Raw genomic sequence first — 115,343 nt, 5'->3', positions numbered from 1 at the left:
CTTAGGTAAACAAATAAGCCACATCTTCGCGGGTAAGTTGTTTTACAAATTTTGCATCGGCAGCTACTAAGTCGTAGGCAAGGGCTTTCTTTTTGGCTTGTAGCAGTAGTATTTTTTCTTCTATCGAATCTTTACAAACCATTTTATAGGCAAAAATATTGCGGGTTTGGCCTATCCGGTGGGTGCGGTCAATAGCTTGGGCTTCAACGGCAGGGTTCCACCAAGGGTCAAGCAAAAAAACGTAATCGGCGGCAGTAAGGTTAAGCCCTAAACCGCCAGCTTTGAGGCTAATTAAAAACACCCTAACTTGTTCATCCTCCTGAAACTTATCGACAGCATTGCGGCGATTGTTTGTATTTGTCGAGCCGTCTAAATAAGTATAGGTAATATTATTTTTTTCGAGGCGCTGGCGCAGCAGGTCTAACATGCCCAGAAATTGCGAAAAAACTAATATTTTGTGGTTATTAGTAATTTCTTCCAACAATTCCATTAAAACATCTAATTTAGCTGATTCATGGCCGTAATCTTCGGGGCCGGGCAATAAGGCGGGCGAGTCGCAAATTTGCCGCAATTTAAGTAAGCCCTCTAAAATATAAATTCCCGATTTTTCCATTCCGTCTTGGTCTATTCGGTCTAAAATTTTAAACCGATATTCATTTTTGAAAGCTTCGTAAATGCGGCGTTGTTGTGATCCCATTTCGCAGTAGTGCGTGGTTTCGGTTTTTTCCGGAAGATCCTTTGCGACCATTTCCTTAGTACGGCGCAGCACAAACGGGAAAATTAGTTTGCGCAAAACTTCAACTTTTTCGGTATCGTTATTTTTATCAATTGGGTTGGCAAATTCGGTTTTAAAAAATTCGGTGCTGCCTAACATACCAGGATTTAAAAAACTCATTTGGGCATATAAATCGAAGGTATTGTTTTCAATGGGTGTTCCACTAAGCGCAATCCGGTTATGCGATTTTAGTAAACGCACTGCTTTGTACCGTTTGGTATTAGGGTTTTTGATAGACTGCGATTCATCTAAAACAATATAGCTAAAATATAAATCGCTAAATAGTTCAATATCTGCCACTAAAGTTCCATACGAGGTAATAATTAAATCGAATTCGTCGAACTGTTGTTTGCCAATGCGGTTGCGGTTAATTCCGTGGTGGGTGTAAAAGGTTAAATCCGGCGTAAATTTGCGAACTTCGGCCTCCCAATTAAATAACAAGGAGGTTGGCACTACAATTAAATGGTGTTGTAAGCTGTTTTGTTGTTTTTGGTGCTGTAAAAAGGTAAGCACCTGTAAGGTTTTGCCCAGCCCCATATCGTCGGCAAGGCAGCCCCCCCATTTAAATTCATCTAAAAATGTAAGCCAGTTAAAGCCCTCGGCTTGGTATGGGCGCAGGTTGGCCAATACATTTTTGGGTAATGGTTTAGACTCAATTTGATTAAAAAGGCGCAGTTTCCGTTTTTTATCTTCAAGTTCCAATAAAGTTGAAGCATCGTCAATTTCTTGGTAAAGTTCGTCGAGCAGGGAAAAGTGAATTTTCGATAGTTTTAGTTTATTGCCTTTAACATCGCCTATTTTTAATATTGTTTCGTAGCGTTTTAGCCATTCTTCGGGCAAAACACCCATGGTGCCATCGCTAAGTTTTACAAAGCGCTCGTTGCGCATAACTGCACGTTGCACATCTTTAAGCGTTACGGTTTCGGTGCCAAATTTTATATCGGCCTCCATATCAAACCAATCAATGCCCGAGCTAACGCGCCATTGCATTTCGGGTTTATGCAAACTATAATTAAACCTGCTAAGTTGCTTAACCCCCATCAACTCAATTTGTTGTGCGTGCATGGCAGCGGCAAAATCTAAAAACCAAGCATCTTTAAGCAGCTCGTCAAAAGGTAGCAGGCAATATGGTGCGGTTGGGTTTTGGCTTAATTGCTCGTTGAACAGGGGGTGTTGTTGGGCAAAAAAATCAAAAAACTGGGTTTCAAAAGATTTGTCTCGGGTAATTTGGTACAATTCACCTTGTTGTTCTACTACAAAAGTGGCTTCTAAATTGTCGGGGCTAACCATATAGCCTTCGTAATACACCGCCGGACGAAAAGCGACCATTTCGTCGTTAGCATCGGTTAAATAGATGCGGGCAAGTGGTTTAGGGGCTATGTTTTGCCAATTTTGATTAATATTGATAGCTACTTCGTAGCGCAGTTGGAGGGGCAAAATTAACTGCCGCAATAGTACCGGAAATGCAGTTTTTTTTATGCTTAATCCATTATTATTAATTAAGTGCTTAATGAGGGCAAGGTCTTTACCATTGGGCAAAATCAACAAATGATCGTTAACAAAAAGCAGGCAGGGCGCGTATAAAGTTAGCTCGCCAAAAGGTATTTGCCAGCCCGATGCTGTTTTTACATATCCGGTTAAATAGTAAAGATCAGAGGTTTCCTCCAAAACAAACCCCAAACTAATAGGGTCAGTTATAAGTTGTAGCGGTAATAAATTGTTTAAGCTTAAACTTTTTCCGATATTGTTATGGTAAAATACTTGTTTGTTTTTTAATAGTTCAAAAGCTTTTATTAGCACAGGCTGTAACTGATAAAAAAGCTCTTCTTGTTTTTCGAGCGATGCGTTTGGATTGTTTTTTTTGCGGCTATAACTATTTATATTTACTATTTTTGTAGCTGAGGTTTCGGCGGTTAGCGATAAAGTTAGCTGCGTTAAATTCCGGATAATTTTTAGTAGCGCATTATCGGCAGCATCAATTTCGGGAATACTAAATGTATTAACAGTTTGCCATTTTGTTAAGGCATCGTTAAAATTAGATATATGTGAACTAATTTGGTGGGTTTCGGGGTTTAGTTTTCCAACTATTGGCAGCAGTTCAAAGTTTTTTTCGTATTCGCGATGCAGTACAAATACATAGCCTAAGCCAAAGCGGTCGTCTTCTGATTTAGCTTTTTTGTAGGCTTTTAAGCCTTCAAAAATGGCGTTTTTTGCTTCGGTATTGTTATTGTTGGTTGCGTTGTTGAAACTGTTTTCGTATTTTTCACTAATTTGATTAATTTGGCTGAGTTTAATTAAAGACGGGTCAAGAACAATTAACTCGGGTTTGTCGTCTGTCATTCTAAACTCAAATTTTCCGGATAAACCCTCGTCGTTTAGGGAGTATCCGTATTCAGCTAACAAACTATTTTTATAATCGTTCCAATTAGCCAATCCGGCAAAAGCATTTGTGCCATATTTAAAGCGCATCTGCAAAAAAACGATGGCTTTGTGCAGGCAAATTTTATAGTCTGTGTCTGAGCAGTTGCAAGTGGTATTAAATTGTTTGCCATCTTTGGCTATGGTAACCTCGTAGTCTGCATTTTTATATTTAAGCTTAGCTTTAATGGTTTGGTGGCCTATTGTTTCAATTTCGGCGTGGTCTGAAAAGGCCAACTGGCGGGCTGTTTGGTATAGTTCGTTGGGCAAGCACGATTGTATTACCGACTCGTTAATACTGGCCATGTGAAGCACTGTAAACGATTGGTCGTATTTTATATGTTGTAGTTGCTCGTCTAAGTCAAGTAAAGCTGCTATTTCGTGTTTGCATAACCCGCTCCAGTTATAGGCACACTCGCATTTAATTTGTAAAGTTAACGAGCTGCCAAATTTACTGATATTAACTTGGTAACTGCCGTCCATACTGTCGCTTTGTACGTGGTATAGTGCTTTTTCATTTTCTATATCTAATGAAACAAGCTGGCAGCCGTTAGCTTTTTTTATGGTACGTCCCCGCGCCAAAATAGTATTATTTGCCGAATTATTTAAATATTTCTGAATTGAACTTTTGCGCAGGTGCTCCATATTAAAAAATCAAACCAAAATAAATATCAAATTATTATTATATATTAATTTGAAGGGCGCAAGATACGCATAAATTTTTACCTTACCAATTTTTTGGGCTTAATATTGGTTGAATAGTCGCTTACAATAAACATAATTGTCTTAATTTTGCTTGATTAATTACAAGATGAACTTTTTAATTTACAAGCGATAAAATTCATATAAACAAAGTTGTCCATTTTATTATCCGGATATTTTAGCTGACAAGACAATATGAATGTAATTAAAAACGTTTTGCGGAGCTATAAAAACATATCTGTCCAAAAAAGCATTAAAAAACCTTATCCGGATGTTATTTTTAGCTAAATGAACGGTTTTATCATATTTTATGTTCTTATTTTGTAATTTTTATCTGAAATTTGAGCTTCATTGCATCCATTATGACCTACCCCGAAATATTGCAAAGTACAGTAACACAAGAGGAAAGAGTTTTAGTACAACAACGCAAACAACAATTGTTTATTGGTGTGCCCAAGGAAGCCCATTTTCAAGAGAACCGGGTTGCCCTTACCCCCGAGTCGGTAGCTTTGCTTGTAAATAATGGCCACAAAATAGTAGTTGAAACAGGCGCAGGCAAAAACGCTAATTTCACTGACCGCGATTTTAGCGAAGCCGGTGCAGAAATTGCCTACACCACCAAGCGCGTTTTCGAAGCTAATATTATTGTTAAAGTTGCCCCCTTAGCTTTAAACGAAATGGTTCATACACAATTGAACCAAATTATTTTTTCGGCATTACACCTGCCAACCGTTGGTAAAAATTATTTAGAAGCCTTAATGCAGCGCAAAATTACCGCCCTTGCCTACGAATATTTAAAAGACGAGGCCGGCGCATACCCAATTGTGCGGGCTATTAGCGAAATTGCCGGAAATGCTTCGCTGCTAATTGCTGCCGAATATTTAAGCCGTACTAATAATGGACAGGGCTTATTATTGGGTGGCATATCGGGGGTGCCGCCAGCGCGGGTAGTTATTTTAGGAGCGGGTGTTGTGGGCGAATTTGCCACCCGAACAGCCTTAGGCTTAGGTGCCGAGGTGCGGGTTTTTGACAACAGTATTTATAAATTAATGCGCCTGCAAAATAATGTGAATGTGCGGGTTTTTACTTCCATCATTAACCCCAACACCCTGCTTAACGAGTTAAAACACGCCGATGTAGCCATTGGTGCCATTCATTCGGGGGCTGGCCGCACGCCAACCATTGTTACCGAAGAAATGGTAAGCCAAATGCGTCCGGGCTCGGTAATTGTAGATGTTAGTATTGACCAAGGCGGCTGTTTTGAAACCTCAAAAATTACCACACACGAGCATCCGGTATTTGTAAAACACGGCGTTACACATTATTGCGTGCCTAATATACCGTCAAGGGTGTCAAAAACGGCCTCAAGTGCTTTAAGCCACGTGCTTACACCAATTTTACTTAAAGCCGAACGATACGGCAATTTAGATGCCATGTTAATAAACAATCCGGGTACCCGGTTCGGTATTTATATTTACAAAGGTGCTTTAACCAATAAACACTTGGGGTCGCGATTCGATATAGCATTTACGCCCATTGATTTATTGATGACCTCCATACAATAGATAAATAAACCATTTATATACCAAATAAGCCGCAAAACAACACTAAAATAATATTTTTTAATTTATAATTTTATATCAATCATGTCTAACAATCAAAACGATTTTTTTTCTGAACTTTTTAAAACTATTAACAAAGGGGTCGAAACCGTTACCCAAGGCGTGAACACGGTTTTAACAAATACCGGAGTAGGCAGTATTGGTGGCAATAGTGGCGGAATTGGCACCAAAACGCCCGCTATTAACATCATCGAATCGGGCGAGGCGTTTGAAGTGCGTGTAGCCGCACCGGGTATGTCCAAAGAATTATTTAAACTGGCTATTAAAAACAATGCTTTAGTTATTAGTTCAGATGGCGAGCCAGCCACCAACGAAGCAGCGGGCATAAAATATCATCAGCGCGAGTTTGAGTATGGTGCCTTTGAAAGACAATTTGCCGTGCCCGAAACTGCCGACATAAACCTAATTGCAGCAGCATACAAAGACGGCATGTTAGTTGTTACCCTACCTAAAAAAGCAGGATTTAAAACGCCCCCCGAACAAGATATTAAAATTTGGTAATAGTTTTAAGGCCAACTGTTCACCGAATTTACTTTTATCCGGAGTTTTTACCAGTTTGCAAAGGCTCGGTTAAAAATATCATCCACTAATCGGGTGGTAATTTCGTCAATTAACTGCGGTTCAACATCGTTTAGGTTGGTGTTTCGGTCAAAATCAACAAAGGTTGTAAACGTTTGCACCCAGGTTTTGCGTGTAATTTTGTTAGAACACTCAACTCTAATACCCGCCGTTAAGCGGTTTAAGGCTGCTTGGTCGCCGGCGCCCGATGCAGCGGGCTGAACATTGTATTGAACAATAGCGCCGGCAAAATGTAAATCGCCATTGCGCGGCAATTGATTTAAGCGGGTATTACTGTTAAATTTGTCGCGCATTTTTTCGGTTAGGGTATTACTCAATGTTGGCGACACATACGAAGCTAAGTTCGGAAACTGGTCAATACTATACGATGCAATGCGTGGGTCAACAACGGCGCCGGTAAACGAGTAAACACCACAGCCCAAAGTTCCGGATAAAATGACGGCAGCAATACAACATTGAAATAAGCTCATTTGTAGCCATTGACGACAACCGTTCATACTAAAACAGTGTGCTAACTCATTACTCTTTGATGTCATACTCTTTAATTTTTCGGTAAAGGGTACGTTCTGATATGCCAAGGTCGGTAGCGGCATCTTTTCGCCTGCCCCGGTGTTTGCGCAAAGCGCGTTGTATTAGTTCCTTTTCTTTTTCTTCAATTGAAAGGGTGTCTTCTACTTCAACGGGGGTATTAAAATTGTCGGTGGTATTATTGTTCGTTCCTCTATGATAATTAGAGGCGCCACTATTAATAATAATGGGTTGTTGAAGATTTGGGTTAGTTGACGATGCCATTTTATGCGTATTGGCCGGAAAAGCTGTACTCAATGGCTCGTCAGCCCACGTAGCATTATTTCCGGATAAAACGCTGTTACCCTCTTGCCCCGAAAGGTGCATAACAACATGTTTAAGTTCGGCAATTTCTTTGCGCATATCAAACAGTATTTTGTAAAGCAGTTCGCGTTCGTTGTAGCCGGCATGGCTGTTATTGTTTGTGGCCCCCGAAGTATCATCGTTGCCAAAGGGCAGGCGGGTAAGGGCTGTGCTGTTGCGGGGTATAAATTGGGTAATTTCGTGCACCCCCAAATTGCGTTCGGGCGATAAAACGGTGGCTTGTTCGGCTACATTTTTAAGCTCCCTTACGTTGCCAGGCCAATGATAGTTTTGTAGTACCTCCCGGGCTGCCTCGTCTAAAGATATTGGTTGGATGCGATTTTTTTCGGCAAATGTTACACTAAACTTCCTAAAAAGCAAATAAATATCTTCTTTTCGTTCGCGTAGGGGCGGTATTTCAATGGGTACAGTATTTAATCGGTAGTACAAATCTTCGCGAAACTTACCATTGCGCACTGCTTCAATAAGGTTTACATTGGTAGCCGCAATAACCCGCACATTGGTATGTTGCACTTTTGATGAGCCTACTTTTATAAACTCGCCTGTTTCGAGTACACGCAGCAGCCGCGATTGCGTTCCAAGGGGCATTTCGCCTATCTCGTCTAAAAAAATAGTGCCCGAGTTACAAACTTCAAAATAGCCATTGCGTTTTTCGTGAGCGCTGGTAAATGCCCCCTTTTCATGGCCAAACAATTCGCTGTCTATGGTGCCTTCGGGAATTGCGCCGCAGTTTACGGCTATAAAGGGGTTATGCTTTCGGGGACTTACATTATGAATGATTTGCGAAAAAACTTCTTTCCCCACGCCGCTTTCGCCTAAAATAAGTACCGACAAATCGGTTGGGGCTACACGAAGGGCTACGCTTAGGGCATTGCTTAACGAAGGCGAATTGCCCACAATGCCAAACCGCTGTTTTATTGATTGAATATCCATTATTTTTTAATCGTATTGGCCCTTTACTTTATTTGTTAGGTGTTTAGATCGGCAAAGCTTTTTTCATTGGTCAAAACTTTTTAGTTTTAAGACCTTTCCTTTTAACGATGCCGAGGTTGCGCTTTCAATCAGTACTTCAACATACTGACCTGGTTGATAGTTTTCTGCCGGAAAGACGACCATTTTATTTTGGTCGGTGCGGCCACAAAGGTCGCTATCCGAGCGTTTGGAGGGTTTTTCAATTAAAACGGTAAATATTTTGCCTACATCGGATAAATTACGTTGAAGAGCGTGTTTGTTTTGCAGTGCAATTATTTCATTCAAGCGCCGATTTTTTACTTCGGGGCTTATATCATCCGGATACCTGCGGGCAGCTAAAGTTCCGGATCGCTCGCTGTAGGCAAACATATAGGCCATTTCGTATTGTACTTCTTGCATCAAACTAAGCGTTTCGGCATGATCTTCTTCTGTTTCGGAGCAAAATCCGGAAATAAAATCGGTACTGATAGCGCAGTCGGGTAAAATTTGCCTAATAGCATCAATTCGGTTTAAATACCATTCGCGGTTGTAGGTGCGATTCATTTTTTGCAGTATATTGCTACTGCCCGACTGGACTGGCAAATGGATGTAATTACATATATTTTGGTGTTTTGCTATGGTTTGCAGCACTTCGTTGGTAATATCTTTGGGGTGCGAGGTGCTAAAACGCACTCGAAGTTGGGGGTCAATTAAGGCTACCATTTCGAGCAGGTTGGCAAAGTTTACTATTTCTTTGGTGTCGGGGTTTTCCCATTTGTACGAGTCCACATTTTGCCCTAAAAGGGTAACTTCTTTGTAGCCGCGTTGTACTAAGTCATGTGTTTCGGCAATAATTGAGTAGGCATTTCGGCTGCGCTCGCGGCCACGGGTAAAAGGCACCACACAAAACGAGCACATATTGTCGCAGCCTCGCATAATAGAAACAAAGGCGGTAACGCCATTTTGGTTTAAGCGCACGGGGCTAATATCGGCATAGGTTTCTTCGCGCGATAAGATTACGTTTACCGCACGTTGCCCTTCGTCGGCATTGTTTACCAAACGCGGAAGGTCGCGGTAAGAGTCGGGGCCTACAACCATATCAACAATACGTTCTTGCTCTAAAAGGTCATTTTTCAAGCGTTCGGCCATACAGCCCAAAATACCAACTAAGGTGCTGGGGCGTTGTTTTTTCACGGCGTTCAGGGCTTGCAAACGCGCGCGAATTCGCTGTTCGGCTTTATCGCGTATTGAGCAGGTATTTAGAAAAATCAGGTCAGCTTCTTCAAAGTTGCGGGTATTGCCAAACCCTTCGTTTTGTAATATAGAGGCAACAATTTCGCTATCGCTAAAATTCATTTGGCAGCCATAACTTTCAATATAATATAGTTTGCCGTTAAAATTATTGGGCAGCTGTTGGGTTTCAAAATTATCCAAAACCTCGCCCTGCCTGTCTTCAGGCAAGGGTGTGTTGTGGTGATTTTGGTGCAAATTGGCTGCTAAGGTTTCGATGTCTAAGGTGTGGGTATCGTTGTACATAACAATTAAATAGCATTAGGCAACTACAAAAATTGGTAAAGCTGGCCAATGCGTTTAAATGGGCTATATAGTTTGTATAGTTAAGTAATTAACGCTCAAAATTACTGTTTTTTGGGCTAATTACCTAATATTTACTGACAAATTGGCATAATTAAGCATTAAAACGCTGTTTGTACGTTTATTGTTTACTTCATCCGGCCAAATTTATATTTTTGCCCTATATTGCCAACGCTTCGAACAAAGTAAGTAGCCCAAAGATTATCTCAGCAAATTAAAAAATTAGTTGGTACAAATGTAAGTATCCCGGATGGTTGGCGTTTATTTATTCGGTAATTAGTACTTGTTGTGTGGGGGTGGTGTTTTTTATCTCGTCGGCTTCGTCGGCATGACTATAGGCGGCAATAATGCGTTTTACAAGTTTATGGCGTATTACATCTTCTTTGTCTAAATAAATGGTTGCAATGCCGTCAATGTTTTGTAAGATGTTTAAGGCTCTTTGCAAACCACTTTTTTGGTTTCGCGGCAGGTCAATTTGTGTAAGGTCGCCGGTTATAATACATTTTGCCGATGGTCCAATACGAGTTAAAAACATTTTTATTTGCAAGTTGGTGGCATTTTGGGCTTCGTCTAAAATAATAAAGGCGTTGTCAATAGTACGGCCACGCATATAGGCAAGTGGTGCAATTTCGATAATACGATTTTGCATAAAATAGTTTAGCTTATTTACTGGCAACATATCGTCTAATGCATCGTAAAGTGGGCGCAAGTAGGGGTCAACCTTATCTTTAAGGTCGCCCGGCAAAAAACCAAGGCTTTCGCCAGCTTCAACAGCGGGGCGTGTTAAAACGATGCGTTTTACTAAATTATTTTTAAGTGCTTTAACAGCCAAGGCTACGGCTGTATAGGTTTTCCCGGTGCCCGCGGGGCCAATGGCAAACACTATGTCGTTATCTTCGGCAGATTTTACCATGCGCACCTGATTTGGAGTTTTAGCCCTGATTAAATTGCCATAAGGCCCGTACATAATTATATTATCAATGCCTTTAGGTACATCAACAGGTTCTAATCCGGCTAATAGTTCTTCGATATGTTTTTCGGTAACTGAACCATATCGTTCCAAAAAATTACTTACTATTTCTACTTTCTCTGAAAAAAGTTTTATATCATTTTCGTTGCCAATTGCTTTAATAGTTGTACCTCTGGTAACAATTTTAAGTTTGGGAAAAGCATTCCGGATATAATTAAATTTGGCATTATCAATTCCAAAAAATTCAATTGGGTTAATACCCTCTAACGATAAATTTATTTCGGCCAATGCGTAAAATAGTTGGGTTTAGAAATTTTATTGTAAATAATTGCGAAAAATACAACTTAAAATGCTGAAATTTGCACCCTCGTTCGTAATATTCTTATTTTATTGCATTTTTTTTAACATTTGCTTACGTTTTCCTATGCAGGCATTCAAATATTTTGTCGAAGCAACCAAAAGTTTAAAAACAGTTGGTACCGTAACTTTTAGCTCTAAATTTTTGGTCAACAAAATGTTAGAACCAGTAGTTTTTAAGCCTAAACAGGTAATTATTGAGTTAGGTGCCGGAAATGGATGCATAACCAAAGAATTATTAAACCGGATGCACCCCGACAGTCAACTTTTTTCGTTTGAAGTAAATGAGAATTTTTGTACCATGCTAAATTCAACAATTCAAGACGAAAGATTACATTTAATAAACGATAGCGCCGAGCATTTAACGCAATATCTTCATGCAAATAATATTGAAAAAGTTGATTATATTATTTCGTCGGTGCCATTGGTTGTACTGCCCGAGGCAGTAAGTGAAACCATTATGAAAGCCGTAGAGCAGACCTTAAAAAACAGCGATGGAACTTTTATCCATTTAAGTTACTCGCCATTTTTACGCAACAAATTTAAACAACAGTTTAACGCCGTAAAATTATATTTTTCGGCACTTAATTTACCCCCGGCTTGGGTTTATGCTTGTAAACTTAGCAAAGTAGCTTAATATATTTGCAGCCTAAATTAAGTTATTACACTGCATCCATTTCGAACCAACTTTTTACTTGGCTTCTGAGGCTGCCAATTGTATGATTTTGATGATAAAACTCGTTGGTTTTAACATTATAGTTATACGCTTTACCCCAATTTTGATGCTCGATGCATAATTCGGCAACTGCCGCAATTATATAATTAATATCGGCATCTGTCATGGTTGGATGAATGGATAAACGTATCCATCCGGGTTTGGCTGTTAAATCGCCGGCATCAATTTTACAGGTAATATTATGCGAAGTGTCTTGGTCAACATTCAGTAAGTAATGGCCATACGTGCCTGCACACGAGCAGCCCCCACGCACTTGAATACCAAACTTATCGTTCAACAGTTTTACGCCTAAGTTATAGTGCATATTGTCAATATAAAAGGAAATAGCCCCCAAGCGGTTTTGTATATGCGGCGCTAAAAGATGCAGATTTTTACATGGGGCAAATCCGGAAAAAATTTTATCAATTAATTCGTGTTCCCGTTGTAATATTTTATCGACCTGCATTTGTTCTTTTAATTTAATAGCTAATGCCGCCTTTATGGTCTGCAAAAATCCGGGGGTACCGCCGTCTTCGCGCGCTTCAATATCACTAATATAGCTATGTTCGCCCCAGGGATTTGTCCAGTTAACTGTACCGCCGCCGGGCTGGTCGGGAACCCGGTTGTTGTATAATGCCGAATTAAATATCAATACGCCCGGCGTGCCTGGACCGCCCAAAAATTTATGGGGCGAAAAATAAATAGCATCTAAATAGGCTTCGTCATCGTTGGCGGGGTGCATATCTATATTTACATAAGGGGCCGAGCAGGCAAAATCAACAAAACAATAGCCACCCGCGCGGTGCACCATTCGCGCTATCTCGTAGTATGGCGAAAACACCCCCGTTACGTTGCTACACGAGGTAACAGCCGCAATTTTTGTTTTACGATTTTGATAAGTTTTCAAAAGGGTTTCAAAATGGTTTAAGTCAACTAATCCATTTTCATCGGGCTTAATGCACTCAACATCGGCTATGGTTTCTATCCACGAGGTATGGTTTGAGTGGTGCTCCATGTGAGTTACAAACACAATAGGTTTTTCGTAATTGTGGGGCAATTGCAAATAGGGGGCCAATTTTTCGGATAGTTTTAAGCCCAAAATGCGCTGAAACTTATTTACTACCCCCGTCATACCACTGCCGGTGGCAATCATTACGTCGCTTTCACTGGCGTTTACGTGTTTTTTTATAATATGTTGTGCCTCGTGGTAGGCGTGGGTCATGGTGGTGCCGGTATAAGTCGTTTCGGTATGGGTATTGGCCACCCATGGTCCAAATTGGTTAGCTAATTTTTGCTCAATGGGGGCATATAACCTGCCGCTGGCAATCCAGTCGGCATAAACAACTCGCTGCAAACCATACGGCGAGTCGAAGGTGGCATTAGAGCCAATAGTATTGCGCCTGAATGGGGAAAAATAAACTTCAAGAGCATTCGACTCTGCATCTATCTTAGGTTGTTGAACTGTATTGGGCATATAAATTTAAAAACTTAAGCAAACCAAATTTTGAAGGCATAAAATTAACAGTAATTAGAAATGAAAACAAGTTTTTTGCAAACTCAACGCAAATATTTAGAGGCTGCCTAAATTTTATTTTCTAATTCTATTAAGCATCAATTTTATCATGGCAAATTGTATCATTGCTTGGCTCGTTTCGGTTTGGAACTCAAAGCCTTTACTCAATCTTCGATAGCTTTCGAACCAGGCAAAAGTTCTTTCAACAATTCATCTTTTTTTTGGCAGCACTTCGAATTTCGAGGCTGTATCCGGTCTGTTTACAACCTCAACCACCCATCCAAACGTTTTCCGGGTATTTTCAATCAACTCGCCGCTATATCCGCCATCGGCTATTATTTTTAGCAATCTGCAAAACCTGCCGCTGTTTTCAGCTATAACCTTTGAAGTTGATTTAAAGATAATCCATTAAAAAGCGATACAACATAATTGTTTTGTGCAAATTCGATAATATTAATCATAACATTTTTATTAAAAGTTGTTAAAAAATAAAATTAGGGTTAAAATATTTACCAGACCACCACACTACCCGTTTGTAGCTGATTTTCGGTTGTGTTGGCGGTGGTAATGCGGTACCAATAAACGCCGTTAGGCAGGGCGGGCAGGGGTAGGGCAATGGGGTTGTTGTTGGTGGGGTTTATAGAGTGGGTGGCAATTTGCTGCCCCAATATATTATAGAGGGTAAATTTTATATTTGTATTTGTATAGGTGATAATATTAACAGGGTATTGAAGATAAATTTGCTGCCCTCCCGTAACCGGATTTGGATAAACCATAAAGCCATCGTTGTTGCTTAGGTTATTATCCGGAAATTGTTGTGTATTGGTAAAATCAACATAAATTTGAGTGGTAAAAGTGTCGGCGCCGCAAAGGTTCATGGCAACCATACTCACGGCATAAGTGCTTTCGGCGGCGTATTGGTGGGTGGGGTTGGGTAGTATAGAGCCAAAACCATCGCCAAACGACCATAAATAGCTAATATCTCCGCCCGATGATATGGCGTTAAAGGCTACGCCATAGGTATTTAAAATTGGGGTAGCGTTAAAATTGGCTTTGGGTGCGCAATTTAACGCTGTGTCAAATTTAATGAGGTAGGGTAAATATTGTTCAAAATCAGGATTAACACCCCAAGTAATAAAACCATCTACAATTTTGTGCAACCGCCTAAATCTCAAAAATGTTGGATGCTCATAAACACTTTTTTGACTGTTTAAATAATGTTTATTGTATTTTATTATAATACTGTGTGATATATCTAAATCATAATTGGATTTTAATCCAGCAATAAGTATATCATTTTTATCTCTTGAAATAATATCTGTATAATAAAATGAGTAGTCATCATTTTTTTCCGGAGCAATTACATCTGTCCAAATTGTATCACCTTTGGCATCAATATTATACACCCAAGGGTTAGAATCAACAGGATCAACTAAAAGACAAACACCACCATTGGCATTATCAATAGCTTGTCCAAAACTATAATTAAATGACGTAGCTTCTGCTAACCCCTTGTAGCCATTAAACCATTTAGGGTTGCCGTTGGTGTCAAAACCAATAATAACGATCCTCGGAAAGTCCCACCACGAATTGCCATCATGCCCACTTACAATTAGCTCGCCATTACTGCTTATTGTTGCATCAAATATAAAATAATCATAGCCATAATTATAGTTTTCAATATCTAACAAAGGATGAATAAGTTTATCGAATACAATAGTGCCGTTGGTGTCTATTTTCGTCAAACGAATATCTTCTGTTTCAAAAGGGATAAAATCGTAGTGTTCTATTCTTTTTTGGTCAATAAATATAAGGCTTTTTTCGTAGGGCAAAAAAACAGGTTTATAAAATTTGTCAACAGTATCGATAGTTGCCTCCCATTTTACCGTTTTAGTTTTTAAGTCAACATATATAATATTTATATTGTATGAAAAATTGAAAGAAAGATACCCATCAACAATAAAATAGCAATCATCTTGGACAGGAAAAAGGTAATTGTAGTTTCCTTCAGTCAATTCAATTAATATTTCTGGCAAACCAGTTTTGGCAAACTTAACAATACTTGTGTTTTTTTTATCTAAAAAAAAATCATACTCAATTAAGGCTATAATACTATCTTCATTTAATACGCAAAAATCCTCACAATAGCTATAAGAGTCGCTCTTTAGATAAGGTGCTAAACCTCTAACCCAACCTTGTGCGCAAACTGTAATATTTAAGAAAAAAACAAATACTACTATTAAACTAATTTTAATGATAAATTATTTTAAAGGTTAAAAATCTTCTATTTCGCCAAAGGGTTGCCATAAAAACGCTAATACCTTACTTTCATCGAGTTTATCTTTGTTAAATTCTATTTCTGCCGAAATACAAACCCAACCTAAGCAATTTTTTACATCTGTAAAATTATTGAACACTATATCGCCCGTTTTGAGATATTCTAAAAAATCGACGCAAATATGAAATTCAAAATAATCGTTTATTTCAGTGAAGCTTTTATTTTTTAGAGCCTGTCTAAATTTTATTTTCTAATTCTATTAAGCATCAATTTTATCATGGCAAGTTGGATCATTGTCTGGCTCGTTTCGGTTTGGAACTCAAAGTCTTTACTCAATCTTCGATAGCTTTCGAGCCATGCAAAAGTTCTTTCAACAATCCATCTTTTTGGCAATACTTCGAATTTCGAGGCTGTATTCGATCTACTTACAACCTCAACCACCCACCCAAACGTTTTGCGGGTATTTTCAATTAACTCGCCTCTATACCCGCCATCAGCTACTATCTTTACCAATCTGCAAAACCTGCCTCTGAGGTCAGCTATAACCATTGGGGCTGATTTACTGTCATGCTCATTTGCCGCATGAACCACAACCGCTAAAAGTAGTCCCATTGTATCTACAATAATATGCCGCTTTCTGCCTTTAACTTTTTTACCCCCGTCAATCCCTCTGCACAAGCCTCCGACGCTTGTTGTCTTTACGCTCTGGCTATCAATTATACCAACACTTGGCGATGAAGCCCTGCCTGCTTGCTTTCGAGTCTTATCCCTGAGTATTTCATGGATGAGTTCTATCGTCCCATCCTTCTTCCACTTGGTAAAATAGTAGTAAACAAGCTTCCATGACGGAAAATGGAACGGCAGCATGCGCCATTGACAGCCAGTTTTAAGCAAATAGAACAGCGCATTAAAAATTTCTCTTAAACTGTGTTTTCGTTTCCGTTTGTCGTCTAAAATGCCTAATATTGCACTCCATTGACTATCGGTGAGACTGCTTGGGTAGGTTTTCATTTTACTTTATGTGTTTGATTTTCATAAAGCTATGAATTATTATTTAAACGTCAAACTGATAGTCTTTTATTCACATCTCTTTTAATAACTTTTTTCCTATCAATTTTTAGGACTGGCATGCCAATTTTTAATTTTTAGACAGTCTCTTATAGTTTCAAAAATTTGTTGTGGGTTATTACTACTAACTGCCAACAGTACTTTTTGGTTTTCGCTACCTAAATAGTACCTGTGCAAATAGGGGTATCCGGGTAGTAAAAGTTTTTTATTATAAAAACTTGTTAATTGCAATGCCTTGTAATTTGTTGATTCTGACTCTATTGCATAGTTTCCATTATTACTATCGTAGTTTAAAAAGTATCTCGAATGAAGTTTATTTGTATCGGGTTCGTCGGGGCTGGGGCCATTTATGTAAAAAGATAATACCCCATTTCCATAGCCCGCCGGAAAAGATAAATTAGCTTGTTCGTTGTTTGATTTTCTATTTATAAAGGATAGCCCGCCTACAATTTGCAAAAATTCGGCATGTGGGTTTTCTTCGTTGGGTTGGTTTAGTATTACGGGGTAACTTTCAAATTTAGATGCTATATTTGGCGCGGGCAGGGGGTTTCTAACAGGGCTGCCCCATAGCCAGTTGCCTCGGTTGTGTATAATGCCATCTTGGCCAGCGGTAGCGTTTAAAACTACATTGTGGTTGTTTAGTGCGGCTATGTTTGCATTGGTATCAACCATAACATAATTGGCGTTTAGTCCTTGGTACTTACTATTTGCGCCATTGCCCGAGGCATGGCAGCCACAATACATATTGCCTAAGGTTGAGTTTTCGTAGAAGCCATAACCACCATTATTTATGCAAACTACATTTAAAAAAAGCCCTGCATTGGCATCGCCGCCATAAGTGTGTACGCCGTGCCCGCCGCAGCCAATTACTTGCGTATTCATTATACGAAACTCATTTGCGTTGGTGCCTATGCGCGGGTAGGCATATTCGGCTTTGTATATATGTAAGTTTATGGCAACTGTTTTATCGTTATCATTTGCTATAATATCAATTTCTTTAAAATATAGATTTTCAAGTCCGGTAATTTGTAGTACGGTAGTTGTTTCGTTTACTTCAAAGGGTTCGGTAAATAATTCTTCGGTAAGTACTTTTTCTATAACAGTACCGTCTGTTTTGGTTGTAACTAATTTATAATTTAGGCCAAGAGGTTCGGGAGGGTTGGCTTTAAATCTAATTCCGGAAACATTATTAATTAAAGCTATTTTGTTTGTACCTATGGCAGCGCGTACTAATATTTTGTTTTTTGTAGGATCGTTATAATCGTTCTGTTCAAAGCTAAAAGCCCTGTTTAGGGTAGGGCTAACTTTATCGCTAAATGGGTGCCACATAACGGGTTTATATTCGCCGTTATAGCTATAAATGCTGTCTATATAACAACTTTCGGGTTGTTCTGCAGCTATATGAATACCATCGCCATTAAACCCTTGTATTATGCAGTTTACTATTGTTGCCGGCGCGTGCATTAGTATGCCGTGTCCTGTATCGAAATTATTACTAATATTGGGTATGGTAAAAGTTTTATAAACAAGTTCAATATCTTGTAAATGCAAATAGGCTCGCCCAAAATTAATATTAGCCACGCTTTGGTCTAAAACTTTGTTTTGTAAATTGGTTTTTAAGGTATCATTGAGGGTCGGCGGCAATGGGGGGCTATTTTAGTAAAAGACGAGCCGAGGGTAAGCCACGTTCCGCCGCCTCCGTTAGTGCCGTGGGCAATAATACCATCGGGGGGTATTGGTAGGTTGTTACCACCACTAATGGGGTCGTAAAATTTATTGGGCGATATAATTAGCTGGCTGCTGTGGGGTCCTTCGCCTTTTATGATACAGTTGCAAAACACTTGCAAGGTGTGTGAAAAGTAGTAAATACCTGCCGGAAAATAAATTATGCCCCCTCCTGATGTGTCAAAAATATTAATTTGTGCTTGATAAAAAGCGTTTAACCAATCATAGTTAAGGGGTAAAATTGTAGGGGCAAGGTCGCGAATGTTTATCATAGTTTAAGAAGGTTCATATTAGTTAATACAAAAATACAATAAGTTTGCACCAAAAACAAATATATTAAACACAGGGTCTTTTTTATGACATTTTATTTTTAGACAGACTCTAAGCATTTTTATTTTTAAAAGCCCTACTATTTTATCCGGATTTATTTTAGGCATACCGTAATTTTGCTGGTTCAAAACTCATATACTTAAATGTTGCCAACATGACGAAAAAGAAAAATCAGGCTAAATTATTAGCAGCACCAATATTACCCGAAAATCCCAACGAACGCAAGCCCGATGTTGTAAAACGTTTTTTTGCCGATAACGCCGTTTTTTACCAAACCGAAGGCAACCAATATACCATTTACTGCAACAACAAAGTTGCCTTAACTATAACAGTATTAAGCACAACGATGTTGCAATTCAAATATAGTTTTGATGGCGATTTTGACCCTAATTTTTCGTATGCCATTGCCAAAACATTTCATCCGGATTTGCACGCCGAGCAAAATTTTACCGAGCACCTCGACTTCTATGAGCTTAAAACCAAATATCTTATTTGCCGAATTGCAAAAAAAGGGCTTTTAATAACGCTGCTCGATGCCCAAACGTTTCAAATTATTAACCAAGATGAAAAGGGGTTTTACCTCAGACATAGTTTAATTAAGGGCACTACTAACATAAAAATAACAAAAAAAGCACCATCCGGAGAGGCTTATTTTGGCTTAGGCGACAAATCGGGCGCGTTAAATTTGCGTGGCCGTGCTTACGAAAACTGGTGTACCGATAGTTTTGCCTACACACAAACAACCGACCCATTATACCGGGCTGTTCCGTTTTATTACGGTTTAACCGCCGAAGGCTTAGGCTATGGCATTTTTTTAGATAACACCTATCAAACCCGGTTTAGTTTTGACAGAAAGAATAACCAAGTGATGAGCTTTTCGGCGCGAGGAGGCGAAATGAATTATTATTTTATTTATGGCCCGCAATTGTTAACGGTAAGCCAACAATATCATTTTTTAACCGGATACCCCGAATTGCCGCCGCTTTGGGCCTTGGGCTATCACCAGTGCCGATGGAGTTATTACCCCGAAGCCAAAGTAAGGCAAATTGCCAGCACATTTAGGGAGTTACAAATACCCTGCGATGCCATTTATTTAGATATTGATTACATGCAACAATACAAATGCTTTACTTGGAACGAGGACTATTTTCCAAATCCGGATACTTTAATTGAGGACTTGAAAGACATGGGTTTTAAAACGGTTGTAATGATTAATCCCGGCATCAGAACCAATGCTTCTTATTGGGTCTATCAATCCGGAAAAGAGGCAGGTGTTTTTTGCCATCGGCCAGATGGAAAATTAGTAAAAGCCCCTGTTTGGCCGCCCGAGTGTGTTTTCCCCGATTTTACGCACCCTAAAGCCCGTGCATGGTGGGGGCAACTGTATAAAGGTTTGGTTGACAATGGCGTAGCCGGCATTTGGAACGACATGAACGAGCCTGCCGTTTTTGAGGTAGCCCGCAAAACTTTTCCGAACAATGTGTTGCATCATTACGACGGGCATACAACCAACCATAAAAAAGCACATAATATTTACGGGATGCAAATGGCAAGGGCTACTTTTAATGGTTTAAAACAACTGCGTCCACAAACTCGCCCCTTTGTGCTTACCCGCGCCTCGTATGCAGGTGGGCAGCGTTATGCCGCCGTTTGGACAGGCGATAATATTGCTACCTGGGAGCATTTGCGCATAGCTTGCAGGCAGTGTTTACAGCTTAGCATGTCGGGGTTTTCGATGTGCGGCAGCGATATAGGCGGCTTTGTTGACCAGCCCTCGCCTTTGCTGTATTTGCGGTGGTTGCAGTTAAGCATTTTTCATGTGGTAATGCGTACCCACACCATGGGTTTTAATGTTGATGGTGCCGCAGCCGTAAACGAAGATACCGTAGCCGAGCGGCAGCGCAGCCTTACTGCCGACCAAGAGCCATGGTCGTATGGCCCAACCTTTACCGACCTTTGTCGCCAAGCAATTGAATGGCGCTACAAATTATTGCCATTTTTATATACTGCCATGTATTTTAATGCCAAACAAGGTTTGCCCGTAATTGCACCTTTGTGTTTTTACGAACAGTTTAGCCAAAAAACACGCCATTACGAGCATTGTTTTGTTGTTGGCCAACAAATACTTACCCATGTAGCAACCGATGATAAAGAAACGGAAACCGTAAAGAATGAAAATAGCACGGTAGCGCAATTTTTAACACTTCCGGATGAATTAGGCACGTGGTACAATTTTTGGGATGGCACACCACTACAGGCATCCGGATTTTCCCTTACAACATCCGGAAAACCGCTGCACCAGTTTCCGTTTTATATAAAAGCAGGCAGTATTTTGCCCCTTTATCCGGTGCAGCAATACACCAATCAAAACAGTATCGAGCAGTTGCAATTAAACATTTATTTACACCCTCAAACAAGTACTTCATTTTTATATGAAGATGCAGGCGAAGGTTATGCCTACCAACAAGGAGAATATAGTTTGCAAAGTTTTACCATGCAATATGCTCCTCCGGAATACTTAATATTGCGCCAAAAAGAAGGGCAGTTTATGCCATCATACAGCAGTATTGCTCTGTATATTTTTGGTTTTCCGTTTGAAAACATCGCTAATTTAGTTCTGTTTCGCGATGATGTTGAACTTGTTTACACTGTTGAAACGAATAATTGCATCAAAACAATAATTAATGCCAATTTCAATAATATAAAAATTAGCTGTTAACTATTTAGCTCGTTTAAAGTACAAAAACCAACCCAAAAACGTGGGCAACAACAAATTTACAGCCCATAATAATATGGTGGCAGCAACTGCCGACTGCGGTATTGAGCAAACTGTTTGTTTTAAAACTACTGCTGCTATTGTACCTCGCAGGGCAGGCTCGAGCAGGCCTACGGTAGGGGCTATTTGCTGAATAAACAGTACTGCTGCTATTGTGGGTATGCCATATTGCGGCATTGACATTATAGGTGGGCAAAACAATATTAAAATTAACCAATATTGTAAGGCGTAAACAACATAACGCAATAAACTAAGCAGTAGTACAACCGCCAAGTTTTTTGAGGTAATGTTTTTAGTTAACTCTATATTTTGTTGTGGCAAATTGATGCTGTTAAACAGCCAAAACAATACTTTTTTTATCCTACTTTTAAATAAAAATTTTTGCCCTACTTTGTTGTTTATATTTACAAAAAGTAAAGCAGCAATACAAGTGCTTGCTAATATTATCCCACCAAGCCAGGCCAATTTTAAACCAATTAAACCCGCAGGAATTACTATCAATGCGATGCCACCCCAAAACCAGTTGGCAATTAGCTGCGCCAAAGCCCCTAAACCCGATAAAGCCAAGCCCGATGCGCGCAAATTAGTGGGTAAAACGGCAATTTTACCGCCAATTTCACCTAAGCGGTTTGGTGTAACTAATCCGGCCATTATACCATACAAAACACCTTGTATTGATTTGCGCCACGACAATTCATACAACGGATGGCATAATATTTTCCAGCGCCAAACCTCTAAAAACCAGTTTAAGGGCAATAAAAGCAAAACAAAAATTAAAATTGTTACAAACTGCTGTTTATTATTCATCCACACCAAATAACCTTGTGCCAAAATAAACTGCTGCAAGGCGTGTGCGGCTACAAATAAAGTAACTACCAGGGCTATGGCTTGCCACCAATGTTTGTTGCGCTTTAACCAAGCCCAGAAATTGGGCAAACTTGATTTTTTAAGAACCAAAATAAGTACAAATTAGTGGTTAGTGAGTTGGCTTATTGCTTAGTTGTTAAACTTGGTCATTGCTTGGTCAATACCTTCGGTTACAAAGGCAGTAAGGGCTTGGCAAGCCTGCTCAATGGCAATATTTACTTCGGCTTTTTCGGCTTCTGTCCATTTACCCAATACAAATTGAACTTGTTTACCTTGTTGAAAATTATTGCCAATACCCATTCGCAAGCGTGCATATTCGGGCGTAGTGAGTGTGGCTTCGATATCGCGCATGCCATTATGCCCTCCGGCACTTCCTTTTTTGCGCATCCGGAGTTTACCAAGTGGTAAATCTTTATCATCAACCACTACAATTATATTTGTTATCGTTATGTTTAATTGTTGCATCCAATAGCGCAAGGCTTTGCCACTAAGGTTCATGTAGGTAGTAGGTTTTATAACTGTAATCAAATGCCCTTTCAGCTTAAACTCGCCTTTGTAAGCATGGCGTCCTAACGTAAAGTTAAAATCATACAATTTAGCTAGGGTATTTGCCACTTCAAAACCAATATTATGGCGGGTACCCTCGTACTCGTTGCCAATATTACCCAGCCCAATAATTAAAAACTTCATAAAACAATTTGGGTGCAAAATTACAATTTAAACATTTATTGCCATAAAATAAACTTAAATCCCTACAGCATTAATTAAATACATACAAAAATTAAACGTACTTTTGTGGCTTAGCTTGTGTTTATATTTGCACTTGTATTTAAAGGAAAAAGTTGTTAAAACTAAACTTGTTGTATGCTTTATTCGATGACCGGCTATGGTAAAGCTACCACTGTTTTAGCCGACAGGGTAATAAACACCGAAATACGGTCGGTTAACAGCAAAACATTAGATTTATTAGTACGACTACCACATGGTTGCAAAAACCGCGAAGCCGGATTGCGAAAATTTTTAACCGAGCAACTTCAGCGCGGCAAAGTTGAGGTAGTTATTAATATTGAAGAGCAGCCAAATACAACCGCTAAACATTACAGCTTAAATTCTACCCTAATAATTGCTTACTACCGCGATTTATCGAAACTTTGTGCCGAGTTAAATATACCCGCCGGAGCGCATTTGCTTAATACTATTATGGCACTTCCGGATGTAGCCCAACCCATAGTTACCGAATTAACCGAGGAAGAATGGCAGCCAATTGAAGCCAACGTAGTAAAAGCACTCGAAGTTTTTGCTAAATTTAGGCTCACCGAAGGCGAAGCCTTAGAAGCCGACTTACAAAACTCTATTGACCAAATTCGCAAACACTTACAACACGTTGAAATAGCTGCGCCCATGCGAATTGCCCAAACTCGCACCCGAATAAAACAACAAATAGAAGAACTGTTACAACCCGAAAACTACGACCCCAACCGCTTTGAACAAGAACTGCTATACTATTTAGAAAAAATTGACATAAACGAAGAAATTATACGACTTAAAAGTCATTGCGATTACTTTGTACGCGAACTTAACGATGGAGAAGATATAGCCAAAGGAAAAACACTTAATTTTATTGCCCAAGAATTGGGACGCGAAATTAATACCATAGGTTCAAAAGCTTATGATGTGTTAATTCAAACCCATGTAATTCAAATGAAAGCCGAATTAGAAAAAATTAAAGAACAAGTTTTAAATGTAATATAATTTAAAATTGATTCTATATTACATAGCCTCATTAACCGAACGCTTACTAATAAATTATAAAAAAAACCAGCCCAACCAAAAACCTAACCTGCAAAAAAATTGCGGTGTAAATTTTTATTTTCTTTGTGCAAAATATTATACCACCTCCGGGCAAATTAATTGTATTTGCCGCCCCGTCGGGTGCCGGTAAAACAACTATTGTAAAACATCTTTTAACGGTTTTTCCCATATTGCGCTTTTCGGTATCGGCCACAACACGCAGCATAAGGCCAAACGAAACACACGGCAAAGATTACTACTTTTTAAGCCACCACGAATTTAAAGAAAAAATACACGAAGGAGCTTTTTTAGAATGGCAAGAAGTTTATGGCGGTCATTATTATGGAACACTTAAAAGCGAAGTTGATACTATTTTAGCATCCGGATTTGTGGTTATATTTGATGTAGATGTTGTAGGCGCTCTTAATATCAAAAAAAGATACGACTCCAAAGCATTAACCGTTTTTGTAAAAGTAAACTCAGTTGATACCTTGCGCCAACGGCTTTTACAACGTTACGCCACGCCACCACCTAATTTTGAAGAGCGCGTAGCAAAAGCAGCGCACGAGTTGCAGTTCGAGTCAAAATTTGATGTTTCAATACTAAACGAAGACCTAATAGCAGCTAAACAAGCCGCCGAAATGATTGTTCGCAATTTTTTATCTCCGGAAAATACCAAATGCTGCAAATAATAGGCCTAATCTCGAAAAAAAATCTTAACTTGCGGCTAGTTTTTTCATGGAATTGCTTTTCTTTCTTTTATGACCGAATTTGTAACATCAATTACCGAGGGCGTTAAAGTTAGCGTAGAAACCTATTACTACCCCGAACACTCAATACCGCATAACCCCGAGTACGTGTTTGCCTACCGTATAACTATTGAAAACCGAAGTCCACACACCATTCAATTATTAAACAGACATTGGTTTATTTACGACTCGTTTATTCGCCGCGAAGTTAAAGGCGCAGGCGTTATTGGCCAACAACCCGTTTTAGAGCCAGGCGAATCGCATCAATATATTTCGGGATGCAACTTAACAACCGAAATAGGCAAAATGTTTGGTGCATTTACCATGACCAGAGTACACGACGGCAGCCGATTTTTAGTTAATATTCCGGCTTTTTTAATGGTTGTTCCACACAAATTAAATTAAATTAAGTATTATTTGTATGGATGGTATCATTCTTTCCGGATATTATAAGAAAAACTATCATTTTATCTAAATGAAACATAGTTTTAGCCTTACAAGAGTTTTTAATCATCCGGAAGCAGTATTATAATTGTCATCATTAGATTTGTTTTACATCTATATATGTTTTTAAACAATTTAGCCAATGCCCAATCGGGGCAATTTTTTTTAATAGCCGGCCCTTGTGTTGTTGAGAATGAAAAAGTAGTATTTGAAATTGCCGAGTACATGATAAAACTTACTGACGAACTTAAAATTCCGTATATTTTTAAAGCCTCGTACCGCAAAGCCAACCGCAGCAGTGTAAACAGTTTTACTGGTATAGGCGATGAAAAAGCCTTAAAAATTCTAAGCAAAGTAAAAGCACAGTTAGGTGTACCCGTTTTAACCGATATTCATACCGAAGAAGAAGCGGCCCTTGCCGCCCAATACGTTGATGTATTACAAATTCCGGCCTTTTTATGCCGGCAAACATCGTTGTTAATAGCTGCTGCCAACACCCAAAAAGTAGTAAATATTAAAAAAGGACAATTTTTGTCGCCACAGGCTATGCAGTTTGCCATTGAAAAAGTGCGGGCACAAGGCAACACCAATGTTTGGGCTACCGAAAGGGGCGTTAGTTTTGGCTATACCGACCTAATTGTGGACTTTAGAGGCATTCCCATCATACAAGATTTTGGCGTACCCGTAGTGTTAGATTGTACTCACTCGGTTCAACAACCCAACCAGGCACAAGGTGTAACAGGCGGCCTACCACGCTTTATTGAAACTTTAGCTTGCGCCGGGATAGCCGCAGGCACAGACGGTATTTTTATTGAAACGCATCCACAACCCGAGCAAGCACTTTCAGATGGCGCTAATATGATGCAACTACAAAAAATGGATAAATTATTGACTAAATTGGCGCAAATTCGTAAAACAATGCTTACCTTTGCTGAATAAAAAAACAATATTAAAGTTACCTACTTAACAATAAAGGCAAAATATTTTATATTTTAATTTAATTTTGTATTTTATTTGGTAACACTATTTTTAATAGGCTTGCCTTCAAAACTACCCTTTTTATGGCCAAAAGTTTGTTGTTTATATTTTTTGTGCTTACTTTGCCCATTGTATTTAATATTGATGCGTCAATTGAAACAAGCACCGGTAAAACTTTACACACACAAAACGAACCTGAAAGCTTACCCAAATCCAATAAAATCAAGCAAATACCCCTTAAAGCTGAAATATGCAATAATAATACACCAACCATTAATATAAATGCTTACAACCAAGCGCAATTGGCAAAAAATACAATTCAAAAATCAATTGTTCATTTAGCTAATTACAAAACAACTCCCTCTAAAACCGAATCTGTAGCTAAAACCCATACAACTACCCCTAAAACTGAATTAGCCGCCAAAACCCGTGTAGCTAACAAACCAGTCAAAACAAGTAAAAAAGCAATTAAGCCCGACTCGCTGCACTATCAAAAAGCCTCAACCTCATTATTAACAAGTGTTTCAAGCTTCTTCTCTAGCCCCGAAGAATCAAGTGTAGCCGAAAAAAAATCGTATGTTTACTACGAACCTTCTATTTCATCACGTGGTTACCAAGGTATTGTGGCCGATTTAAAAGGACAGTTACAAAACTTATCTACCGGATATACACAAGCCCAAACACACGAAGAGCGCGAATATGTACTCAATACCTCAAAAAAGTTCTTTGCGCAATGCTTCGAAACATTAATTGAAAAATGGTATGGCACCCCTTGGGATTTTTACGGAGACAGCAAATTCCCTCATACCGGATATATTGCTTGTGGCTATTTGGTTTCTAATACCTTAAACCATTTAAGTGTTGATGTTGACCGGCGTTTATTAGCCCAACAGTGGCCTGTAAATATGGTGCGCAGTATGTTTGGCGAAGAAATGAGCCAAGTAAGTGACCGCAGTGCAATGATTAGCATTATACAAAACCAAGGATACGGTGTTTATATGATAGGCCTCGACAGACATGTAGGCTTTATTTTGTACGATAGCTACGGTATGAAATTTATCCATTCGAGCTACTCAGGCTCAAAAGCAGTACTTGCCGAAGAACCCGAATATTCGCTGGCCTTATTACAATCGGGTAAGTATTATATTGGCAAACTTACCAGCGATAGTTTTATGCGCAAATGGCTTACCCATAAAAACTTTTATGTTATCAGGGGCTAAGATTTAGGTAAACTAATCTATTGTCTCATTATGCTGCGCCATACATGTAATTAACTGCTTACATGTATGGCGTAAAAGTTTATCCGGAAGTTTTCCTTTACTTCGGAGGGGCGGGGGTGGATTTCGCCTTCTTTGAGGGGCATTACATTCATAGCTCACAATATTAATTGCAGAAAATGTTTCGCAGTAGTTCGCCTAAAATAAAAGTGTAAATTTGCGGGATTGCTGGTGGTGTCTGTTTATAACTCTTAAACATGACAAAGAGCTTTGGGTTTTATAGATTAATTTTGCCTCTAAACTTATAAATAACCGCCTGTTTTGTCAATTAATTAACGTTATGCGCCACTTTGCCCTTTTATTAGCAGCCTTACTATTTATAGGTGCAGTTGGGTTTCAGGGTTTTTATAATGGCAATAAATTATACTTATTTAAAGATGTAGGCAACGATGCCGGTGAACTTTTTTACCCCGAATGGGTGCAAGCCGAAACCTATCCGGAAGTATCCGGAACCAATCAAGCCAATGGCTACGATTTTCGGCAAGGGCTGGGTAACCGAATTTTCACCGGGCACGTATGGCTTCCTCACCCAATAAAAATCCTCGAAAAAAATGTACTTACCGCCTCCCTACTTGGCCCCGACTATTTGGTTAAACGTCAGTTTTGGTTGGCAATGGCTCATTTTTTAGTATTGGACTGTTATTTTATCTGTTGTTGCGCTTACAACCTTCGAGTGGTATTTCGGCGGTTATAGGTGCAATATCGTTGGCATTTTCGGGGTACATGCTTATTTCAAGTACCTGGTACACCGATACACGTTTAGTTTTACATGCCTTGTTATGGCTGCTTGGTATTGAAGGGCTACGGCAGCAGCGCTGGTGGGGTGGCGTAGTACTATTTTTAGGTGCGTTTTATACGGGTCTTAGCCTTCAGTTTTGGCTCTTTGGTATTTTTTCGTTGATATATTTACTTTACCGTCAAATTGCTACAGCCAATAAGCAAGCTTGGCGCAGGTGTTTATGGGTTTTTCCAATCGTTTTTACAGCTATTTTGACTAACCTTCCCGAAAATGCTTACCGTGTTGCCCGTATTTTTAACAGCCCGCGCATGGCAAGTATTAACAACGAGATAAATTGGTTTCCCGATTTTTTTACTTTATTAGCACGATGGCTGCACGCCGATAGCTTGGGTATTGGCAATGACTTTTCAGGATGGAACAACTACTACGAAGCTCCCGTTTTTTATGCCGGTGCCTGGGTTTTGCTAATCCTAATTTCCGGATTGGGCAGTTTGCCAAAACTTCAACGCCGGGCTGGTTTTTTTTTATTGAGTTTTTGGGGATTATTAATAGTTTTTCAGCCTTTACGCCATGCCTTTTTACTTTTCTCGGGCGATTATTGGCGGCAAGGATTTTCGGGCTTGGTAGTAATATCGTGCCTGTTAGTGGCTACCAATATTTTACAATTTCCGGAAAAAATTAAACGACAAAATTTAATAATTGCCACTTTGGCCTTGGCGGCAATGCTAATTATATTGGCTGTTTATAACTCCAAATTTAGCCTAACTGCCCTGCTAACCGTTCTTGCAACGGCAGGTTATACCCTTTCAATTTTATTTGTAAATAAATTTAAACCTGCATGGGCTTACCTATTTTTGTTATTGATATTGGTGTGCGAAATGTCATTTTTTGTCCGCAACAATATGCAATTTAGGTCTGAACAAAGCTATCAGCTAAGTGCAAATCCTCGTGAAAACTATAAAACTGCTTTAGGTTATTTTGATGGCTCGGCCGAGGCAATAAAAAAAATTAAACAAGCCGATACTACCGATTTTTTTTTCCGGACAGAAAAAACCTATCGCAGCGGCCCTATTACCGGATTAAACGATGCGTTAGTACAAAACTATTGCGGAACAGCGGCTTATTCGTCCTTTAATTCAAAGGGGCAAACACAGTTGCTACAAGTACTGGGCTTATTACCCGACAACAAGCATCAAAGTCGCGTAAAAACAAATGCTAATAGGTGGCTGCCCAATTTAAGCAAATACCCCGAAATTATGGGTTTACTTGGGGTAAAATATGTGTTATCAAATATCTATGCCGATACGCTACCTAACAAATATAATCAGCATTTACATCCCATTCAAACTTTTTACATCCATGCGAATAAGGGATTTACCGTTTACAAAAATGATTACTATAAACCAATGGGCTTTGTTTATGATACTTGGATGCCTTTAGATACTTTTACAAGTCTTCCGGATGATGCCGTGAAAAGAGAATTATTAACAACAACAGCTATAATAAATCCGGAAAATAACGCAGCCTTCTTAACAATAACCCAAGCCGATAAAGATTATAATTTAAGGCAAAACAGCAAGAATGATGATACGATTAAGAGCCTGATTTCGGTGAATTTTACCAGTGTAAATTTTAATCGTTTCGAGGGTAATTTATCCTTGCCAACCGCTGGTGTATTATGCTGGGCTATTCCCTTCGACCCCGCATGGAAACTATATTTAAACGGGCAACTATATCCTTTATGTATTATTAACATGGGTTTAATGGGTGCGCCCGTTTCAAGACCTGGGAATTATAGCGTTGAGATGGTATTTGAACCTGAAAAAAGTTGGGCTGAGGTTATTAATAACTGGGCGATGGCAAGCCGTTTGCGTTAAATTAAATTCGCAACTTTACTTTCAATTTCCATGTGATAAAAAGCAAAACGGCAGTACCAAAATAAATTGGCGCTGCCGTTTTTTACAAACAAGTTATATTAAAAAAACAACTTTATTTAGGATATTGTCTAATAAAAATTAGTTAATACCTAAGGCTTTTAAAGTAGGCTCGTTTAAGTTGCCAACAGGTAAGTTGTTGTCTTTTTGGAATTTTTCTAAAGCTTGTTTGGTGCGTGTTCCAAGCGAATTGTCAATCGGGCCTGGATCGTAGCCACGAGCTTTCAATGCAGATTGAATAGCAGAAATACGTTGAGGAGTTATTTTGCTTTCGCACATTACTTCAACCCACTCAGATAAACCACCTGGGCTAACCAATTTTTTGGTAGTTACGGTCGAATATTCAGCTGGGATTTGGATATCGCGAGTAGTAGCAGGGCTTTTTAATACCGATTTGGTGATAGTGCGGTATTCGGCGGGCACTTCGCGTTCGCGGGTAGTAGCGGGGGTACCAACAACTGCTTTAGTAATAGTTTTGTACTCAGCAGGGATTGGAATTTCACGTGTGTTGGCTGGAGCTTTCAATACTTGACGTGTAACGTTTTTGTATTGAGCGGGAACTTCTACGTAACACCATACTTTACAATCATCGGGATTTTTTTGTAAGCAGGCTTGGGTAGCATTACCGCGGGTCCATTTGGTAGTAGCAGGCGATACTAATACTTGTTCTGAAACTGTTTCGAAAGTAGGAGGAACTAGTTCCAATTGTTTGCCAGCTTCTTTTACCATAACTTGTTCGGTTACGGTTGAGAAAGTAGCAGGAACTACTTCTAGAACTTTGTAAGCTTCTTTTACAAGCAATTGCTCAGTTACATTCTCGTAAACTGCAGGTACAACCTCAAATTTGCTTGAGGCTTCTTTTAAAAGAATTTGCTGGGTTACGGTTTCGTACTGTTCAGGAATCAAGCATTTAGCATAGCATTTGCCAGGTTGGGGGTTCGGTGGCATATCGTTTGGCGACTGTGCATTGGCAACTAAGCTCAAAACGGCTAATGCGAACACGAATAGATAATGTTTCATTCGTACAACAAATTTAAGTTAAAGGAGATAAACAACTAAATATGAGGGCAAAGTTAGTTCTTTTTTCTAAATATAAACTTATAATGCCCATCTTTTTTTTGCGAAAAACGACCAAATTATATTGATTATTTGGATATTTATAAAGTATAACTTATTTAATACTATCTATTTACGCAAAAAAGGCAGGAAGTCACTTTTTTAATTAGTTTTTTGAAAAAATTATAGTTTTTTTTCTTATTGTTCTAAAAAATATAGGTATTCCAAACCAACATGTATATGGTTTTAAATTAATTTTCGCCTTGCGAAAATGGTGATTCATAAAGTTGGTTAAATAAGCCCCAATCAACGTTTTTATAATAGTCTTCACCGAAAAACTTTAATAGTGCATCCATATTTGCCGGATTTAAAAAGCCCGATACTGGTTGCGGATTTTCTAAGGTTTCATCTAAAAAAACTACAGCGGGGAAAGAAAGTTGGCCTCGAGTTAAAAAAAGAGTAATTTCGTTTAGACCATTCCGGCCTTCTTCGGGTAAAAATGCATACTCGTTGCCTCTGAAATATAGTGTTTCGGCAGTTTCGGCATTCAGTTTAACCGGATAAAAATTATCGTTTATATATTCGGCTACTATTGGATTTTGAAACGTGGCTTTATCCATTTTTGCGCACCAAACACACCAGTCGGTATATAAATCAACAAATATTTTCTTTGGTTCGTCTTTGTGCAATTCAATAGCCTCGTCGAGTGTTAACCATTTAACTTGCCCAACCGATCTATCTTTAGTTGCAGAGGTATTGCCGTTGTTATTGCCATTTGGATTGCCGCCAACAGCAGCAAGGCCAAAAATGAGCAACAACAAAAAAATTAACGGTAGTACTTTTTGCATTGGCAGTTGCTTGAAAATTTAATTTGTCTTGTAATATGTGGCTTTTTCGATGTGAAACAAGTAAATAAACTGTTATATTGGTAGTAAAAATAGCAGTATTTCCGTTTCAGGGCACAAGGTACGAACTTTTTTTACAATTTTGCCCTCTTTACCGAATATTCTTTCAAATAAAAATCAAAAACATGAAAAGAAAAATTGTTGTGGCAGTAACCGGTGCCAGCGGCTCAATCTATGCCAAAATACTGTTCGACAAGCTACTAAGTATTCAAAATAAAATTGATTCAATAGGTGTTATTTGGTCAAATAATGCAAAAATTGTTTGGCAACACGAGTTGAAAAACTCTGATTTCATAAACCTACCTTTTGATGTTTACGAGAAATACGATTTTGGCGCACCTTTTGCCTCCGGATCTGCAAAATACGATACTTTGATCATCTGCCCATGCTCTATGGGTACACTTGGGCGTATTGCAACTGGCATCTCAAATGATTTATTAACCCGTACTGCCGATGTTATGTTAAAAGAAAGGAGAAAATTAATTCTTGTAATACGAGAAACACCGTATAGCCTGATACATTTAAATAATATGGTAACACTCACACAAGCCGGAGCTATAGTTTGCCCTGCGTCCCCATCGTTTTACAGTCAACCACAAACCATTGAAGACTTAGCCTCAACAGTTATTGACAGAGTATTGGATTTGGCTAATCTGCCGGTAACCAATACCTATCGCTGGGGCGAATAATTGATTTGTAGAATTAAGAAACAATTACTATTTTTTTACAAAAGGAACATATTTGCGCCAATGGCTTTGGTAGTGCCATGCCAAAATGATGCTTGCAACAAATACCGCTAAAGCTAAAAAAAATAACGTACCTCCATCATGTTCAATTTCTATACCAAGTACGCCTATATGCCCAGTTATTGCGCCGGCCATTGTTGCCGCACTTAAAAATGCACCTAATCCGGTAGTTTTAGGGTATAATATTAAAAGGGCTGCAATCAATTCAATTACCCCACTAAAATAACGGCCATAGGGTTCAACTCCTAATTGGGTAAAAATATACACCGACTCGGCAGCGCCCGAAAACTTAAAATACAGCGTCTGCAGTAAAATAACAGCCACCACTAAACGTAAAATCCAAAAAAATAAGTTTTTATAGTTCATGGGCATACACAGCTATTTATTGTTTCCTAACTTGTTAACTTAAAAACGCAGCAACAGACCGCCAGTAGCATTTAAACCGTACGATTTATAATTCAAATATAACACTTGCCGTTGATTGGTTAGGTTATTAACCTGAGCAAATAGACCAAAGTTTTTACTAATTTGGTATTTTAAACCAATATTTACATCCTTCAAGGTTTTTATCGTAAAAATATTGCCATCGGGTTGAAGCGCCTTAGCACCGTCAGCCATAAAGGCATCGGCTTGTAAGTGAAGTTTGGAAATGGGTTTATAAACCAACGACAAGCCAGCCTCAAGGGTGGGTAAATGCCAAGCCTGCTGTTGAGAGGTGGTTTCGTATTTATGCCAGCCCGCATAAACCATACAGTTAACTTTTTTGAGCAATGCTATGCCTAAATCGGCTCGTATTGTCAGGTTGGTGAGCATTGAGTCGTAGGTTAAGCCTAAAAAATGTGGCTGGTTTTGTTGGTTTATTATTAATTCTTGTTGCTTGTTTAATGTTTGTGCCACTAACAAGCGGTAATCTACTAAGCCAACTGTGCCTTTTAAACCTCCTTCGCGCGTTTGGATGGTGGTGGGTAAAAGTTGGTAGTCAATTGATTTTGATGGGGCAATAAACCAATTTTGCGCCGATATGCTTTGCAACGTATTCATCCGGACGTTTTTATACCAGTTGCCAAACAAGGCCAATTTTGTAGATACTAAGTTCAGTTGCAATCTTATATCCGGAAAAACGCCAACCGCATCATCTTTAAAAACTGTTACACCACCGCGGGCTTCAATAATATTATTTCGATATAAAAAATTTGGAGTAGCATTAAAAGTTAAGCCCGGCGTACCTGTGCTGGCATGTAATAAGTTGGTAAAAATACCAATTTGCATATTGTTGCCCAATCTGGTGGCAGTAGTTGCTTTAAACTCAATATTATTTTCGGTAACGTCAAATAGTTTGTCCGAGGTATTAAAATAATGTATATCGGCTAAAAAATCGGTACGTGCGCTGTTTTCAATAGCATTTTCAATACTTATTCCGCCGCCAATAGTTTGCCATGTTTGCCTAACCTGACTCGGAAAAACGTTAAGTGCAGTATCTATATGGTTGTAGCCATAGTAATAGTTGCGGTTGCGGTTGTAAATACCTTCGGCAGCAACGCGCAAACCATTCGTTAAGGCATGTACATACAATTGCCCACCGGTGCGGGCATAATCTTTTAGTGCTACGTTGGGGTCTTCGCTTTGAATGTGGTGCGCGCGCAAACCTGCCACTACGCTTTTATTTTGTTTGGTGGTAAGGGCTAAATCGGCAATGGGTGTTTTAAGGTTGCCATATCCGGCTTTTAGCCAAACATTGTATAGCTCGGCTTTTGAAGCCTGGCGATTTTTGCTTTTTCCATCTTCACTAAAAGTTAAAGCCTCAATTTTATTAGGTTTGTACGATAGGGTTAACATGCGCGAAGGCACATCGTAGTCGTTAAAAACAGGGCGTTGGGGCTTTATGCCGGTGCCGGTTGAGCCGGTTCCGGATGTTCCGGGCAAATCCGGATTAAGTTCGTATCGCACAGCATCGGCCAAAATAGGGGCAAAGTCTTTTACTACCTCAATTTCTCCTGGGGTAATACCGGTGCCGTCGCCGCCAGCATTGTTTTGTGCTTTAACAGTTAATAAAGGGGCGGCTAAATATACAAGCCCAACCATAGCAATAAATATAATATAACGATATGACATGGTAAAAGGATGCAGTTTTAAGTTTAACCAGCAGCATTTAACTCGTTACTAAGTTGTTGTATTTTGTTGCCGGCCTAATTTGTTTGTTTACTGGTTTACTTACAAGTTTTCGTGTGTAGTTATTAGTATTATTCTTCTAATTTTGAGCCTTGTGCTTCAAGGGTTTGTATTTGCTTTAATTTTTCTTTGGCCGCTTGTAAAATACCATCATCTGTGGGTTCGTAGCCTTCTATAATACTTTCAACAGTGGCTTTTGCCTGAAAAATTTGTTTATTGGCCAAATATACGTCTGCTAAAGTAAGGTAAGATTTTGCCACCCAATACTCGTGCGATGGGGTTTCTTTTGCCACACGCATACAAGCATTTTTTGCTTCTTCTAATTTGCCTTGTTTTAAGTAAATATCGGCAATGCAGTAGCGGGCTTTAGCACCTTCGGGGCCTACGCTTTGGTTGGCCACTTTTTGCAGGTTAGGAAGTGCTTCGGCATAACGTTTTTGTTCCCAATCAAGCAAAGCAGGGTAATAAACGGCGTCAAGTTTATCGTCTTGGGTGGCATTTGGTTGGGTAATTAGCTGCTGTGTGTATTGTTTAATATCGGTTGCGTTTTGGGTAAAATAGCTGGTACGCACCAAACCGCGCAAGGCTTCAATTACTAATTCTTTCCGGGTTGTTTGATTGAGTAATTGCTCGAACAGGCCATGTGCTTTTGCATAATTTTTATCAATATATAATGCTATACGCCCTCCTTTATCTAAGGCTTGTTCCATAAATGGGTTTCCTTTTTGTGCAATTACGTAGTCGTAGTCGGTGCGAGCTTGGTCGTACAGTTCGCGGCTATACAGGCATTGCCCACGGTAAAAATGGGCGTACAAGGCAAATGCACCTTGCTGAAAAAGATGCAAATAATCGGTAAATTCTTTAATAGCGCTGGTGCAGTCGCCTTTATTGTAGTACGATTCGGCAATTTCGTAGCTTAGGGTATCTTGAGCGTTTGTCGAAATGGCAAAATCTGGATATTGTTGCATGTAATTAATATAGCCTTGTGCATCTCCGCGCGCTGCATACACGTCGCGTATGCCCATAACGGCATCGTTAGCTTGCGGGCTTTTAGGATATTGTTTCATTATACGCTCGTAATTAAACAAGGCGGCATCTAAATTATTAAGGTTAAAATTGGTAAGTGCTATATTGGCAATAGCTTTAGGGGCATAATCGCTTTGAGGGTATTTTTTAAGTAGTTCTTCGAGGGTTGATATGGCCTGATTGCCTTGGTTAATGCTAATTTGGGTGAGGCCAATTTGATACATGGCATCGTCTGTGTAATAAGAGTTGGCGTAATTTTTAATTAGCGATTTCATTCCGGATATTTTTTCTTCCGGAAATCCTGTTAGTCCGGCAATCATACTTTTCTGAAAATAAGCGTAGTCTGTTCCAGGTAAACTTTTATTAATAACGGCATTATAAAAATTGGCTGCACTTTTATAGTTGCGCTGCATAAATTGGCAGTCGCCACTGCGCAGCAAAGCATCGGGGTAAAGTGGGGCAATAACGGGCTGGGTATTGCTGTTGTTGGCCAATGCATCGGTTACGGCTTCAAAATGGCTAAAGGCATCGGCATATTTTTGTTGTTTAAACAAGGCGTAGCCTAAGGTGTAGCGTGCGCTGGCAGGGTTTACCTTATCTGATTGTGCTCGTCCGCCTGCTGTAGCTAAATAGCGGTTGGCATGGTTTATGGCATTATTATATTTGGCTTGGCGATAGTAGGCATCGGCTGTCCAAAAATGGGCTAAAGCCGTGTAGGATGGCTCTTGCGCTGCTGCCAGCGATTTATTAAAATGTTCAATGGCTTGGTCAAATTTGCGCTCGTTAAACAATTCAACCCCGCGCAGATAGGCCACCCTTTGCACAGATTCGCTTAGTTCGGGTATTTTATTGCCACCTACTTGTTCTAATACTTCAAGCGCTTTGCTGTAATTTTGCGTAAACTCAAATACTTGGCTTAGTAAACTATAAGCTGCTACGTTATTTTTCGATTTTGGGTAGGCTACAATAAAATCTTGCAAATTTTTAATGGCATCGTTGTCAAAGCCTAATTCGAAAGATAGTTTGGCGTAGCTAAACAGTGCTGTTTCTTTAATATCGGCATTGGCGTTAAGTTGCGAAGCACTGAAAAATGCGTTGCGTGCTTCTTGCTTTTGGTTGGTTTTAAGGTAGCAATCGGCAAGATGGTAAAGCGCGTTTTGTTTTAAGCTGTCTTTGGCATTGCTAAGTTCAGAAAAGTTTTTGAGGGCGCGGTCGTAGTGTTGGGTTTTGTATTGGGTAAACGCCACCATATACAAATCGTTTCCGGATAATTTTTTGCTTTTCGATTCGTAAAATTCTAAAAATGGTAGTGCTTTTTCGAAATTGCCTTTATTAAAATGTACTAACCCTACTAATTGGTTTAGCTCGGTTTGGTGCTGAACACCAGGCTGGTTGATACGGGGTTCGGCATATTCTAATAACTCGTTGTAACGGTTTTGGTAATAATAAATTAGCGCGGTATAATAGGGAATGTAGGGGCTGTAAGTTTTGTGCTTGTCTAAGCGGTTAAAGCTGGCAATGGCCGAGTTGTAGTTTTGTTGTTGCAAACTTATAAAACCGTAGTAATAATTAGCCGGATGGTAGTAAGCGCTGTTTTTTTTGTCTATAATTTTAGCTAAGGCGGTTTTGGCATCGTTCCATTGTTTATTGGTAAAATTGCTGTATCCTAATTTAAAATTTAGCTCATCGGCTTCTTCTTCGGTTAGGTTACGGGTATCGCTTTTGCTAAAACAAGCCAAGGCTTCTTTAAAATTTCCATTTGCAAAATAGTATTTACCCAAATAAAAATAGGCTTGTGCCTCGTATTGCCCGCTCGATGTTTCGTCAATAAATTTGGCCAATAACATTTCGGCATCGGAGGCGTTTACCATATAAGCGCACACAGCCTGATAAAATTTTGCCTCCGTTACAAAAACAGGGTTGGCATGAATGGTGTTGTCATTAACATTATTATAATTATTTTGAAGCAGATATTGGTCGAAAAGATGCCGTGCGGTGGCAAAATTGTTTTGCTGATAGGCATGGCGGGCATCGAAAAGGATTTTATCCGGATGGGTAATAAATTGGGTGGCTTGGGCGCATAGTTTAGTATCCGGAAAAAAATATAATACCGATACTAAAAATATCCATATTGCGAACAAATTAATTCTACTGTGTGTGCTTGAGCCAAATTTGATTTTCATATCTAAAAGCAGTTAAACTTAATTTTTAGGCAAACTTTTTTGTTGTTTTGGGGTGTTAGCTGCAAATATACATAACCATTAGCTAAAACCGCTACTTGTAAAGGTTATTTATGCACCCTCTTTAATAATAATCGTTGTTTACTATACAAAAGTAGGGTAATTTTTATCTTTAGCAAGGCAATAAAAAGCGGCAAACGCGCCGTACAAGGTGTGAAGGCAAATTTTAAGTTAATATAAAAGCCAATAAATAGTCGAACAAAATAATTAAAATACTGCTATAAACTACCGCACGAGTATTGGCTTTGCCAATTTCTAAAGCACCGCCTTGCACATGATAGCCTTGATAACAGGGCACCGATGCCACCAAAAAGGCAAATACTACCGCTTTGCATAACATTATAAATACGTTAAAACCATTAAAAACGTACAACAAACCCTGGTAGTAACTGGTGGGCGATATGCCGTAATTAACCGTTCCAAACATGCCCCCTATACAGCCCAACAAAGTTGAATAAATAATTAAAGGCGGAACAATAATAATAGCAGCTACAATTTTTGTTAGCACCAAATAGCTTAGACCGTTAATGCCCATTACCTCTAAGGCATCTATTTGACTGCTAAGGCGCATTGAGCCTAACTCGCTCGACATGTTTGACCCAACTTTGCCCGCCAACACCAAACAGCTTAAAGTTGGTGCTAACTCAATTAACATAGTATCCCGAACAATAAAACCAAGCAAATACTTAGGAAAAAAGCCCGAATCGAGTTGGAAGGCAAATTGTACTGCTGTTACTGCACCTACAAAAAATGATATGATACTTACAATAATTAAAGAACCAACTCCAATTAAATTCATTTGCCTAAACAGTTCGGTTAAATAAACCTTGTAGTTTTCGGGTTGGGTTAGCATTTGCCCCAACATAATAAAGTAAGATCCGATATGGTAAAAAACCTTCATTCGTGGTTGCTTTTTTTACTGTAACAAAATGGCAGCAATAATATAATCAAAAACCAAAATGGCAATGTTCGATTGTACAACGGCGCGTGTGGTGGCATTGCCTACTTCAACGGCGCCACCCTTTACAAAATACCCCTGAAAACAAGCAATTATTGATAAAAGTAAGGCAAAACAACAACTTTTTATAATCATAACTCTAAAGTTCATGGGCATAAAAAAAGCCATCAAGCCATGTTTAAACTCGCCAAGTGTAGCAGCACCCGACAATAATGTTGCCCCTAAACCCCCTAAAATGCCTATTAAAGCTGCCCATGCAACCAACATGGGTATGGTAACCAAAGCGGCAATTACTTTTGTACCCACTAAATATCCTTGTGCGTTTACGCCCATAATTTCAAGGGCATCTATCTGCTCGGTAATGCGCATATTGCCCAACTCGCTGGCCATGTTCGAGCCTACTTTGCCCGCCAAAATCATAGCCGAAACAGTAGGGGCCATTTCAATAATCATCGAGTCGCGCACAATATAACCAATATAATAGGCAGGAACGGCAAAATCTTGAATTTGGTACGAAAACTGAATGGCTGTAACTGCTCCAATAAACAAAGCAACCACCGCTACAATAGCCATAGACTCAATACCAATACTATTCATTTGCCTAAAAGCCTCTTTGCGGTACATAACCATATTGTCGGGTCGTATAAACAACGAATTCCGGATAAACAACAAGAAACGTCCAAAACTATAAAAAATATTCATCCCGATATAGGCAATACTTAGCCCTATTTGTGTGGTGGCTATCTTACTAAAAATATAGGCAAAGGTAAGGCAAAGGGTTTGTAATTAAAACTTAAACTTTTAATGCTTGCAAAAACAAGACACAAATTGATTTTACAATCAACTCAAATGCGCTACTTTTGCGTTTTTCACATCCGCATTTAAAAAAGCCATCTAATTATTCTTATGTACGCTATGGTATTTGCCGCAGGGCTTGGCACCAGGCTAAAGCCGCTAACCCTTACCCGCCCCAAGGCACTGTGTACGCTAAACGGCATACCTCTGCTCGAAATAGTTTTACAACGTTTAGCCAAAGCCGGCGTTACACATATTGTAGTAAACGCGCACCATTTTGCCCAACAAATACAACAGTATTTAGCCCAACGCGAGCCAAATGGTTTAACTGTTTATTGCTCAGTCGAAGCCGATATTTTACTCGATACCGGAGGCGGTTTATTACACGCCCAGCCTTTTTTCGAAGGGGTAACTGCGCCCTTTTTTGTACATAATGCCGATATAATAACCAATTTAAACCTAAAAAATCTATACGCTGCACATTTACAACAAAGCCAAAAATACAATCAAACTTTGTTGGCCACCTTAGCCGTACAAAATCGCATATCGAGCAGGCAATTATTGTTCGATGCCAATGGCTTGCTTAATGCCTGGCAACATATTAATACTAAAACAAATGAAATTATACAATTGCGGCAGGCAGCTCAAACAATAACTCCGCCCTTAACAAGTGTAGCGTTTAGTGGCGTACAAGTTGTGCATCCTAAAATATTTAAGGTGCTAAGGCAACAACCCAATCCGGTTTTTTCTATAATCGAAGCCTATTTAGCAGCCGCACAACAAGGTCTGCCAATTAGGGCGTTTAACCATACCGGCGATATTTGGTGCGATACCGGCACACCACAACACTTAGCAGCCGCCGAGGCATTATTGCCATCTTTTTTTCCGGATTAAAATGGAAACAATCCATATCTTGTGAGCTATTGCCAGAATAAATCGCCTTAAAAACCAATTAACAAATGAAGAGACTGTCTAAAAATTAAAAATTGGCATGCCAGTCCTAAAAATTGATAGGAAAAAAGTTATTAAAAGAGATGTGAATAAAGACTATCAGTTTGACGTTTAAATAATAATTCATAGCTTTATGAAAATCAAACACATAAAGTAAAATGAAAACCTACCCAAGCAGTCTCACCGATAGTCAATGGAGTGCAATATTAGGCATTTTAGACGACAAACGGAAACGAAAACACAGTTTAAGAGAAATTTTTAATGCGCTGTTCTATTTGCTTAAAAGCTGGCTGTCAATGGCGCATGCTGCCGTTCCATTTTCCGTCATGGAAGCTTGTTTACTACTATTTTACCAAGTGGAAGAAGGATGGGACGATAGAACTCATCCATGAAATACTCAGGGATAAGACTCGAAAGCAAGCAGGCAGGGCTTCATCGCCAAGTGTTGGTATAATTGATAGCCAGAGCGTAAAGACAACAAGCGTCGGAGGCTTGTGCAGAGGGATTGACGGGGGTAAAAAGTTAAAGGCAGAAAGCGGCATATTATTGTAGATACAATGGGACTACTTTTAGCGGTTGTGGTTCATGCGGCAAATGAGCATGACAGTAAATCAGCCCCAATGGTTATAGCTGACCTCAGAGGCAGGTTTTGCAGATTGGTAAAGATAGTAGCTGATGGCGGGTATAGAGGCGAGTTAATTGAAAATACCCGCAAAACGTTTGGGTGGGTGGTTGAGGTTGTAAGTAGATCGAATACAGCCTCGAAATTCGAAGTATTGCCAAAAAGATGGATTGTTGAAAGAACTTTTGCATGGCTCGAAAGCTATCGAAGATTGAGTAAAGACTTTGAGTTCCAAACCGAAACGAGCCAGACAATGATCCAACTTGCCATGATAAAATTGATGCTTAATAGAATTAGAAAATAAAATTTAGACAGGCTCAAACAACTTTTGCAATTTTTTTCCGTCTATTAATCAGCCGACAATCAACACTTAGTCAATTGAAAATTATTTATTTGCCATGAAATTTTTTGTTAAAACAATTATTTTAACCGCCATTTTAAAGGTTTATTTTGTCCATTTGCTATTGTTACAAGCCCAAACCCAAACCACACAAGGGCCAATATTAGCCCAATTTGTGACTGAAAGTAACTGCTTAACCTGGATATTTTACAGCACCGCCCTTAACGCACAAGCGCAAGAATGGAAGTTTAGCGATGGGCATATTGCCTATGATGATACTATTACCTATACTTTTGCTACCAAAGGAACTTACACCGTACAACTTAAAGTATTAGGCCAAGATGGTATTGAAGACAGTATTTCAAAAACTATTGAGGTGGACGATTGTACAGGCATAAACCAAACATTATCCGGACAAAAGCAACTATCATATCCGGAAATTACCGCCTATTACCTGCCTCATTTAGGTTGGCAGCTACAAATTAACAGGGCTTCTATGCAATCAGCATCCTCTTTTTATACACAAAAATTTGCCTACCAACTTATAAATGTTCAAGGGCAAGCAGTAGCTACCTCAAAACAGTTTTATACGCTTGAAGATTTAGATGGTTTACTTATACCAGATAGATATTACCCACCGGGCGTGTATTGGTTGGCCTTGTTTTTTTCTCCGGATATTGAAAACCTGTCGCCTAACTACCTTACGGTTCGGTTGATAAAATAGTAGCCTTTAATTGAACCTACCAACTGCAAAATCTGTTTATTACTTTATGCGAATTTTGCTTTTCACTGGTAAAGGTGGCACCGGAAAAACTACTACTGCCGCCGCTACCGCACTTATGGCCGCGCAAAAAGGTATTAAAACCTTAGTGCTCTCTACCGACCCAGCCCATAGCCTTTCCGATGCCTTAAATACACCACTCTCGCCCGAACCTACCGAAGTTTGCCCCAACCTTTGGGGGCAAGAGTTTGACGTGTATTACTCCATGAAAAAATATTGGGGAAATATGCGCCAATTAATGCTTACCGTTTTTAAATGGAAAGGTGTAAAAAATGTAGTAGCCGAAGAACTATCGGTGCTGCCGGGCATGGAAGAAGCCGCCGCTTTTTTGTGGTTAGACAGGTATTATCACGAGGGTAACTACGACCTTATAGTGGTAGATTGTGCGCCAACCGGAGAAACCCTCACCCTGTTGTCTATGCCGCAAGCTATGCAGTCGTGGATGTTAAAGGCATTTCCGGGGCAAAGTAAAGCTGTTAAATCGTTAGGTTATGTAGTGCGCAAAACTACCGGCGTTCCGTTAGATAAAGGTTATGCCGAATTAGAAGCGCTTTTTGAAAAATTAGGTCGCATCCAGCAAATTATGCAGCAGCCTCAAATTTGTTCGGTGCGTATTGTTGCTAACCCCGAGCGCATGGTTATTCAAGAGGCAAAACGCGCCTATACCTATTTACAACTCTACGGCTACCATGTCGATGCCCTAATAGTAAACCGAATTTTGCCCGTACAACCTGCCGATGGCTTTTTTGCTAATTATTACACTACCCAACAACAATACCTCGCCGAAATACACGACAGTTTTAAGCCGCTGCCCATTTTTGAAGTGCCACATTTAGGGCAAGAGGTGTTTGGCCTCGAAAAACTAAAACATATTGGGCAAGGTTTGTACAGCAACCAAGACCCCCATGCCGTTTTTTACCACGACACCCCTCTGCAAGTAGCCGAAGATGAACGGTTCTACTATTTATCAGTAAAATTGCCGTTTATTGATACCGACAATATTAGTCTGCAAAAATATGCCGATGAACTAGTTATACAAGCCGGCAGCCACCGCCGCAGTATAATTTTGCCCCGGTTTGCCCAGTTACTGCACCTCGATGGGCATAGTTTTACCACACCCTGGTTAAAAGTACGGTTGCTAAAAACATAGCCCCGATTTAAATTGTGGGCGATGCCACTCTTCCATCCAACGAAGAAAAATTACCATACCACCACTTTGCCCACGCACATTCCTTGGGAGGTTTGGGCTATTACTTGGTATAGCCCTGGTGGTAAATGGTGGGTGGTTAGGGTGTAGCTGCCGTTATTACTATTAGGGGCTTCTTGGTGATACATTAACTGCCCGCAACTATTGTATAGTTTAACGCTTAATATAGGGGTTTGGCTTAAATTGCCAATTATTACCTCGTTATTAGCTGTTTGACTTATGTTTATAGGTGTGATTGTGGTGTTGTTAATGCCCACCGAACCGTAATTGATGGTTTGGCAATGCTGGTTTTTACCGCAGAGATTTTCGGCTACCAAGCAAATTTGGTAAACGCCTTTGGTGGGGTAAATATAGGTGGTGGTAGTGGGTTGGTTTAGCAGGGTATCGCCGTTGCCCATTACCCACTTGTAAGTATCGCCGCCAAACGAGGTATTGGTTAGGGTTACAAGGCTATCGGTTTGGGTTAGGGCAAACTGCGAATAGGGGGCGCACGAAAAATTATTATTTGTTTTAATTAACACCAAATCCGTATAGATAGTATCCGATATGTCATCTGAAATTCCATTTGGGTAGTAAGAACCTGTAATATAGTACCCATCAGTCAAATCGTAGCAAATGCTAACTGGTTTAATGGGTTTAGGAAAATCGTAAGTGGCAATCAACTGCATATTTAATTCTGAATCAATGCTATATAAATAAGCATTATCTTTGCTATACAAAAAAGTAAAGACCACATCATTATAGGGCATTGAAAAAATAGCATCTGAATAAAGTGCTAAAATAACGTGAGTTCGGAGATTTAGTTAGTAAATTTTAGCAAGATCTACTTGAGGTTTATTGGGGTAAAACTGATAGGCTACCAAGCTAGCAACTATATGGACAAAAGCATTCTGTGGTTTTCTGTGTCTGGTATGTTCTAAGTCAAAAGCCGAGGGTCAAAATATCATTAATGGCTTCAATCATAGGTCTTTTTTTTTCAATAAGAGCCTTTCTTCTAAGGACATTAGTCTGTTTTTCATATTCTTTTTGACTTTGGTAATTATTTTTAGTCCTTTTTCAAAAATGTTGTACCATAAGGTAGTCAAATAGCCTTTATCGCCAAACAATGTGCCTGATATTTTCTCTAATAGCTTGTTTAAGAGGTCTTTACTATTGTCTGCCACCTGTCCTGTAGTCAAAGCAAAGTCCACGATTTGTCCTTTGTGATTGACTATCAGGTGGAGCTTAAAGCCGAAAAACCACCCCATAGAAGATTTTCCTTTCGAGGCGGTTTGAGCAAAAACTTTATGTTGCTTGGCTCGAGCATGTCTCAAACAGGTAGCGCTTTGGCATCTATGTAATAAATTCCTGTTTTTTCTGCTTGCTGGCAGGTTAATTTGGCTAAAATCGACATAGGAAGAGCAACCCGTTCTATTAACTCTATAAAATAGTTGTAGGATGGGGCAGTAGGAAAATAGGTCTTTAAGTCATTCAAAACCAATGCTTTATAGTAATATTCAAAACATTTATAGCCCGAATAGTGGTAGAAAATCAGAATCGTAAGTATCTCACTTTCCGAAATTTTGGGCACACTACGAAGGGCGTGGCATTGTTTTACCTTCGCTAAGCCAATGCTGAGCAACCCATTGTTGCATCAGCAAACAGGCATTATCTACAAAAAAATAATTCAAATAACATGGACACATCAAATTTTGTATCTTTGGACTTCATAAAAACAGGGGGTAGTATTGTTTGCAGTTTTGGACACTACAAAGATAACTATGCTCCTGTTTTTATTCCTATCAACTATACTAATCCCCCTATTTTTTATAGCTTAGCTCCGAATTCACGTTAAAATAGGGTTTGTGCGCAGGGTTAGCGAATCAGGTAATATAAGTTGTTTCAACAATTTTCCATCAATACTATACAGGTTAAAGGAGCTTTTCTGTTGAAAATTATATAAGCTCTCCGGTTCGACACTACCCAATGTTAAAATATTTTCGTTGCCAAACAAATATAAATCAAAAATCTCACCCTCTGCTTCTGTATTTCTCCAAAGTAGTGTTGGGGTGTCGAACCCCTCAAAAAGGGCAATAAACGAAGAAGTCGAGTTAAAGTCAATCCAACTACGACCAGCAACAATAAATTTATTTTCTTTATATGGCAATACACAATTTGAAAGAACATTGTCATAATCTGCCGGTTCTTTTGAAAAACGATTTAACCAAACAGTATCGTTTAAAAACTGCCCCTGACTATTGACATGCGAAATATGTAAAGCAAGCGCAGGGATTGCATATTCTATATAAAAAGTGGTATCACCAGGCTCGTAAACTATTACGGAATCATACGCCTCCTCATGATTAATAAATAAAAAACTACTGTCGTGCAATTCTATTCCTTTACCACCATATAATTTTTCGTTATAAGTCCACAAAGTATCGCCTTTTGTAGTGGTTTTAACAATTCTCCCTATTGTATTTTCAGCAATTTTATCTGCTGAAAAAACTAAATTATTATCTTTGGTGGCAATATACTTGTAATAACTGCCGGGCAGTTTGGTAAACAAAGTATCGCCGTTATAATCTAAAGCCCATAAGCTATTTTTATAATTAACTTTATTATTAACATTTTGTCTGTCGCGCACTGAAATTAGCAACGTATCGTTGTTTTGCGTAATAAGTTTGCCCATTTCGCTGCGCTTTGCCTGCCCATAGGTTTTAACCCAACCTTGAGCAAAACTATCACTACCAATCAATAAACCCAAAACTAAAAGGAATATTTTGCCAAAACATTTCCAAATTGCGGGTTGCGTTAGTACGGGGTATAATAGTGTAATTAATTTCCCCTTATCATCGAACTTTGTTAAATCATCATTAATTAAAACATAGCCTTCAGCGTCTAAAACCATTATTGCCGATTGTGTACACATATACCCAATATAACCTTTTTTTTGTTCACTAATATCGTTTGGTATTGGGTTGGTGTTAAAAACTATATCGCCCTTTTGTGGCAAACGAAATGGTAAATAATGTGTATAGTTGTTAGAATCTTTAACCGTTGGTAAATTATCTTCGGTATAAAAATATCCGGTTGGAATGCCGTTGTTGGTGGCAAAACTTTGGTGTTGGCTGGGGTTTGCCGTTGCAAAGTAAAATTTATGATGTAGCAAACAATTTCCGGTAGGAAAATTGGTGGCATTGTCAGGCATTTGCTTGGTGTTGTTTTTCATAATATGAGATTTAATTTTTTAGTTAGTATTTAATTACCATACCACCACTTTGCCCACGCCCATTCCTTGGGAGGTTTGGGCTATTACTTGGTATAGCCCTGTGGTAAATGGTGGGTGGTTAGGGTGTAGCTGCCGTTATTGCTATTAGGGGCTGCTGCTTGGTGATACATTAACTGCCCGCAACTATTGTATAGTTTAACGCTTAATATAGGGGTTTGGCTTAAATTGCCAATTATTACCTCGTTATTAGCTGTTTGACTTATGTTTATAGGTGTGATTGTGGTGTTGTTAATGCCCACCGAACCGTAATTGATGGTTTGGCAATGCTGGTTTTTACCGCAGAGATTTTCGGCTACCAAGCAAATTTGGTAAACGCCTTTGGTGGGGTAAATATAGGTAGTGGTAGTGGGTTGGTTTAGCAGGGTATCGCCGTTGCCCATTACCCACTTGTAAGTATCGCCGCCAAACGAGGTATTGGTTAGGGTTACAAGGCTATCGGTTTGGGTTAGGGTAAACTGCGAATAGGGGGCGCAGTTGCCTAAGGAATCGACGCGGGCGAGGTAGGGTATATATGAGTTGTTTGAGCTATCATAAAATAATCCGGCTATTAAATAATTTCTTCCATCTTGCCATAAAACATTGCCTTTAAAAGATATCGCATCGGGGTATTTATTTAAAATGGCACCATACGCCTTAGTTTTTATTTTCCATAAAACATTAGCCGATGAGTCTATACCTATAATATCTATACCATCAGTAAAGGTTAAAATATATTCGTTTTCGCGGTCGCTTTTTAAAAATTTAGTATCGCCTTCGAGGTTTGAAAAGTATTCTGCCATTTCGCTGCCTACTATTTTGTTCCATGCCATTGTGCCATCTTTTAAATATTTAACTATTTTTAGGGTGTCGTATTTTGTCCCCATCGCTACTAAAAAACTGCCATCGTTTAAACCCACGGCATCATAAGCTGTGCCGGGTATATCGGTGTGCCGCCATAGAATTTCGCCAAAATTGGTGAGCGATACCATCCTTACATCTACATAGTTATTTACAAATCCGTTAATACCCGCTGCTTTAACTGTAACTATAAAAGCCTGTTCGTTATTGGCTACTAATGCCGTTGGTTGACTTGTCCAGCAATCATCAAATTCGGCTTTTTCTTCCGTCCAAAGGGTGTCGGCCAATAACACCCCATCGGCAGCAACTAGTATTAACTCACCAACATACATCATATCATCTGTATTAGTACAGGTAGAAAGTACACCATTTACTGAGGCAAAATTTTTATTTGGCAACTCTTGAATATAATAAGCAAACGAGCCACATTTATTCCAAATAGTATCGCCCATAGGGGTTATTTTTGATGTGCAATAGCCAGATGCCAAATAATTGCCATCGCTAATAGGTAAAAAAGAACCCCCTTTTGCCTTTTTATTGCCCGGCACTTGCATATTTTTTTTACTGGTTATATGCCCTTCTTTATCTAAAAACCAATACTGCAAGGTATCAACCCATACCGAAGCTAAATAGCTGCTATCGGGGTATTGAATTAGCCCTGCCATATATTCATTTGAATTTGCACCTTTAGGGTAGGTTCGCAAAAAACCACCTTGGGCGTAGCTATTGGGTATATAAAATAACACCAACAACAAAATGGCTACTATTTTGCCAAAACATTTCCAAATTGCATCTTGAGACATAGTGGGTATAAAAGGCTCGTTACCTGTTTTCTTAAATTCTACCTTTCCTTCGGCATTTAAGTAAACATTACTCAATTCTTCGTGAAACGAAATTTCTGTTTTAGTTAAGTCGCCCTCAAATGCAATAGTTTTGTTTACAATTATAGTGCCTTTAATATTTATAACACCATTATCGCTCGGAAAATAAATGGTTGTTACATCGGGCGAGTTAATTTGTTCGTTCATAAATTCTGCCCAAGTTACTAAAGTAACCTGATTGGCAAATTCAGTGATAACATTATTGTAGCCGTATTGAGCTACTGCAGCCTCCCAAATATTAATTTTCATGTTTATAATTTTTTATTGGTTAAAGATAACAATAGTTCGGTAATAAATTAAGCGGCGATACGCCCTAAGTTGTAGAGTTAGCTAATTTGTGGGTTATTTTTTTCGATTAACGGGTTTTTATCGTAAATAGTAATTAATTTATCGAATAGCATTTCGTTGGTATATTTTGTTTTGATGTCTGCCATAGAGAAAGCCCCTCTTTGATGTTTTGGGATACTGTACCAGTGTAGTGCTTTGGCAATATTGCCCGCTGTTAGGGCGATATTGAAATGAAAATTTAATGCTTCTTTGCTTCTGGCCTGACAGTCTTCTAAGCCAAGATGCTGCTTGGCATCTCTAAAAAGAAATTCAATTTGAAAACGGAGTTGATAATATTGTAGTATTTTTTGTCCCTCTATTTGCGTGTCTGTGCAAAAGTAAGCACAGGCGTTTTTGACCTTGCCATCGGCATTAAGTTTTTGAACAATAAGGAGTTTACACCAGCGTTTCAAAGCGCGTACATGAGCCATGCCTTGATAAATAATTTCTGTTTCGTTGCTTTGTATAATGGTAAAATGTTGGGTCGAAACATTTTTTAGGTCAATTTTTCCGTCAAAGGCTTTTGGTCTGCCTCGTCCACCTTTTTGTACTCCCTTGTAGGCATAGCGTAAATAGCAGTTCGACTGTAAACGGCTTATCATAGTAAATCCTTGCCCGACCAAACCATCTACAAATGGTTTTTTTGAGAAATAAGCATCAAAAACCATGTATTTTGAGATTTTTAACAACTCCTTTGCTCGTTTTGCTATTATACCAGCATAGTACAGCCTAAGACTGTCGCCATCTGTGCCTTTAATATACTGGGTTTGAACAGCCTCATAATGTAGTGCCGTATGATTTTCTACATCGCCTAAGGCAATACCTACCATCTCTAAAAACCCCACTTCATTGTTTGAGCGCAACCCGACCAAAAATAACCAGCTCCGGGCGTATGTTTGCCACTCTTTTTAAGATAACTTGGGTCAAATAACCATACTTTCTCTAAACCTGATAATGCATCTATCAAATGGGCATTAAAAGCCCCGAAATTGAAGGATTTGCCAAATTGGTGGCGATAGGTCTTTTCGTTAAAACCACCATAACGACTAAACATTAAAAAGTTTAACTTACAGCGCATAGTTAAATATAAGCTAACTATATGTATTATAAATTTTGTTTGGCATTTGCCTATGCCAATCATTTTTTGTAATATTGCAGCCGTGAAAGTCTCTACTTTCATAAGGTAAAAGTTGTGTTCTCTTTTCAATCCCAAAAATAACACTTTTACCTTTTTTTATGCCTTTTTTTACCGAACTATTTAACTTGTATGCGTTTGGGCAAAAAAATTCGTCTGAACCACTGATTTAGCGGGTTAAATGATTAGTATGATTTTTGCACACCCATCGCTGGAAGGCTTCAGAAATAAGTGGAGGTTTTGGAGTTGCTAAACTCCGGACACCTTAACATATAAAATACTACGGCACATTAATATTCACCGAAACAGTTCCTGTTGCTCCACTATTCCATTGAACGGTAATTTGGTGTGTTCCTTGCCCGCCACAATAACACCATCGCCGCTTGTAATTGTCCAAACATAAATGGCATTTTCAACAGGCCATATATTGTAGTCTGTGTTTAAAAATGTGCAGGCAGGTTGCCCCGTAATGTTTTGGGTGGTCAGTGGGTTGGTAACAACAAATTGCTGAGAGGTATTAATAAACGAATTAGCTCCGTAAGTGAAGCTGCCATTCGTGCCATCGGTTACGTTTGTGGGCAAACCCGTTGACAATAACCAGGTAAAACCATCTTTATTAAATTCGCGGCGATGCAAACGGTAAGTATTGCTGGGTACATTATCAATATCCGGAACCAAAATACCGCCTACTTTTATTGAAGCTGGCTCGCTGAAATTAATATTAGTGCCATAGTTATTCAAAATCCAATAGTAGCTGTCGCTGGCGTAATTGCTGCACGCTGGCAAGGTGTCGGGGGTGTAATGCAGACGGTTTACCACTACCTCGCCCATGGGTAAAAGCGGGCCAGTAAAATCAATACTAACATCGGTTCCGGTAAAATTAACTTGTCCGGGCGTGTTTACTGTTGTTCTAAAATTAACGCCTCCTGCTATTGGGCAAGTCGATTTTGCCCTTATAGCACCGCTTTTAATAGATGCGTGGTTATAGCCGCTCATTCGGTTATACACTAACTGGCCTGCCGTTTCGTTCATTTGGTAGTAAATGCGTAAATTAGGCTCGTTAGCGGGGCGGGTAAGGTGCATCCGGTCGCGTATTTCGGCTTCGGTTAGGGTTTTGTCGTAAAAGCAAAACTCCTCAATAATGCCATTAAAATTACGGCCAGGGGCAAAACTTCTGTCTTGTCCAATGCGGGCAATATTATTGCTAAAATTAGCTAACGGAAGCGTTGCACTGTGTGTAGCCACTAATTTGCCATTGACATAAAATTTTACGCCGCTTGGGGCTGCAGTCCAGGCAATATGTGTCCAGTCGGTTGGATTTAAGGTGTAGCCGCTATTCCAGTTGTAATTCGAGGTGCCTTCCCAATGATATTCAAGGCGATTTGTGCCGGCAGTAAAGCCAAAACCGGTGCCGTTGTCGTGTTGGTAAATTGGTGCCCAGTCGGGTTGAATGCCGTTAATTTTAACCCAGGCCGTAACGGTGATGGTATTGGTACTGCTTAATCCGGAAATAGCGGGAATTTCTAAATAATCGCTGCTTGAGGTTGAGAAATCAATTAATTTTCCCGGAATTGTGTCTATATCACACTCGTTATAAACCGTAATAAATCCGGTATAGGTTTGAGAAGATGAGCCATTATCGTCAGTTACAGTAAGCGAAACATCATAAATTCCGGAGGAAGGATAAAGAACTTTAGGGTTATAAACTGTTGCACTACTAATATAACTTGCCCCCGGAAAACTCCACAACCAGGTTCCGGATGCGTGATTTACAACCGAGTGATCAACAAAATAAAACGTATCTTTAACACAATATTTTATAGTTTGGTCAACGCTAATTTGTGCAATGGGTGTCGATTCTTCGTAGAAATCAACCTCCCAAACGCCTTTGTTCCAGGTGCCATTGCGCAGTTTGCCCTTAGCATAAGCGGGGCAAAGTTTGTTGGTAGAAGCGGTCAGTGGCAGGTCGTTGCTAAAATATACCCAATCGGGCATGGTGTTATTGCGGTAAAAAACGCCTTTGTCGGTGCCAAGATATACACCGCCATCGGTGCCATATTGATGGCAAATATCGTTAAACGGAAATCCGGATAAGGTTGCTGTAGTAATATTTGTCCAGGTGTTGCCGCCGTCGGTGCTTTTAAACACTTTTGCAGCCGAGCGCAAGACAAACCAAATTGTGTTATGGTCGGTAGCACTAATAGTTATATCGCCTACGCGGCGGTCGCCACCGCTTGTGCCAGGCGGGTTGGGGCAGGTTGTCCAGTTTAAGCCTCCATCTATAGTTTTCCAAAGTTTGCCATCCCAAAGGGTGTTTGAGCGCTGAAAAACGTACATAACATTGGGGTTCGAGCGCGAAATATCAAACGACTCTAACGAAGCACCTGCATCGGTACTGGTCAATAAAGTGGTAAATGTGCCGCCGCCGTCTGTACTTTTATAAAACGAAGCACCGTTGCCCATAAACATAACCGAATAACAACGCGGGTCGAATTTAATGGCGCTGCTGTGCATGGTGTAGTAACTTTCGTTGGGGTATTGGGCAATGCCAAAATAACCCAAGGGGCCGGTAAAGGTTGAAGGTAAAATACGCGCACCAATATCAGAGAAATAAGTGCGGCGGTTTTCGCCCGGATTAACGTACCCGGTGGCCGACTCGGCACCGCCTAAGCGCAAAAACTGCCCTGTTGGATAGGTTTGATAAAAAGCTGCATTGCCGTTATGGTAGCGCCCACCTACAAAAACATCTTCGTTCCATCCGGCATCAAAGCCCCAAAAGCTTCCGGCAAAAATACCCGTCATACGTGCCTCCGATGAACTTGCAAAATCATTTGAGTAGTTAATTCCGCCATCGTTACATATCCATAAATCGTTGCCTTGCGCAGCTAAAAACTGCATATCGGGGTGCGACCAGGGCAGGCTGCCAACATACCCGCCTAAGGGTTGGTAACTAACAGCACCGTCGCTTGATTGCCACCAACTTGTACCGCCAATTATTAATTTGTTGGCATCGTTGGGCGATACAATAATGGCAAAATCGTAAAAACCTTGGTAAAAGCCATCAGTGCCGTTGTGCGCCATTAAGTTGGGATGCGTGCTAAAAACGTAGGGTTTGCCAACAACGCCATGCGGGTGCGTCCATGTTTCGCCGGCATCGGTACTTTTCCAAACGCCAACATAGCCGTTTAGATTGTCGCCGTCTCCGCCAATTAAAGCGTAAATAATTGTTGCTGGTGGGTGTGTTACGGTGATACGAACGCCGTAAATATTTTCTCCGGATGCGGGCACATACCATCCGGTAGTTTTTGGCGTAAAGCTGGCTCCGGCATCAATGCTTTTATAAAAAGTGCTGCTACTGCCATTTTCAACGGTGGTGTAAACGATATTGGCATTATCGGGTTTAAAGGCTACCGTCCAAGCATAGTTGTTTATGATAGTTGTCCACGAGGTGCCGCCGTTGTTAGAACGTTTTAATCCTTGGTTGGTTGCAGCTATAATGATATTGGGGTCGGCAGCACTTATTTTTATGTCGTTTACCCATTGGTTGCTGCTGGTCATAATTTGCGTCCACGTAACGCCGCCATCTGTGGTTTTGTAAATGCTTCCGTTGGGGCAAATATAGGCGGTATTAGGGTCGGCAGGGTGAACGGCAATTGCCCGGACTGTGCCAATATTATAGGTTGCAGTAACAAATGTCCAGGTTAAGCCTTTGTCGGTGGTTTTAAATACGCCACCTTCTTCCATGCCGCAGTACAGGGTATTGGGGTCGCTGGGGGCAATGGCAATACCGTAAGTGTTGGCTTGCCAGGTAATTCTTTGGCTGCCTTGGTTGCCTAAACTATACATTTCCATTGGCCCAAGACAAGACCAGGTGCTGGTAGGGCCTGCCATTGCTTTTAAGTTAGAAATTTTATTGACAATGGCTTGTTCTTGCTCTAACGAGGGAGGGCGTACCGTGCCATCGGGTTGCAAATAAGGGCGCGCCCACCGCCGCCAGCGTTTGTAATATTGGGTGTATTTATTTTTTTCAAACGGATTTACTTTGTAATAGGCTTTATATGCCTCTTCAACGGCATAAGCGTTAGGATTGGGGCTATACAACAGTTTTACCCAGTTTGGCAAATTGGGGTCGTTGGCATTTATAGGAGGCTCAACGATATATGCTGCTCCGGCATTATTATTGTTTTGAGCAGTCAAAAATTGCTCAGATAAAACTGTTAGCAGGCAAATACACAGAAACCACAAGCCTATATCTCGAATAGATGCAAAGAGTTGGCAAGTTTTTAAATGAAGCGACATGTAAAGGTATAATTAGTTAAAGATTAAAGGGGGGTATAATTTTGCTGTTTACAGCATACGGCAAAGTTAAGAATTTTGCGACTTATTCTTTAACTTTTCATTCCAACAGAAAAATGCGCCCTGCTATTTCACAAACCCTAAAGCAGAAGATGTGAGAAGACAATAGTGTTAAAAAATCGCAATCTTTACATAAACAGTCTTCGCATAGCTTTTTCGTCCTTTTGTGCAGTTGGCTTGTTAAGTTTTTGTTTTGGAAAGCAAATTTCCATTTTTTAAGCTTCCGATACATTTTTTTAGGCTAATCTTCCAATTTGGAATTTCAATATTAAAATCGTTTACTATATCGGTAGTATCAAGTTGGCTATTGCGCGGGCGTTTTGCCGGAGTTGGGTACTGGTGGGCAGCAATAGGAATAACGGGGCAGTTAATTTGAGCGTACTCTAAGGTTGTTTTAGCCAACTCGTACCAAGTACAACTGCCGCCGTTGGCGTAATGATAAATGGGTTTTATCTTGTAGGAATGAGAATTTGAAGCCCCTATTTGTTGGCATATTGTAATCAAGGCTTGTGCGAGGTCTGGGGCGTAGGTGGGCGAGCCGCGCTGGTCGTTTACCACTTGTAGCTGGGGGCGTTCTGTGGCAAGCCTTAACATAGTGCGCACAAAATTTGAGCCATGATTTGCATAAACCCACGAGGTGCGTATCACGCAGGTTTTGTTGGGGTTGGCAGCCAAAACGGCTTGCTCGCCTTGCAGCTTGGTTTTGCCATAAATATTAAGTGGGTTGGGCGTATCTGTAGGCAGGTAGGGGCCGGTTTTTTGCCCGTCAAAAACAAAATCAGTTGATAAATGCAACAGCCATGCCCCATATTGCGCGCAGGTTTGGGCAAGTAGTTGCGGGGCGTAAGTATTTATCCGGAAGGCCAGTTCGGGTTCAGATTCAGCTTTATCAACATAGGTATAGGCAGCGGTATTTATGACAAAATTAATACCCGGATTTTGTTCAAACATTTGCCGAACCTTTGTAGGATTGGCAATATCTAACGAATTACGGTCGGTGTATATGGCTTTTATTTCCGGATATTGTTGTTGTTGTAAATATTGTTTAATACTATAGCCAACCTGACCGTTGCATCCGGTAATTAACAGGTTTAAGTATGGACTTTGGGTTTGCTGCATAGTTTTTAACGACTTTGTTTGTACTTTTTTGTTTCTAAATTAAAACATACGTGCACCTAACGGCACTGGGTGTTCGGGGGCAAGTAAAACAATATGGCCTTGCGCATCTGGCAGGCCTAAAACCAATACTTCCGAAATAAATTTACCCACTTGTTTGGCATTAAAATTGACCACCGCTATCACTTGCCGTCCAATTAATTGTGTAGGCTGGTAATAGTGGGTAATTTGCGCCGACGAGCGTTTGACTCCTATTTCTTCACCAAAATTAATTACCAATTTATAAGCAGGTTTGCGTGCATTTTCAAGCAGTTCGGCGGCTTCAACAACACCTACGCGGATATCTATTTTTTCAAAATCAGAAAATAAAATCTTCTCCATTACTAATTACAATAAAAATAAATATTAAAATATACTTATCATTTGCTTGAATAAAAACAGTTAATTTGAGGCAAATTTCGCAATTTTTATAAAAATATTGTTTTAATGCGTTTATATTCTTTGTTTTTGGTACTTTTGGGAGGGTTGTTTCTGTTTAATATGGGTTGCAAATCGTTAAAACCAGACCTTGAGCCACCTACGCTTACCCTGCAAAAACCAAACGACCTCGACACTTTTTATTCGACCAAGTATTTACCCATTGAAGCAAACCTTGCTGATAACGAAAACCTTTCGGAGTTTAGTTTGCAAATAACACCCGTAACTGCCGAGAACAAAAGTTGGGATACCCTTGTTACACTAACTATTTACGGGCAATCAACGTATTTATTTTTTCAAGTGCCAATTCCGGATAAAGTGAAATCGGGTAATTATCAAATTACAGCTTATGCAACTGATGCCGAAAACCTAACGAGCGACACCATCCGGAGAAACGTATATATAAAAAGCCTTTTTGACGAACAACCCCCGCAGTTTAATATTTCAGAGCCACAACTTTACAGCACCATTACCACTTTTAGCAGCAACACCGTAGTTTACTTTGGGGAAGTTTTCGATAACCAGGCACTTTCTGATATGAATATTGCCTTATATAACGAAGCCACTCAAAAAATGCTTTATCAAAAAGGGCCTATCGCACTAAATGGCATTACCCAATACGATTTTGCCGACTTTTTAAAAATGCCTGCAACAACAGGTACTTATCGTATCGTTTTTTCGGCACGCGATACTATGCTTAACACCACTACCGCTTGGGTTTTGGTTAAGGTTATTTAATTTGGTTTATATTTTTTTCAGTGCTATCTATTCATATTTATAGCGTCTAAACCAAATATCGCTAAGGGTTAAGCCCAATTTACCCATCACATAAGTTTCGCGGAGGCCATTATCGGCATGGTTGCCGCGCTGCCCAAACTCAACCGCCAAATTAATACGCGAGTTATTGCGGCGCAGCGGCAGGCCCAAACCCACCGACGCACCAAAGGCTTTAACAGGTTGTGCTTTTGCCAACAAGTTTCCGGCATGATAAAACGCCCCAAAACGATACTGTGTGCTTCTAAACAATTTGGTGATAGCGCGAGGGTCGGGTACATATTCAAAACCAAAAGCATAACGCTGACTATTTTGTACGGTGGCATCTGGTTGGCCATACTTAGCAAATTGGCTCCATTGTTCGGCTTGCATGTCGGCCATAAGGCGGAGCCTGTTCTGATGTTGCCAAGCCACACCAAAGCCTATTTGCTGCGGAATGGTAAACTGCCCCTCAACAGTTTGTTGTGTGTAGGCCGTATCGAACAAAAGCACTTGGTCGAGGCTGCGTTTTGCCTGGTACCATGCTGCGTTGTTGGTACTATTAAGCGCCGTATTGCTATGCCCTGCAACGCCAAAAGTTAGCACCGAATTATCAAACTGATGTTGGTATTGCAGTCCGGCACGCCAAATAAAACTGCCCAATTTGTCTTCCGACTGCAAAACAGTCGAAAAAAGATTGGCATCACTTTCATTGCCGGGGGTTTCAATACTGCGTTCGCGCAAAGTGCCAAACACATAACTTATACTGCCACCTGCCGAAAAACCTTTGTAAGTATAACCGGTTCCGGCAAAAAACTGATACGATTGACCGCTTCCTACAAAACGGTAAGTTATAGTGTCCAAATCTGGATGCCATTTTTTATCAGTAAGGTCATAATTGCGGCTATTAAAAGGCATTAAGCCAAAACTTAACCCCCAGCCTTGTATTAATTTGCTTCGGATGGATGCTTTTTCGGTAAGTGCATTTTTTAAGGCCGGATCAAGGTTTTGGTTGTCGGCTTGCTTTTCGTATTTGGTTCGAAGCGGAAAACCAAAGGCAAAATACCGGATATTCCCCTCGCCCGATTCGGATTTTTGTAAAGCCGAGTTGCTAACGCGCAAATTGGTAAAGCCTATTTCGGTTTCGAGGGTGGTGAAACGCAAAGCGCCTAAGGCCGCCGGATTTACCATATTAATATTGCTAAGGTTGCGGTAGCCATAACCCAAGCCGCCCATAGTGCCTACCGCCGAAAACGAGGGGGTAAACATAGTGCCAAATCCTAATTTTGAGAAGGGTGAATTTGCCTGCTTAATAGCCGATTGTGCAAAACTGTTAGGACTAATTGCGCCCATAAAAACTAGTGCACTAAAGCAAAAAGTTAAAAACTTGAATACAAGTAACCTAAGAATAGAAATAAAACGATAAAGATATTGCAAAATAAAAAAACAATTAATTTTGATAAAAATGAGATAAAAAATATCCGGAAACATTAAACAAACACGCTTGACCAAATTAAGGACGTTTTTTATAGGCTCTCCGGATGGTTGAAAGCCAAAATTTTATGTAATCCGTATAAAACTAAGTTTGGCGTTGCAAATATCGGATTTTTAAGTTTGTTAGCCAACAAAGCTGCATCTCCGCCGGTTAAAACTACTGTTAAAGGCTGCCATTTTTGACTATACAGGTCAATTAATCCGTTAATTTCGGCAACCATGCCCCATAACACACCTCGATTTATACTTGTTTCGGTGGTGTTTCCGGTAAAATCAGTTTCGTCGCTTAAACTTACCAAGGGTAGTCGCTGGGTAAATTGGTGCAAAGCTTGCAAGCGAAGGTGCAAGCCGGGCGCAATACTTCCGCCCAAATAAGTGCCGTTGGCCTGTAAAAAATCGAGGGTTAGGCAAGTGCCGGCCTCAATTTTAAGTACGTGCTGCTTGGGGTGCAAATAATACGCCCCTGTAATGGCCGCCAACCTATCTAAGCCTAAAGTGTGTGGCGTTAGGTAAGCGTTGGCAATTGGCAAGGGTGTTTGATGGCTAAACGGCATAACAACCGCAGGGTAGTTAGTCAAAAAAAACTCTAATTCTTTGTCAGGAAGCCTTACCGATGCCAGCGCAATTCCGGATATTTTATATTGTTCCAATGCCATTGAAAGCCATGCTAAATCGGCATCGTTGGTGCGGTGCAAACTTACTATCTGGCTGGTTTGCGTAGCTATGATAGCTGCTTTTACGCGACTATTGCCAATATCAATACAAAGGTGGTAGGGCATATTTTTATATTTTGGTGGGGCAACAAAACGGATACAAAATTATTAAAAATTAAATTAATACCGGAGTTTCATTTTGGCCACCACTCAAATTCTTGAGCTGAGTTGATTAAATAGGTTAGGGCAAATAAAGTTCTTTTATTCGGATAGGGTAAATGCGTTTAAGCATTACCCACCGCCCACCAACAAAATTTTACCCATTATGGCAGGTTTTTCTTCTTCCGGATTGTTTGGTGTGAAATGGTAATAATACATATCAGTCGGGGCAAGTTTAACGTATTTTTTTATACTTGCAAGGGGTGGGGGAAAGCGTCTTGAACTGTGATTTTTTTTGGCTTAATGGGTTTGTGAGGGAACTCCCCCGAATCGCCTCAAAGGAAAACTCACTTCTGCACATTCGAGGTGGAGAAAGTGGGTATCTTGTCTTGCACCATAATTTAGATGATTAAATGATTAGTTTGGTTTTTCTTCTTACCCTGAGTTAGGATTTAGCAGATTAAGCGATTTACAGGATTTTTAATGTTTGCTGAGACGCAATTCCTAATTAAACAAGAGTGAAAAAGAGGCATTAAGCAGACATAATCAAATAGTTTACTTCGTAATATTTTATTACGTATTATGATTTTGCCCGGCAGCAATTATAAGGTTTTGGTACCGTTGCGCGGTTTGACCGTCAATAAGGTAAGCACGTTGTTGCACAAAATTGGCTTGGGTTTGGAGGTCAATTCGAGTGTTGCCCAATAAAATACCTTCGACTGCTTGTTTTAATTGTTGGTAATTGTTAAAACCAAAACCCACACCGCTTTTTATATAATCCATTACATCGGCGCCGTAATAGTCGGCCACTAAAAGTTGTTTGCCAAAATATACAGCTTCGGCACCAACGGTACTATTATAAGTAATAACCATGTCGGCAGCGGCTAATAGTCGGTACAATTCGTCTTGCAGCAGCAAATAATCCGGATTTTGGTGTTGGTGGGCAACGGTTTCAAAAAAATCTAAATTGGTTTCTAAATAATGTGGTTTAATAACAAAACTACACGTCTCCTTAAATTCATTGGCCAACTGCATAAAATCAGAAGCTAATTTGTAGCGCACCTCGGCCTCTAAACCGCCGTATTGCTGCGAGGCATATACAATTAAGGGCTTATGGTTGGGCAATTTGGGGTGTATCTGGCTTTTTTGCAGATGTTGTAATTTTGGAATAATATCGGTGCGAATTTGTCCTAAAACCTCCACGTTTTGCGCGTGATATACGGGTTGTCGCAAGAGTTGATTTTTAAAATAATCGCCCCAAACGGCAGTAATATCCGGAACAGGATTTAGGGCTGCATCCTTTGAATGAAAGGTAGCGTAGGCAATATTAAATACAGCATGTTGAAATCCTATTGTTTTTAACTTGTGTAATCGGCCAAGCTCAAAAAATGGTCTGTTGGCCAAGCCATGCTCATTAATGCCGCTAATAGTAAGGGCTTGCGTTTTGTTTTTTAGGTGTTTAAAAAATAAATTAGCTGCCACTGCCCTAAATACTGATTGAGCAAAAATTATGCGATGATTTTTTACAATTTGCAACATCACTTGTTGGTGTGTGGGAGCGTTTGGCGGCAATGCTATAGATTTAATAGGTCTTAAAAAGCGTTTTACGGCTTGCCATGTGCTCGGTTTTAGTGCGGCCAACAGCAGCCAAACTTCGGCGTTTAGGGTTATTTTTGGGTAAATTGAATGCGTGAAATGGCGTTTAAAACCCTTGCTACGCCCGTTAGTAAGGCTTGGCGGCTGTATTTCGCTGAGCAAAAGCACATCGTTTCGGTTTTTCATAAGCTCTAACAAATAGCCAATATAATTATCGCCAAGTTGGGTGGTTAGGGGGTTGTTGATATTTAAAATTGGCTGTATGTACTCGGGCGATATTAGCACGAGGTGCTTTTTGTTAAGATAAACTCTGTTAACAAACCATTGCCAGCTGCCAAGCAATACTCGCCATGTAAATAAAAGCAGGTATTGCAGCAATACCCAAACTGGTGTTTTTTGTTTATTTTGTTTTTTCGCCTGCTCCGTAACAATTTGGGCAAAAGGCCACTGTTTTTGTAGCAGTTGGGTTGTGTAGGCGTAATCATGGGGCAAATAAATATGCAAGGTTGTGGGAGATTGGGTTTCATTGCCTTGCTTTAAATGTGGTTCGATGGCATTTATAATGCGTTGGGCTGCTACTTGTACTGTTCGGTAGGTTTGATGCAATACAAAACGCATATCGAACCAGTGGTTGTAATGATAAAAAAAATTATCAATTATGGGTTGGTTCTTGGCCGTAAGTGTATGGGCAAACTGCGGCAAGTGGTCGCGAACATTTTTAAAAATTTGGGAGGTTTGTTGGGCACTTAGGGGCGGGGCGGCCTGTAATTGTATTGATGGCAAAAAACCAGCTGATTGCCATTGCGAGGGAATAAAATGATGATGCTCGTAGATAACTAAAACTTCCGGATTGTTACCGCTACCGTCGCTAATATTTTGCTGGTTCTGTGAGGTTGGCGTTAGAGCCGCAGCTATTTCGGCGGCAAGCAATGGGCGAGCAAGGTAAATTATAGACTGCATTGGGCGCAAAATTACAAAGCATTAGGCAGTATTTGTACTAATTAAAATGGGTTGTAGCTTAAACCTAAATGAAACACATGTGTTTGCAAGGGCGGGTAGATTGGGAGTTAGGTAACTCCGGATACTTTAGAATCATCGCTGTTCATGACCGTATAAACTCCGGAAAAAGAAATTTCATGAGATAATTTTTCAACCAATATCATCCGGTTTTTAAAAGTCCATCTTAATTCAAACAAAAGTCTGATAAAAGCAATTAATAAGCCAAAATTTCGGCAATGCGAGCCAAACTATTGTGGTTGAAGACAGCTTTTTGAGTGGCGCTATCTATTAAGGGCACATATACAATTTGGTTGTTTTGTATGCCTACCATCATTTTATTTTGACCTTCAAGCAGGCCTTCAACGGCGGCCACTCCCATTCGGCTGGCCAACACCCTGTCGAAACAACTTGGATTGCCACCGCGCTGTATATGGCCCAATATTGTTACCCGTATATCGTAGCGGTTGCCCAAGCGCGGTTTTACTTTTTTAACGATGTCAAAAGCGCCGCCGGCCTCATCACCTTCGGACACTATAACTATTGACGAGGTTTTTTTATGTTTCCAACCGTATTTTAAGGTTTTTACTAAGTTTTTTAAATTGGTTATACTTTCAGGAATAAGCACTGCCTCGGCTCCGGTAGCTATACCACAGGGAAGGGCAATAAAACCGGCATCGCGGCCCATCACTTCAATAAAAAAAAGGCGGTCGTGGCTATCGGCGGTATCGCGTATTTTGTCTATGGCCTCAACAACGGTATTCATGGCCGTATCGTAGCCAATAGTATAGTCGGTGCCGTACATATCATTGTCAATCGTTCCGGGAATACCAATAACAGGTAGGTCGTATTCGCTCGAGAAGGCATGTGCGCCTTTAAAAGTACCATCGCCGCCAATAAGCACAAGGGCATCAATTTGGGCTTTTTTTATCTTTTTGTAGGCCTTTTTTCTGCCTTCGGCCTCTTTAAAAGCCAAGCAACGCGCCGATTTTAAAATTGTGCCGCCGCGATGTATAATATTGCTAACCGACCGCGAATTCATTTCCTCAAAATCGCCTTCAATCATGCCTTGGTAACCTCGTTTAATACCAGTTATTTGTATGTTATGGTAACAGGCTGCGCGTACTACTGCGCGTATGCAGGCGTTCATGCCCGGCGAGTCGCCGCCCGAGGTTAATATGCCAATTTTCCGGATGGTGGTAGGTTCCATTTTTTATGTTTTTGTGAACATTTAAAGTATATGGTTTATGTCAATTACTTAGCAAAATTACAAACTGTAATTATTAATGCGTCATTTTATTTAATGATGAACACTTAAATTTTTTTCATCTAAAGTTTCACAGAGATCATTTTCCGGATAAAATCTATTCCGGAAATTGTAATATATATATACGTTTAACTATTTAAAATTTATCCGGAAAACTGAAAAAAATAAGGGGAGGAGCTTGTACGCGCCTCCCCATTTACCACCTCACTATCAAGTGCGTTTGCACCGAAAGTATTTATTTTGTCAATTTTTTGTTACAGCATTTAATGAAGTTTTAACGATGCTGAAATTATTAATCCGGATTGTCGTGCAAAAAAGTATTGCGTCTTTTAATTTCTGTGTGGCGGTGTTCGTCTTCTTGCAGTTGGTATTTCGATAAATTAGTTTCTGACGAGTGGGGGGTGTCATCCAATTGTATATTACGGCGTTTGTAGGCAGGTTCGCGTTCTAATTCACTTAGGTTTTCGTTTAATTTTTGATTACTTAAGCCTTGTAAACGGCGGCGGCGCTCTATTATTATTTTCATATTTTCATCGGGGCTTGTTGTAGGCTGTTCTGGTGTTCTTTTAAGTGGCTGTTGTACGTTTGGCATTACTGGTTCATCCTCTAAAGACACTACAATTCGCTCTTGTTTGGGTGGTGCAACTGGCTGTTGTTCGATAATTGGCTGTTGTTGCTGTTGTTGTTGATTACGTTTAGTAGTTGCCGTTTGTTGTTTTTTTTGGAAGTCGTTTTCGGTACTATTTTCTTCGTTCTTGTCTTGTGAAAATCCGGTGGCTATAATAGTAACAGCCAATTGGTTTTCGAGCGACATGTCAACGCTATTACCCCAAATTACTTCTTCGGCATCGCAGCCTACAGCTTCGGCAATATAGTCGGTAATATCTGAAATTTCATCCATTAGCAGTTCGCGTTTGCCCGATGTAATATGTAATAAAATATTTTTGGCGCCACGAATGTCGTTATTGTTTAGCAACGGCGATTCGAGGGCTTGCCGGATGGCTTTCTGGGCGCGGTCTTCACCGTCTGCAACACCTGTACCCATAACAGCTACCCCACTATTTTTCATTACTGAGTTTACGTCTTCAAAATCGACATTAACATAGCCCGGAACAGTAATAATTTCGGCAATTCCTTTGGCGGCAGTTGTTACTACGTTGTCGGCATGGGCAAATGCCGCCGATACGGTAAGGGTGCCAAAGAGTTCGCGGAGTTTTTCGTTTGATATTAAAATTAGGGTATCAACGTTTTGTTTCATTTCTTCAATGCCATTTTGGGCTTGTTGCAGGCGTTTGCGCCCTTCAAAACCGAACGGAGCGGTAACGATGCCCACCGTTAAAATGCCTAACTCACGGGCTATACGAGCTACAACAGGTGCACCACCCGTACCCGTGCCACCACCCATGCCGGCTGTAATAAATACCATTTTAGTATTTTGGCCAAGGGCTTTTTTTATTTCGTCAATACTTTCGATAGTGGCATTTTTGCCTACTTCGGGTTGCGAGCCAGCACCTCGGCCATCGGTAAGTTGAGGGCCAAGGGTAATTTTGCGCGGTACGGGGCTTTGAGCAATGGCTTGGGCATCGGTGTTGCATATAATAAAGCTAACTCCTGTAATGCCTTCGTTGTACATGTGGTTTACGGCATTGCATCCGCCGCCGCCAACACCTATAACTTTAATAATGGTGTCGTGGTCTTTTGGAAGGTCAAAGTGGATATTCATGGTAAAAATAATTTTTGTAGTAATAAAAGTTTAAGTTTGCGTTTAGTGTAGTTTTTTGCGGTTTAATAACGGCAAATATTATTAAAATTAATTGCGTACGTTTTTGAAGTCGTCTAATTTGTCGCCACCTTCGAGCCAATTACGACTGACTTTTAAAAAGCGGGATAGCCAGTTATCTGTGGCTTGCTCGTTGGTGTTCAGGGCAAGGGGGGCTTCCTCTTCAAACTCTTCGATAGTGTTTTGGTGGGCTTGGTTATTGCTTGCCTCGGTGTTAATTACTTGGGTAGGCTGGGCAGAAGTTTCGTTGTTTGGTTGGGGTTGGGCAGTTGGTTCCTCTATTTTTTGTGTGCTCACGGGTTGTTCGGTAGCTAAAGCTGAAATAGCCAAGCCAATTCCGGTTGCATAAATAGGGTTGCGCAATTCTATAGGGTTGTGTTTATTTAAATGTTCGTCGGCATAGCCAATACGTATATCTAAGCCGGTAATCATTTGTGCTAAATGAACAAGTTGAGTTAGTTGTGCGCCGCCTCCGGTAATAACAATACCACCTATTAGTTTTCGTTCAAAGCCCGCCGATGCAATTTCGTTGTAAACATACTCTAAAATTTCCTCCATACGTGCTTGTATAATTTGGCTTAAATTGCGCACCGAAATTTCTTTGGGGCCGCGTCCGCGCAGGCCGTTAATAGTAACAAATTTGTTTTCTTGCCCTTTTTCAACAAGTGCCGAACCAAATTTTACTTTTAGTTTTTCAGCTTGCTCGGGCATAACCATGCAACCTTCTTTTATATCTTCGGTAATGATATTTCCGCCTAACGGAATAACTGCGCTATGTCGTAAAATGCCATCTAAAAACAGGGTTAGGTCGGTGGTGCCGCCTCCAATATCAACTAAAGCAACGCCTGCCTCAATTTCTTCGGCGCATAGTACGGCAGCAGCCGAGGCTATAGGTTCGAGCATAATTTCGACAACTTCATATCCGGCGCGTTGCACACAGCGATGAATGTTTTGTATGGCCGATTTTTGTCCGGTAATGACATGAAAATTACCTTCTAAACGTACCCCCGACATGCCAATAGGGTCTTTAATACCTTTTTCGGCATCTACGTTAAACTCTTGAGGTAAAACATGGATAATTTGGTTGTCGAGGGCATAGGCGGCTTTGTACACATCGTCTATTAGGCGTGCAATGTCGCCTTTGTTTATTTCTTCTTGGTCGTGCGAGCGCATAATATAGGCTTTATGAATGGCACTTTTTATGTGCTGTCCGGCAATACCAACATATAAATTATAAATTGGTATGCCCGATTTACGGCTGGCATCGGCAACTACTGTTTTAATAGCTTCAACGGTTTTGTCAATATTGGTAATAACGCCGCGCATAACGCCTGTTGAGTTTGTTTTGCTCATGGCTAAAATATCGAGTTTACCGTTCGAGGTTTTGCGGGCAACAATGCAGGTAATTTTAGTGGTACCTATGTCAAGTGCTGCAATAATTTGGGGTGTATTTGACCTCATAAATTAACGATTTAATGATTTAACTTTATTGATAATGGATGGTGTATTTTAATTTTTAGTTTCTTAGAAATAGATTTGGTTGCAAGAGGATTTTAGCTGTTAATTAGGTTTTTAACCCGGATATTAGTTTTGTTTCTATTTTTTGTTTTTTAGCATCTTGCAAACTTATTTTTTTGTGCATACAACTTGGTTGTTAAACTTTAGCGATATTAATTTATATTGGTTTAAATCAATTTTATCAATGACTTGTAATAAAAAAGCTTCGAAATTGGCCAATTTTGTTTCCATATTATTAGTTGTACCAAGTAATATTTCAAAGTTACCTAATTTGGGTTGCAGGTATAAGTCGCCATTTTGGGCTACGTAAATTTGTTCAATCAACGCTTGCCAAAATTTGCTTGAGTTTATGTATTTTACCAATTCAAAAATTCCTTGAAGGTGTTCTCCTTCAATCTTTCCTTTATTTTTACCATTATCGCGGAGGTAACCGGTTACTACGGGCACTCGTGCCGAAAAAAGTTTTGAGGTTGGCATTTTCAGGCCATCGGAGGTAAGGTAGTAGTTTGCGTTATCGCGGTCAATAATGCGAACAATGGGGTTTTGTTGTTGGACTTCGACCCACATTTTGCCATTAATATCTATGTAGATTTCGGCATTTTTAATATAGGGGGTGTTTACCAAATAAGCTTCGAGCGATTGGGTATTAATAGCATTAACGGGTACATGGAGATTTCTATCCGGAAATTTAGCTTTTAACATTTCTTTTACCCCCTCTTCGGTTACAAAATAATTACCTTCGCTTTGGTTAATCGTTACGGCAATATCACTGCAAACTCTATTGGCTTGCGACGATCCGGATGCCCCAATGGTAAACACAAAAAGTACACCCAAACTAAACCAGCCAAGGGCAATAAGTTGTGATTTATATCTTTTAATCCAATTCATGTTAGTTGTATGTGTAAAGTTTATACTTGTTTTGTTAATCAATAAGTTAAATTAATCTTTATCGTTGTTATGGGTAACTGCCGCTACAATATCGGGTAGCATTTCGCCGATATCGCCTGCGCCAATGGTTAGCAGAATTTCATAATCATTATGTTTTTGAAGATACTTTATTAATTTGCTTTTTTCAATTTTTACTTTGTTTGGGTTTGTACAGGCATTAAAAATAAGGTCTTCGGTTACGCCTTCGATTGGATTTTCGCGGGCTGCGTAAATGTCAAGCAAAATAATTTCGTCGGCAAGGTCAAGGCTTTGGGCAAAGCCCTGGGCAAAGTCGCGGGTGCGCGTGTAAAGGTGGGGTTGAAAAATGGCTGTAATTTTTTTATTGGGGTATAATTGGCGAACCGAGGTAAGAAAAGCTTTAATTTCTTCGGGGTGATGGGCGTAATCGTCAATTATAATTGGTTTTGATTCTGTATTCCAATATTCAAATCGGCGGGCTAATCCGGAAAAATTTGCCAAGGCTTCGGCAATTGCTTGTCTTGATATACCCAAATGCTGTGCTACGGCAATAGCAGCCAGTGCATTTTCAATATTGTGTATTCCATCAACGGCAAGTTGGCAATGTTCAATAATACCTTCGGGGGTGTAGGCTTCAAAGGTATTCTTTCCGTGTTCAATGACTACATTTTGTGCGAAGTAGGCTGCGCCAGGGTCGGCATAATGGTAGGTGTTGAGTTGCCGGCTTTCGAGTTCGGCAATTACGGGCAATCCTTTTTTAATAATTAGCTTTCCGTAATCTTTTGTGCACTGGCCAAAATCAACGTATGCACGTTGAACGGCTTGTTCGTTTTCGTAAATATCAAGGTGGTCGGCATCGGTGGCGGTTATTACGGCAATATCCGGTTTAAGGCGTAAAAACGATTTGTCGTACTCATCGGCTTCTACAACTACCACATCGTTGCTACCCATTACAAAATTGGAGTTATAGTTTTTCATAACAGCGCCAACAAAGGCGGTGCAGTCAAAGCCCGAGTTTTTTAATATATGTGTAATCATTGCCGAAACACTACTTTTGCCATGTGTGCCGGCAACAGCTATGGTAAAAGTACTTTGGGTAATCCAGGCTAAAACTTCGCTTCGCTTTTTAACATCGTAGCCATTTTCGCGGTAATACGTCAATTCGGCATTTGTTTCTGGAATTGCCGGCGTATAAACTACCATGTCGGCATCTTTGGGTATCAGGTCAATATTTTCTTCAAAATGAATATCAATACCTTCTTGCATTAGCTCGTTTGTAATGGGGCTGGGTGAGCGGTCATAGCCCGCTACCGCCATGCCTTTTTGCACAAAATATCGGGCTATGGCACTCATGCCTATACCGCCTATGCCAATAAAATAAATTGACCTTTTAGATTGTAGTTTAAACATCATAATAATTTAGTTGCAATAGGCTTTTAAAATATATTATTTATTAAATGAAATTAGAAATTATGCGTTGTGGGTGTTTACTATTTTTCCGGATATATTATTTGATTCAATACTACCTCTGCTATTCGGTTGGCAGCATCTGGTATGGCTAAGCGTTTAATATTTTCTGCTAATAAATTGGCAAACTGAGCGTCGAAAAGTATTTTTGTAATAGCTGGGTAAAGTTGGGTGTCTGCTTCTTTATCGGTTACCATTAGGGCGGCATTTTTGCTCATTAATTGTTGTGCATTTGCCGTTTGATGGTCTTCGGCAACATTAGGCGAGGGCATTAGGATAGTAGGTTTGCCCACTAAACAAAGTTCTGATATTGTTCCGCCAGCCCGCGATACAATGCCGTCTGCGGCAATATAGGCTAGGTCCATCCGGTCAATAAAATCGGTCAAATAAATAGATTCTTTGTATTGTTCAATTAATGGTTTAAGTTCGTTAATGTATAACTGACCGCATTGCCATATAATTTGTATTGGTGCTTGATTAATGTTATTATGGTGGTTAAACAGATGTGGCAAAGCTTGTAAAATACCGTTGTTAATGCCGCGTGCACCTAAACTGCCGCCGGTTACAAATAAAGTTTTTTTATCCGGATGAAGGTTAAAATGAGAAAGTGCATCGAGCTTGTTTCCGGATAATTCTACTATTTGGCTTCTTACTGGATTTCCGGTACGGATTATTTTTTCTTCCGGAAACCATTGCTCCATTCCATCATAAACAACACAAATTTTTGCTGCATGTTTGGCCAATAATTTATTGGTAATACCAGGGTACGAGTTTTGCTCTTGCAGCACAATAGGTATTTTTTTAAGTGCGGCTGCCTGCAATAATGGCCCACTGGCATAACCGCCAACACCAACAGCAACTTGGGGTTTAAAGCGTTGTATGATGCCCCACGATTTCCATAAACTCGATACTACTTTAAAAGGAAACGATAAATTATTGAAGGTTAATTTGCGCTGTAATCCACTAATCCATAGACCTTCAATTTGGTAACCTGCCTGGGGTACTTTTTGCATTTCAATTTTGCCTTTGGCACCTACAAATAATAGTTGAGCTTTGGGCATGGCTGTTTTAATGGCATTTGCTATGGCTATTGCCGGAAAAACGTGGCCTCCAGTGCCGCCTCCACTTATTATTATTTTGGGTTGCAAAGACATATATTGTTGCTTGTATATTGTTTATTTATTATTATATATTTATGGTTTAATGTGATTGAGCTTGCATGTTTTGTTCAATGTGGCGACTTACACTTAAAATAATTCCAATGGCTAAACTTGTAAATAACAACGAAGTACCGCCCATACTTACCAAGGGTAAAACCAACCCGGTTGCGGGTACAAGATCGAGCGTTATGGCTATGTTTAGTAAAGCCTGAATAACAATACTTAAACTTAAACCAAAGGCAAGTAATGCGCCAAAGGCACCTGGGCTTTTAGCAAAAATGCGGATGCTGCGGTACAATAATATCAGGTAGGCGGTAATTAGCATTAGGCCGCCTAAAAATCCATACTCTTCAACAATAATGGCATAGATGTAGTCTGAGTATGGGTTGGGTAAAAAGTTTCGTTGTTCGCTGTTTCCGGGCATTACACCAATTAGGCCACCTTTGGCAATAGCTACTTTTGCTTGTTTTACCTGCCATGACTCCTCCTTTTCAGTTCCGTTTACATATTGCTCAATTCGTTGTTTCCATGTTTCGGTACGACCTTTATGGCCTGTAAAAGTTGTAAAAATCAAGTATATACTAAACACTACACAGCCATAAAGCAAGGCATTAATTAGGTATTTAATAGGTATTCGGCCAACAAACATTAATAGCCAGCAAGTTGTAAACACCAATAAGGCCGTTGATAAATTAGCGGGTACTATTAAAAAGAAAACTAATAAAATGGGTATTAATATAGGTAAAAATGCCTGCTCGAAGTTTTTTATACTGTGCTGAAACTTAGATAACATACTGGCTGTGTACATAATAATGGCAAGTTTTGCCAAATCGGAGGTTTGAAAACTTACCCCCAAAATTGGTATTCTTAACCAACGGCTGGCGTCGTTAATATTGGCACCTAAAAATAAGGTAATGGCTAGCAAGGGTATGGCTATCCAAAGTAAAACCAGCGATATACGCGCATAGTAGTTGTAGTTAATTCGGTGTGCAACAAACATTAAAACAAAACTTACTGCTACCAACACAAACTGCCGAAACAAAAAATACTCGGTATTACCATTGGCTTTATTAAATGCCATACTGCTGCTAGCACTGTAAACGGCCAACAACGAGAAAAACAACAACAGAATAGCAATAGACCAAATGTACCGGTCGCCTTTTAGTTTATCGAGAATAAATTGCATAAGTAAAAGATAATTTTAGTTGGCAGCTAAAAATTGTTTGTTCTGTTATACTTTTATATTAAAGTTAAATTAAATTATTTTTTTAAGCTGTTCAATTTCGTTGTAATTTTTAATGGTAATTTTGGCCCCTAACTTTTTAAGGTCGGTTTCTTTATTCGTTGCAACGCCAACAAATTTAATTCCCAGTTCTTTTGAGGTTTTATAGTCCCAGGGGCCGTCGCCAAAATAGGTAACGCTTTCAAAATTAGGTTGGTCATAATATTCTTTTGCCCATTCAATGGTATTGCGCAAAATTTCACTTCGGTTGTAGTGATAATCGGCTGTTGAAAAAGGATATTTTTTTATGTAAAACCCAATTTGCCGCAATTTGTAGGCAGCCAAGCTAAGCCAGCTTCCGGTAACAAAGCCAATTGCAATATTTTCCTTTTTTAAGGAGTCAATAAATTCGCTTGCGCCGTCAACTTCGGTAAATGCTTCGGGATTTGTTTGGCTTGCCGCTTTTAACTTGAAAGCAAATACTTCTCTGAATTTCATTAGCTCGGTTTTTGTAGGCATCCGCCCCCAGGCTTTTGATAAAATTTCGTTTGTGAGGTAGGTGTCTGTTACATGTTCGTAGGTGCTCCAATCGCTGTTTGTTACCTCAACATCGTATAAAGTTTTAAACGTATCAATAAAACATTTGGTGTCAATAGCGGCGGTGTTCATTAAAGTTCCGTCAATATCAAAAATTACTAATTTCATAATATGTATTTGATTTGGTTTTTTTTATATTTATATGCTATGTTTAAATTTAATTAAGCGTTTTTCGCGGCAAGTATTGTTAGTTTTTTATCCGGAAATAGTTGGATGATGTTGAGTTATTGAATTCAATAGGTTTTGGACTGCTGTTTTAAATTGCCGCCCTCTGTCTTCGTAATTTTTGAATAAGTCAAAACTTGCACAGGCAGGCGACAACAATACAGCATCGCCTTTTTGCGCATTTCCAAAGGCTGTTTTAACTGCTTCGGCTGCACTTTTGGTATAAAAAATGGGTATTTTTAAGTGGGCAAAACTTCTATCGATGGGGGTATTATCTATGCCTAAACAAACAATTGTTTTAACTTTTTGCTGTACTAAATGCATTATTGTGTTATAGTCATTGCCTTTATCTTTACCGCCAACTACCCAAATAATGGGCTGTGTAAGGGCATCTAAAGCATAAAAAGTACTGTCCACGTTGGTTGCTTTGCTGTCGTTAATAAAGGTTACCCCTTCTATTGTGCCACAGGGCTCAAGTCGGTGTTCAAGTGGGCTAAAACTGTTTAAGCCTTTAAGCAGCTGACTATTGGGCATACCAAATAATGATGCAGCCAAACAAGCAGCCATAGCATTATACAAGTTATGTTTTCCTAATATTTGCAGTTTGTTTGTGGGCAATATAGTTTGATTTACTGGGGTTATGAGTTTTATTTCCGGAGGTGTTTGTTGCTGTGTTTTTTTGGTTGATGTATCAATTAGTAAAGCCTCGATATTCTTATTTTTATCCGGATATTGATTTTGGTGCGTTATTGCTTCTTCCTCTAAGCCAAAACTGCCTTGTTGTGCTTTGTTATTATTGTATTGTAACAAGTATTGCATTGTTACCGGGTCGTTGTGGTTGTAAATAAAGTAATCGGTTTCAGTTTGGTTTTTTATAATTTTAAATTTTGAGGCAATATAATTTTCAAATTGGTAGTTATAACGGTCTAAATGGTCGGGGGTAATATTGGTAAGAACGGCAATATGTGGTTTAAATTTTTCTATATCGTCTAACTGAAAACTGCTTATTTCAAGCACCCATACCTCAATACTTTTTTGAAATTTGTTTTGAGTTTGCTGCTCGTACACGGCTTTGGCAAAGCTAAATCCAACATTGCCCACCAATTTAGCATTGTAGCCTGCCGAAGTCAATAAATACCAAATTAAACTTGTGGTAGTTGTTTTGCCGTTGCTGCCGGTAATGGCAATAATGGGCGTTTTGGTAAACCAAGAGGCAAATTCGACTTCGCTAACAAGTGGAAGCTCTTTTTTATTCCGGATAGCTTGCACTACCGGAGTATTTTCGGCAATTCCGGGGCTTTTAACTACCAAATTGCCTGCTAATATCTCATTTACGTTGTGATTTTCTTCTTCGTATTTTATACCAGCTTCTTCAAAAATTATTTTCGTTTCGGGTAATATTTTTCCTGCATCCGACACAAACACACTGTACCCCTGTTGCTGCCCAAGTAAGGCTGCCCCAAGTCCGCTTTCGCCAGCACCAAGTACAATTAGTTTGTTCATTTTATTTATTTATTTAATTATTAGTAGAAAAAGTATTAATTTATATGGGTGATATTTTTGTGTAATTATCTAATTTTAAAAGTTACAAAAGTTAAAGCGGCTAATAATATACCTACTAAAAAAAAGCGCATTACAATTTTTGATTCGTGGATGCCTTTTACCTGATAATGATGGTGTAAGGGCGACATTAAAAAGATACGGCGGCCTTGTCCAAATTTTTTTTTGGTTCGTTTAAAATACCAAACCTGCAATATTACCGATAAGCTTTCGATAAAAAAGATGCCGCATAGTAATGGAATTAGCAGTTCTTTACGGGTTATAATTGCTAAGGCGGCAATAATACTGCCAAGGGTTAGGCTGCCTGTGTCGCCCATAAATACTTGGGCGGGGTGGGCGTTGTACCATAAAAAGCCAAAACAAGCGCCGGTAAAGGCTGCCGCAAAAATTACCAACTCGCCAATTTCGGGCAGGTATAACACATTTAAATAAGACGATAAAATTACATTCCCCGAAATATAGGCAAACAAAATCATGCATAACCCCGATATTCCGGATAAACCCGCCGCTAATCCGTCAATTCCATCAGTTAAATTAGCTGCATTCGATACGGCTGTTACAATAAAAATAACGGCAAAAATGTAAATAAGAAAGCCCCACCAAGCAGCTTTTGGATTAAAAAAGGCTAAAATTTCGGCATAGTTAAACGACAAGTTTTTCCAAAACGGCACATTGGTTACAGGTGCATTGTAAAGGGCAAACGTGCGCATATTACCTTCTATATTTTGTTGTTTAACTTGGCAATGAGGCGCATACGGGTAGTTGTCTTTACACCAAGTCGCTTTATTGGGGGCGTTTGTTATATCTGTTCTAATAGTTACTTGTGGACTAAAATACATGACAACACCTAATATTAAGCCCAACCCGACTTGCCCTAATATTTTAAACTGGCCTCTAAGTCCTTTTTTGTCTTGTTTAAAAACTTTAATATAATCGTCAATAAATCCAATGGTACCCATCCACACCGTAACAACAAGCATTATAATAATATAAATATTGTTTAATTTAGTCAATAATAAAGTTGGTACTAAAATAGCGCCTAAAATTATTAAACCGCCCATTGTTGGGGTGCCGCGCTTTTTTTCTTCCCCTTTTAAACCTAATTCACGTATGGTTTCTTTTACCTGTAAATTGTGTAATCTTTGTATTAGTTTGTTACCAAATACTACCGTTATCAATAAGGCAATAATAAGCGCCAAGGCCGCCCTAAACGATAAAAACTGAAATAGGCGCGCCCCCGGAAAATCGTAATGCCGATATAATATGTCAAATAGATGGTATAACACTCAAGTAGTATATTGTTAGTATTTAATTAATAGGTTGCAATTTGTAGCTGTTGGCTGTTGGCTGTTAGGTGATGGCTGATGGCTGATGGCTGTTGGCTGTTGGCTGATGGCTATTGGCTTCTGGCTTCTGGCTGTTAGCTCATAATTCGTAATTCATTTGTTTAGTTCTTCAAAGCTTGTTTTTAATATAATTTTATCATCAAAAGGGTGTTTTACCCCATTTATTTCTTGGTATTTTTCGTGACCTTTGCCAGCCACTAACACAATATCGCCGGGCTGGGCTAAGCGGCAGGCAAGCCTAATTGCTTCGCGTCTGTTGGCGTTTACCATTACGGTAGGTGCAGCGTGGGGCGCAATGCCTTGTAGCATATCGGCAATAATAGCGTCGGGGTTTTCTGAGCGAGGGTTGTCTGAGGTAATGATAGTTTGATTGCTATACTCGCAGGCAATTTTGGCCATTTGCGGGCGTTTAAGTTTGTCGCGGTCGCCGCCGCACCCTACTACCGTTAGCACCTGCCCATTGCCAGTTTTAGTTGCAAGAATGGTTTTTAACACATTGGCTAAGGCATCTGGAGTATGCGCATAGTCCACAATACCAGTAATTTTGCCCGATGGAGCATAAACAGCATCAAATCGGCCTTCGGCGGTTGTTAAATTGCTTAGGGCTACTAAGGTTTGTGTTTGGGGCTGTCCCAATAAACGGGCAGCAGCATAAATAGCCAATAAATTATAGGCGTTAAATTCGCCTACCAACCGGGTATGAACTTCAATCCCATCAAGGTTTAGCAACAATCCCGAAAAGCTATTTTCTATAATGCGCGCGTTGTAATTGGCTATGTTTTTAAGTGCAAACGTATAACGTTTTGCTTTGGTGTTTTGCACCATAATTTGCCCCCGGCGGTCGTCTATATTTGTAAGCGCAAACGCGGTTGGGGGCAATTGGTCAAAATATTCTTGTTTTGCTTTTATGTAAGCATCAAAACTGCCGTGATAATCTAAATGGTCGTGCGATATATTAGTAAAAATACCCCCTGCAAAGTGTAATCCGGCAATACGATTTTGAACAACAGCATGAGAGCTTACCTCCATAAAACAGTATTGGCAATTTGCCTTAACCATATCGGCTAAAATTTGGTTGATACTTATAGCATCGGGGGTAGTATGTGTAGCGGGTAATTGGCTTGCTCCAATGCAATTTGTAACTGTTGATAATAAGCCGCACGTATAACCTAATTGGGTAAACAATTTGTGTAATAGCGTGGCCGTAGTTGTTTTGCCATTAGTGCCAGTTACGCCTACCAACTGTAGTTTTTCTGATGGTTTGCCATAAAAATTATGCGCTATAATACCTAATGATTTTGCCGAATTAGCGGTTTGCAAGTAAACAATATCCGGATGTAATTTGCTGTTTTCGTTGTAATCCTCCTCCGGAAGATGCTCGCATAAAACAGCTACAGCCCCCCCTTTAATAGCAATATTAATAAAATTATGACCATCGGAAACCGTTCCCGAAAGCGCAACAAATAAACAGCCGGGTTGTGCCTTGCGCGAGTCAAAGCATAAGCTCTTAATTTCCGGATTTATTTGGGTATTTCCAGAAACAAGGGCTGTTTTTTCAAGCCAGCTAATTATATGTTTTACGGTGATGGTCAAAATAAATGTTTAGTATTTAATATTATTTTAGTTCAATATAGGCTGTTTGGCCTTGTTTTATGGGAGTTCCCGATGCGGGTTGTTGCCTTACCACCTTACCTCGCCCTGAAAATCTTACTTGTAATCCTTGGTTTTCGAGTAAAAACAGGGCATCGCGCAGGCCCATGCCCATTACGTCAGGGGTACGGTTAGGCGCTTGGGCGGCAAATGGATTAATTTGTAAGGTGTCATTTTTAATTTTGGCATTAACCCATGTGCCTTTAGAATTAGTATTGGGTTTAATTCCAACCGTATTATAAATTGTAGTCAAATCCGATTGATAACCCTTCATAGCGTATAATCCATTTGTGGCTGGCAAGGTAGTATCAAGGTCGGCTATATATTGGCCTGTTTTTGAGTAAACAAAAGCGCTATAAAATTTTTCGGCTATTTCTTTAAATACCGGGCCTGCCACAGTACCGCCATACACGTCTCCGCTTTCAGGCTCAGATATATAGACAATGCACGAGTACAATGGCTTTTCAACGGGGAAGAAGCCCATAAATGAGGCTTGGTATTTTTTTCCTTCGCGGGTGGTGCGCAAAATGGCGGTGCCCGTTTTACCGCCCATTTCAATCTCCGGATTGTATAGTTTTTTGGCTGTTCCTTTTTCAATTACGCCCTTTAGTACCTGCCTTACTCGCTTTGCTGTTTCGGCACTACAAATCTGGCCGTTTTCTTTAGGTCCATACATTTTTACTTGCTGGCTACCGTTGCGCACTTCACTTACTACATATGGCTGCATAGACATACCGTTGTTGGCAATGGCGTTCATAAAAGTTAGCATTTGCAAAGGGGTAAGCTCTAATTCATACCCAATAGACATCCATGGAATAGTAAGTTTGCTCCAACCTTTAGTTCCGGCTGCCTTTATCTCGGGGTTTGCTTCTCCAATTAAGCCTAAATTGCTTGGTTTTGTTAAGCCAAGTTTTTCAAGTTGTTTAATATAAGCCTGCGGGTTATTTTCAAAACGTTGGTTAATAAGGTGGGCTATACCTACATTTGATGATATTTCGATGGCGCGTTTTAAGGTGCTGGTATCCATTCCGTGTGCAAGGGCGTCTAACATTTCTTCGCTGTAAAATTTGTGTTTTCCTTTAAAAAGCGGAATAGAGTCGGTTTCTTTTGCCCAGTCGTTTTCGAGCAGCATGGCCAAAGAAGCCACTTTAAACGTTGAGCCCGGGTAAGATTTACGACCAATGGCATAATTAAAAATTTCTTGATAAGATCCGTCGTCAATGCGACCCAAATTGGCAATTGCTTTAATTTTTCCGGTAGCTACTTCCATCACAACGGCACAACCGTATTTTGCTTGGTGTTCGGCAACAGCTTTAAGAAGGGCGTTTTCGGCAATATCTTGCAAATTAACATCTAAGGTGGTGTAAACGTCCATTCCATTTTCGGCCTCGAGGTCAAAATTGTCGTATAGGGGTATCCACTCGCCTCCGGCTGTTTTATACATAGAGCGCGGTACTGAGGTTCCACGCAAATAGGCATCGAACGAGCCTTCAATACCCGGCGATTCTTCGCGAAGGTAGCCAATAGTGCGCCTTGCCAAGATGCCAAATGGATGGGTTCGTTTGTTGGTAGGAATGTAAATGAAACCTCCTTTGTACCGGCCTAACCTAAAAATAGGAAAGTTTTCGAATTGTTTAAGTTCGTTAAAGTTAAGGTTTTTATCAATAAAGTAATATTGGTTTTGGGCTTTTCGGGCATTAATTAGTTCTTTTTTTATTGAGTCGGGGTGATAGTCGGGTTTATATTGGTATTTATTTTTATAAAAGTTTGACAGATAAATTGAAAAACTGTCTATATGGTTATCAAATACAGTATCCGGAATAGTTTTGGTGTCTATCCGGACTTCAAAATTTGGCAACGATGATGCTAGTAATTTCCCGTCTTCGGCGTAAATATTACCCCGTTCGCCCTCAATAGTATCTATGCGTGTAGTATTTACACCTTTTGCTATCCAAACTTCACGGTCAATCACGGCAATGCTAAAAGTACGTGCCACTAAAAGCACGCCTATTAAAAGCAATACTATACCAACTATGTTGATACGCAGATAAATTATTTGTCTAATATTTCGGTTGCCTTGGGGCATATTGTAGTGGGTGGTGGTTTACGGGGTTTATTAGCTTGTTATGGGCTTTGCGCTTTTAATTTATAAGGTGGGCTGCTCAATTCATGAAGATTTTGCTGTTTTGCGATTTCACTGACTTGGGTTTGCCGGCTAAGCTGCATTAGTTCGGCTCGTAAAGACATTAGTCGCCAGTTCGATTGGGTAATTTCACTTTCTAAGGCTTTAGCTTGTATCATATTGCGTTGGGCGGCGTGTGTATTGGCCATATAACAAAGTACCAAAGAAAAAATAAAAATAATAAAGCCAAGGTCTTTAAGCCAATCTTTAGCACTGCGGTTATTGCTTATAGATTGTTGTGCGCTTTTTACCGTATTGAGCAAAAACTGCCGTATTGGAGTAGGTAATATGCTAGCTTTAACTGACATTTTTTTATTTGGATATTGGTTAATGTATAAGAGATAATTAGGTTTAAGCAAATTATTAAATTTTTTCGGCTACCCGCAGTTTGGCACTTCGAACGCGGTTGTTTTGGGCTATTTCGGCAGCGTTTGGTGTAATGGCTTTTTTGTTTACAGGTTTAAAAACGAGTTGTTTGTTGCCGTATATATCTTTTGTTGGTTCTATATCAAAGTTTCCGTTTTTTATAAAGTTTTTTACTAAGCGGTCTTCGGCAGAGTGGTAGGCAATTATGGCTAATCGCCCACCCGAAGGCAATAAATTGACACTTTGTTGCAGCAAATCGCAAAGCGCGCTCAACTCGTCATTAACTGCTATACGCAATGCCTGAAAAAGTTGGGCATAAAACCCTATTTGATATTTAGGCGGGCCGGCAAAAGCAGCTGTTACCGTTTTTAGCTGCCCAACCCGTGTAATAGCGGTTGTTTGGCGATACTGCACAATAGCATGGGCAATTTTATTGGCCTGGGGCAGCTCGCCATATTGGTAAAACAGGTTGGCAAGTTGTTTTTCGGGGTAAGTATTTAGTATATGTGCGGCAGTTATTGGTTGGTTAGTATCCATTCGCATATCTAAAGGTTGTTCGTCAAAGCGAATTGAAAACCCACGTTTTGGGGTGTCAAACTGGTGTGAGCTAACCCCCAAATCGGCTAAAATACCATTGACCTGGTTAATGCCATTTACGCGCAAATATTTTTCGAGATGCCTAAAATTAGCGGCAACAAATAACAAACGTTCGTCTTCCGGAAGATTGGCTGCTGCGTCTGCATCTTGGTCGAAGGCAACCAACCGCCCCTCGTTTGTCAAAACTGTTAGAATTGCTTTTGTGTGCCCACCCCCGCCAAAGGTAGCATCAACGTACACACCGTTTGGCTTTATCGCCAAGCCAGCAATTGTTTCGGTCAATAATGCAGGGGTATGATACATGGGAGGGGGTAATTGTTAGTTGGGGGCTGTTAGCTTTTGGCTGATGGCTGATGGCTATTGGCTATTGGCTGATGGCTTTTGGCTGAGTTAAGTTGAGTTTACTTTTCCTAAAATTTCGTTGGCTAAGTTTGATACATCTTGTGCGCTAATATTAAATAAATTGTCGTAATCGTTGGCGTTCCATATTTCAATCTTATTGCCTTGCCCTACCAAAATAATATCTTTGCAGTTTAGGTTTGCGTAATCTTTCAGGCGTTTTGGTATTAACATACGGTTGCTGCCATCGAGGGTAATATCAGTTAAGCCGCGGGCAAAAAGGCGAAGTAATAATCTTTCTTTTTCGTTGTACGGATTTAGGTTTTCTAAGCTGCGCTGTTTCTTTTCAAATTCGGGCACACTATACAACTCCAAGCATTTATCTAAGCCCATACCTAAAATTAAACGGTCGCTGCTTTCGGAGGGCAGTTGCCGCACAAATTTAACTGGTATAGCCAAACGCCCTTTTTCATCAATGGTACAAGGTATTTCGCCTATAAAATTGTGCATAATTGGGATGACTTGGGAAATTGCAATAAAATTCTGCACAAAATTACCTTATTTTACCACTCTCTGCCACTTTGTGCCCCAATTTTTTTTCAAATTTTGTAGGTTTATTAATTGTAAATTGCAAAAAACAATAAAATGCTAATTATGTAATTTATAACTTATTAACAATCAATATTTTACAAAGTAAAAAATATTATGATTGATTAGGTTTTGTGGATAATTTTTTTGAGAAAAAATGAAGCCCTACAAGACACGGATTTATTTTAGCTAAACAAACTTATTTTTTATCCGGATATTACCTTTATTGATAAGTTTTGTTCTAAATTTGTTGAACTATTGAAATATGGAAGTTATACTAAGATATTTTCCGGAGTTAAACCCTACCCAAAGGCAACAGTTTGCCGCACTAATGCCTTTCTATACCGAATGGAACGAGAAAATAAATGTTATATCGCGAAAAGATTTAGAAAATTTATATTTGCATCATGTTTTACATAGTTTAGGATTAGCTAAAATTATAAACTTTGCCCCTTTTACCGAAGTAATAGACGTAGGAACAGGCGGTGGTTTTCCGGGTATTCCTCTGGCAATTTTATTTCCCCAAGCCCGGTTTCATTTGATAGATTCGACTTTAAAAAAAATTAAAATAGTGCAGCAGTTAATTGAAACCTTACAACTTACAAACGTTTTTGCCGAACAACTACGTGCCGAGCAAGCACCCGCCAAACACTACGATTTTGTTGTAGCAAGGGGTGTAACCAATTTGGCGGCCTTATACAGTTGGACGCAAAAATTAACCAATAAACATAGTATCAATAAATTGGCAAATGGACTGCTGGCCTATAAAGGCGGAAATCTTAAACCCGAAATTGAAGAACTACCTTCAAAAACGGTATTTAAAATTTATGACTTACACCATTTTTTTGCCGAAACTTGGTTTGCCGAAAAATATTTAATACATATAAGAACGTAATTAAAAATAAATATAAAATTTAAAAACAACACATAATATTTTAAAATATGGGATTTTTCGCTTCTTTACTCGTGGGCATTTTAGCCGGATGGATTGCAGGCAAACTTATGCGTGGCGGCGGGTTTGGCTTAATAGGCAATTTAGTTGTGGGTATTTTAGGTGCTATAATAGGGCGCTGGTTACTTAATTTATTAGACTTATCAATAGGCAATAGCTTTGTGCCACAGTTGTTTACCTCCGTTATTGGTGCTACTGTGCTGTTATTTTTAGTAAGCTTAATTAAAGGAAGACGTTAGCGATAACCGTTTAACTTAATTTTGCTTTATAAATACTTTATATTTTATCCGGATTAATTATTCCGGATGGCTAAAGCATTAAACCTATTTACACTAAATAGTATTTAATCAGTAAATAAGTAAAATACTACCAACGCCTCATTTATTCGCATAGCTGTCAAGCTCAACCTTAAAACGCAACACTTACACCCAACCATGACAATACCCGAATACATCGCAAAAATCCGGAAATGCCTTACAGAAGAGGTGGACACCTTTGGCGCACTTGACCTTTTAGAAAAAATGGCCAGCGAATATCCTATAGATAATTTGGCCGATTTTGCCTTGCAATGCCGCGTACGCTTAAAACAAGCCAAACAAGACTATAATTTGGGCATTTTAAATTTAGACGACTTTTACAAAGCAAATAACGAGGTTACCTACGCCATTTTAAGCCGACTTACCGATATTGAAACCGAAATAAACACCCAACAACCTACAAAAAGTGGGAATACAGGGCGTATAATTCACAATATTCCGGGCAAAATGCGGCTAAACACCGAAACATTTTGTAGCGTGCGTATAGCCAAAGACGATGCCATTTTACTGCAAAACTTTGAGCGGGAAACTAATATTGAACCCGAAAATATTGAACTATCGAAAATAATGGAGGTGGCACTTATTGACCCCTCTAATAACAACGCTTTTGCCATACGCCGCATTAATCGCAGTGCCGAACAAGCCATTGTTGCCCACGCATTTACCGAGTGGCAATTTGGTATAAAACCACTACAACCGGGCAATCACCGCCTTTTATTAGCTGTTTACATTATCACCAAAATTGATGGCGAAAAAGTATCGCGCGATATTACGGTTAAAAAAGATGTTGAGGTAGTAACAATAAACGATGATAAAAACAGCAACTATAATTTTTACATCGAAAATCCACGCCAAAATTGGGAGGCTACAAATATTGTTGTAAATGATGAGGCCCGTAGAAAGAAATTTTTTGGCTTGTTTGGTTCAACAAGCTTTGCTAAAACCCTAAGTATTTTTTTGGCAGGTGTTATTGGTTTGGTTGGCATTGCCATGGGCACGTTTGCCTTGTTAACCCCTTCGGCAGCTACCAATAAAAAGTTTACAGCAACATTAATTAGCATTCCCGATAATTTTAATATTACCAGCGTGCAATTAAACGGCCTCGTTATTACAAACTGGAACGCTAACCACGATACTACCGAAATAACTATTTATAATCTGGACGCAAAAACTTACAACTTATTAATAGATGGCACCAACGGCAAATGCGAGCAAACAATTGCTATTTCGAACCAAAATGTAACGCTTACAATGCCTTGCCAAGTGCAAAAAATTCCGGATGCCCCACCAATAAACAACAACAATGCCGTAAATATTGCCATCATTACGCCTTTTGCCAACCCAATTTTAACTATTGACGACCAAAACCCACTACTTGTTAGCAAATCGGTGCCAAGCGGGGGCAAATATAAAACCATTTACAAAACTACAAAAGGGCAACATTTACTCGATTTAATTGACGAAGGGCAAGCCAACAGCTATATTTGCGAAATGCAACAGGTAAACGTGCAACATAACAACCAAACTATTACCTTTAATTGCAATAAACTTGAACCTTCCAAACAACCACAAACAGAAACAGAAACAAATACCAACCCAGCTCCCGAACAGAAACCCGAACCCGAACCCGAAACAAAAACCTACGATTTTACCCTTAAACTAAACAACTGCCCCATAGAAGCCAACACTTACACAGTTTATGTAAACAATAATGCAGTTAAAAGTGAGATGATAAACGAAAAAATTATAATTAGAGGGCTAAAGCCTGGTAAAACAAATTTCCGGATAGTGCTAAACAGCAATAACGAAACTATTGGCGCTGCCTCTGACCGCGTAACCGACAACCCAACGCTAAACCAAACAACCGTAAATTGCCAAACGCCATCCAATAATAATCAGAGTAAAATAACGGTTACCATAAGCACCCCAGTTGAAAAAGCTATCATAAAATTTAATGGCCAAGAAATCCAAGCTTACAACCCAAGCAAAACCATTGTAAAACCCGATGCAAAAGGATATTATGCCCGCAAATACCAAATAAGTCCCGGCACCTATAAAGTAGAAGCGATTGACCTAAATAAAAAATGTATAATGGAAACAAAAAAACTAAATACCACAAACGAAACTCAACTACTTTTTAGCTGTATTGGCAGCGGTCTCGATATTGAACCCAACAATGAGGTAAAAGCCTATAATATTAATTTTACCGCCAATGAGTGCGATGGTTATTTTGAAAATGTTCAGGTGTATATGGACAAAAAAAATTCCCCCGAAAAAATAAAAATTTCAAACCAAAGTAATATAACCGTATATAATGTTACAAAAGGCAGCCATGTCTTCAAAATCGTTAAAAATGGGAAATCAATATATCAGGGCATCAATATATACGTAGATGCGAACAACACATCGCTTGATTTGTGTCCAAAATAAATTTTAAACGCTTTATTTTGCATTTAAACAACAAACTCACTCCTCAAGGCTAAAATTTACTTGATTTTTTTAAAAACTATTGCTTCGCTAAACTGGGTTTCTAATTGATTTACCATTTTGTTCCATTGTGCAAACTCTGTGGCAGGCAGTAATAAATAATTGACCCAAAAATGATGGTTAAGTACTAAGTTTTTACCTTCTTGAGCGTAAGTTAGCCGGTACCCAAACTGAGAGTGCTCAAATTGACTGTTAGAGGGCAAAACATCTACTTCGTAGCCATCCGGAATGGGAATAGTAATTTCAAGCACATCTTCAAAAGGGTATTCGTTTTCACGGCCAACTGTGCGAGTGCTATCAAGTTGTGTACCGCCAAACCGCTTCAATAAATGTGGATTTAAATAAATATTATTGCCTGCTCGAACAGTATAATCCGGAATTTTAAAGTTATAATTTATGTGAAGTGGTGCTTCGCGAGGTTTTTCTCCGGAAGTTGAAATAGCTGTAATTTCAAATTTATTACTGGCTTTCTTCAAATAATCATCATAAAAACGGGTATTGCCGTCATATTCGGCTTTTACTTTATTATACTGGGTGTATATTTTTTTATATCCGGTAAAAACAGCCTCGGCCTGCCCCGTAACGGTTCGCCCATCGGCTATTGTTAAAGTAATTTTTTCGTGTTGAATATTATTACTTGCGGCAATAGTAGGTAATTTAACTATTTCAAAATTTTTGGGGCTTAAGCCTATTAAAACTTCTTTACCCTGTATCATCGAGGTTATTTTGCCAAAAGGCTGGTACTCGCCCGTGCCGTCTAAAAAAACATATTCGTTGTTTAATTTTGTAACGGCAATCATGTGGTTGTCAACGTTAGGCGTGGGCATATTTTGGTAGGTATAGGGCAAGTCGCGCGTGCCTACCCAACCCAACCACGCTGGCATATTGGCCAAACGCAGCATGGTGGCAATTAAAATTGACATATCTTTACAGTCGCCAAATTTTTTGTCGTAAACCCCGTTTGGTGGGCGCGGAATAAAACCGCCCAGGCCATCTTCAAAGGCAACATATTTAATATTATTTTGCACCCATTCATAAATAGTTTTGGCCTTTGCCTCGTTGTTACTGTTTTGGGGTAAGTTTTGCAGTAGGTCGGCAACAGTTTTGCGCAGCGATGCCGAGGTGGTCGTATCAACGCTGGCCGCTAAACTATTATACCATTGATACAATTTTTCGGTGCTACCTAAAACCTCGGTAGTTTTGCCCTGCTCGGTAGTAACCTGCTCAATATAAATAATTAAATGCGGAATGTAGTACGACGGGTAAGGCGCATCTTCAAGGCCTTTTATTGCCGGTAAATTTTGAACCTCCCAAGTATAAAGCACGCGGTTATTGGGTAAGTTTTGCGTTTTGTATTTTACCGGATGTTTGGTATTGACAGAATTAAGGCTGTAATTTAATTTGATATTTTGAGGTGCGGTAACAGTAACACGGCTGTTTAATACCGGATATACCCACTGAAAATAAAAACCATCGAGCAAATATGGGTTTGTAAACGCTTTGCTGTACTGCATTTGCGTAACTGCGCCTGCCTGTAATGCCGGAAAATTAAAATGTAATTGTTTATTGTCTGAGTAAAAAATGCTTCCGGATATATTTTGTTTGGTGTCAAACTTTTCGACCGGAATTTTTTTGTATTTCTTTCCGGATGGTATTAAAGTAAATGCTTGGTAATTTATAAGCGTATCAAAGTCAGAAAAATGAATGACCTCAGCACTGCCTGCCCGCACCGCATTGTCGTTTAGGTAGCAGGTATATTCGCGGGTTGTTTGGGTAATTTCCCATTGATTGTCTTTAAAGTCTATAACCCAATCGGTAGATTTTAGCAGTTGTACCGCATCGGTTTGCGGATATTCTTTTTGTAATTGGGCAATATTAGGCGGGTCAAAACCTTGTAATTGGGCAAAAAGAGGCCAGGCAGTTGCAAATAAACAGCAGGCAGTTATTAACTTCAGCATAATTGGGCACTAAATAATGATGGAAGCACTGTTTTTTACTTTTAAAGGATAATTATTAAAAAAATGTTCAAAAAAATGAAATTATTTTTAAAAAATCGGAAAATTAGCCCTACCTTTGTACCACAAATCGCGGGATGGAGCAGTTGGCAGCTCGTTGGGCTCATAACCCAAAGGTCACAGGTTCGAGTCCTGTTCCCGCCACCACCAAAAAAAGCCGGCCTAAATAGGTTGGCTTTTTTATTTTGTTTATCTACATGCTTACAAACAATATAATATAGCTATTCGATACAAGTAAATTGCCTACTAATCCGGAAATAACCCTTAATTTTAATCCGGAAAATATAAATTTTGTACTGTAACTCTTTAACAGCCTTATTTATTGCCCCAATCCCCTACCCTACTATCTTTCAGACTTCAAATAAACCCAGTAGTAATACATCTCGAAATAATAATTAAAAATACAAGTTTTGCCTGATAATACAACAACACCGCATCATAAAGCCGGATTTGTTAATATTGTTGGTATGCCTAATGTGGGTAAATCAACCCTAATGAATTTTTTAGTAGGCGAGCAATTAGCCATTGTAACCAACAAAGCCCAAACAACGCGCCAACGCCTGCTGGGTATTGTAAATGGCCCCGACTTTCAAATTGTTTACTCCGATACGCCCGGCCTTCTTGAACCAAAATATAAAATGCAAGATGCCATGCTGGGTTATATACAAACTGCCTTAGATGATGCCGATATTGTACTGCTTATTGCCGATATTACTAACCAAACCAGTGCCGAAAATTACCAGTCGTTAATACGCAAGGTTAAAGTACCCGTTTTGTTGTTACTAAATAAAATAGACTTACTAACCCCCGAAAAGGTTGAATTGGCTTTGCAGTTTTGGCAGCAAAATGTAAAAGCGCAGCTATATTTACCTGTATCGGCAATAACGGGGCAGGGTTTACAGCAACTTCAAAATCAATTAATAGGTTTATTGCCCGCCTCGCCACCCTATTACGATAAAGACGAACTTACCAACCGCCCTTACCGGTTTTTTGTTGCCGAAATTATTCGCGAAAAAATATTGCTTACCTACGCGCAAGAAATTCCATACTCGGTAGAAGTTGTCATTGAAAAATACACCGAAGAGCCAAATATTGTGCGCATTGAAGCACAAATTTGGTGTAACCGAAAGTCGCAAAAACCAATAATTATTGGGGCGGGTGGTAAAATGTTAAAAAAAGTAGGAACTTTAGCCCGCAAAGACATTGAAGCCTTTATTGGAAGGCAAATTTTTTTAGGCATACAAGTAAAAGTTCGCGAAAATTGGCGCGACGATGAGCTAACACTCAAAAATTTAGGCTATATTAGTTAAACCCTGTAGCCATTATTAACAACATAAAAAATATTTAAATAAATTAAATTATATATGAGTTTTACCGTAGCTATAGTTGGCCGCCCAAATGTTGGCAAATCAACGTTGTTTAACCGCCTGATTGGTAGCCGCGATGCCATTGTGGACGACATAAGCGGCGTAACCCGCGACCGCAAATATGGCGAAAGTTATTGGAACGGAAAAGTATTTAATGTAATTGATACCGGAGGCTTTGTGCCCAACTCGAGCGATATTTTTGAAACAGCCATCCGCGAGCAAGTTGCCATAGCTATGGAAGAAGCCTCGTTAATTGTTTTCGTAACCGATGTTACAACCGGAATAACCGACCTTGACGAGGCAGTAGCCCGCATGTTGCACCGAGCAAAAAAGACGGTTTTATTGGCAGTAAATAAAGTTGATAACCACAACAGGCTTTTAGATGCTCAAGAATTTTATAGCCTAAACTTTGATGAAACCTTTTTTATTGCTTCTATGACTGGTAGCGGTACCGGCGAATTATTAGACGCACTCGTTCAGCATATTCCGGATGAACATACCGAAGAATACGCCTCAACCGAAGATAAAGACAGTTTAGCCAATAAACCGCATTTTGCCATCGTTGGCCAGCCTAATGTGGGCAAATCATCCTTAATAAATGCCCTAATTGGCGAAACCCGAAATATTGTATCAAATATTCCGGGTACTACCCGCGACGCCATAGACACGCATTATAAGTTGTATAACAAAGATTTTGTTTTAATTGATACCGCCGGCATACGAAAAAAGGCAAAAGTTAAAGAAAATTTAGAGTTTTACTCAGTGATGCGGGCAATTACCGCCATTGACCGCGCCGATGTTTGTTTACTGCTAATTGATGCCACATTGGGCATTGAATCGCAAGACCTGAATATTTTTAGATTAGCGCAAAATAAAAAAAAGGGAATTGTGGTGTTAGTTAATAAATGGGATTTGGTTGAAAAAGAAACAAATACTGCCCGCGATTTTGAAGCGCATATTAAATACAAGCTGGCACCGCTTAGCGATGTTCCCGTTATTTTTGTCTCGGCTTTAGAAAAACAACGTATTTTTAAAGCTATCGAAGAAGCCTTAGAGGTTTACGAGCGCCGCAAACAACACATAAGTACGCATCAATTAAACGAATTTTTACGCGAAGTAGTTACTGCCTATCCGCCCCCATCGCATAAAAGCAGGCATATATCAATTAACTATGTAACACAAATAGAAACGCGCTACCCTACCTTTGTATTTTTTAGCAATCATCCGCGCTATATTAAAGATGCCTACCGGGGCTATTTAGAAAACAAGCTGCGCGAAAAATGGAATTTTACAGGTGTGCCAATAACTATATTTTTCAGGGAAAAATAACATATTTTGTAAATAACTTATTTTATATTAAAGATACAACAGCCATGTTTATTCCAACTCGTTTTATACTACTTTTTGCAACCCTTTTTTGTGTGAGCATAGTAATAATTTCCGGATGCCAAAGCAAGACCCAAAAAACGGACAACACCACTGCTACACCCGCGCTAACAGCAATTCCGGAGGGCAAAAATCTATTAACCGAAGAAGGCGACTCCGCTAAAAACAATAATCAAACATCTGCTACGGCGGGTACAAACCAACACGTGGGCAACACTAAATTAGAAATTGCCATTGCCCCAAATGCACAACCAAAAAATGATACCCCACAAAACAGCGTTTTTAACTTTTTAATGTGGTATAAACAGCATGTTAATACCTTAGCTTCAATACCCATTGTAAAAAATATTGGCGCAAACCCACCCAAAAATTATGAAGTAGATATGCAGCAAGCCGGTATTTACCAAGAATCACTTCGAAATTCGGGCTATTTATCCGATAAATATCTAACACTTAGCTGGTTAAAAATTAAACAATTAGAATCTACTTTAAAGCGCGTGCTGCAAACCGAAGGCGTAGTTGAAGACATGGATTATGACTGGATAATGCACTCGCAAGATTTTAGTGATGATTTGAATAAATTACAACCATCTGATTTACAAGTTTCTGACAATACTGCCCAAACGGCAACCGTAAAAATTGTTTTTCCGGTATCGCAACAAACAATTACGTATCAACTTAGCAAAAAGGGAAAGGGCTGGTTAGTTGATAATATTACCCCCTAACCTGTTTTTTAAACCAGTTTTATTTTATTATTTTACTACTTGTTGCACCAGCAGCAGCAAGGTCAGCAAAGTTGTAGCTTTGGTGGCAACACTATCAAAAGCCTGGTTCCAGTTCCGGTCTTTTTTGCGTGCCTCGCGTACTTTTTCGTTCTTTTTATAATCGGTTACATCAACAAAAATTGATGCGCCGTTTTGCACTTTTGGATAGCGTTTAAAAAACAAAAACCGTTTTGTTTTTTCAACGGCCCCATTGGGCTGATGAACATAGGTGCGCGATGGTTTTGCCCAACGGTTAAAGCCGCCGCCGTATTTGTTGATATAAAATTTAGCACGCTTATTTTTTTCGTAAGGGGCACTTACCTGTTTAATCGAGTCAACATCAAAATGGCTAATAGCACCCGATAAGGTTACTACATTTTTCATTTTGGGTATATAAATCGAGTCGCCCATTGTTAAAATATAGTTAAACTTCGATTTTTCGGGCTTAACTATTGCGCGCTCAATATCGAGCAAAACATAACCGGTACTGTCTTCCATGCGGTACAACCGCCCTGCTCCTTTAAAAGCGTAGGGAGTAAGTCCTCCAGCGCGTTCAATAACGCTTAAAATGCGCTCCTCTTTACTGGTTAGCGCATATTCGCCGGGGTAAACCACTTCGCCGTAAATTTTTATAATTTGTTGGGCTTCAAAATCGGGGGCATACCGCACAAAAACATGGTCGTATGGTTTAAGTTCAAAGTCTTGATCTTCGCTGTTTACGCTAAGGTCGTTATCAACGGCGGCGCGTTTAATTACAATGCGTTCTTTGCCTGTTTTGCCTGTTTCGCGGTCGGTAAACGAAATAAGGCGCGACACTTCAATCCGGGTATTGGCTGCTTCTTTTTTCATACCACCCGACAAATAAAATAAATCGTTTAAAGTAAGGCCATCGGCATAACTGTATTCTCCGGGCATCCTTACCGCGCCAAAAATTTTAACCATAAAGTCTTGTCTGAAATCTTTTCGCGACAGAACCTGCAAGGTATCTAAGTTTTGCAGCACAATATTTTGTTTAGATTCCGGATTTTTTAAAATTTCTTCTAAATTAAACGGAATAAGGCGTTTAGACATATCTTTATTTAGCCGGATAACGTAGGCGCGGCCAAGGTCGGCATGTTCTAATACCCCCTCAACCTTATTCATCACATCCGAAATTTTATTGCCTTCGGTGTATTCATATTTGCCCGGCACCGATACAGCACCTATTACTTCTACAAAATTGCGAGGTTCAAGTGGCAAGCGGTGTATCATAATGCTATCGCCATGCAACAACGGAAAATCGGCATTAAAAAGTTTAAGGCTATCTAAATTAATATCAATCAGTTGGGCATGGTAGTTTTGGTAACGTTTAATGGTAATTGTTTTGGCAAAGGCATCGGCTTCAAGACCTCCGGCAAAATCAATAGCCCTTATCAGCCCTTCGCCCTGTTTCAGTTCGTAGTTAAACGGGCGGCGAACTCTTCCGGCTAAGGTTACAACAGGCCCCATGGACGGAATTACAATATAATCATTGTCTTCCAAATAAAAATCTTGTTTGCTGTTGGGGTTACTGAGATACTCGTAAACATCTAAATTTTTAATAGTTTGCCCGTTTCTTTTGATGTAAATATTTCGAACAGAACCAAACTGGTTAGGCCCGTCAATGGTAACTAAAGCGTTAAATGCAGTGGTTAAGGCCGGAAAACGATAGGTGCCGGGATTTAGCAACTCGCCTACAAAATTGGCGGTTACTACGCGCTGGTAACTAACACTAATTTCGATTTTCGATTTTTTAAGGTCGTAAGTTTTGGCATATTTTTCTTTCAGCAGTTCGCGGGCTTGCTGTAGGGTTAAGCCGCGCAGATACACGCGCCCCACCAAATCGGGACTAATGCCGCCTTGTTTATCAACTGTAAAGATGCGGTTATAGTCAATATTGCCCCACATGGTAATATTTAACTCGTCTCCGACACTTAGCATGTAATCATCCGGAGGGCGCATTTCTAACCGGGGGTCGTCAGTTAACATCATTTTCAGCGTACTGCGCCTAAAAAAATCATGACCATGTACTTTTGGTTCGGGCAGGGCAAGGGCCTTGGTTATTAGGTCGCGCTTTTGAATTTGAATAAGCGTTTGTAAATCTTTTACACTTAAACTATCTATTTTTTTAGGTGGGGTTGATTTTTCAAAAGCCAGGCGTTTTTTTTCCTCTTCTTGCGTGGTGAGGCTGTCGCTAAAAGCATTTAGCAGCATTAGGTCGCGGATAAGGTCTTCTGATGCGCCTAATTTCCGGAGCTCTTCGGGCGTAACACTTATTTTTTGTTTTATTGAGTCTTCGGGGGTTGGTTCTGTTTGGAGGGGGTCTTTCTCTTTTACATATTTATTAAATTCGTACCTGTTAAATTTCATGGGGTCGGTTTGGCCGGTGGTGGCGGTACGGTCGGGTAGCGGTTTTGTATTATAAAGTTGCGCCCAAGCAGGCAGCACGTTAAAAGAGCCAATAATTAAAATTAGTAGAAAGCAATATTTAATAAAACGCATTATTAATTACTGTTGGTAAAAGAAAAAGGTAAATTGGTTTCAAACAAAAATTGAGCCGGGAAATTTTATAAATCGTTGGGTGCGCTTTAAAAATATTAATAATTAGTTTTTTATCTTATAAAACAACCACTTAAGTAGGAAAGACGTTATTTACAAAGATTTTGTTGTATGGTTATGTTTATTTTAGCGTTTTTTTTTTAAGATATTGCCAAGCAAAACAGCCCCATTTAAACAAAGTTTAAAAAACAAAGCACAAAAATAGGCTAAAACTATATAGGTTTCACTTAGTTGCACCGTTTTGCCCATGTTTGTCCTGCTTTCAATTTGATTTTTATGCTACTTAGAGTTAAACTCTATTGATTTTCGCACAACAACTTTAAGTACCCAAGTTTTTTATCCGGATTAAAAATTTGACAACTGACATGGCTCCTTACAACTAAATACAATTCTTCAGTTTAAAAAATACACAACAACTCAGTTTTACTTTTATTGGCTACTACATAATAGCTACAACAGTAGAACTACAAACACCCAGTTTTATTTATGAAACATAAACTGCTACTACTTTTTTTTATCCTCACGTTTCTAACGCAAACTACACAAGCCCAACTTTCGGTAAATGCAACGCACCCTCGCCTATTTTTAGATACTGATACCAAAAATAAATTGCTCGACAAAAAAACAGCCAACGACCCCGATTGGTTAGCTTTAAAAACCGAAGCCGACAATTATGCCACTTTACCGGTAAGCACCTGGAACCCCACTACGGCAACCCAATGGCTTACAGGGACAATTTTTTACTCGTATTGCGGCTCAAGTTGGGAAGATGCCGCCCTGTCGTTGGGCATGGCACACCAAATTACCAAAGGTAATACTTCCGGAAGTTTTGCCACCACTTACTCAAACAAACTTCTGCAATTAGCCGATACCATTATTGCGGCCTATAACGCTTATCCTCCGTGTAGTGGCTGCGCTAATATGTTTTTATGGAACTCATCGTACGGCAACCGGCATGTGGGCATGGTAGTGGCCATTATTTACGATTGGTGTTATGACGAATTAGGTACGACCCGCAAAAACAGTTTGTTAAACTTAATGAATAACTGGTTTAACTATATGCGAACGCCATTTAACACCTACCAAAACCAGAATAACAGTACAGGTAATTATTTTTTTGGCAATATTACTTGCGCTGCTTTTATGGGCTATGCTACCATGTACGATAGCGCCGATGCCCAAGAAATGATTGATTATGCCCGCCAACGCATTTTAGGCACGCAAAGTGGCTCGCTAAATGCCAGCGACCTAAGCACAGATTGGCTAAAGCAAACTTATACCGGCGGATTAGAAACCGCTTGTAGTGCTTCGTATTTAGGGCCTGCCAATTATACAACCGCACCCCAGCAATCGGGCTATCCGGTACAGGGTTGGGCTTATGGCGGCACTACCTACAAACGCCTCATTGATTATTGTTCTATTGTGAAATCTGCCACCGGCGAGGCTATTGCCGACTCGATGCTTACCTATTTAACTAACGGATTTACCAGTTTTACCCACGCCATTACGCCTAACCGTTTTCAGGTGGATAATAGCACAGATTGGGGCTCGTTTTTGGGTAGTTTATTGGGCTATGCACAGCCTTTGCGTTTTGCTGCCATATTAGCTGGCAGCGATGCCGGCCCAAATGCCCAATATTTTTACGAAGAATGGGTAGAACCCGTCACACTGTCGGCTGCATGGAACCACGGATACGTATCGGCAAAATGGGAATCATTTTTATACCGAGATGCAAACCGCCCCAGCGAAGCATTTGATTTTAAGCCATTTTACCCAAATCCGGAGGAAAAAATGCCCGTTGGAGTGCAGATAAATAAAGATTTTCCGCGCTATTATTTCCGGAATAATTGGTCGAAACAGTCTATTTGGGCGGTAGCAAATATGGGTTGCTCGTGGCACGATGACCACCAACACCACAGCGCAGGGCATTTTCAAATTGTATGCGGCGATGCCAACGATGGAGACGACTATTTGTTAGTGGGTGCTAACGAAGTGGGAAGCGGAGGCGCATTTGGCCAAAACGGCGTAGAAGGAGGGAATAGCTACCACGATGCATCATCGCACTCAAATACTTTGTTTATTAACGATTTTCAAACGTATTTAACGCAAAGTACAAATGGCACAAATATGGGTGGGCAGTCGTATTATGGCTATGACGAACCAACAGCGCAAGAACAAACCGATAGTTTTTCGTATTTCAGAGCCGATTTAGTATCGGCATATCATCGCAAAGGCGAGCTGGCCGATACGGTTAACCGCAGTTTACGTTCATTTTTCCGGAATTTATTATACTTGCGCAACCCCAATTTATTTGTGGTTTATGACCAGTTTTTAGCCCGCAACAGCAACAGTCCAATGGGGCAGTTTCCCAAACATTTGCGCTGGCATTTTATGGAAGAGCCGACCCAAAATGGCAAAAGTATAACGGCATTAATGGATAACTCAAAAATACATGTTCATACCGTGATGCCCAGCAATATTTCCATAAATTTTGTCAATGAAAGCAATAATCCGGATAATATTTGGGGACCGGGGCTAAATTATGGCTTTAATACTTTCACTTGGCGCGCCGAGGTTAGCCAGGTTGGCAATCCGTTGGCGCAAACTTTTTTAACGGTATTACAACCTGGGGGGCAGGCAAATCCCGAAATGACAACATTGGCCATTACCACCAACGAAAACAATATGGACGGCACTTTAATTACGACCGAAGGCAGGCAAGACATCGTATTTTTTAACAATAAGTGGAAAAAATATCCAAGTCCTGTTACGCAATGCAGCTACTCTTTTGCCGGAGGCTGCGAGGCACGGCATACTTTGGTTGGCGTAAAACCCAACACTTTATATTATGTTGCCTACGATGGTGAAACTATTACCGTTACCGAAAGCGTATCGCAAGGGCAATTTGTAAGCAGCGAGGCTGGAGTTTTGCGCTTTGGTGTATTTGTCCCACCGTTGCATGGCAATACCGAAGTATGCAACTATTCGCCTGCCGAAACTTACTCGGTTATCGCAACCCCTGGCAGCATTTATAACTGGAAAATTACCGGCGCACATACCGTAGTAGCCGGTTGTGGCTTAACTGATAATACATGTACCATTAGCTGGACTGAAGGCGGCAGCACTGGCAGCGTTGGGGTAACACAAACAATCGAGTAAGTTTTAATTGTACTAAGTGGTTCGCTAAAATTAGTTTATACTACTATTTGTGGTAAATGCTTAATAAGGAACCACTCATTACATTATTCATTGATAATTATTAATTGTCAATTACTTATGCTATTTATTTTGCCTTGGTTTTTTACGTGTTTTGGTAGTGGTGGTTTTTGTTGTCTTTTTTTTAGGGGCGGCAACCTGCAAACTACCTAAATCAGTGGTTTTGCTTTTGACATGGTTTGTTGTTGCCGACTCAGTTACATTAGCTTTGGGTTTATCTATAATAGCTAAATCAATGGTACGTGTGGGCAAGTCGGTTCTAATTACTTTTACCCATACTTTATCGCCCAGTCGGTACACTTTTTTATTCATCCGGCCTATATAAGCATAGTTGGCTTCGTCATAAACATAAACATCGTCGTAAAGCATATCAGTTGATACTAAGCCTTCGCATTTATTGTCGCTCATTTCAACAAACAAGCCAAAACGCACTACCCCCGAAATTACACCCTCAAAATTTTGCCCTATGCGTTCGCTCATGTATTCAACTTGTTTGTGTTTTATGCTGGTGCGTTCGGCAACCAAGGCATTGCGTTCCATTTGCGAGCAGTGCAAACATTGTTTTTCAACGGCTTTTTCGTCAAAATTTATATTAGGTTTGTCGTTATCTAATAATTCGCTTAAAATACGGTGAATCATTACATCGGGGTAGCGGCGTATGGGCGAGGTAAAGTGGGTATAATCTTCAAACGCTAAACCGTAATGCCCTATATTTTTGGTGCTATAAGCCGCTTTTGCCATTGACCTAATAGCCAAGCTCTCGAGCATGGGTTGTTCGGGTTTGCCTTGTATTTGTTGCAACAAACTATTGAGCGAGTGGGCAATTTGTTTTGGCGAGTCGAAATGCAGTTTATACCCTAAAGAAGCGGCAAGTCGTCTGAAGTCTGTTAATTTATCAATATCCGGAGCATCGTGAATGCGATTTGGCGAAGGTATTTTTTTTCCGGATATTGTAGTGTGGTTTATAAAACGGGCTACTCGTCTGTTGGCCAGCAGCATAAAATCCTCAATTAAACGATTACTGTCAAGCATAATCTTTGCTTTTACGTCTATAGGTTTGCCGGCTTCGTCTAAAACAAACTGTACTTCGGTTGTATTGAAGTTAATACTGCCTTGGGCAGCGCGTTGCGCTCGCAGTTGAAGGGCTAATTGCTGTAAAATGGCTATCTCCTTAGCCATATCGCCTTTTTGGGTGTCAATAACTTCTTGGGCTTCTTCGTAAGTAAACCTGCGTTGCGAGTGTATAATAGTCCGGCCAAACCACTCGTTAATAATATGCCCCTCGTTATTCATTTCAAAGATAGCCGAGAAACACAGCTTGTCTTCATTAGGCCGCAACGAGCAAACTTCATTCGACAATTTTTCGGGAAACATAGGCAAAACCCTATCTACTAAATACACCGATGTTGCGCGTTTAAAAGCCTCGCGGTCAAGCGCGCCTTGCGGGGCAACGTAGTGGGTAACATCAGCTATATGTATGCCTACTTCGTAGTGACCGTTATTTAAAACCTGCAAGCTGAGGGCATCGTCAAAATCTTTAGCATTAAGGGGGTCAATGGTAAAAGTTGGCGTTTTGCGCATATCGCGGCGGCGGGCAATTTCGGCTTCCGGAATTTTGGTTTGCAATTTGGTGGCTTGTGCAATTACTGCCGGTGGAAATTGCAGCGGAAAGCCCGAATCGGTCAAAATAGCTAGCATTTCGGCTTCATTAAATCCGGGTTTACCCAATACTTTTGTTACCCGACCAATGGGGTTTTTCTGTTCTTTAGGCCAATCTATTAAGGTAACAGCCACTTTGTCGCCATCTTTAGCCTTGCCAATGGCATCTAAGGGTATAACCAAATCAATAGCATTAGCTTTGTCGGCTAATAAAATGGCGCGGTGGTTTGTTATTTTAATAATCCCCGAAAACTGCGTTTTGAAACGCTCTATTACGTTTATAACTTCGGCTTCTAATCTTGTTCTTCCGCCTCGACTGCGGCGCTGGTTGGTAAAAACTCTTGCCCGCACTCGGTCGCCGTTAAGTGCCCGGTTAAGCCTTGCACCGGCAATATAGGGGTCGGTTTGTAAACCCTCAACAATTAAATACGCGCCTCCGCTGCTAACCATATCTATTACACCTTCGACAAATTTTGAAGAGGGCTGTGCTGCGGGTGGATTGTCTTGGTAATTGTGTTGATTTTTATTTTTATGCCGATTTTTACCTCGGTCATTCTTGGCATTTTTATCCGGATATTGCCTGCGGTCAGATGAATAGTTTTCAGTTCCGGAAAAATCGCTTTGTTCTTCAATTTTATTAGTGGTAACTATCGAGGGTTCGAGGGCTTTAAGGCTGGTAAATTTGTTTTTTGATTTGTTAATTAAGCCTTTTTCGAACAATAGGTTGGTGGTAATAATAATTTCGTCTTGGTTATATAGTTTACGCCCCAATTGATGATGAATATGCTTATAAGTTAGTTGTGCTGTTGGGTCGTTAAACAGTTTCAATATTTTTTTATCGAGTGGTACGACTTTGGTGGGTGTGTTTGATTGTGTTTTTTTTGTCAAAATAAAAGATAATGATTGTTAATTCATTCAATAAAAGTTAAGAAAATGGTTGTTTTGGGCTTTAGTTTGGTTTTGGTTGATTTGTTTGTTTTAGTCTATGTTTTATATCCGGAAAAACTCAAAATCGATTAAATCCTACCGAATAACGCAATTTTCCGGATTAAAAGTTCCCATTTCTTAGTTAGGTTAAGCGTTCAGACTAATATCGGGTTGCCAGGTTATGGCAATTATTTGCCCTTTTCTGTATTGTACAGTAGCATTTAGTGTGGTGGTAGTGTTGCCGCCATTTGATTTATTATTACTTGCTTCAATAGTATATAAACGTTGGATCAAATCTTTGTCGGCAGTGGCGTATCCGGTAAAATTTGCCTGTTTAAAAGTATAACCATAATATTTAAGTTGAGTTTCAAAATGGGCTCTTTCCTCCGAGAAACCAGCATCATTGCGGCCAAAACGCCAAAATACGTAATAAATTACGGCACTTAAAATTATTAACATCACCCAAAAGAAAGGGTCTGAAAAAATATCACCATATCGTTGAAATATATTCTTTCGTGGCTGCTGCAGTAGTAAAATTATTAAATTCAATATCATTAGAAGGGGCTTAAATTAAAAGTGTAATTCACTCGGTTAAAGCGCAAAGATACGGCAATAATTGGGCGTATAATAACTACCTCTGTTCATAAGGTCTTATTAATAACTTAAACAGTAAAGGATATATTTTGTTTTTGCCTAATTACAAATTAAAATAAAATAGCCTTGCCCAACTAAATAAATATTAATTGAACAAGGCTGTTCTATTAGTAAGTAAAGCTACAATAACAAATAGATTAAAAGAACCATTTATTAGGCATAAACCGACTCTTTTTTAAACTTTTGTACAAGCAAGGCATATACAATAGCGCGGTGTTTTTGGCGGTTGCCAGCACCCATAGCTGCCACAGCTTCTTTAATGCCTTTATCGAGGTCGGGGCTATCGGTTAAACCCAATTTTTTAATTAAAAAATTGTTTTTAATGCGGGTAAGTTCTTCGGCATCTGTACCCGATACTAATGAAGCATCGCCAAGGTATATAGATGGGCCAAGACCTTTGGCAACTTTGGTTAATAAATCATCGCTAATTTTTAGGCCAAGCTCCTTAACAGCAGCTTTATAAATAGCCATTTTTTCATCGAATTTACTCATTGGTGTAAATGTTAAAATTTGGTTAATAAAAATTTATTTTTTTAAATTATTAGGAATATCTGGGACTATCGATTGGCAAACATCCTTACCTTTTGCATCTTTGATGTATAGTTCAACCCGGCGGTTAAATTTACGTCCCGAGTCGTCATCGGTATTTTCGGCAATTGGTTTATCTTTGCTAAACGAACTGGTTTTAATATTACCAGTTTTAACACCTGCCTCAAGCAAAACATTTTTAGCCGCCTTTGCCCGGTTTTTCGAAAGGTTTTTGTTGTAGTCATCCGAGCCGCGTGCGTCTGTAAAGGCGCGCAACTCGGCTATATAAGTTGGATTTTTCTTTAAAATAGCTGCCATTTTTTGCAATTCTTGCTTGGCATCTGTTTTAATATCGAATTTGTCATAATCAAATAAAATCCAATGTAAATCGCAATTTGGGGTAACGGCTGCCGGTGTTTCGGCCTGTTTTGTATCGTTGGTGCTTGCCGCAGCGGCGGCATTGCTTGCGGTTTCGGCAGACTTTTGGTTAGCAGTATCGGCTGCCGCAATATTGGTGCTCGTGGCAGTAGTGGCAGGTGGTGGTGGCGTGGTTGTTGTTGCTGTTGTTGTATTAGTAGGTTTTGTTGCTACGGCTGCGGTTTTATCGCCTTGGCACGAGCGCCATAAAAAGAATAAACCCAACAACAATGGCAATAATAAAAGTAACCATTTCCAGTTAAACCCACTTGCGGTGGCGGTGGCTGCAGCAGTAGCCGTTTCTCCGGTGGCAATGGGTGCAAACGGAGCGGCTGGAGGTGGCACCACAGGAGCAACGGGAGTTATGACGGGTGGCGGCGGCGTTATTGCCGGGGCTACTACAACCGGCAGTATTGCGGCAGCTACCATCTCCGGACAGGTGCGCGCAACTTCGCGGCCTGTTTTATCTTTTAAAACTTTAATAGTGTGGCCATTTTCTTCTATTGTTGTGTACATTGTTTTATCGTTCATATAACGCAGTACACCACTAAGTTCGCGGTCGCGGTCTTTGGCAGTTTTAAAACCTTCGCTTCGCAGCCTTACGCTCCCTTCTTTGTTATATATGGCAAAATAATATTGACCGTTTTTGTGTTTAAACAAGGCAGCATTATTGCGTTTGTCGCTAATAGGTTTATTTTTATACTCGCTGCACGGCAAATAGTCGTCTTCAACATCTTTCTTTTTGGGTATGACAGGTATTACCGGAGGTGCAGCGATTGCAACAGGCTCAGGTTCGGGTTCAGGAATTACAACCGGAGGAATTATTTCAGCTATAGGTTCGGGTTCGGGGATTACAACCGGAAGAATTATTGCCTCAATAGGTTCAGGTTCAGGTAAAATATCCGGAATAATGGGTAATAAAGGCAAAATTGCCCAAGCTATCGCTTCTGTTTTATGAGGGCACGAGCGGCCAATTTCTTGGTGGTTTCCGGCTTTTAATACCAAATAATATAGGTTGCGTTTTTCTTCAATTTTAAAGCGTTCTCGTATTTCGCGATTTTTCCGCACCGACTCAAGTCCGTTATTGCGGGCGGCAGTGGTTGGGTAGCCTTCGCTGCGCAGAATAATTGTTTTAGTATCCGGATTTATCCAAGCAAAATAGTATTTTTGGGTATCTTCTTCGTAGAAACTAATAAAATCGTCATATTCCGGATGTTTTTCGTTTATAAATGATTCGTAAACACTGCAAACCATGTAATCATCATCTAAACGGTCGGGTTTTGCTTCGGGTTTGTCTAACAGTGCCCACGCGGCAGCTTCTGTTTTATGAGGGCACGAGCGGCCAATTTCTTGGTGGTTTCCGGCTTTTAATACCAAATAATATAGGTTGCGTTTTTCTTCAATTTTAAAGCGTTCTCGTATTTCGCGATTTTTCCGCACCGACTCAAGTCCGTTATTGCGAGCGGCAGTGGTTGGGTAGCCTTCGCTGCGTAGAATAATTGTTTTAGTATCCGGATTTATCCAAGCAAAATAGTATTTTTGGGTATCTTCTTCGTAGAAACTAATAAAATCGTCATATTCCGGATGTTTTTCGTTTATAAATGATTCGTAAACACTGCAAACCATGTAATCATCATCTAAACGGTCGGGTTTTGCTTCGGGTTTGTCTAACAGTGCCCATGCGGCAGCTTCTGTTTTTTGAGGGCACGAGCGGCCAATTTCTTGGTGGTTTCCGGCTTTCAGTACCAAATAATATAGGTTGCGTTTTTCTTCAATTTTAAAGCGTTCGCGTATTTCGCGGTTTTTCCGAACCGATTCAAGTCCGTTATTGCGAGCGGCAGTGGTTGGGTAGCCCTCGCTGCGCAATATTATCGTTTTAGTATCCGGATTTATCCAAGCAAAATAGTATTTTTGGGTATCTTCTTCGTAGAAACTAATAAAATCGTCATATTCCGGATGTTTTTCGTTTATAAATGATTCGTAAACACTGCAAACCATGTAATCATCATCTAAACGGTCGGTATCCTCATTATTATTTTGGTTATTAGCAGTTGCTAAGGCGGCTAATCTACGCTGTTCGGCAGCTTTGGCACGTTCGGAAGGCAAAAATGCTTTTGCGGCCTCTTCGGAGGCTACGGGGCATGATTGGGCAATTTCCTGGTGGTTTCCGGCCTTTAACGACAAAACCCACGTTCGATCAGCAAGTTGGATGGTAGCGTAGCGTTCTTCTAAAGGCAGGTTTTTAATAACCGAATTAATACCATTTTCGCGGCCTGCTTCGGTGGTATAACCCTCGCTGCGCAGCACAACGGCATCGTTTTCAATAAAGGAAAAATACCATTGCCCTTCGTGTTCAAAACGGTAAAAACCATTTTGGTCTATGGTATTACCAAGGTAAGCAGAACAGGGCAAATAATTGTCATTAATAGGTAGCAAATTATCCATAAAACAAGGTTTGTATTTGTATCTAAAAAAAAATGTAAGTTAGAAGGTAATTAGTTGAAATTGAATTAAAAACAGTATGGAACTGTTAAAAATTAATTAGATAAAACTAACTCAGAGTTTACAACTTATATAATAATCAAATAACGTAACGTTAGGAACAAAATACTTGTTTCAACAACAAAGGTAATTAAACACTAATAAAATTTCTTATTTTTTTTATAAACTTTGGTTTGTTTTGAAATTCAACGGATTTTAAGACGCAAGATTAATAATTTGTAACAGTTATAAAGTTGCATTACAAAATAATTTTGTCGCCTCGTCGGTTATTAACGCAGCAATCGGCCTTCAAATGTTTCGAGGGCATCTATAAAAGATGGTGTTAGTTGTACTTTTTCCTTTAACATATAATCATAAATCACCACTACAGCCTCGCCGGTTGCTACTAATCCCAACTTATCGGAAATAATAATATGCTGCATTGTAAAACTGGTATGGCCTAAATTCATTATCCGTACACCTACATTTATGGTATCCGGATAGATTAAAGGTTGAATAAATTTGCACGATGTATGTGCTAAAATGGGGCCTATATTTGGGTTGTTGGCTGTTAGAACCTTAAATAAAGCCGCATCTGTAAAATATTTCATCCGGGCAGTTTCAAAATATCTAAAATAAACTGCATTGTTTACATGTCCTAAGGCATCCATTTCGCCCCAGGCAATTTCGTAGCGGACAATGGCTTTAAAATCTGTTAAACTTGCCATAAAATATAGCTGTAATTTATTAATAAAATCAAAATTTGGTCGTCAAAATGCTATTTTGTATAAAAAGCAAGCGCGAATATAAGTTAGTATTCGTTTTAAGTGTACTTTAGCATAGAAAAACAAAAAAAAGGTTCTAAAACTTAATACAACTGTAATATTAATGCTACCTTGCTGCCAAATTTGCAATATTTTGTTTTTTTTCTCAAAGTTAAGGCAACTATAAAAGCTGTTTATAGCGTTTCTTAAAAAAAGTTAAACCGTCCTACCTTGTAAACACACTAAAATTGCAATATCTTCGTTAATAAAATCAATATTAGATTGCCACAATAATAAAATTTACTATTTTTGCCTTTCCAAAATGTATTTACAAATTATATGGTAATAAATTAAAACAATTTTCAAGTCAATAATAAACAAATAATTATTTTAAATTAATACAACTTATGCGCACCATTTTTACACGTTTAGCTGCTGTTGCTATACTATTGCTGGCTATGGAACTTAGTCATGCGCAAGACATTCACTTTTCGCAATTTTACGCTTCGCCACTAACCTTAAATCCGGCCATGACGGGCAATATAGCAGGTGGTTACCGGGCTGCTGTGAACTACCGCAACCAATGGTCATCTATTCCTGCACCTTACTCTACTATTGCTGGTTCGTTTGACATATCTGTATTGCAATGCCAATTAGGTATTGACCACGTGGGTTTGGGTTTGGCCTTTTATAACGACCGCGCTGGTGATGGCAACCTTAACGAACTAACTGGCCTTTTCTCGGTAGCTTACCACAAAGGTTTTGACCCCGAAAAACGCTACGTTTTAGCTTTAGGTGGGCAAGCTGGTTTTACACAAAAAAGCGTTGACTTTAACAAATTGATTTTTGGCAACCAAATTAACGACGAATTTCAAGCCGACCCTACTTTGCCTAATGGCGAGCCTATAGCAAACACCAGTTTTAGCTATTTAGACTTTAGAGGTGGTGGCTTGTTTACTGCTGCTGTTAACGACCAGGTTAATTTTTACCTAGGCGGTGCCTATAACCACTTTACAAAACCTACCGAACAATTTTTAGATAATAACGGTACTGTACCTGTTAATAAACTTGACCCACGCTTGGTTGTGCATGGTGGCGGCTCGTTCTTTTTAAACGAACAGTTTAGCATTTCGCCCAGCATATTATTTATGCAACAAACCGGAAGCCAAGAAATTAACGCCGGCGCTGCCTTGGGCTACCATTTTGGCGGCGACCGCTACTCGGGACCTGGCGCAGGTGTATATTTGGGCGGCTGGTACCGCGTTCAGGATGCCGTTATCTTAGTTGTAGGTGCTGACTACCAAAATTTCCGTCTTGGCCTATCCTACGATATTAACGTTTCTGACCTTAAAGTAGCATCATCAAGTCAGGGTGGTTTTGAGTTAGCATTAAATTATGTTGGACGTTTGCCCGAATGTCAAAAGAAAATGAAACTATACTGTCCTCGTTTCTAAAAAATTATAGACCAAGTACATCTTTTATATCCGGAAAATTGACTGCAACATATTAACTCTACTGAAACATAGTAAGTTTTGTTAGCCGTTAGCTTAATCTGGATAAATAGATTGAACGGCATTAAAATCCGGAACACTTAAAATGGGTTAATCTCAATAAAAGTGTTCCGGATTTTTATTATCGTTGCTTCCATACTACCTAAACAAATTAACCCAGCATCAATGGCAGCTTTAAAGCCCAAAAATGCTTTTTTGTGGTTAATAATTCGCACCCGCAAAGTTTTTTGAGCGTTTACAAACAAATAACCTTGCTCTAAAAAATCAAAATCGGTTGCCAAACTTTGCCAGCTATTATTGGTAACCAAAAATTTGCGTTCAATTTCGTAAGGCATAAATTATATATTTGCATTTTGTTTTAGTTGGCTTATTATATTTCAGTATTGGTATTTTGGAGCACAAATTTATCCATGTCTTGCAAAAACTCATGTGCTTGTTTCATGGTTCGCACCTCGTCAATTACCACCATAAAATGTTTATTGGTTTCTTTAAAATGAACTTTTCCGGCGCTTTGCTGTGCATAGTTTAGTAAACCGCCAAAAACCTCCGATGCGTAGTAGGCCGACTGTTGATTTTCTACAAAATAGCATCTTAATTTGTGCAATTTTAATGAAATACGTTCGAATCCTAATTTTTTTGCCAGCCATCTTAGGCGTACCCCTTCAAACAACTCAACAACAGGCTTTGCAATGGGGCCAAAACGGTCGCGCAGCGAGTCGGCAAATTTTTGCAGCGAGTTTTCATCTTTGATATTGTCGAGCTCGGTATAAAGCAATAGTCGTTCGTTAATATTACTAATATATTCATCCGGAATTAACATTTCTATATCGGTATCAATTTGGCAATCGCGTACAAAATCGCGTTTGGCAATCGTTTCCTTTTGAAAGAGGTCTATAAAATCGGTTTCTTTAAGTTCGGAAATTGCTTCGGCTAATATTTTTTGATACATGTCAAAGCCAATATCGGCAATAAATCCGCTTTGCTCGGCACCCAGCAAATTACCTGCTCCACGTATATCGAGGTCGCGCATGGCAATATCGAAACCGCTGCCCAATTCACTAAACTGTTCAATAGCTTTAAGACGGCGGCGAGCATCATCGGGCAAGCCATAAAACCCTGGTGTCATCAAATAACAAAATGCTTTTCGGTTGCTGCGCCCCACGCGCCCGCGCAGTTGGTGTAAGTCGCTGAGGCCAAATTGGTGTGCATTGCTAATAAATATGGTATTGGCATTGGGCACGTCTAATCCGGCTTCAACAATATTGGTAGAAACCAACACATCGTACCCGCCTTTAATAAATTTCATCATGTGGTTTTCAAGGTCTTTACCTTCCATTTGGCCGTGTGCTATTCCTACATCAATATCGGGGCATAGCCGTTTAATAGTTTCGGCCAACGAGGGCAAATCTTTGACGCGGTTATGTACAAAAAAAACTTGTCCGGCGCGACCTACCTCGTAATTTATGGCATCGCGTATTCTGTCATCATCAAAATTAGTAAGTTCGGTTTGTACTGGCTGCCTGTTTGGGGGTGGGGTGGCAATAACAGTTAGGTCGCGTGCTGCCATTAACGAAAACTGAAGGGTACGCGGTATTGGAGTTGCTGTAAGGGTAAGGGTGTCAACATTTACTTTCCGGTTCCGCAGTTTTTCTTTGGCAGCCACACCAAACTTTTGTTCTTCGTCAATAATAAGCAAGCCGAGGTCTTTAAATTTAACCGTTTCACTTAGCAGCGCATGGGTACCTATTAAAATATCAATTTTGCCTTCGGCGGTTTGTTTTAGGGTTTCGGTACGCTCTTTGGCTGTTCTAAACCGATTTAGCAGGCCTACTTTACAGGGAAAATCTTTTAAACGGTCGGCAAAAGTTTGGTAATGTTGCGAGGTTAATATGGTAGTTGGTGCTAATACGGCCACTTGTTTACTATCGGCAATGGCTTTTGCAGCCGCACGGATGGCAATTTCAGTTTTACCAAAGCCTACATCGCCACAAACTAATCTGTCCATAGGTACTTGGTTTTCCATATCGGCTTTTACTTCGGCGGTAGCTTTTATTTGGTCGGGCGTATCTTCGTAAATAAATGATGCCTCTAACTCGGTTTGCAAATAAGTATCGGGGTTAAAAGCAAATCCCTTGGTTGCTTTTCGAGCGGCATATAATTTAATAAGGTCGGCGGCAATATCTTTAATTTGCGTTTTTGCTTTGCGCTTAAGGGTTGCCCAAGCATCAGAGCCAATTCTATTAATTTTAGGTTGTTGCCCCTCTTTACCTATGTATTTTGATACTTTATGCAGCGAGTTAATATTTACATACAATACATCGTTGTCTTTATAAAATATTTTAATAACTTCTTGTGTTTGCCCATTAATTTCGAGTTTAACCAAGCCCGCATAAATGCCGATACCGTGGTCAATATGGGTAACATAGTCGCGGGGTTGCAAGTCGCGCAGCATCCGGACACTCATGGCCTTGTCTTTTGAGTATCCTTGTTTAATTTGGTATTTATAATAACGGTTAAATATTTGATGGTCGGTATAACAAGCTACACCCAGCAATTGGTCGGTAAAACCTTCGGTAAGGGCTTGTACTAAAGGATAATAGGGCACTTTTGTTTTTAGGTCGTCAAAAATAGCGTTAAATCGATTTACTTGCCTTGGGGTGCCGGCAAATAATACATTTACGATATTCTTTTTATGATTTGCTTTGAGATTTGCAATAAGCAACTCAAAGTTTTTATTGAAGGAGGGCTGTGGTGTTGCCGGATAATCAATAATGGTGCTGGTAGTATTGCTAACGTTATTTTTAGTATTAGTAAAATAGGGTTGCGTGCCAAACTCAATGATAGAAAAATCCATTATATGACTCAGCAAATCGTTTGGTTTGTTAAACGCCTCTAATGGCTCAGGTTGGTATAATGGGTGGTGTTCGTCGGCATACTGCGAGGTTTTAGGAGGAAGTTTTTCGAGGGTTTGCGGCAGGCGTTGCTGGCAGCTGTCGGCTGTATGTAGTAAGCTTTCAATACTTTTTATCCATACAATGGTATTTGGAGGTAGTATTTGAAACAAAGAAACTTTATCGGAGGTATTAAATTGCGTTTGAATATTAGGAATGATTGTTACTTTGGCAATTTTTTTAACAGATAGCTGGGTAAGTGGGTCAAATACCCGGATACTTTCGACCTCGTTGCCGAACAACTCAATCCGGTAAGGCAGGTCGTTGCCGTAAGAAAAAACGTCAATAATACCCCCGCGAATAGAGAACTGCCCTGGTTCGGCCACAAAATCTTGATATTCAAAACCATATCCGGATAAAAATTCGGTCATAAAACCGGTATCTAAGGTTAAATTAACCTCAATATGAAGGGTGTTTTGGTCTAATGCTTTTGTATTTACTACTTTTTCAAACAAAGCTTCGGGGTAGGTAACTATTAACTCGCCTGTTGTATAGCTATGTACCAAGCGGCTTATGGTTTCGGTTCGCAGCAAAACATTACTTCTGTTGACTTCTTCAAAAAATCCGGGTTTTTTAAAGGAATCCGGAAAAAAAAGGGCATCTTTATGTTGCTCTAATAACTGCGTGAGGTCGTTTTGAAAATAAGCCGCTGTTTCTTTATTTTCTAAAACAAATAAATGCGTTTGCCGTGCTTCAAGCCAGGTGGCCACGGCCACTAACGCACTTTGCGAACCTACTAATCCGTTTAAATAAATGCGGGTATTGGCCTCAACACTCGTAGCAATTTGGGCAATTTGCATAGTGCGGGCATCGCGGCGGTATAGGGTGAGCAGGGCTTGTAAATCCATCGTTTGTTAGGTAAAACAGCCACAAAGTTACAATTTGATAATGTGAACTACAAAACGCTTGTTATAATACCGCTGTAAAAAATTTAAACAAGGCGATTCGTGTTTTTATAGCAGTAAACTTCTGGAAAATTTTAACAGATAACTGCGTGCTTCACGAGTTGTTTTTATATTACAATTAGCAAGGGCTGGGGCGTAGGTATCAAACGCAACAATGCTTTACTTGAACTTCAAACAAAATGAAAATTCAAGTAAAGCACTGCTATATTGCCTGCAGGTTGCAAGGGTGGTTAAACTGCCCGCCTAATGGTATTTCGGGCAAAACTTTTTTATTTTTAAACCTTTACCAACCATTTATGATATTGGGGCAAGGCACCGCGTTTGGCGGCTTCTATTTTTTCTGTCAATAATTTTGAGTAGATGCGTTTTGCCACGGGCAATAAAGTATGGTGGGTGTCTTTATAACCAATTTCAGCAATGGGGGCAATTGTTGCGGCGGTTCCCGAACCAAACGCATCTTGTAATAGACCTTTGTTGTTTGCATCTATTAACTCGTCAATGCTAACAAGGCGTTCTTCTACTGTTTTGCCCATATCTCTAAATATTTGAATTACGCTGTCGCGGGTAACGCCCGGAAGCAAAGTTCCGGTTAGTTTGGGGGTAACTACTACATCGTCAATTACAAAAAATACGTTCATGGTGCCAATTTCTTCAACGTATTTAAATTCTTGGGCATCCATCCATAAAACTTGGTGGTAACCTTCAGATTTTGCTAACATAGAGGGGTACATGGTTGCGCCGTAGTTTCCGGCGGCTTTAACATCGCCCGTTCCACCCGGAAAGGCCCGGACGTATTTTTCGGCTGCTTTTACGCGCACCGGCTCGTTATAATAAGGCCCCGAAGGCGAAGTTAATATAAATAAACGATGTGTTTTTGAAGGTCGTACACCAATAAACGGGTCAGTCGAAATCATAAAAGGCCGTATATACAACGATGAATCGGGCGAGCTTGGCACCCATTTGTGGTCAAGGCGCACCAATTCAGCGAGTAATTTAATAAAATACGGCACGTCAATTTGAGGCATACCCATACGCACCGCCGATTTATTAAGACGTTCTGCGTTGTCTTGTGGTCTAAACAAAAAAATGTCATTTTCGTTTACCGTGCTTCGGTGCGCTTTCATGCCTTCAAAAATTGCCTGTCCGTAATGTAAACACGAACTGGCCGGGCTCATTGGTATAGGCCCAAACGGTAGTATTTCGGGGGTTTGCCACTGTTCGCCATCAAAGTCCATCATTAGCATATGGTCTGACATTACTTTGCCAAACGGAATATTATTAAAATCAGTCTCTGCTAACCTCGATTTAGTAGTTCGGGTAGTTTTGATGGCGGTTATGACATCGGTACTCATAATGATTAGTTTTGTTTTTAGGTAAAAATTAATGTTATGCGAAAAAGTAAGGCGTATTTCTTTTTTTCAAGTGTGTTGCAAAGATACAATCTTAAAAGGCAAGAAACTATTTATCCGGATAATATTTAACTACTACAATTAGTATATGGCAATTAGTGGTGTAATTTATCAGAAAAAAGTTACTCGCAGCATAATTTGCCTTATTTTTGCTCTTGTTATAGGTGTTGTGTAGTTTAATTTTTTCAACTATTTTTATAAGACGAAGATCGCTAAAATACTTTAACTGCTATAATGTAAACAAACAATAATATTTAAAGTTCAAAGTTAACGTCTATTTATCAGAAGTCGCTTCTTTTTTAAAAAAATTTAAGTTCTGTACTGTTTTTTTATTTATTTGAACAAATTTTGACATGGTAATTAAAAACAATATCGCAAGTTTATATCCGGATGGTGTTTATGTTTTGCCTAATTTTAAGGATGATATTAGTCAAAATTCGACTTACGAAGTAATTGTGCTGTACCAATATCCGGAGGATTTTAATGCCAATTTGCCTTCGGAAAACTACTTGCAATTAACTCGCATAGTAGAGGCGGTTAAAATACCTGTCGAGAAGGCTTTATTACTAAATATTCACCCGTTTGTGCTTAATAATTACGGTTTTGGTTTGGCAAATTTAATCCGGAAAAACAGTGTTAAAGCCGTTATTGGTTTTGGTGTACCGGCGCATCAATTTGGTGTAAATTTTAACCTCACTGAATTTTCTCCCATAAAAATAAATAGTATATTTTATTTGCAATCTTGCAGTCTTGACGATTTGATGGCCAACAAAATTAAAAAACAACAGCTTTGGGCTTGTTTAAAACAAATTTTTGGGGTTTAGAACGCACGTTTACTTGTAAAAAACTTATTAAGCAACACCATCATTATAAAAATACATAAATTTATAATTACAACCAACACATGACATACGGTGTAATAGGAGGCGGTAGTTTTGGTACGGCCATTGCTAATTTAATTGCCCATAACGGCAAAGTATTGCTGTTAGTGCGCAAGCCCGAGGTAGTAAACAATATACTAAATACTGGCGAGCACCGCGGGCAAAAAATGCACCCTAATATTCAGCCAATTTTAGATGCCGCCCAGCTTTGCCAAAACTGCCAACTATTGTTTCCTGTTATACCTTCTGACGAGTTTAAAGGCATGATTAACTCGTTGGCAAAATGGCTGCGCCCCGACCATGTTTTAATACATGGCACAAAAGGATTAAATATACAACATCTTAATTACTCCTCATCAAACGATGGAAAAATTCAGAAATTGAGCCGCGAACATATTAAAACCATGAGCGATTTAATTTGCCAGCAAAGTGTAGTAATTAGGGTTGGTTGTTTGTCGGGGCCTAACCTTGCCCGCGAAATTGCAGCCGGACAGCCTACGGCCACCGTTATTGCAAGTCGTTTTGACGAGGTCATTGAATTAGGAAAAACTGCACTAAAAAGCGAACGCTTTAAGGTGTACGGTAGCCACGATATTACCGGCATTGAACTGGCGGGTGTGCTTAAAAATATTATGGCAATTGGCTCGGGTATGTTAAGCGGGCTTGGCTTTGGCGAAAACACGCGCGCCATGTTAATAACACGTGGCTTAGGCGAAATGGTTAAACTGGGGCAAGCCTTAGGCGCCGAAGCGCACGCTTTTATGGGTTTGGCAGGTATAGGCGATTTAGTGGCAACCTGTAGCAGTAGTTTAAGTCGTAATTATACGGTTGGCTACCAATTGTCGCAAGGCAAAACCTTGCCCGATATTATTGCCCAACTTGGCGAAGTGGCCGAAGGTGTAAAAACTATAAAATTGGCGCGAGGTCTTATTGAAAACTATCATATTCAAGCACCAATTACCGAATCTTTGTATAATATAATTTTTAACAATATGCCTATTTCAGAAGGGTTGCGTTATCTTATGGAACACCAGTTAGATAAAGATGCTGATTTTATGCTGACGTGATGAAAAAGATAGGCTTGATTACTTTTGTTTGCACTCAATTAGCTTGGGCAATTCATCCGGATGATAGCAGTTTGGATTTGAGCTACGCTGAAAAATAGTTTTCAATCAAGCAATCAAAGCCGGATAAAATAAAAAAAACGGCTGCTCAAAACTGAGCAGCCGTTATACAACACAATATAGAAAAAAAATATTTACTGACTAAGCTAAATACAAAAAACGCTGGTTGCTATTTATTAAGTACTTAATTAATTTTCCGGCCTTTAGCTTTGCGGCGGTCAATATCAAGTTTGTTAATTTTTTTCATATCTACCATTAAATAGGCGTCAATGCTAAATGGTCGGGTTTGGTATTGTTTGCCTGCATAATGCACTGTGCCAACTTTTTTTGTCCAATCGTTGGCCAATACCCGGTATTGGTTGCCATAGTTAGGGTTAGGGCCAAAAGTGAGGTAACAACTGTCTTGCCCTTCTTCAAAACTAATGGCAAAACTATTTTTACCCTTTGTATAGAGCAACACGCCGGGCGTACCGCGTTGGATAGTAATTTCTTCAATTTGACGGCCTTGCTCCATTTTAATTTTTCCGGAAATAATTTCGGAACTCGATTCTTTAAGCTGGCGATAGATAACAATATCATCCGACAAATAAAATTGAATTCGCTGCAAATCACTTTCGCTCCAACTATTTTCAGTGTAAAGTTTTTCGGTGAATGGCACATAATTGCGCGAACACGAACTTAAAGCCAAGCAGAAAATTGATAATACTAAAATAAAAATTGATTTATTCATTTTAAAAAAAACAGGTTAAGTACTTAGCTGTAAAAATTATTAGCTGTTAATTGGCTAAAAAAACAAGCCGAAAAAGCTATTAGTTTGAATGGCAAATTGTCTTTTGGTTTAAGCTTCTTTTAATTTTTTTGTTAAATAAAATTACATGTTATAATTTCATTTTAAAAATTTATGTGTAAATGCTAAAAAAGCAAATTGGCAAACTTCTTTGAATAGTATGTTTGCCAATTTAACCTGATTATTTATTGAATTGCCTTTGTTTTCTACAAACAATTAAAAACCAACATAAAAGCCTTCGTTGCGCTTAGCAAGGTCTTTCATAAAGCGTACTTTAAGCTGGCTTGTACCGCGGTCGCGAAAATCTTTGCCAACCCCAATTACGTTAATTACACGTTTTCCGGCATTTAGTGTAGTTAAATCGTTTACTAATTGGTTTAACTCTTGTTCGTTTTTGTCGGCACAATCGTTTCGTGAGACCCTATTTGTAGGGATACCATCAGAAAGCAATACAATTGTACCTGCCAAAGCATAGGCGGGTGCTTTTAATACAAACTCCATTACTTCTTTTGTTGGGGTACAACCTGCCGGTTTTAGGCCGGCCAAATAATTGTAAATTTCGTATTTTACGTTGTCGGTAACGGGTACTAATTTGCCGTATTTATAGCCATATTCTTCGTCAATATTTTTCGAGTAAATCACCACATCAACTTTATAGGTATCGTCAAAATTGGCAATCATCATTTTTATACCTGCCCGCAGTTCGTTAAATTTTTCGGGTTCGGGTTCATCGTCCATACTGCCCGAAATATCGAGAACAAACACCACACTTTTATCTTTTAGTTCAAATCCGGCTTTAGGAATGGGCTGACATTCGGCTAATTGTTTTTGCAAGTCTTTAATTAGGTCGTCTTTCTTTTTTACCGATGCATCGGCATTGGTACTTTGCGATTTTGACTGTGCCAATTGGTCTTCAAGGTCTTTAATTTTTTGTAGCTGCGTAGCTGTTTCTTGTTGTAGTTTTACAAGTTCTTTTTCTAACGAGCCTTTGCTTTCAAGGGTTTTGCGCATTTCGTCACAATCAACCATTTGTTTTTTTAGCACTTCAACTTGATTTTCGAGGCTATTTTTCTGCGCAATTATGGCTTCTTTATCTTTGTCGTTATTGCGCACTTTTTCTTCCAATGCTTGTATTTCGGCACTCATTTTAGCCGAGCGTTCTTGCAGTATTACGCGCTGGTTTTCAACTTTTGCCAACGAGCTTTGTAATGATTTTACTTGAGCATCGAGCGATTGAACGTTGCTTTGTAGTCTTTGTGTTTTTTCGGCTAAGGGTTTATAAACGTCTTCCGGAACTGACGATTTAATAATAGTAAGTAAACTGTCTATTTGTTGAACTTCTATTTTTAGTTGGTCTAATTCCTCTATCTTTTCTAGTTTTGATTTCACATCGCCGGTGAGTTTGGGTACAATAATAAACAATATAATCATTGCCCCCAATGCCTTTGAAAACAAAATCAAAAACCAGTGATAATCTATATGAATTTCTTTACGAGCCATATTATAGGAATGGAATTAAAATTTGGTGGTTAACAATAAAAAAATCCGGATAAATTTAACGCAAATGGATTCGGTTCACCAAATTTTCCATTACATAATCTTTTAATTTAAGGTAAAAACGTTCTTCGGTTTCTTGCAATCGGTGGTAATACCACATTATAGGAATACTTAATACTAATGCTACTAAGGTGGTGTCGAAGGCTACTTCCATGGCGTTAGTAATTTCGCCCATTACTTCGGGGTCGCTGGCTTTTTCGGCCATACCCAACGATTGCCCAATGCCTATTACCGTGCCTATAAACCCTATTGACGGAATAAGCCATGCTAAAAACCGCACATTCGATTGGTGGGTTTCGGCCTCTGAGGCTATGGTTTTTACTTGGTTTTCGACTGTTTCCATTACTTCGGGAACCGAGTTGTTCGCTCTAAATTTTGTACAGGCGCGTTTTATTACCGAAATGACCTGATATTTATTGGTTTTTTCCATTTCAATCATCCGGATTTTAAGATCGTTTACGTCATCGGGGGTAATTACCCAGTGTTCTTGTTCGGGCAGCAGTTGCATAGTAAGGGCTTGTTCTTCGTAGTTTACCAAACTAAGGCGTTCTGAAATTTCGAACCATGCCCAAAAAAACGTAATATACGATATGTATTGAATGAGGCCAAAAGGCAAATTGCCGCCAAACATTTCGCAAACGCGCTTAATACCATGTGCGGGGGCAAAATAGTAGCCGGCAACTACTATTGCCATTATAATGCTCGAAACAATAATGGCTTTAATAATGTGTTTAATTTGTTGGTTGTTCATGTTGTATGGGGGGAAATAAGTATATGTGGTTTTGCTTTGCGAAGATGAAAATAAATATTGTTAGAGAACGAAATTTGCACAAATTTATGTTGCACTATGGCCAGCAAAGGTACATTATTTTAATAAACTGAGGTTTACAAATAGCGGCATTTAATAAAATGGGCAAAAAAAATCCGCAATTATGGTAGATATGGCCACAACTGCGGATTTATAAATTTAGTACTAAACTGCTGTTACAAATACATATAAAAGCAGCTAAATATTATTTTACTGCATTAACAACTGCTTTAAAAGCATCGGGGTTGTGCATGGCCAAATCGGCAAGCACTTTGCGGTTTAGGGCTATACCTTTTTGCG

The 115,343-nt window shown here is 39.6% G+C and carries 88 protein-coding genes, 1 tRNA gene and 1 pseudogene (1 of these 90 only partly in view); 28 read left to right on the top strand and 62 right to left on the bottom strand.

The genetic code is table 11. The annotated features are described in order from the left end of the window. Window position 1 precedes the first annotated feature (1 nt). Window positions 2-3,838, bottom strand: coding sequence for an SNF2 helicase associated domain-containing protein (locus tag IPI59_09735; protein MBK7527814.1), 3,837 nt, complete (start codon window positions 3,836-3,838; stop codon window positions 2-4). A 419-nt stretch (window positions 3,839-4,257) separates the two neighbouring features. Here IPI59_09735 and IPI59_09730 point away from each other — a divergent pair, with 419 nt between their 5' ends. Beyond that, window positions 4,258-5,460 carry an alanine dehydrogenase gene (locus tag IPI59_09730; protein MBK7527813.1) on the top strand — a complete coding sequence of 401 codons (1,203 nt, stop codon included), beginning with the start codon at window positions 4,258-4,260 and terminating at the stop codon, window positions 5,458-5,460. An 81-nt stretch (window positions 5,461-5,541) separates the two neighbouring features. After that, window positions 5,542-6,018 carry an Hsp20/alpha crystallin family protein gene (locus IPI59_09725; protein ID MBK7527812.1) on the top strand — a complete coding sequence of 159 codons (477 nt, stop codon included), beginning with the start codon at window positions 5,542-5,544 and terminating at the stop codon, window positions 6,016-6,018. 47 nt (window positions 6,019-6,065) lie between these two features. Here the strand turns inward: IPI59_09725 and IPI59_09720 are convergent, their stop codons facing one another. From IPI59_09720 to IPI59_09705, 4 genes are all read right to left on the bottom strand, one after another. Continuing rightward, window positions 6,066-6,632: a hypothetical protein gene (locus IPI59_09720; protein ID MBK7527811.1), complete on the bottom strand. Its 567-nt coding sequence runs from the start codon at window positions 6,630-6,632 to the stop codon at window positions 6,066-6,068. After that, the gene (locus tag IPI59_09715; GenBank protein MBK7527810.1) at window positions 6,616-7,920 is read right to left on the bottom strand and encodes a sigma-54-dependent Fis family transcriptional regulator; all 1,305 of its coding nucleotides are present in this window, start codon (window positions 7,918-7,920) and stop codon (window positions 6,616-6,618) included. The genes IPI59_09720 and IPI59_09715 overlap by 17 nt, the downstream gene beginning before the upstream one ends. 63 nt (window positions 7,921-7,983) lie before the next feature. Then, window positions 7,984-9,474: a tRNA (N6-isopentenyl adenosine(37)-C2)-methylthiotransferase MiaB gene (miaB, locus tag IPI59_09710; GenBank protein MBK7527809.1), complete on the bottom strand. Its 1,491-nt coding sequence runs from the start codon at window positions 9,472-9,474 to the stop codon at window positions 7,984-7,986. Between the two features lie 322 nt (window positions 9,475-9,796). After that, window positions 9,797-10,789 carry a PhoH family protein gene (locus IPI59_09705; protein MBK7527808.1) on the bottom strand — a complete coding sequence of 331 codons (993 nt, stop codon included), beginning with the start codon at window positions 10,787-10,789 and terminating at the stop codon, window positions 9,797-9,799. A gap of 136 nt (window positions 10,790-10,925) precedes the next feature. On the opposite strand from IPI59_09705, the gene IPI59_09700 reads away from it, so the two are divergent. Then, window positions 10,926-11,495, top strand: a complete 570-nt coding sequence (locus tag IPI59_09700; GenBank protein ID MBK7527807.1) for a methyltransferase — start codon at window positions 10,926-10,928, stop codon at window positions 11,493-11,495. Window positions 11,496-11,520: 25 nt separating this feature from the next. Here IPI59_09700 and IPI59_09695 read toward each other — a convergent pair whose 3' ends face one another. The 6 genes from IPI59_09695 to IPI59_09670 all read right to left on the bottom strand — a co-directional run bounded on the left by IPI59_09695 (window position 11,521) and on the right by IPI59_09670 (window position 18,429). Beyond that, complete coding sequence (locus tag IPI59_09695) at window positions 11,521-13,047, bottom strand: aminotransferase class V-fold PLP-dependent enzyme (GenBank protein MBK7527806.1); 1,527 nt, start codon at window positions 13,045-13,047, stop codon at window positions 11,521-11,523. A 249-nt stretch (window positions 13,048-13,296) separates the two neighbouring features. Then, window positions 13,297-13,434: a hypothetical protein gene (locus IPI59_09690; protein ID MBK7527805.1), complete on the bottom strand. Its 138-nt coding sequence runs from the start codon at window positions 13,432-13,434 to the stop codon at window positions 13,297-13,299. 161 nt (window positions 13,435-13,595) lie between these two features. Continuing rightward, window positions 13,596-15,122 carry a PKD domain-containing protein gene (locus tag IPI59_09685; GenBank protein ID MBK7527804.1) on the bottom strand — a complete coding sequence of 509 codons (1,527 nt, stop codon included), beginning with the start codon at window positions 15,120-15,122 and terminating at the stop codon, window positions 13,596-13,598. Between the two features lie 485 nt (window positions 15,123-15,607). Further along, on the bottom strand, window positions 15,608-16,375 hold the full coding sequence (locus IPI59_09680; protein MBK7527803.1) for an IS5 family transposase: 768 nt from the start codon (window positions 16,373-16,375) through the stop codon (window positions 15,608-15,610). Between the two features lie 99 nt (window positions 16,376-16,474). Continuing rightward, window positions 16,475-18,076: a hypothetical protein gene (locus tag IPI59_09675; protein ID MBK7527802.1), complete on the bottom strand. Its 1,602-nt coding sequence runs from the start codon at window positions 18,074-18,076 to the stop codon at window positions 16,475-16,477. Then, a complete protein-coding gene (locus tag IPI59_09670; protein MBK7527801.1) occupies window positions 18,049-18,429 on the bottom strand; it encodes a hypothetical protein in 381 nt (126 codons plus the stop codon). The genes IPI59_09675 and IPI59_09670 overlap by 28 nt, the downstream gene beginning before the upstream one ends. A gap of 212 nt (window positions 18,430-18,641) precedes the next feature. On the opposite strand from IPI59_09670, the gene IPI59_09665 reads away from it, so the two are divergent. After that, entirely contained in the window at window positions 18,642-21,206 is a 2,565-nt protein-coding gene (locus tag IPI59_09665; GenBank protein ID MBK7527800.1) for a DUF4968 domain-containing protein, read from the top strand. Here the strand turns inward: IPI59_09665 and IPI59_09660 are convergent, their stop codons facing one another. After that, window positions 21,207-22,220, bottom strand: coding sequence for a flippase-like domain-containing protein (locus IPI59_09660; protein MBK7527799.1), 1,014 nt, complete (start codon window positions 22,218-22,220; stop codon window positions 21,207-21,209). Window positions 22,221-22,259: 39 nt separating this feature from the next. Further along, window positions 22,260-22,820, bottom strand: a complete 561-nt coding sequence (locus tag IPI59_09655; protein ID MBK7527798.1) for an aminoacyl-tRNA hydrolase — start codon at window positions 22,818-22,820, stop codon at window positions 22,260-22,262. Window positions 22,821-22,994: 174 nt separating this feature from the next. Between IPI59_09655 and IPI59_09650 the strand changes: the two genes are divergently transcribed. From IPI59_09650 to IPI59_09620, 7 genes are all read left to right on the top strand, one after another. Then, window positions 22,995-23,882 (top strand): YicC family protein, encoded by an 888-nt coding sequence (locus tag IPI59_09650; protein MBK7527797.1) that lies wholly within the window; start codon window positions 22,995-22,997, stop codon window positions 23,880-23,882. A 137-nt stretch (window positions 23,883-24,019) separates the two neighbouring features. Then, entirely contained in the window at window positions 24,020-24,613 is a 594-nt protein-coding gene (gmk, locus tag IPI59_09645; protein ID MBK7527796.1) for a guanylate kinase, read from the top strand. Window positions 24,614-24,682: 69 nt separating this feature from the next. After that, the gene (apaG, locus tag IPI59_09640; protein ID MBK7527795.1) at window positions 24,683-25,075 is read left to right on the top strand and encodes a Co2+/Mg2+ efflux protein ApaG; all 393 of its coding nucleotides are present in this window, start codon (window positions 24,683-24,685) and stop codon (window positions 25,073-25,075) included. 159 nt (window positions 25,076-25,234) lie between these two features. Next, window positions 25,235-26,053 carry a 3-deoxy-8-phosphooctulonate synthase gene (kdsA, locus tag IPI59_09635; GenBank protein MBK7527794.1) on the top strand — a complete coding sequence of 273 codons (819 nt, stop codon included), beginning with the start codon at window positions 25,235-25,237 and terminating at the stop codon, window positions 26,051-26,053. A 122-nt stretch (window positions 26,054-26,175) separates the two neighbouring features. After that, entirely contained in the window at window positions 26,176-27,312 is a 1,137-nt protein-coding gene (locus tag IPI59_09630) for a hypothetical protein (protein ID MBK7527793.1), read from the top strand. A 337-nt stretch (window positions 27,313-27,649) separates the two neighbouring features. Beyond that, window positions 27,650-28,063, top strand: coding sequence for a hypothetical protein (locus IPI59_09625; GenBank protein MBK7527792.1), 414 nt, complete (start codon window positions 27,650-27,652; stop codon window positions 28,061-28,063). Beyond that, complete coding sequence (locus IPI59_09620; GenBank protein ID MBK7527791.1) at window positions 28,024-29,985, top strand: YfhO family protein; 1,962 nt, start codon at window positions 28,024-28,026, stop codon at window positions 29,983-29,985. Before IPI59_09625 ends, IPI59_09620 begins: the two co-directional genes overlap by 40 nt. Before the next feature lie 138 nt (window positions 29,986-30,123). Here the strand turns inward: IPI59_09620 and IPI59_09615 are convergent, their stop codons facing one another. Both IPI59_09615 and IPI59_09610 read right to left on the bottom strand, forming a co-directional pair. Then, window positions 30,124-30,990 (bottom strand): peptidoglycan-binding protein, encoded by an 867-nt coding sequence (locus IPI59_09615; protein MBK7527790.1) that lies wholly within the window; start codon window positions 30,988-30,990, stop codon window positions 30,124-30,126. 359 nt (window positions 30,991-31,349) lie between these two features. Continuing rightward, window positions 31,350-31,946, bottom strand: a complete 597-nt coding sequence (locus IPI59_09610; protein MBK7527789.1) for a DUF255 domain-containing protein — start codon at window positions 31,944-31,946, stop codon at window positions 31,350-31,352. Between the two features lie 182 nt (window positions 31,947-32,128). On the opposite strand from IPI59_09610, the gene IPI59_09605 reads away from it, so the two are divergent. Next, the gene (locus IPI59_09605; protein ID MBK7527788.1) at window positions 32,129-32,692 is read left to right on the top strand and encodes a UbiX family flavin prenyltransferase; all 564 of its coding nucleotides are present in this window, start codon (window positions 32,129-32,131) and stop codon (window positions 32,690-32,692) included. A gap of 27 nt (window positions 32,693-32,719) precedes the next feature. Here the strand turns inward: IPI59_09605 and IPI59_09600 are convergent, their stop codons facing one another. The 5 genes from IPI59_09600 to IPI59_09580 all read right to left on the bottom strand — a co-directional run bounded on the left by IPI59_09600 (window position 32,720) and on the right by IPI59_09580 (window position 39,838). Beyond that, window positions 32,720-33,115 (bottom strand): DoxX family protein, encoded by a 396-nt coding sequence (locus IPI59_09600; protein MBK7527787.1) that lies wholly within the window; start codon window positions 33,113-33,115, stop codon window positions 32,720-32,722. A gap of 39 nt (window positions 33,116-33,154) precedes the next feature. Further along, window positions 33,155-34,861: a hypothetical protein gene (locus IPI59_09595; protein ID MBK7527786.1), complete on the bottom strand. Its 1,707-nt coding sequence runs from the start codon at window positions 34,859-34,861 to the stop codon at window positions 33,155-33,157. A 128-nt stretch (window positions 34,862-34,989) separates the two neighbouring features. Then, on the bottom strand, window positions 34,990-38,127 hold the full coding sequence (locus tag IPI59_09590; protein MBK7527785.1) for a tetratricopeptide repeat protein: 3,138 nt from the start codon (window positions 38,125-38,127) through the stop codon (window positions 34,990-34,992). Window positions 38,128-38,350: 223 nt separating this feature from the next. After that, window positions 38,351-39,085 (bottom strand): ABC transporter permease, encoded by a 735-nt coding sequence (locus IPI59_09585; protein MBK7527784.1) that lies wholly within the window; start codon window positions 39,083-39,085, stop codon window positions 38,351-38,353. Window positions 39,086-39,100: 15 nt separating this feature from the next. Then, window positions 39,101-39,838, bottom strand: a complete 738-nt coding sequence (locus IPI59_09580; GenBank protein MBK7527783.1) for an ABC transporter permease — start codon at window positions 39,836-39,838, stop codon at window positions 39,101-39,103. 210 nt (window positions 39,839-40,048) lie between these two features. Here IPI59_09580 and IPI59_09575 point away from each other — a divergent pair, with 210 nt between their 5' ends. From IPI59_09575 to IPI59_09560, 4 genes and pseudogenes are all read left to right on the top strand, one after another. Continuing rightward, the gene (locus IPI59_09575; protein ID MBK7527782.1) at window positions 40,049-40,831 is read left to right on the top strand and encodes a nucleotidyltransferase family protein; all 783 of its coding nucleotides are present in this window, start codon (window positions 40,049-40,051) and stop codon (window positions 40,829-40,831) included. 215 nt (window positions 40,832-41,046) lie between these two features. Continuing rightward, a pseudogene (locus tag IPI59_09570) lies at window positions 41,047-41,814 on the top strand (IS5 family transposase). 94 nt (window positions 41,815-41,908) lie between these two features. Then, window positions 41,909-42,574, top strand: coding sequence for a PKD domain-containing protein (locus tag IPI59_09565; GenBank protein ID MBK7527781.1), 666 nt, complete (start codon window positions 41,909-41,911; stop codon window positions 42,572-42,574). Between the two features lie 46 nt (window positions 42,575-42,620). Further along, window positions 42,621-43,781: an ArsA family ATPase gene (locus tag IPI59_09560; protein ID MBK7527780.1), complete on the top strand. Its 1,161-nt coding sequence runs from the start codon at window positions 42,621-42,623 to the stop codon at window positions 43,779-43,781. Between the two features lie 50 nt (window positions 43,782-43,831). Here the strand turns inward: IPI59_09560 and IPI59_09555 are convergent, their stop codons facing one another. The 10 genes from IPI59_09555 to IPI59_09510 all read right to left on the bottom strand — a co-directional run bounded on the left by IPI59_09555 (window position 43,832) and on the right by IPI59_09510 (window position 56,142). Continuing rightward, window positions 43,832-44,587, bottom strand: coding sequence for a T9SS type A sorting domain-containing protein (locus tag IPI59_09555; protein ID MBK7527779.1), 756 nt, complete (start codon window positions 44,585-44,587; stop codon window positions 43,832-43,834). A gap of 210 nt (window positions 44,588-44,797) precedes the next feature. Continuing rightward, the gene (locus tag IPI59_09550) at window positions 44,798-45,151 is read right to left on the bottom strand and encodes a transposase (GenBank protein MBK7527778.1); all 354 of its coding nucleotides are present in this window, start codon (window positions 45,149-45,151) and stop codon (window positions 44,798-44,800) included. After that, window positions 45,148-45,408: a hypothetical protein gene (locus IPI59_09545; GenBank protein MBK7527777.1), complete on the bottom strand. Its 261-nt coding sequence runs from the start codon at window positions 45,406-45,408 to the stop codon at window positions 45,148-45,150. The genes IPI59_09550 and IPI59_09545 overlap by 4 nt, the downstream gene beginning before the upstream one ends. Before the next feature lie 255 nt (window positions 45,409-45,663). Next, window positions 45,664-47,049: a hypothetical protein gene (locus IPI59_09540; protein ID MBK7527776.1), complete on the bottom strand. Its 1,386-nt coding sequence runs from the start codon at window positions 47,047-47,049 to the stop codon at window positions 45,664-45,666. Between the two features lie 83 nt (window positions 47,050-47,132). Then, window positions 47,133-49,076: a hypothetical protein gene (locus tag IPI59_09535; GenBank protein ID MBK7527775.1), complete on the bottom strand. Its 1,944-nt coding sequence runs from the start codon at window positions 49,074-49,076 to the stop codon at window positions 47,133-47,135. Window positions 49,077-49,153: 77 nt separating this feature from the next. Further along, complete coding sequence (locus IPI59_09530) at window positions 49,154-50,017, bottom strand: transposase (GenBank protein ID MBK7527774.1); 864 nt, start codon at window positions 50,015-50,017, stop codon at window positions 49,154-49,156. Further along, the gene (locus IPI59_09525; protein MBK7527773.1) at window positions 49,987-50,334 is read right to left on the bottom strand and encodes a hypothetical protein; all 348 of its coding nucleotides are present in this window, start codon (window positions 50,332-50,334) and stop codon (window positions 49,987-49,989) included. The genes IPI59_09530 and IPI59_09525 overlap by 31 nt, the downstream gene beginning before the upstream one ends. 252 nt (window positions 50,335-50,586) lie before the next feature. Beyond that, complete coding sequence (locus IPI59_09520; GenBank protein ID MBK7527772.1) at window positions 50,587-54,588, bottom strand: hypothetical protein; 4,002 nt, start codon at window positions 54,586-54,588, stop codon at window positions 50,587-50,589. A 237-nt stretch (window positions 54,589-54,825) separates the two neighbouring features. Beyond that, window positions 54,826-55,764 (bottom strand): dTDP-4-dehydrorhamnose reductase, encoded by a 939-nt coding sequence (rfbD, locus tag IPI59_09515; protein MBK7527771.1) that lies wholly within the window; start codon window positions 55,762-55,764, stop codon window positions 54,826-54,828. A gap of 39 nt (window positions 55,765-55,803) precedes the next feature. Next, window positions 55,804-56,142 (bottom strand): tRNA-binding protein, encoded by a 339-nt coding sequence (locus tag IPI59_09510; GenBank protein MBK7527770.1) that lies wholly within the window; start codon window positions 56,140-56,142, stop codon window positions 55,804-55,806. Between the two features lie 105 nt (window positions 56,143-56,247). Here IPI59_09510 and IPI59_09505 point away from each other — a divergent pair, with 105 nt between their 5' ends. Further along, the gene (locus IPI59_09505) at window positions 56,248-56,976 is read left to right on the top strand and encodes a hypothetical protein (GenBank protein MBK7527769.1); all 729 of its coding nucleotides are present in this window, start codon (window positions 56,248-56,250) and stop codon (window positions 56,974-56,976) included. A 27-nt stretch (window positions 56,977-57,003) separates the two neighbouring features. On the opposite strand, the gene IPI59_09500 is transcribed toward IPI59_09505, so the two are convergent. The 18 genes from IPI59_09500 to mraZ all read right to left on the bottom strand — a co-directional run bounded on the left by IPI59_09500 (window position 57,004) and on the right by mraZ (window position 80,521). Then, the gene (locus IPI59_09500) at window positions 57,004-58,344 is read right to left on the bottom strand and encodes an outer membrane protein transport protein (protein MBK7527768.1); all 1,341 of its coding nucleotides are present in this window, start codon (window positions 58,342-58,344) and stop codon (window positions 57,004-57,006) included. Between the two features lie 173 nt (window positions 58,345-58,517). Continuing rightward, the gene (locus IPI59_09495; GenBank protein ID MBK7527767.1) at window positions 58,518-59,264 is read right to left on the bottom strand and encodes a type III pantothenate kinase; all 747 of its coding nucleotides are present in this window, start codon (window positions 59,262-59,264) and stop codon (window positions 58,518-58,520) included. A gap of 606 nt (window positions 59,265-59,870) precedes the next feature. Further along, entirely contained in the window at window positions 59,871-61,853 is a 1,983-nt protein-coding gene (locus IPI59_09490; protein ID MBK7527766.1) for a hypothetical protein, read from the bottom strand. 253 nt (window positions 61,854-62,106) lie between these two features. Beyond that, window positions 62,107-63,099 carry a 6-phosphofructokinase gene (gene pfkA, locus IPI59_09485; protein ID MBK7527765.1) on the bottom strand — a complete coding sequence of 331 codons (993 nt, stop codon included), beginning with the start codon at window positions 63,097-63,099 and terminating at the stop codon, window positions 62,107-62,109. A 349-nt stretch (window positions 63,100-63,448) separates the two neighbouring features. Beyond that, complete coding sequence (gene ftsZ / locus IPI59_09480) at window positions 63,449-64,873, bottom strand: cell division protein FtsZ (protein ID MBK7527764.1); 1,425 nt, start codon at window positions 64,871-64,873, stop codon at window positions 63,449-63,451. Between the two features lie 93 nt (window positions 64,874-64,966). Continuing rightward, the gene (ftsA, locus tag IPI59_09475; protein ID MBK7527763.1) at window positions 64,967-66,397 is read right to left on the bottom strand and encodes a cell division protein FtsA; all 1,431 of its coding nucleotides are present in this window, start codon (window positions 66,395-66,397) and stop codon (window positions 64,967-64,969) included. A gap of 165 nt (window positions 66,398-66,562) precedes the next feature. Then, a complete protein-coding gene (locus IPI59_09470; GenBank protein MBK7527762.1) occupies window positions 66,563-67,342 on the bottom strand; it encodes a hypothetical protein in 780 nt (259 codons plus the stop codon). A gap of 51 nt (window positions 67,343-67,393) precedes the next feature. Further along, complete coding sequence (locus IPI59_09465; protein MBK7527761.1) at window positions 67,394-68,770, bottom strand: UDP-N-acetylmuramate--L-alanine ligase; 1,377 nt, start codon at window positions 68,768-68,770, stop codon at window positions 67,394-67,396. A gap of 80 nt (window positions 68,771-68,850) precedes the next feature. After that, window positions 68,851-69,981 carry an undecaprenyldiphospho-muramoylpentapeptide beta-N-acetylglucosaminyltransferase gene (murG, locus tag IPI59_09460; protein MBK7527760.1) on the bottom strand — a complete coding sequence of 377 codons (1,131 nt, stop codon included), beginning with the start codon at window positions 69,979-69,981 and terminating at the stop codon, window positions 68,851-68,853. A gap of 46 nt (window positions 69,982-70,027) precedes the next feature. After that, the gene (locus IPI59_09455; GenBank protein MBK7527759.1) at window positions 70,028-71,173 is read right to left on the bottom strand and encodes an FtsW/RodA/SpoVE family cell cycle protein; all 1,146 of its coding nucleotides are present in this window, start codon (window positions 71,171-71,173) and stop codon (window positions 70,028-70,030) included. 69 nt (window positions 71,174-71,242) lie between these two features. Next, window positions 71,243-71,914 (bottom strand): HAD family hydrolase, encoded by a 672-nt coding sequence (locus tag IPI59_09450; protein MBK7527758.1) that lies wholly within the window; start codon window positions 71,912-71,914, stop codon window positions 71,243-71,245. Between the two features lie 87 nt (window positions 71,915-72,001). Further along, window positions 72,002-73,474 (bottom strand): UDP-N-acetylmuramoyl-L-alanine--D-glutamate ligase, encoded by a 1,473-nt coding sequence (gene murD, locus IPI59_09445; GenBank protein MBK7527757.1) that lies wholly within the window; start codon window positions 73,472-73,474, stop codon window positions 72,002-72,004. Between the two features lie 65 nt (window positions 73,475-73,539). After that, window positions 73,540-74,817 carry a phospho-N-acetylmuramoyl-pentapeptide-transferase gene (locus IPI59_09440; GenBank protein MBK7527756.1) on the bottom strand — a complete coding sequence of 426 codons (1,278 nt, stop codon included), beginning with the start codon at window positions 74,815-74,817 and terminating at the stop codon, window positions 73,540-73,542. Between the two features lie 153 nt (window positions 74,818-74,970). Beyond that, window positions 74,971-76,470: a UDP-N-acetylmuramoyl-L-alanyl-D-glutamate--2,6-diaminopimelate ligase gene (locus IPI59_09435; protein ID MBK7527755.1), complete on the bottom strand. Its 1,500-nt coding sequence runs from the start codon at window positions 76,468-76,470 to the stop codon at window positions 74,971-74,973. Between the two features lie 22 nt (window positions 76,471-76,492). Further along, window positions 76,493-78,613, bottom strand: a complete 2,121-nt coding sequence (locus IPI59_09430) for a transpeptidase family protein (protein ID MBK7527754.1) — start codon at window positions 78,611-78,613, stop codon at window positions 76,493-76,495. Between the two features lie 38 nt (window positions 78,614-78,651). After that, entirely contained in the window at window positions 78,652-79,017 is a 366-nt protein-coding gene (locus tag IPI59_09425; GenBank protein ID MBK7527753.1) for a hypothetical protein, read from the bottom strand. A 55-nt stretch (window positions 79,018-79,072) separates the two neighbouring features. Next, window positions 79,073-79,975 (bottom strand): 16S rRNA (cytosine(1402)-N(4))-methyltransferase RsmH, encoded by a 903-nt coding sequence (gene rsmH, locus IPI59_09420; protein ID MBK7527752.1) that lies wholly within the window; start codon window positions 79,973-79,975, stop codon window positions 79,073-79,075. 87 nt (window positions 79,976-80,062) lie between these two features. Next, the gene (gene mraZ, locus IPI59_09415) at window positions 80,063-80,521 is read right to left on the bottom strand and encodes a division/cell wall cluster transcriptional repressor MraZ (GenBank protein ID MBK7527751.1); all 459 of its coding nucleotides are present in this window, start codon (window positions 80,519-80,521) and stop codon (window positions 80,063-80,065) included. Window positions 80,522-80,864: 343 nt separating this feature from the next. On the opposite strand from mraZ, the gene rsmG reads away from it, so the two are divergent. The 3 genes from rsmG (at window position 80,865) to IPI59_09400 (ending at window position 84,298) form a co-directional block, all read left to right on the top strand. After that, window positions 80,865-81,494, top strand: a complete 630-nt coding sequence (gene rsmG, locus IPI59_09410) for a 16S rRNA (guanine(527)-N(7))-methyltransferase RsmG (protein MBK7527750.1) — start codon at window positions 80,865-80,867, stop codon at window positions 81,492-81,494. A gap of 47 nt (window positions 81,495-81,541) precedes the next feature. Next, the gene (locus tag IPI59_09405; protein MBK7527749.1) at window positions 81,542-81,790 is read left to right on the top strand and encodes a GlsB/YeaQ/YmgE family stress response membrane protein; all 249 of its coding nucleotides are present in this window, start codon (window positions 81,542-81,544) and stop codon (window positions 81,788-81,790) included. 195 nt (window positions 81,791-81,985) lie between these two features. Beyond that, complete coding sequence (locus tag IPI59_09400) at window positions 81,986-84,298, top strand: hypothetical protein (GenBank protein ID MBK7527748.1); 2,313 nt, start codon at window positions 81,986-81,988, stop codon at window positions 84,296-84,298. Between the two features lie 56 nt (window positions 84,299-84,354). On the opposite strand, the gene IPI59_09395 is transcribed toward IPI59_09400, so the two are convergent. Next, a complete protein-coding gene (locus IPI59_09395; protein ID MBK7527747.1) occupies window positions 84,355-86,313 on the bottom strand; it encodes a DUF3857 domain-containing protein in 1,959 nt (652 codons plus the stop codon). 128 nt (window positions 86,314-86,441) lie between these two features. Here IPI59_09395 and IPI59_09390 point away from each other — a divergent pair. The 4 genes from IPI59_09390 to IPI59_09375 all read left to right on the top strand — a co-directional run bounded on the left by IPI59_09390 (window position 86,442) and on the right by IPI59_09375 (window position 89,848). Further along, window positions 86,442-86,517, top strand: a tRNA-Met gene (locus tag IPI59_09390). 320 nt (window positions 86,518-86,837) lie between these two features. After that, the gene (era, locus tag IPI59_09385; protein ID MBK7527746.1) at window positions 86,838-87,680 is read left to right on the top strand and encodes a GTPase Era; all 843 of its coding nucleotides are present in this window, start codon (window positions 86,838-86,840) and stop codon (window positions 87,678-87,680) included. 54 nt (window positions 87,681-87,734) lie between these two features. Next, complete coding sequence (der, locus tag IPI59_09380) at window positions 87,735-89,066, top strand: ribosome biogenesis GTPase Der (protein MBK7527745.1); 1,332 nt, start codon at window positions 87,735-87,737, stop codon at window positions 89,064-89,066. 44 nt (window positions 89,067-89,110) lie between these two features. Continuing rightward, a complete protein-coding gene (locus tag IPI59_09375) occupies window positions 89,111-89,848 on the top strand; it encodes a hypothetical protein (protein MBK7527744.1) in 738 nt (245 codons plus the stop codon). A 27-nt stretch (window positions 89,849-89,875) separates the two neighbouring features. On the opposite strand, the gene IPI59_09370 is transcribed toward IPI59_09375, so the two are convergent. Beyond that, window positions 89,876-92,407 (bottom strand): SLBB domain-containing protein, encoded by a 2,532-nt coding sequence (locus IPI59_09370; GenBank protein MBK7527743.1) that lies wholly within the window; start codon window positions 92,405-92,407, stop codon window positions 89,876-89,878. Window positions 92,408-92,950: 543 nt separating this feature from the next. On the opposite strand from IPI59_09370, the gene IPI59_09365 reads away from it, so the two are divergent. Next, window positions 92,951-95,623, top strand: coding sequence for a hypothetical protein (locus tag IPI59_09365; GenBank protein MBK7527742.1), 2,673 nt, complete (start codon window positions 92,951-92,953; stop codon window positions 95,621-95,623). A 120-nt stretch (window positions 95,624-95,743) separates the two neighbouring features. Here IPI59_09365 and rnr read toward each other — a convergent pair whose 3' ends face one another. The 5 genes from rnr to IPI59_09340 all read right to left on the bottom strand — a co-directional run bounded on the left by rnr (window position 95,744) and on the right by IPI59_09340 (window position 103,074). Further along, entirely contained in the window at window positions 95,744-98,227 is a 2,484-nt protein-coding gene (gene rnr, locus IPI59_09360) for a ribonuclease R (protein ID MBK7527741.1), read from the bottom strand. A 186-nt stretch (window positions 98,228-98,413) separates the two neighbouring features. Continuing rightward, window positions 98,414-98,725, bottom strand: a complete 312-nt coding sequence (locus IPI59_09355) for a hypothetical protein (protein MBK7527740.1) — start codon at window positions 98,723-98,725, stop codon at window positions 98,414-98,416. A 348-nt stretch (window positions 98,726-99,073) separates the two neighbouring features. Then, the gene (locus IPI59_09350) at window positions 99,074-99,412 is read right to left on the bottom strand and encodes a DUF2853 family protein (protein ID MBK7527739.1); all 339 of its coding nucleotides are present in this window, start codon (window positions 99,410-99,412) and stop codon (window positions 99,074-99,076) included. A gap of 33 nt (window positions 99,413-99,445) precedes the next feature. Next, window positions 99,446-102,310 (bottom strand): DUF1508 domain-containing protein, encoded by a 2,865-nt coding sequence (locus tag IPI59_09345; GenBank protein MBK7527738.1) that lies wholly within the window; start codon window positions 102,308-102,310, stop codon window positions 99,446-99,448. A 326-nt stretch (window positions 102,311-102,636) separates the two neighbouring features. After that, a complete protein-coding gene (locus tag IPI59_09340; GenBank protein MBK7527737.1) occupies window positions 102,637-103,074 on the bottom strand; it encodes an acyl-CoA thioesterase in 438 nt (145 codons plus the stop codon). A gap of 443 nt (window positions 103,075-103,517) precedes the next feature. Between IPI59_09340 and IPI59_09335 the strand changes: the two genes are divergently transcribed. Then, on the top strand, window positions 103,518-104,564 hold the full coding sequence (locus IPI59_09335) for a PorP/SprF family type IX secretion system membrane protein (GenBank protein ID MBK7527736.1): 1,047 nt from the start codon (window positions 103,518-103,520) through the stop codon (window positions 104,562-104,564). A 137-nt stretch (window positions 104,565-104,701) separates the two neighbouring features. Here the strand turns inward: IPI59_09335 and IPI59_09330 are convergent, their stop codons facing one another. From IPI59_09330 to IPI59_09320, 3 genes are all read right to left on the bottom strand, one after another. After that, complete coding sequence (locus tag IPI59_09330; protein ID MBK7527735.1) at window positions 104,702-104,956, bottom strand: hypothetical protein; 255 nt, start codon at window positions 104,954-104,956, stop codon at window positions 104,702-104,704. Window positions 104,957-104,991: 35 nt separating this feature from the next. Then, on the bottom strand, window positions 104,992-108,420 hold the full coding sequence (gene mfd / locus IPI59_09325; protein MBK7527734.1) for a transcription-repair coupling factor: 3,429 nt from the start codon (window positions 108,418-108,420) through the stop codon (window positions 104,992-104,994). A 332-nt stretch (window positions 108,421-108,752) separates the two neighbouring features. Next, window positions 108,753-109,829 (bottom strand): branched-chain amino acid aminotransferase, encoded by a 1,077-nt coding sequence (locus IPI59_09320; GenBank protein ID MBK7527733.1) that lies wholly within the window; start codon window positions 109,827-109,829, stop codon window positions 108,753-108,755. Window positions 109,830-110,239: 410 nt separating this feature from the next. Between IPI59_09320 and IPI59_09315 the strand changes: the two genes are divergently transcribed. Both IPI59_09315 and IPI59_09310 read left to right on the top strand, forming a co-directional pair. Continuing rightward, window positions 110,240-110,710, top strand: a complete 471-nt coding sequence (locus tag IPI59_09315) for a hypothetical protein (protein MBK7527732.1) — start codon at window positions 110,240-110,242, stop codon at window positions 110,708-110,710. 80 nt (window positions 110,711-110,790) lie between these two features. Then, window positions 110,791-111,834: an NAD(P)-dependent glycerol-3-phosphate dehydrogenase gene (locus IPI59_09310; protein ID MBK7527731.1), complete on the top strand. Its 1,044-nt coding sequence runs from the start codon at window positions 110,791-110,793 to the stop codon at window positions 111,832-111,834. A 241-nt stretch (window positions 111,835-112,075) separates the two neighbouring features. Here IPI59_09310 and IPI59_09305 read toward each other — a convergent pair whose 3' ends face one another. From IPI59_09305 to rplT, 4 genes are all read right to left on the bottom strand, one after another. Beyond that, window positions 112,076-112,621 (bottom strand): hypothetical protein, encoded by a 546-nt coding sequence (locus tag IPI59_09305; protein MBK7527730.1) that lies wholly within the window; start codon window positions 112,619-112,621, stop codon window positions 112,076-112,078. Window positions 112,622-112,894: 273 nt separating this feature from the next. Further along, on the bottom strand, window positions 112,895-114,178 hold the full coding sequence (locus tag IPI59_09300; protein ID MBK7527729.1) for a VWA domain-containing protein: 1,284 nt from the start codon (window positions 114,176-114,178) through the stop codon (window positions 112,895-112,897). A gap of 55 nt (window positions 114,179-114,233) precedes the next feature. Then, on the bottom strand, window positions 114,234-114,986 hold the full coding sequence (locus tag IPI59_09295; GenBank protein MBK7527728.1) for a MotA/TolQ/ExbB proton channel family protein: 753 nt from the start codon (window positions 114,984-114,986) through the stop codon (window positions 114,234-114,236). Between the two features lie 262 nt (window positions 114,987-115,248). Beyond that, window positions 115,249-115,343, bottom strand: partial view of a 50S ribosomal protein L20 gene (rplT, locus tag IPI59_09290; protein ID MBK7527727.1) — the 3' portion only. Its footprint extends 250 nt past the window's final position; only the last 95 of its 345 coding nucleotides appear in the window; its start codon lies beyond the right edge, outside the window; the stop codon is at window positions 115,249-115,251.

The organism is Sphingobacteriales bacterium (assembly GCA_016706405.1).
Lineage (GTDB): Bacteria > Bacteroidota > Bacteroidia > Chitinophagales > UBA2359 > BJ6.
Note: the sequence above shows the minus strand (reverse complement) of the source record. Positions and strands in the feature narration are given on the sequence as shown.

Coding starts and splice junctions, on each gene's coding strand:
- IPI59_09735 (MBK7527814.1), bottom strand. CDS start 3,838: ATGGAGCACCTGCGCAAAAGTTCAATTCAGAAATATTTAAATAATTCG.
- IPI59_09730 (MBK7527813.1), top strand. CDS start 4,258: ATGACCTACCCCGAAATATTGCAAAGTACAGTAACACAAGAGGAAAGA.
- IPI59_09725 (MBK7527812.1), top strand. CDS start 5,542: ATGTCTAACAATCAAAACGATTTTTTTTCTGAACTTTTTAAAACTATT.
- IPI59_09720 (MBK7527811.1), bottom strand. CDS start 6,632: ATGACATCAAAGAGTAATGAGTTAGCACACTGTTTTAGTATGAACGGT.
- IPI59_09715 (MBK7527810.1), bottom strand. CDS start 7,920: ATGGATATTCAATCAATAAAACAGCGGTTTGGCATTGTGGGCAATTCG.
- miaB (MBK7527809.1), bottom strand. CDS start 9,474: ATGTACAACGATACCCACACCTTAGACATCGAAACCTTAGCAGCCAAT.
- IPI59_09700 (MBK7527807.1), top strand. CDS start 10,926: ATGCAGGCATTCAAATATTTTGTCGAAGCAACCAAAAGTTTAAAAACA.
- IPI59_09695 (MBK7527806.1), bottom strand. CDS start 13,047: ATGCCCAATACAGTTCAACAACCTAAGATAGATGCAGAGTCGAATGCT.
- IPI59_09680 (MBK7527803.1), bottom strand. CDS start 16,375: ATGAAAACCTACCCAAGCAGTCTCACCGATAGTCAATGGAGTGCAATA.
- IPI59_09670 (MBK7527801.1), bottom strand. CDS start 18,429: ATGATAAACATTCGCGACCTTGCCCCTACAATTTTACCCCTTAACTAT.
- IPI59_09665 (MBK7527800.1), top strand. CDS start 18,642: ATGACGAAAAAGAAAAATCAGGCTAAATTATTAGCAGCACCAATATTA.
- IPI59_09655 (MBK7527798.1), bottom strand. CDS start 22,820: ATGAAGTTTTTAATTATTGGGCTGGGTAATATTGGCAACGAGTACGAG.
- IPI59_09650 (MBK7527797.1), top strand. CDS start 22,995: ATGCTTTATTCGATGACCGGCTATGGTAAAGCTACCACTGTTTTAGCC.
- apaG (MBK7527795.1), top strand. CDS start 24,683: ATGACCGAATTTGTAACATCAATTACCGAGGGCGTTAAAGTTAGCGTA.
- kdsA (MBK7527794.1), top strand. CDS start 25,235: ATGTTTTTAAACAATTTAGCCAATGCCCAATCGGGGCAATTTTTTTTA.
- IPI59_09630 (MBK7527793.1), top strand. CDS start 26,176: ATGGCCAAAAGTTTGTTGTTTATATTTTTTGTGCTTACTTTGCCCATT.
- IPI59_09625 (MBK7527792.1), top strand. CDS start 27,650: ATGCGCCACTTTGCCCTTTTATTAGCAGCCTTACTATTTATAGGTGCA.
- IPI59_09615 (MBK7527790.1), bottom strand. CDS start 30,990: ATGCCACCGAACCCCCAACCTGGCAAATGCTATGCTAAATGCTTGATT.
- IPI59_09610 (MBK7527789.1), bottom strand. CDS start 31,946: ATGCAAAAAGTACTACCGTTAATTTTTTTGTTGTTGCTCATTTTTGGC.
- IPI59_09605 (MBK7527788.1), top strand. CDS start 32,129: ATGAAAAGAAAAATTGTTGTGGCAGTAACCGGTGCCAGCGGCTCAATC.
- IPI59_09600 (MBK7527787.1), bottom strand. CDS start 33,115: ATGAACTATAAAAACTTATTTTTTTGGATTTTACGTTTAGTGGTGGCT.
- IPI59_09595 (MBK7527786.1), bottom strand. CDS start 34,861: ATGTCATATCGTTATATTATATTTATTGCTATGGTTGGGCTTGTATAT.
- IPI59_09590 (MBK7527785.1), bottom strand. CDS start 38,127: ATGAAAATCAAATTTGGCTCAAGCACACACAGTAGAATTAATTTGTTC.
- IPI59_09585 (MBK7527784.1), bottom strand. CDS start 39,085: ATGAAGGTTTTTTACCATATCGGATCTTACTTTATTATGTTGGGGCAA.
- IPI59_09575 (MBK7527782.1), top strand. CDS start 40,049: ATGTACGCTATGGTATTTGCCGCAGGGCTTGGCACCAGGCTAAAGCCG.
- IPI59_09565 (MBK7527781.1), top strand. CDS start 41,909: ATGAAATTTTTTGTTAAAACAATTATTTTAACCGCCATTTTAAAGGTT.
- IPI59_09560 (MBK7527780.1), top strand. CDS start 42,621: ATGCGAATTTTGCTTTTCACTGGTAAAGGTGGCACCGGAAAAACTACT.
- IPI59_09555 (MBK7527779.1), bottom strand. CDS start 44,587: ATGCCCTATAATGATGTGGTCTTTACTTTTTTGTATAGCAAAGATAAT.
- IPI59_09540 (MBK7527776.1), bottom strand. CDS start 47,049: ATGAAAAACAACACCAAGCAAATGCCTGACAATGCCACCAATTTTCCT.
- IPI59_09535 (MBK7527775.1), bottom strand. CDS start 49,076: ATGAAAATTAATATTTGGGAGGCTGCAGTAGCTCAATACGGCTACAAT.
- IPI59_09525 (MBK7527773.1), bottom strand. CDS start 50,334: ATGAAAGTAGAGACTTTCACGGCTGCAATATTACAAAAAATGATTGGC.
- IPI59_09520 (MBK7527772.1), bottom strand. CDS start 54,588: ATGTCGCTTCATTTAAAAACTTGCCAACTCTTTGCATCTATTCGAGAT.
- rfbD (MBK7527771.1), bottom strand. CDS start 55,764: ATGCAGCAAACCCAAAGTCCATACTTAAACCTGTTAATTACCGGATGC.
- IPI59_09510 (MBK7527770.1), bottom strand. CDS start 56,142: ATGGAGAAGATTTTATTTTCTGATTTTGAAAAAATAGATATCCGCGTA.
- IPI59_09505 (MBK7527769.1), top strand. CDS start 56,248: ATGCGTTTATATTCTTTGTTTTTGGTACTTTTGGGAGGGTTGTTTCTG.
- IPI59_09500 (MBK7527768.1), bottom strand. CDS start 58,344: ATGGGCGCAATTAGTCCTAACAGTTTTGCACAATCGGCTATTAAGCAG.
- IPI59_09495 (MBK7527767.1), bottom strand. CDS start 59,264: ATGCCCTACCACCTTTGTATTGATATTGGCAATAGTCGCGTAAAAGCA.
- IPI59_09490 (MBK7527766.1), bottom strand. CDS start 61,853: ATGCAGTCTATAATTTACCTTGCTCGCCCATTGCTTGCCGCCGAAATA.
- pfkA (MBK7527765.1), bottom strand. CDS start 63,099: ATGGAACCTACCACCATCCGGAAAATTGGCATATTAACCTCGGGCGGC.
- ftsA (MBK7527763.1), bottom strand. CDS start 66,397: ATGAGGTCAAATACACCCCAAATTATTGCAGCACTTGACATAGGTACC.
- IPI59_09470 (MBK7527762.1), bottom strand. CDS start 67,342: ATGAATTGGATTAAAAGATATAAATCACAACTTATTGCCCTTGGCTGG.
- IPI59_09465 (MBK7527761.1), bottom strand. CDS start 68,770: ATGTTTAAACTACAATCTAAAAGGTCAATTTATTTTATTGGCATAGGC.
- murG (MBK7527760.1), bottom strand. CDS start 69,981: ATGTCTTTGCAACCCAAAATAATAATAAGTGGAGGCGGCACTGGAGGC.
- IPI59_09455 (MBK7527759.1), bottom strand. CDS start 71,173: ATGCAATTTATTCTCGATAAACTAAAAGGCGACCGGTACATTTGGTCT.
- IPI59_09450 (MBK7527758.1), bottom strand. CDS start 71,914: ATGAAATTAGTAATTTTTGATATTGACGGAACTTTAATGAACACCGCC.
- murD (MBK7527757.1), bottom strand. CDS start 73,474: ATGAACAAACTAATTGTACTTGGTGCTGGCGAAAGCGGACTTGGGGCA.
- IPI59_09430 (MBK7527754.1), bottom strand. CDS start 78,613: ATGCCCCAAGGCAACCGAAATATTAGACAAATAATTTATCTGCGTATC.
- IPI59_09425 (MBK7527753.1), bottom strand. CDS start 79,017: ATGTCAGTTAAAGCTAGCATATTACCTACTCCAATACGGCAGTTTTTG.
- rsmH (MBK7527752.1), bottom strand. CDS start 79,975: ATGTATCATACCCCTGCATTATTGACCGAAACAATTGCTGGCTTGGCG.
- mraZ (MBK7527751.1), bottom strand. CDS start 80,521: ATGCACAATTTTATAGGCGAAATACCTTGTACCATTGATGAAAAAGGG.
- rsmG (MBK7527750.1), top strand. CDS start 80,865: ATGGAAGTTATACTAAGATATTTTCCGGAGTTAAACCCTACCCAAAGG.
- IPI59_09405 (MBK7527749.1), top strand. CDS start 81,542: ATGGGATTTTTCGCTTCTTTACTCGTGGGCATTTTAGCCGGATGGATT.
- IPI59_09400 (MBK7527748.1), top strand. CDS start 81,986: ATGACAATACCCGAATACATCGCAAAAATCCGGAAATGCCTTACAGAA.
- IPI59_09395 (MBK7527747.1), bottom strand. CDS start 86,313: ATGCTGAAGTTAATAACTGCCTGCTGTTTATTTGCAACTGCCTGGCCT.
- era (MBK7527746.1), top strand. CDS start 86,838: ATGCCTAATGTGGGTAAATCAACCCTAATGAATTTTTTAGTAGGCGAG.
- der (MBK7527745.1), top strand. CDS start 87,735: ATGAGTTTTACCGTAGCTATAGTTGGCCGCCCAAATGTTGGCAAATCA.
- IPI59_09375 (MBK7527744.1), top strand. CDS start 89,111: ATGTTTATTCCAACTCGTTTTATACTACTTTTTGCAACCCTTTTTTGT.
- IPI59_09370 (MBK7527743.1), bottom strand. CDS start 92,407: ATGCGTTTTATTAAATATTGCTTTCTACTAATTTTAATTATTGGCTCT.
- IPI59_09365 (MBK7527742.1), top strand. CDS start 92,951: ATGAAACATAAACTGCTACTACTTTTTTTTATCCTCACGTTTCTAACG.
- IPI59_09355 (MBK7527740.1), bottom strand. CDS start 98,725: ATGTTAATAATTTTAAGTGCCGTAATTTATTACGTATTTTGGCGTTTT.
- IPI59_09350 (MBK7527739.1), bottom strand. CDS start 99,412: ATGAGTAAATTCGATGAAAAAATGGCTATTTATAAAGCTGCTGTTAAG.
- IPI59_09345 (MBK7527738.1), bottom strand. CDS start 102,310: ATGGATAATTTGCTACCTATTAATGACAATTATTTGCCCTGTTCTGCT.
- IPI59_09340 (MBK7527737.1), bottom strand. CDS start 103,074: ATGGCAAGTTTAACAGATTTTAAAGCCATTGTCCGCTACGAAATTGCC.
- IPI59_09335 (MBK7527736.1), top strand. CDS start 103,518: ATGCGCACCATTTTTACACGTTTAGCTGCTGTTGCTATACTATTGCTG.
- IPI59_09330 (MBK7527735.1), bottom strand. CDS start 104,956: ATGCCTTACGAAATTGAACGCAAATTTTTGGTTACCAATAATAGCTGG.
- mfd (MBK7527734.1), bottom strand. CDS start 108,420: ATGGATTTACAAGCCCTGCTCACCCTATACCGCCGCGATGCCCGCACT.
- IPI59_09320 (MBK7527733.1), bottom strand. CDS start 109,829: ATGAGTACCGATGTCATAACCGCCATCAAAACTACCCGAACTACTAAA.
- IPI59_09315 (MBK7527732.1), top strand. CDS start 110,240: ATGGTAATTAAAAACAATATCGCAAGTTTATATCCGGATGGTGTTTAT.
- IPI59_09310 (MBK7527731.1), top strand. CDS start 110,791: ATGACATACGGTGTAATAGGAGGCGGTAGTTTTGGTACGGCCATTGCT.
- IPI59_09305 (MBK7527730.1), bottom strand. CDS start 112,621: ATGAATAAATCAATTTTTATTTTAGTATTATCAATTTTCTGCTTGGCT.
- IPI59_09300 (MBK7527729.1), bottom strand. CDS start 114,178: ATGGCTCGTAAAGAAATTCATATAGATTATCACTGGTTTTTGATTTTG.
- IPI59_09295 (MBK7527728.1), bottom strand. CDS start 114,986: ATGAACAACCAACAAATTAAACACATTATTAAAGCCATTATTGTTTCG.